110 protein-coding genes and 1 tRNA gene (1 of these 111 cut by a window edge) are annotated in these 114,635 nt (G+C 60.6%); 34 read left to right on the forward strand and 77 right to left on the reverse strand.

The features are described 5' to 3' along the window. Nucleotides 1–84: 84 nt before the first annotated feature. Nucleotides 85–465, forward strand: coding sequence for a hypothetical protein (locus UB48_RS07070; protein ID WP_045195746.1), 381 nt, complete (start codon nt 85–87; stop codon nt 463–465). 227 nt (nt 466–692) lie between these two features. After that, entirely contained in the window at nt 693–2,822 is a 2,130-nt protein-coding gene (locus UB48_RS07075; RefSeq protein ID WP_045195262.1) for a TonB-dependent siderophore receptor, read from the forward strand. Between the two features lie 174 nt (nt 2,823–2,996). Here UB48_RS07075 and UB48_RS07080 read toward each other — a convergent pair whose 3' ends face one another. Both UB48_RS07080 and UB48_RS07085 read right to left on the reverse strand, forming a co-directional pair. Then, nucleotides 2,997–3,512, reverse strand: a complete 516-nt coding sequence (locus UB48_RS07080) for a hypothetical protein (protein WP_143013269.1) — start codon at nt 3,510–3,512, stop codon at nt 2,997–2,999. A 71-nt stretch (nt 3,513–3,583) separates the two neighbouring features. Then, a tRNA-Ser gene (locus UB48_RS07085) sits at nt 3,584–3,673 on the reverse strand. A 290-nt stretch (nt 3,674–3,963) separates the two neighbouring features. On the opposite strand from UB48_RS07085, the gene UB48_RS07090 reads away from it, so the two are divergent. From UB48_RS07090 to UB48_RS07100, 3 genes are all read left to right on the forward strand, one after another. Next, nucleotides 3,964–4,653, forward strand: coding sequence for a crotonase/enoyl-CoA hydratase family protein (locus tag UB48_RS07090; RefSeq protein WP_045195264.1), 690 nt, complete (start codon nt 3,964–3,966; stop codon nt 4,651–4,653). 122 nt (nt 4,654–4,775) lie between these two features. Next, on the forward strand, nt 4,776–5,498 hold the full coding sequence (locus tag UB48_RS07095; protein WP_045195267.1) for a 1-acyl-sn-glycerol-3-phosphate acyltransferase: 723 nt from the start codon (nt 4,776–4,778) through the stop codon (nt 5,496–5,498). Nucleotides 5,499–5,563: 65 nt separating this feature from the next. Then, a complete protein-coding gene (locus UB48_RS07100; protein ID WP_045195270.1) occupies nt 5,564–6,535 on the forward strand; it encodes a magnesium and cobalt transport protein CorA in 972 nt (323 codons plus the stop codon). 9 nt (nt 6,536–6,544) lie between these two features. Here the strand turns inward: UB48_RS07100 and UB48_RS07105 are convergent, their stop codons facing one another. Beyond that, complete coding sequence (locus UB48_RS07105) at nt 6,545–7,273, reverse strand: amidotransferase (RefSeq protein WP_045195272.1); 729 nt, start codon at nt 7,271–7,273, stop codon at nt 6,545–6,547. Between the two features lie 548 nt (nt 7,274–7,821). Here UB48_RS07105 and UB48_RS07110 point away from each other — a divergent pair. Continuing rightward, nucleotides 7,822–8,622, forward strand: coding sequence for a cytochrome c (locus UB48_RS07110; protein ID WP_045195274.1), 801 nt, complete (start codon nt 7,822–7,824; stop codon nt 8,620–8,622). Between the two features lie 3 nt (nt 8,623–8,625). Here UB48_RS07110 and UB48_RS07115 read toward each other — a convergent pair whose 3' ends face one another. From UB48_RS07115 to UB48_RS07145, 7 genes are all read right to left on the reverse strand, one after another. Further along, complete coding sequence (locus tag UB48_RS07115; protein WP_045195277.1) at nt 8,626–9,423, reverse strand: transglutaminase family protein; 798 nt, start codon at nt 9,421–9,423, stop codon at nt 8,626–8,628. Further along, the gene (locus UB48_RS07120; protein ID WP_045195278.1) at nt 9,420–10,370 is read right to left on the reverse strand and encodes an alpha-E domain-containing protein; all 951 of its coding nucleotides are present in this window, start codon (nt 10,368–10,370) and stop codon (nt 9,420–9,422) included. Before UB48_RS07120 ends, UB48_RS07115 begins: the two co-directional genes overlap by 4 nt. Nucleotides 10,371–10,373: 3 nt before the next feature. After that, a complete protein-coding gene (locus UB48_RS07125; protein ID WP_045195280.1) occupies nt 10,374–11,783 on the reverse strand; it encodes a circularly permuted type 2 ATP-grasp protein in 1,410 nt (469 codons plus the stop codon). 177 nt (nt 11,784–11,960) lie between these two features. Beyond that, nucleotides 11,961–12,293, reverse strand: coding sequence for a ribonuclease E inhibitor RraB (locus UB48_RS07130; protein WP_010226349.1), 333 nt, complete (start codon nt 12,291–12,293; stop codon nt 11,961–11,963). A 190-nt stretch (nt 12,294–12,483) separates the two neighbouring features. Next, nucleotides 12,484–12,720 carry a hypothetical protein gene (locus tag UB48_RS07135; protein WP_045195283.1) on the reverse strand — a complete coding sequence of 79 codons (237 nt, stop codon included), beginning with the start codon at nt 12,718–12,720 and terminating at the stop codon, nt 12,484–12,486. Between the two features lie 74 nt (nt 12,721–12,794). After that, the gene (locus UB48_RS27070; RefSeq protein ID WP_052676494.1) at nt 12,795–14,129 is read right to left on the reverse strand and encodes a T6SS immunity protein Tli4 family protein; all 1,335 of its coding nucleotides are present in this window, start codon (nt 14,127–14,129) and stop codon (nt 12,795–12,797) included. 128 nt (nt 14,130–14,257) lie between these two features. Further along, nucleotides 14,258–16,342 carry an LTA synthase family protein gene (locus UB48_RS07145; protein ID WP_045195285.1) on the reverse strand — a complete coding sequence of 695 codons (2,085 nt, stop codon included), beginning with the start codon at nt 16,340–16,342 and terminating at the stop codon, nt 14,258–14,260. A 184-nt stretch (nt 16,343–16,526) separates the two neighbouring features. On the opposite strand from UB48_RS07145, the gene UB48_RS07150 reads away from it, so the two are divergent. Further along, nucleotides 16,527–17,000, forward strand: coding sequence for a methylated-DNA--[protein]-cysteine S-methyltransferase (locus UB48_RS07150; protein ID WP_045195287.1), 474 nt, complete (start codon nt 16,527–16,529; stop codon nt 16,998–17,000). A 13-nt stretch (nt 17,001–17,013) separates the two neighbouring features. Here UB48_RS07150 and UB48_RS07155 read toward each other — a convergent pair whose 3' ends face one another. Beyond that, on the reverse strand, nt 17,014–17,205 hold the full coding sequence (locus tag UB48_RS07155) for a PLDc N-terminal domain-containing protein (RefSeq protein WP_045195289.1): 192 nt from the start codon (nt 17,203–17,205) through the stop codon (nt 17,014–17,016). Nucleotides 17,206–17,333: 128 nt separating this feature from the next. On the opposite strand from UB48_RS07155, the gene UB48_RS07160 reads away from it, so the two are divergent. Next, nucleotides 17,334–18,275: a ZIP family metal transporter gene (locus UB48_RS07160; RefSeq protein ID WP_045195291.1), complete on the forward strand. Its 942-nt coding sequence runs from the start codon at nt 17,334–17,336 to the stop codon at nt 18,273–18,275. On the opposite strand, the gene UB48_RS07165 is transcribed toward UB48_RS07160, so the two are convergent. Together UB48_RS07165 and UB48_RS07170 are read right to left on the reverse strand one after the other, a co-directional pair. Further along, nucleotides 18,272–18,802: a hypothetical protein gene (locus UB48_RS07165; RefSeq protein ID WP_045195293.1), complete on the reverse strand. Its 531-nt coding sequence runs from the start codon at nt 18,800–18,802 to the stop codon at nt 18,272–18,274. The two genes, UB48_RS07160 and UB48_RS07165, sit on opposite strands and share 4 nt — an antisense overlap. A gap of 60 nt (nt 18,803–18,862) precedes the next feature. After that, on the reverse strand, nt 18,863–19,387 hold the full coding sequence (locus UB48_RS07170) for an ankyrin repeat domain-containing protein (protein WP_045195295.1): 525 nt from the start codon (nt 19,385–19,387) through the stop codon (nt 18,863–18,865). 274 nt (nt 19,388–19,661) lie between these two features. On the opposite strand from UB48_RS07170, the gene UB48_RS07175 reads away from it, so the two are divergent. Then, nucleotides 19,662–19,934 (forward strand): DUF3509 domain-containing protein, encoded by a 273-nt coding sequence (locus UB48_RS07175; protein ID WP_045195296.1) that lies wholly within the window; start codon nt 19,662–19,664, stop codon nt 19,932–19,934. 57 nt (nt 19,935–19,991) lie between these two features. Here UB48_RS07175 and UB48_RS07180 read toward each other — a convergent pair whose 3' ends face one another. Genes UB48_RS07180 through aroC form a run of 3 tightly spaced genes read right to left on the reverse strand, consistent with a single transcriptional unit; the run spans nt 19,992 to nt 22,793 of the window. Then, nucleotides 19,992–20,513 carry an acireductone dioxygenase gene (locus UB48_RS07180; protein WP_045195297.1) on the reverse strand — a complete coding sequence of 174 codons (522 nt, stop codon included), beginning with the start codon at nt 20,511–20,513 and terminating at the stop codon, nt 19,992–19,994. Further along, nucleotides 20,500–21,663, reverse strand: coding sequence for an MFS transporter (locus UB48_RS07185; protein WP_045195299.1), 1,164 nt, complete (start codon nt 21,661–21,663; stop codon nt 20,500–20,502). The genes UB48_RS07180 and UB48_RS07185 overlap by 14 nt, the downstream gene beginning before the upstream one ends. 38 nt (nt 21,664–21,701) lie before the next feature. Next, a complete protein-coding gene (aroC, locus tag UB48_RS07190) occupies nt 21,702–22,793 on the reverse strand; it encodes a chorismate synthase (RefSeq protein ID WP_045195301.1) in 1,092 nt (363 codons plus the stop codon). Nucleotides 22,794–22,926: 133 nt separating this feature from the next. Between aroC and UB48_RS07195 the strand changes: the two genes are divergently transcribed. Then, nucleotides 22,927–23,889 (forward strand): alpha/beta hydrolase, encoded by a 963-nt coding sequence (locus UB48_RS07195; protein WP_045195303.1) that lies wholly within the window; start codon nt 22,927–22,929, stop codon nt 23,887–23,889. A 106-nt stretch (nt 23,890–23,995) separates the two neighbouring features. After that, entirely contained in the window at nt 23,996–24,793 is a 798-nt protein-coding gene (locus tag UB48_RS07200; protein ID WP_045195305.1) for a hypothetical protein, read from the forward strand. Between the two features lie 45 nt (nt 24,794–24,838). On the opposite strand, the gene prmB is transcribed toward UB48_RS07200, so the two are convergent. Beyond that, nucleotides 24,839–25,747, reverse strand: coding sequence for a 50S ribosomal protein L3 N(5)-glutamine methyltransferase (gene prmB / locus UB48_RS07205; RefSeq protein WP_045195306.1), 909 nt, complete (start codon nt 25,745–25,747; stop codon nt 24,839–24,841). 189 nt (nt 25,748–25,936) lie between these two features. On the opposite strand from prmB, the gene UB48_RS07210 reads away from it, so the two are divergent. From UB48_RS07210 to UB48_RS07230, 5 genes are all read left to right on the forward strand, one after another. Then, on the forward strand, nt 25,937–26,527 hold the full coding sequence (locus tag UB48_RS07210; RefSeq protein WP_045195307.1) for a cysteine hydrolase family protein: 591 nt from the start codon (nt 25,937–25,939) through the stop codon (nt 26,525–26,527). Nucleotides 26,528–26,603: 76 nt separating this feature from the next. Then, a complete protein-coding gene (locus tag UB48_RS07215) occupies nt 26,604–26,924 on the forward strand; it encodes a hypothetical protein (RefSeq protein ID WP_045195308.1) in 321 nt (106 codons plus the stop codon). A 52-nt stretch (nt 26,925–26,976) separates the two neighbouring features. Beyond that, the gene (locus UB48_RS07220) at nt 26,977–27,534 is read left to right on the forward strand and encodes a Smr/MutS family protein (protein WP_038994072.1); all 558 of its coding nucleotides are present in this window, start codon (nt 26,977–26,979) and stop codon (nt 27,532–27,534) included. 69 nt (nt 27,535–27,603) lie between these two features. Further along, the gene (folE, locus tag UB48_RS07225) at nt 27,604–28,149 is read left to right on the forward strand and encodes a GTP cyclohydrolase I FolE (protein ID WP_045195310.1); all 546 of its coding nucleotides are present in this window, start codon (nt 27,604–27,606) and stop codon (nt 28,147–28,149) included. Between the two features lie 59 nt (nt 28,150–28,208). Beyond that, nucleotides 28,209–28,577 (forward strand): glutathione S-transferase N-terminal domain-containing protein, encoded by a 369-nt coding sequence (locus UB48_RS07230; protein WP_045195311.1) that lies wholly within the window; start codon nt 28,209–28,211, stop codon nt 28,575–28,577. A gap of 4 nt (nt 28,578–28,581) precedes the next feature. On the opposite strand, the gene UB48_RS07235 is transcribed toward UB48_RS07230, so the two are convergent. Then, complete coding sequence (locus tag UB48_RS07235) at nt 28,582–29,184, reverse strand: glutathione S-transferase family protein (protein ID WP_045195312.1); 603 nt, start codon at nt 29,182–29,184, stop codon at nt 28,582–28,584. Nucleotides 29,185–29,331: 147 nt separating this feature from the next. Here UB48_RS07235 and UB48_RS07240 point away from each other — a divergent pair, with 147 nt between their 5' ends. Further along, complete coding sequence (locus UB48_RS07240; RefSeq protein WP_045195313.1) at nt 29,332–30,519, forward strand: benzoate/H(+) symporter BenE family transporter; 1,188 nt, start codon at nt 29,332–29,334, stop codon at nt 30,517–30,519. Nucleotides 30,520–30,536: 17 nt separating this feature from the next. On the opposite strand, the gene UB48_RS07245 is transcribed toward UB48_RS07240, so the two are convergent. Both UB48_RS07245 and UB48_RS07250 read right to left on the reverse strand, forming a co-directional pair. Next, nucleotides 30,537–32,477 (reverse strand): methyl-accepting chemotaxis protein, encoded by a 1,941-nt coding sequence (locus UB48_RS07245; RefSeq protein ID WP_045195315.1) that lies wholly within the window; start codon nt 32,475–32,477, stop codon nt 30,537–30,539. 115 nt (nt 32,478–32,592) lie between these two features. Continuing rightward, entirely contained in the window at nt 32,593–33,990 is a 1,398-nt protein-coding gene (locus tag UB48_RS07250; RefSeq protein ID WP_045195751.1) for a PLP-dependent aminotransferase family protein, read from the reverse strand. A gap of 113 nt (nt 33,991–34,103) precedes the next feature. Between UB48_RS07250 and UB48_RS07255 the strand changes: the two genes are divergently transcribed. Beyond that, on the forward strand, nt 34,104–35,273 hold the full coding sequence (locus UB48_RS07255) for an MFS transporter (protein ID WP_045195317.1): 1,170 nt from the start codon (nt 34,104–34,106) through the stop codon (nt 35,271–35,273). On the opposite strand, the gene UB48_RS07260 is transcribed toward UB48_RS07255, so the two are convergent. Further along, nucleotides 35,266–36,027, reverse strand: coding sequence for an SDR family oxidoreductase (locus tag UB48_RS07260; RefSeq protein WP_045195319.1), 762 nt, complete (start codon nt 36,025–36,027; stop codon nt 35,266–35,268). The two genes, UB48_RS07255 and UB48_RS07260, sit on opposite strands and share 8 nt — an antisense overlap. 230 nt (nt 36,028–36,257) lie before the next feature. On the opposite strand from UB48_RS07260, the gene UB48_RS07265 reads away from it, so the two are divergent. Then, on the forward strand, nt 36,258–37,262 hold the full coding sequence (locus tag UB48_RS07265) for an NADP-dependent oxidoreductase (RefSeq protein ID WP_045195321.1): 1,005 nt from the start codon (nt 36,258–36,260) through the stop codon (nt 37,260–37,262). Here the strand turns inward: UB48_RS07265 and pyrF are convergent. Then, a complete protein-coding gene (pyrF, locus tag UB48_RS07270) occupies nt 37,252–37,953 on the reverse strand; it encodes an orotidine-5'-phosphate decarboxylase (RefSeq protein ID WP_038994059.1) in 702 nt (233 codons plus the stop codon). The genes UB48_RS07265 and pyrF overlap by 11 nt on opposite strands. Before the next feature lie 179 nt (nt 37,954–38,132). On the opposite strand from pyrF, the gene UB48_RS27285 reads away from it, so the two are divergent. Then, nucleotides 38,133–38,300, forward strand: a complete 168-nt coding sequence (locus UB48_RS27285) for a DUF2897 family protein (protein ID WP_010224101.1) — start codon at nt 38,133–38,135, stop codon at nt 38,298–38,300. A 30-nt stretch (nt 38,301–38,330) separates the two neighbouring features. Here the strand turns inward: UB48_RS27285 and UB48_RS07275 are convergent, their stop codons facing one another. Both UB48_RS07275 and UB48_RS07280 read right to left on the reverse strand, forming a co-directional pair. Then, nucleotides 38,331–39,125 carry an SDR family oxidoreductase gene (locus tag UB48_RS07275; protein WP_045195323.1) on the reverse strand — a complete coding sequence of 265 codons (795 nt, stop codon included), beginning with the start codon at nt 39,123–39,125 and terminating at the stop codon, nt 38,331–38,333. 151 nt (nt 39,126–39,276) lie between these two features. Continuing rightward, the gene (locus UB48_RS07280) at nt 39,277–39,591 is read right to left on the reverse strand and encodes a helix-hairpin-helix domain-containing protein (protein WP_045195325.1); all 315 of its coding nucleotides are present in this window, start codon (nt 39,589–39,591) and stop codon (nt 39,277–39,279) included. A gap of 220 nt (nt 39,592–39,811) precedes the next feature. On the opposite strand from UB48_RS07280, the gene UB48_RS07285 reads away from it, so the two are divergent. Next, the gene (locus tag UB48_RS07285; RefSeq protein WP_156160178.1) at nt 39,812–41,116 is read left to right on the forward strand and encodes a right-handed parallel beta-helix repeat-containing protein; all 1,305 of its coding nucleotides are present in this window, start codon (nt 39,812–39,814) and stop codon (nt 41,114–41,116) included. Between the two features lie 78 nt (nt 41,117–41,194). On the opposite strand, the gene UB48_RS07290 is transcribed toward UB48_RS07285, so the two are convergent. The 14 genes from UB48_RS07290 to UB48_RS07355 all read right to left on the reverse strand — a co-directional run bounded on the left by UB48_RS07290 (nt 41,195) and on the right by UB48_RS07355 (nt 57,110). Further along, complete coding sequence (locus UB48_RS07290) at nt 41,195–42,433, reverse strand: O-antigen ligase (RefSeq protein ID WP_045195329.1); 1,239 nt, start codon at nt 42,431–42,433, stop codon at nt 41,195–41,197. 26 nt (nt 42,434–42,459) lie between these two features. Further along, nucleotides 42,460–43,839: an undecaprenyl-phosphate glucose phosphotransferase gene (locus UB48_RS07295; protein WP_045195331.1), complete on the reverse strand. Its 1,380-nt coding sequence runs from the start codon at nt 43,837–43,839 to the stop codon at nt 42,460–42,462. A gap of 188 nt (nt 43,840–44,027) precedes the next feature. Next, entirely contained in the window at nt 44,028–45,155 is a 1,128-nt protein-coding gene (locus tag UB48_RS07300) for a glycosyltransferase family 4 protein (protein WP_045195753.1), read from the reverse strand. Between the two features lie 58 nt (nt 45,156–45,213). Then, entirely contained in the window at nt 45,214–46,509 is a 1,296-nt protein-coding gene (locus tag UB48_RS07305) for a hypothetical protein (protein WP_045195333.1), read from the reverse strand. Further along, nucleotides 46,506–47,741 (reverse strand): hypothetical protein, encoded by a 1,236-nt coding sequence (locus UB48_RS07310; RefSeq protein WP_045195336.1) that lies wholly within the window; start codon nt 47,739–47,741, stop codon nt 46,506–46,508. The genes UB48_RS07305 and UB48_RS07310 overlap by 4 nt, the downstream gene beginning before the upstream one ends. 2 nt (nt 47,742–47,743) lie before the next feature. After that, the gene (locus UB48_RS27075) at nt 47,744–48,493 is read right to left on the reverse strand and encodes a hypothetical protein (RefSeq protein WP_143013266.1); all 750 of its coding nucleotides are present in this window, start codon (nt 48,491–48,493) and stop codon (nt 47,744–47,746) included. Further along, entirely contained in the window at nt 48,490–49,824 is a 1,335-nt protein-coding gene (locus UB48_RS07320; RefSeq protein ID WP_156160179.1) for a hypothetical protein, read from the reverse strand. The genes UB48_RS27075 and UB48_RS07320 overlap by 4 nt, the downstream gene beginning before the upstream one ends. Before the next feature lie 131 nt (nt 49,825–49,955). Beyond that, entirely contained in the window at nt 49,956–51,014 is a 1,059-nt protein-coding gene (pseI, locus tag UB48_RS07325) for a pseudaminic acid synthase (RefSeq protein ID WP_052676496.1), read from the reverse strand. Further along, complete coding sequence (gene pseH, locus UB48_RS07330; RefSeq protein ID WP_275559188.1) at nt 51,011–51,565, reverse strand: UDP-4-amino-4,6-dideoxy-N-acetyl-beta-L-altrosamine N-acetyltransferase; 555 nt, start codon at nt 51,563–51,565, stop codon at nt 51,011–51,013. Before pseH ends, pseI begins: the two co-directional genes overlap by 4 nt. Nucleotides 51,566–51,569: 4 nt before the next feature. Then, entirely contained in the window at nt 51,570–52,682 is a 1,113-nt protein-coding gene (gene pseG / locus UB48_RS07335; protein ID WP_275559190.1) for a UDP-2,4-diacetamido-2,4,6-trideoxy-beta-L-altropyranose hydrolase, read from the reverse strand. A gap of 90 nt (nt 52,683–52,772) precedes the next feature. After that, on the reverse strand, nt 52,773–53,459 hold the full coding sequence (gene pseF, locus UB48_RS07340; RefSeq protein ID WP_045195343.1) for a pseudaminic acid cytidylyltransferase: 687 nt from the start codon (nt 53,457–53,459) through the stop codon (nt 52,773–52,775). Continuing rightward, nucleotides 53,456–54,616 (reverse strand): UDP-4-amino-4,6-dideoxy-N-acetyl-beta-L-altrosamine transaminase, encoded by a 1,161-nt coding sequence (gene pseC, locus UB48_RS07345; RefSeq protein WP_045195345.1) that lies wholly within the window; start codon nt 54,614–54,616, stop codon nt 53,456–53,458. The genes pseF and pseC overlap by 4 nt, the downstream gene beginning before the upstream one ends. Nucleotides 54,617–54,619: 3 nt before the next feature. After that, on the reverse strand, nt 54,620–55,618 hold the full coding sequence (gene pseB, locus UB48_RS07350; RefSeq protein WP_045195347.1) for a UDP-N-acetylglucosamine 4,6-dehydratase (inverting): 999 nt from the start codon (nt 55,616–55,618) through the stop codon (nt 54,620–54,622). Between the two features lie 181 nt (nt 55,619–55,799). Then, the gene (locus UB48_RS07355; protein ID WP_052676505.1) at nt 55,800–57,110 is read right to left on the reverse strand and encodes a Wzz/FepE/Etk N-terminal domain-containing protein; all 1,311 of its coding nucleotides are present in this window, start codon (nt 57,108–57,110) and stop codon (nt 55,800–55,802) included. On the opposite strand from UB48_RS07355, the gene UB48_RS27955 reads away from it, so the two are divergent. Further along, nucleotides 57,100–57,441 (forward strand): hypothetical protein, encoded by a 342-nt coding sequence (locus UB48_RS27955; RefSeq protein WP_177329135.1) that lies wholly within the window; start codon nt 57,100–57,102, stop codon nt 57,439–57,441. The two genes, UB48_RS07355 and UB48_RS27955, sit on opposite strands and share 11 nt — an antisense overlap. A gap of 1 nt (nt 57,442) precedes the next feature. On the opposite strand, the gene UB48_RS07360 is transcribed toward UB48_RS27955, so the two are convergent. The 24 genes from UB48_RS07360 to mtnA all read right to left on the reverse strand — a co-directional run bounded on the left by UB48_RS07360 (nt 57,443) and on the right by mtnA (nt 85,815). Next, the gene (locus tag UB48_RS07360; RefSeq protein WP_045195351.1) at nt 57,443–58,000 is read right to left on the reverse strand and encodes an O-acetyltransferase; all 558 of its coding nucleotides are present in this window, start codon (nt 57,998–58,000) and stop codon (nt 57,443–57,445) included. Nucleotides 58,001–58,098: 98 nt separating this feature from the next. Then, nucleotides 58,099–60,102: a nucleoside-diphosphate sugar epimerase/dehydratase gene (locus UB48_RS07365; protein ID WP_045195352.1), complete on the reverse strand. Its 2,004-nt coding sequence runs from the start codon at nt 60,100–60,102 to the stop codon at nt 58,099–58,101. Between the two features lie 132 nt (nt 60,103–60,234). Continuing rightward, a complete protein-coding gene (locus UB48_RS07370; protein ID WP_045195354.1) occupies nt 60,235–60,828 on the reverse strand; it encodes a sugar transferase in 594 nt (197 codons plus the stop codon). Continuing rightward, nucleotides 60,821–61,984 carry a DegT/DnrJ/EryC1/StrS aminotransferase family protein gene (locus UB48_RS07375; RefSeq protein WP_045195356.1) on the reverse strand — a complete coding sequence of 388 codons (1,164 nt, stop codon included), beginning with the start codon at nt 61,982–61,984 and terminating at the stop codon, nt 60,821–60,823. Before UB48_RS07375 ends, UB48_RS07370 begins: the two co-directional genes overlap by 8 nt. 4 nt (nt 61,985–61,988) lie before the next feature. Continuing rightward, nucleotides 61,989–62,615, reverse strand: a complete 627-nt coding sequence (locus UB48_RS07380) for an N-acetyltransferase (RefSeq protein ID WP_045195358.1) — start codon at nt 62,613–62,615, stop codon at nt 61,989–61,991. Continuing rightward, complete coding sequence (locus tag UB48_RS07385) at nt 62,605–63,798, reverse strand: glycosyltransferase family 4 protein (protein WP_177329143.1); 1,194 nt, start codon at nt 63,796–63,798, stop codon at nt 62,605–62,607. Before UB48_RS07385 ends, UB48_RS07380 begins: the two co-directional genes overlap by 11 nt. A gap of 59 nt (nt 63,799–63,857) precedes the next feature. Further along, nucleotides 63,858–65,261 (reverse strand): mannose-1-phosphate guanylyltransferase/mannose-6-phosphate isomerase, encoded by a 1,404-nt coding sequence (locus UB48_RS07390; RefSeq protein ID WP_045195362.1) that lies wholly within the window; start codon nt 65,259–65,261, stop codon nt 63,858–63,860. Further along, nucleotides 65,258–66,307 (reverse strand): EpsG family protein, encoded by a 1,050-nt coding sequence (locus UB48_RS07395; RefSeq protein ID WP_045195365.1) that lies wholly within the window; start codon nt 66,305–66,307, stop codon nt 65,258–65,260. Before UB48_RS07395 ends, UB48_RS07390 begins: the two co-directional genes overlap by 4 nt. Nucleotides 66,308–66,376: 69 nt before the next feature. Continuing rightward, nucleotides 66,377–66,844 carry a GDP-mannose mannosyl hydrolase gene (locus UB48_RS07400; RefSeq protein ID WP_045195367.1) on the reverse strand — a complete coding sequence of 156 codons (468 nt, stop codon included), beginning with the start codon at nt 66,842–66,844 and terminating at the stop codon, nt 66,377–66,379. Continuing rightward, nucleotides 66,844–67,809 (reverse strand): GDP-L-fucose synthase, encoded by a 966-nt coding sequence (locus UB48_RS07405; RefSeq protein WP_045195369.1) that lies wholly within the window; start codon nt 67,807–67,809, stop codon nt 66,844–66,846. The genes UB48_RS07400 and UB48_RS07405 overlap by 1 nt, the downstream gene beginning before the upstream one ends. 2 nt (nt 67,810–67,811) lie before the next feature. Continuing rightward, on the reverse strand, nt 67,812–68,933 hold the full coding sequence (gene gmd, locus UB48_RS07410; protein WP_045195372.1) for a GDP-mannose 4,6-dehydratase: 1,122 nt from the start codon (nt 68,931–68,933) through the stop codon (nt 67,812–67,814). 15 nt (nt 68,934–68,948) lie between these two features. After that, nucleotides 68,949–70,283, reverse strand: coding sequence for a glycosyltransferase (locus tag UB48_RS07415; RefSeq protein ID WP_045195374.1), 1,335 nt, complete (start codon nt 70,281–70,283; stop codon nt 68,949–68,951). Then, on the reverse strand, nt 70,280–71,533 hold the full coding sequence (locus tag UB48_RS07420; RefSeq protein ID WP_082075407.1) for an O-antigen translocase: 1,254 nt from the start codon (nt 71,531–71,533) through the stop codon (nt 70,280–70,282). Before UB48_RS07420 ends, UB48_RS07415 begins: the two co-directional genes overlap by 4 nt. Next, nucleotides 71,530–72,669 carry a dTDP-4-amino-4,6-dideoxygalactose transaminase gene (gene rffA, locus UB48_RS07425; RefSeq protein WP_045195376.1) on the reverse strand — a complete coding sequence of 380 codons (1,140 nt, stop codon included), beginning with the start codon at nt 72,667–72,669 and terminating at the stop codon, nt 71,530–71,532. The genes UB48_RS07420 and rffA overlap by 4 nt, the downstream gene beginning before the upstream one ends. Nucleotides 72,670–72,804: 135 nt before the next feature. Continuing rightward, nucleotides 72,805–73,857 carry an LPS O-antigen chain length determinant protein WzzB gene (locus tag UB48_RS07430; RefSeq protein WP_045195377.1) on the reverse strand — a complete coding sequence of 351 codons (1,053 nt, stop codon included), beginning with the start codon at nt 73,855–73,857 and terminating at the stop codon, nt 72,805–72,807. Nucleotides 73,858–73,965: 108 nt separating this feature from the next. Continuing rightward, entirely contained in the window at nt 73,966–74,208 is a 243-nt protein-coding gene (locus UB48_RS07435) for a lipopolysaccharide assembly protein LapA domain-containing protein (protein ID WP_045195379.1), read from the reverse strand. Nucleotides 74,209–74,228: 20 nt separating this feature from the next. Further along, nucleotides 74,229–74,525: an integration host factor subunit beta gene (gene ihfB, locus UB48_RS07440; protein WP_045195381.1), complete on the reverse strand. Its 297-nt coding sequence runs from the start codon at nt 74,523–74,525 to the stop codon at nt 74,229–74,231. A gap of 245 nt (nt 74,526–74,770) precedes the next feature. Next, complete coding sequence (gene rpsA, locus UB48_RS07445; protein ID WP_045195383.1) at nt 74,771–76,450, reverse strand: 30S ribosomal protein S1; 1,680 nt, start codon at nt 76,448–76,450, stop codon at nt 74,771–74,773. A gap of 125 nt (nt 76,451–76,575) precedes the next feature. Next, entirely contained in the window at nt 76,576–77,262 is a 687-nt protein-coding gene (cmk, locus tag UB48_RS07450) for a (d)CMP kinase (protein ID WP_045195385.1), read from the reverse strand. After that, nucleotides 77,259–79,499, reverse strand: coding sequence for a bifunctional prephenate dehydrogenase/3-phosphoshikimate 1-carboxyvinyltransferase (locus UB48_RS07455; RefSeq protein WP_045195387.1), 2,241 nt, complete (start codon nt 79,497–79,499; stop codon nt 77,259–77,261). Before UB48_RS07455 ends, cmk begins: the two co-directional genes overlap by 4 nt. A 43-nt stretch (nt 79,500–79,542) precedes the next feature. Beyond that, a complete protein-coding gene (gene pheA / locus UB48_RS07460) occupies nt 79,543–80,637 on the reverse strand; it encodes a prephenate dehydratase (RefSeq protein ID WP_045195389.1) in 1,095 nt (364 codons plus the stop codon). Then, on the reverse strand, nt 80,637–81,722 hold the full coding sequence (serC, locus tag UB48_RS07465; RefSeq protein WP_045195761.1) for a 3-phosphoserine/phosphohydroxythreonine transaminase: 1,086 nt from the start codon (nt 81,720–81,722) through the stop codon (nt 80,637–80,639). Before serC ends, pheA begins: the two co-directional genes overlap by 1 nt. Nucleotides 81,723–81,823: 101 nt before the next feature. After that, nucleotides 81,824–84,460, reverse strand: coding sequence for a DNA gyrase subunit A (gene gyrA, locus UB48_RS07470; RefSeq protein ID WP_045195391.1), 2,637 nt, complete (start codon nt 84,458–84,460; stop codon nt 81,824–81,826). Between the two features lie 278 nt (nt 84,461–84,738). After that, nucleotides 84,739–85,815, reverse strand: a complete 1,077-nt coding sequence (gene mtnA, locus UB48_RS07475) for an S-methyl-5-thioribose-1-phosphate isomerase (RefSeq protein WP_045195394.1) — start codon at nt 85,813–85,815, stop codon at nt 84,739–84,741. Between the two features lie 108 nt (nt 85,816–85,923). Between mtnA and UB48_RS07480 the strand changes: the two genes are divergently transcribed. The 4 genes from UB48_RS07480 to UB48_RS07495 all read left to right on the forward strand — a co-directional run bounded on the left by UB48_RS07480 (nt 85,924) and on the right by UB48_RS07495 (nt 89,508). Continuing rightward, nucleotides 85,924–87,255: a TRZ/ATZ family hydrolase gene (locus UB48_RS07480; protein WP_045195396.1), complete on the forward strand. Its 1,332-nt coding sequence runs from the start codon at nt 85,924–85,926 to the stop codon at nt 87,253–87,255. 61 nt (nt 87,256–87,316) lie between these two features. After that, nucleotides 87,317–88,015, forward strand: a complete 699-nt coding sequence (gene ubiG, locus UB48_RS07485; RefSeq protein ID WP_045195398.1) for a bifunctional 2-polyprenyl-6-hydroxyphenol methylase/3-demethylubiquinol 3-O-methyltransferase UbiG — start codon at nt 87,317–87,319, stop codon at nt 88,013–88,015. Nucleotides 88,016–88,017: 2 nt separating this feature from the next. Further along, nucleotides 88,018–88,689, forward strand: coding sequence for an N-acetylmuramic acid 6-phosphate phosphatase MupP (gene mupP, locus UB48_RS07490; protein WP_045195400.1), 672 nt, complete (start codon nt 88,018–88,020; stop codon nt 88,687–88,689). Between the two features lie 78 nt (nt 88,690–88,767). Beyond that, on the forward strand, nt 88,768–89,508 hold the full coding sequence (locus UB48_RS07495) for a YciK family oxidoreductase (RefSeq protein ID WP_045195402.1): 741 nt from the start codon (nt 88,768–88,770) through the stop codon (nt 89,506–89,508). A gap of 2 nt (nt 89,509–89,510) precedes the next feature. Here the strand turns inward: UB48_RS07495 and UB48_RS07500 are convergent, their stop codons facing one another. The 7 genes from UB48_RS07500 to UB48_RS07530 all read right to left on the reverse strand — a co-directional run bounded on the left by UB48_RS07500 (nt 89,511) and on the right by UB48_RS07530 (nt 97,246). Beyond that, nucleotides 89,511–90,305: a TenA family transcriptional regulator gene (locus UB48_RS07500; RefSeq protein ID WP_045195404.1), complete on the reverse strand. Its 795-nt coding sequence runs from the start codon at nt 90,303–90,305 to the stop codon at nt 89,511–89,513. A 36-nt stretch (nt 90,306–90,341) separates the two neighbouring features. Further along, a complete protein-coding gene (locus tag UB48_RS07505; protein ID WP_045195407.1) occupies nt 90,342–92,798 on the reverse strand; it encodes an EAL domain-containing protein in 2,457 nt (818 codons plus the stop codon). A 105-nt stretch (nt 92,799–92,903) separates the two neighbouring features. Next, complete coding sequence (locus UB48_RS07510) at nt 92,904–94,736, reverse strand: ABC transporter ATP-binding protein (protein ID WP_045195408.1); 1,833 nt, start codon at nt 94,734–94,736, stop codon at nt 92,904–92,906. Next, nucleotides 94,729–95,361: a DsbA family protein gene (locus UB48_RS07515; protein ID WP_045195409.1), complete on the reverse strand. Its 633-nt coding sequence runs from the start codon at nt 95,359–95,361 to the stop codon at nt 94,729–94,731. The genes UB48_RS07510 and UB48_RS07515 overlap by 8 nt, the downstream gene beginning before the upstream one ends. 3 nt (nt 95,362–95,364) lie before the next feature. Further along, nucleotides 95,365–96,303 (reverse strand): rhodanese-related sulfurtransferase, encoded by a 939-nt coding sequence (locus tag UB48_RS07520; protein ID WP_045195410.1) that lies wholly within the window; start codon nt 96,301–96,303, stop codon nt 95,365–95,367. Between the two features lie 109 nt (nt 96,304–96,412). Then, complete coding sequence (locus UB48_RS07525; RefSeq protein ID WP_045195412.1) at nt 96,413–96,712, reverse strand: BolA family transcriptional regulator; 300 nt, start codon at nt 96,710–96,712, stop codon at nt 96,413–96,415. 12 nt (nt 96,713–96,724) lie between these two features. Next, complete coding sequence (locus UB48_RS07530) at nt 96,725–97,246, reverse strand: DUF2059 domain-containing protein (RefSeq protein ID WP_045195414.1); 522 nt, start codon at nt 97,244–97,246, stop codon at nt 96,725–96,727. A gap of 156 nt (nt 97,247–97,402) precedes the next feature. Here UB48_RS07530 and UB48_RS07535 point away from each other — a divergent pair, with 156 nt between their 5' ends. Continuing rightward, the gene (locus tag UB48_RS07535) at nt 97,403–98,797 is read left to right on the forward strand and encodes a class II fumarate hydratase (RefSeq protein ID WP_045195415.1); all 1,395 of its coding nucleotides are present in this window, start codon (nt 97,403–97,405) and stop codon (nt 98,795–98,797) included. Between the two features lies 1 nt (nt 98,798). On the opposite strand, the gene UB48_RS07540 is transcribed toward UB48_RS07535, so the two are convergent. Both UB48_RS07540 and pap read right to left on the reverse strand, forming a co-directional pair. Further along, nucleotides 98,799–99,755 (reverse strand): DMT family transporter, encoded by a 957-nt coding sequence (locus tag UB48_RS07540; protein ID WP_045195418.1) that lies wholly within the window; start codon nt 99,753–99,755, stop codon nt 98,799–98,801. 140 nt (nt 99,756–99,895) lie between these two features. After that, a complete protein-coding gene (gene pap / locus UB48_RS07545) occupies nt 99,896–101,389 on the reverse strand; it encodes a polyphosphate:AMP phosphotransferase (protein ID WP_045195420.1) in 1,494 nt (497 codons plus the stop codon). A gap of 135 nt (nt 101,390–101,524) precedes the next feature. On the opposite strand from pap, the gene mnmC reads away from it, so the two are divergent. The 5 genes from mnmC to UB48_RS07570 all read left to right on the forward strand — a co-directional run bounded on the left by mnmC (nt 101,525) and on the right by UB48_RS07570 (nt 108,720). Continuing rightward, complete coding sequence (mnmC, locus tag UB48_RS07550) at nt 101,525–103,540, forward strand: bifunctional tRNA (5-methylaminomethyl-2-thiouridine)(34)-methyltransferase MnmD/FAD-dependent 5-carboxymethylaminomethyl-2-thiouridine(34) oxidoreductase MnmC (protein ID WP_045195422.1); 2,016 nt, start codon at nt 101,525–101,527, stop codon at nt 103,538–103,540. A gap of 150 nt (nt 103,541–103,690) precedes the next feature. After that, the gene (locus tag UB48_RS07555; protein WP_045195423.1) at nt 103,691–105,478 is read left to right on the forward strand and encodes an N-acetylglutaminylglutamine amidotransferase; all 1,788 of its coding nucleotides are present in this window, start codon (nt 103,691–103,693) and stop codon (nt 105,476–105,478) included. 3 nt (nt 105,479–105,481) lie between these two features. Further along, the gene (gene ngg / locus UB48_RS07560) at nt 105,482–107,227 is read left to right on the forward strand and encodes an N-acetylglutaminylglutamine synthetase (protein WP_045195425.1); all 1,746 of its coding nucleotides are present in this window, start codon (nt 105,482–105,484) and stop codon (nt 107,225–107,227) included. Between the two features lie 14 nt (nt 107,228–107,241). Continuing rightward, nucleotides 107,242–108,426 (forward strand): osmoprotectant NAGGN system M42 family peptidase, encoded by a 1,185-nt coding sequence (locus UB48_RS07565; protein WP_045195427.1) that lies wholly within the window; start codon nt 107,242–107,244, stop codon nt 108,424–108,426. Between the two features lie 66 nt (nt 108,427–108,492). After that, nucleotides 108,493–108,720, forward strand: a complete 228-nt coding sequence (locus tag UB48_RS07570; protein ID WP_045195429.1) for a YheU family protein — start codon at nt 108,493–108,495, stop codon at nt 108,718–108,720. Nucleotide 108,721: 1 nt separating this feature from the next. Here UB48_RS07570 and csrA read toward each other — a convergent pair whose 3' ends face one another. From csrA to UB48_RS07585, 3 genes are all read right to left on the reverse strand, one after another. Continuing rightward, a complete protein-coding gene (gene csrA, locus UB48_RS07575; RefSeq protein WP_045195430.1) occupies nt 108,722–108,904 on the reverse strand; it encodes a carbon storage regulator CsrA in 183 nt (60 codons plus the stop codon). A 135-nt stretch (nt 108,905–109,039) separates the two neighbouring features. Next, nucleotides 109,040–109,372 carry a YnfA family protein gene (locus tag UB48_RS07580; RefSeq protein WP_045195432.1) on the reverse strand — a complete coding sequence of 111 codons (333 nt, stop codon included), beginning with the start codon at nt 109,370–109,372 and terminating at the stop codon, nt 109,040–109,042. Nucleotides 109,373–109,425: 53 nt separating this feature from the next. Further along, on the reverse strand, nt 109,426–110,241 hold the full coding sequence (locus tag UB48_RS07585) for an SDR family oxidoreductase (protein WP_045195434.1): 816 nt from the start codon (nt 110,239–110,241) through the stop codon (nt 109,426–109,428). 241 nt (nt 110,242–110,482) lie between these two features. On the opposite strand from UB48_RS07585, the gene UB48_RS27290 reads away from it, so the two are divergent. After that, entirely contained in the window at nt 110,483–110,635 is a 153-nt protein-coding gene (locus tag UB48_RS27290; protein WP_010224169.1) for a DUF3309 family protein, read from the forward strand. A 122-nt stretch (nt 110,636–110,757) separates the two neighbouring features. Here the strand turns inward: UB48_RS27290 and UB48_RS07595 are convergent, their stop codons facing one another. From UB48_RS07595 to UB48_RS07605, 3 genes are all read right to left on the reverse strand, one after another. Beyond that, entirely contained in the window at nt 110,758–112,416 is a 1,659-nt protein-coding gene (locus UB48_RS07595) for a cation acetate symporter (protein WP_045195438.1), read from the reverse strand. Beyond that, nucleotides 112,413–112,724, reverse strand: coding sequence for a DUF485 domain-containing protein (locus UB48_RS07600; RefSeq protein WP_038994010.1), 312 nt, complete (start codon nt 112,722–112,724; stop codon nt 112,413–112,415). The genes UB48_RS07595 and UB48_RS07600 overlap by 4 nt, the downstream gene beginning before the upstream one ends. A gap of 191 nt (nt 112,725–112,915) precedes the next feature. Beyond that, nucleotides 112,916–113,764 carry a glycine betaine ABC transporter substrate-binding protein gene (locus tag UB48_RS07605; RefSeq protein ID WP_045195441.1) on the reverse strand — a complete coding sequence of 283 codons (849 nt, stop codon included), beginning with the start codon at nt 113,762–113,764 and terminating at the stop codon, nt 112,916–112,918. A 224-nt stretch (nt 113,765–113,988) separates the two neighbouring features. On the opposite strand from UB48_RS07605, the gene UB48_RS07610 reads away from it, so the two are divergent. Beyond that, nucleotides 113,989–114,635: the 5' end (the start) of a beta-1,6-glucan synthase gene (locus tag UB48_RS07610; RefSeq protein ID WP_045195443.1), read on the forward strand. It continues 910 nt past the right edge of the window; 647 of the gene's 1,557 nt are visible here — the first part of the coding sequence; the start codon lies at nt 113,989–113,991; its stop codon lies beyond the right edge, outside the window.

Here is a 114,635-nt window from a genome sequence, read left to right on the forward strand (position 1 = left end):
CCTCCGTCGGCTGGCCATTGACTTGTGACGGGCCCGGGCGCTGAGTAGGGATTGGTCAACAGCCCTTTCAACCTGGATGCCACTATGACAAGACTCACGGTTCAATCCGGCGATTTCTTGCAAGGTGAAGGCGAGTACCGCAATGGATCGCTCACACTCAAGACCGCCCGCAGCCCCTCACCTGGCGAGAAAATCGCCCTGACCCGCATTACCGACCTGATCGTCGCCAATCAGGAATCCAGCCGCAGCCTGAGCAGTGCGCTGGGCTGGGGCGTTGCCGGCGCCCTGGTGGCCGGCCCGGTCGGCCTGATCGCCGGCCTTTGGCTAGGCGGCAAGGAAGAAGAAGTGACCTTCCTGGCGACCTTCAAGGATGGTCGCAAGCTGATGGCCATCACCGACAAGAAGACCTGGTCGAAAATCGACGGCAATTGGCGACGCCACAGCCAGGCGGCAGCGAACGGCTGAATCCGCACAGCCCTCGTACGTTCATGGTCATGACAATCGATTGAAAACAGGGGCGCCGCCAACCGGTCGCCCCTGCTAAGATTGCGCCCCCGCCTGCCCGGCGCAATACCCGGCAGGCTTTCGCCACCCGGGCTCGCGCCCCTCATCGCCTATCGGGCAAATACGCCCTGCCGGACAGCAGCCGATCGATAACGGCGCGTTCGCGTTCGTTTTCAAGGAGCTCCTGCATGACCCTGCCTCGCCCTCGCCTGCCCTTGCGCCTGCTCGGCCTGAGCCTGGCCCTGCCGGCTACACACAGCCTGGCCGAGGACAGCATCACCCTGGCCCCGCTGCAGGTGTCGCAGGTCTATAGCGAGGGGTACCAGGCCCGCGAAGCCGCGGTCGGCGGTTTCCAGCCGGCGCCACTGCTCGATACGCCGGCCTCGATTGCAGTGTTCAACGAGCAACTGCTGGCCGACCGCCAGGTGCGCAAGCTCAGTGAAGTGCTGCAAAGCGATGCCTCGGTGGGTGAAAGCTATGCGCCGATCGGATACTACGAAAACTTCAACGTGCGCGGCTTCGAGCTCAACGCCGCCAGCAGCTACAAGATCAACGGCCAGACCATCGCCGGCGAGCAGAACGTGGCGCTGGAGAACAAGCAACAGGTCGAGTTGCTCAAGGGCCTGTCGGGCTTGCAAAGCGGCGTGTCGGAACCCGGTGGCCTGATCAACTACGTGACCAAGCGCCCGGAGGATGTGCGCTCGGTGACGGTTTCAAGCAACGAACAAGGCGAGCGCTACCTGGCCACCGACCTCGGCGGCTGGTTCGGCAGCGAGCGTCAGTTCGGCCTGCGCGCCAACCTGGCGCATGAGGACATCCGCAGCTACGTCGACCACGCCGACGGCAAGCGCGACTTCGCCTCGCTGGCCTTCGACTGGCAGATCAACCCCGACGCCGTGCTGCAGCTGGATGCCGAATACCAGCAGCGCGAGCAGCGTTCGGTGCCGGGCTACCAGTTGCTCGGCGGCAACAGCCTGCCCCACGGCATCGACCCGCATGACCGCCTGGCCTATCAGCACTGGGCCAACCCGGTGAGCATCGACTCGCTGAACCTTGGCGGGCGCTTCGAATATCGCTTCAGTGACAACTGGACCGGCAGCGTCAGCGCCTCGCGCAGCAAGGTGGTGATCGATGACTACAGTTCGTTTGCCTGGGGGTCGAGTGAAGGCGCCTACTTCAGCGAGGCAGGCGACTATGACATTTATGACTACCGCAGCCCCGACGACACCCGACGCACCGATGAGGCTCAAGTGGCGCTCAATGGCCGCTTCGACAGCCTGGGCGTTGGCCACGAGCTGACCATCGGTAGCAGCGCTCAGCGTCGAACCCTCGATCAGCGCCCCTATTTCAACGAGTGGATCGGCAGCGGCAACATCTATCAACAAACGCCGGCGCTGGAGCCGTCTGAAAAAAAACCTGGCCACAGCACCCGCAGACTCGACAGCCGCCAATACGGAATATTCGCCAGCGACCGCATCAGTTTCAATGAGCACTGGCAGACCGTGCTGGGCGCACGCCTGGTGCGCCTGGATGAAAAAACCTTCGGCGAAGATGGCAACTCAGGCCGCCACACCCGCGACTATCAACTGTTGCCCAATGCCGCGCTGATCTACAAGCCGCGCCCGGACATCGCCCTGTACACCAGCTATAGCAAGGGCCTGTCTTCCGGCGGTACTGCGCCGTGGTTCGCTAGTAACGGTGCCGAGATTCTTGCGCCGACCCTGTCCCATCAACTGGAAGTCGGCATCAAGCGCGACTGGCAACGCCTGAGCCTGAGCGCCGCGCTGTTCCAACTGCGCCAGGCCTATCAGTATTCACAACCTGACGGTGCCGGTGGTTTCACCTATGTGCAGCAAGGCCAGCAAAAAAACATCGGCCTGGAGCTGGGCGCCAGCGGCTGGCTGACCTCCAACCTGCAGATCAACGCCAATGCTGCGGCAATTCGCGCGCGGGTCAAAAACAGCGGCACAGCTGACTACGAAGACCATCAGGCGCTCAACGTACCGAACTTGCGCGCTGCGGTGCAGGCCGACTACAGCCTGCCGATCCCGGGCCTGGCCCTGCTCGGCGGTGCGCGCTACAGCGCCAGCAAGTACGCCAATCAGGCTGGAACGGTTGAGGTTGGCAGCTATGCGGTGTTTGACCTGGGCAGCCGTTACAGCACCAGGATTGGTGGTTACGACACGGTGCTGCGGCTGATGGTGGATAACGTCTTCGACAAACGCTACTGGCGCGATGCCGGGGAGTACCTGGGGGATGGTTATCTGTTTCAGGGGGCGCCGCGCACCGCACGGGTTTCGGCGTCTGTGAGCTTCTGAGGGGCTCATCGCGGGTCAAGCCAGCTCCCACTATGAATCTGCGTGCGCCGCCGGACCTGTGGGAGCTGGACTTGCCAGCGATCGAGCGCGAAGCGGTCGTAATCCAGGCAGCGCCTGATGTGCTGACTGCACTGGCCTCATCGCTGGCAAGCCAGCTCCCACCAAGCACCACTATCAGAACGGCTCGCTACCCTCGCGGATTTCTACTTCCAGCACTTTGCCCAACGCCACCAGCTGCGTCGCCACGTCCCTGGTGGTAATGAAACCGCTGTAGCAGTCACCGTCGGTAGACCAGTTCCACAGCACCAGGCCCTGCTTGTGCAGCTCGTCGTGGGCGGTGACCATCAGTTCGGGCACCGTGGTGCCTTCGAGGAAGTCTTCATCTTCCGCGTCCTCAACGCCGAACGTAACGTCGGCATCCCGTGCCTCGGCCAACTGCTGCACGCTCTGCACAAAAGACTCGGTGTCTTTCCAGTCGACAAAGAACACCGACTCCCAGTCTGCCACGTCCTTGACGATGTACATCAGTTGCTGCGGATCGTCCTCGAATTCCTCGATGTCGTCTTCATCCAGCTCGACCTCGCGCAGGGCCTGGACATGCTGGCTGGCCATTGCCGCCGACGGGCTGACCAAGGTCAGCAATTGTTCGGCGGCGAGGATCTGCGCCTTGGTAAAACATTCTTTGAGCATCTGAAACATCCTTTTTCATGGGCAAAACAAAAAGCCCCCGACCTTGTTCAGGTCGGGGGCTTTTCTAGATATGGCGGTGAAGAAGGGATTCGAACCCTTGATACAGTTTCCTGTATACACACTTTCCAGGCGTGCTCCTTCAGCCACTCGGACACTTCACCGTTTCTCTTCAAGCAGTTCAGCCTGTCGAGGCGCGCTAATGTAGTCGAAAGAGGTTCTGATGGCAAAGGTTTTTTTCAGAATATTCATGCGCTTAAGCCATTCAAGCAAAAAACCACGGTACACAGGGCAAAGCCGCCATTCTCTGGCGTGCTTTGACAGCGCCGATTCACCTACTCCCGTTAGCACGAGCGAACGGGCCGTCAAGCTGACCGGTCAGTCAGTCACAGCGCTTTACCTCGGGCACTTGCCTGAGTAACGTCTGCCCCACTCCCCTTTAAGGAACTCTGTCATGAGTGAGCTGATTACCTACCACCTCGAAGACGGCATTGCCACCCTGACCCTGAACAACGGCAAGGTCAACGCCATCTCGCCTGACGTCATCAAGGCCTTCAATGCCGCCCTCGACCAGGCCGTGCAGGACCGCGCGGTGGTAATCATCACCGGCCAGCCCGGCATTCTGTCCGGTGGCTATGACCTCAAAGTCATGACCGCAGGCCCTAAAGAAGCCGTCAGCCTGGTCACCGCAGGCTCGACCCTGGCCCGGCGCATGCTTTCGCACCCGTTCCCGATCATCGTCGCCTGCCCGGGCCACGCGGTGGCCAAGGGCGCTTTCCTGCTGCTCTCGGCCGACTACCGCATCGGTGTCGAAGGCCCGTTCAGCATTGGCCTTAATGAAGTGCAGATCGGCATGACCATGCACCACGCCGGTATTGAACTGGCCCGCGATCGCCTGCGCCGTGCAGCATTCCACCGCTCGGTGATCAATGCCGAGATGTTCGACCCGGTCAGCGCCGTGGACGCCGGTTTCCTCGACAAGGTCGTGCCGGTCGAGCAACTTCAGGAAGCTGCGCTGACTGCCGCCCGGCAGTTGAAGAAGATCAACATGAACGCCCACAAGCACACCAAGCTCAAGGTGCGCAAAGCTCTGCTGGAGCTGCTCGACGACGCGATCATCCGCGACCAGGAACACCTCGGCTGACCCCCTACCAAGGCCTGATTGCAACTAATTGTGTAATCAGGCCTGTCCCGCCCAATGAGCGTTTGCCGATAGAAGTGCACACCCGTACACTGCGCCGCGTTTGCCTGGTGTGAGTCGTACGAATGCTTTTTATAATCCGCATGTTCCTGTTGGGGCTGCATTTTCTCCTGGCCGGTGTTCTTGGTGTGCTGGTCGGCCTGTGCCGACCGTTCAACCCGGACAACAGCCGAATTTGTGCACGCCTTTACGGCCTGCCCGCCACCTGGCTGATGCGCCTTGAGATCAAGGCCGAGGTCGGCCCGCTGTTCGACCAGCCGCCGGGCTGCGTGATCATCGCCAACCACCAGTCCAACTACGACTTGTTCGTGCTCGGCCATGTGGTGCCGCCGCGCACCGTGTGCATCGGCAAGAAGAGCCTGAAATGGATCCCGCTGTTCGGCCAGTTGTTCTGGCTGGGCGGCAACGTCCTGGTCGATCGCGGCAATGCCTACCAGGCGCGCCGGGCCATGCAGACCACCACCCGCACCCTGAGCGAAGACGACACCTCGATCTGGGTGTTCCCCGAAGGCACGCGCAATGCCGGCGAGCATCTGATCACCTTCAAAAAGGGTGCCTTCCACATGGCCGTGGAAGCCGGTGTGCCGATCGTGCCGGTGTGCGTCAGCCGCTATGCCAGCCGCCTGAAGCTCAACGGCTGGCGGCGCAGCAAGGTCATCATCCGTTCGCTGGCGCCGATCGCCACCAGCGGCCTGACCCAGCAGGATGTGCCGGCCCTGGCCGAACAGTGCCGCCTGCAGATGCAACACTGCATCGATCGCATGGAAAGTGAACTGACCCAGGCGTGAACGGTTGCCGAATCGTGCCGGTCATACCAAGCTACTGGCACGGTTAACAGAAGAAGCGGACAACCATGGGTCGAGTCGTTGCGGCGGCGGTGTACAGCGCCGGCAGAAAAGTCACCAATATCAGCCTCGATGAAGGCAGCCAGTGGGCAAGCAAACCCGGACATTTTGTCTGGATCGGCCTGGAAGAGCCCAACGCCCAGGAACTGGCCAACCTGCAACGCCAGTTCAACCTGCATGAGCTGGCCATCGAGGACGCGCTGGAAAAGCACAGCCGGCCCAAGCTCGAGACCTTCGGCGATGCGCTGTTCATCGTCACTTATTCGCCAGTGCGCCATGAAGGCAAGCTGGAGTTCATCGAAACCCATATCTTTGCCGGCAACGGCTACATCATCACCGCCCGCAACGGCCACTCGAAATCCTACGCCCTGGTGCGCCAGCGCTGCGAGGCCCGGCCGCTGCTGCTCGAGCACGGCGAAGACTTCGTGCTCTACGCCCTGCTCGACTTCGTCACCGAGAACTACCAGCCGGTCAGCGAAGCCATTCATGGCGAGATCGAGGAGCTTGAGCGCAGCGTGCTCAGCGGCTCGCTCAAGGAAGAAGACATCCAGCGCATCCACAGCCTGCGCCGCGACATCCTGCGCCTGCGCCGCTATGTGGCGCCGATGGTCGAGGTCAGCGAAGAACTGCAGCGTCTGACCTTCCCGTTCATCGACAAGAACATGCGCCCGTACTTTCGTGACGTGCAGATCCACGTTACCCGGCAGATGGAGGACCTGGCAGGGATTCGCGACATCGCCAGCCAGACCATCGAGATCGGCATGCTGCTGGAGTCGTCACGCCAGAGCATCGTGCAGCGCAAGTTCGCCGCCTGGGCGGCGATCCTGGCCTTCCCCACCGCCGTGGCGGGGATCTACGGGATGAACTTTCAGAACATGCCGGAGCTGAGCTGGCACTACGGCTACTTTGCCGTGCTGGGCGGGATCGCCGTGGGCTGCACGGCGCTGTACGCCAGCTTCAAGCGCTCCGGCTGGCTGTAACGGCAGGCCTCAGGCCGAACTGCCCTGGGGCTTGTGCGCGACGAAGCGCATCATCCATTCGGCCACCGTGCTGCCCTGGTGCTCATGCGCCAGGCTATCGATGCCCTTGCGGTAGACTTCCTGGCCGAGGCTGTCCTGGCGCAGCTCGAGCAGCGCCCGCGAGTAGTCGTGGATGAATTCGGGGTGGCCCTGGAAGCACAGCACCTGGTCGCCGATGTGGTAGGCGGCGTTGGGGCAGAAATCGCTTGAGGCGATCACCGTGGCGTTTTCCGGCAGGCGGGTGACCTGGTCCTGATGGCTGATCAGCAAGGTCAGCTCTTCAACCTGCGGGCTCATCCACGGCGCCTTGGCGTTCATCACATAGCGGTGGGTACCCACCCCCCAGCCCTGGTGCGCGCGCTCGCTCTTGCCGCCCAGCAGCAGCGCCAGCAGTTGATGACCAAAACACACGCCAAGCAGTTTGTCGCCACGCTGATAGCGCTCCAGCAGGAACGCCTTGAGCTTGTGAATCCACGGATCATCACCGAACGAGTCGGCCTTGCTGCCTGTAACCAGGTAGGCATCGAACACTTGGTCATCATCGGGGTATTCGTCGTTCAACACGTTGTAGACGCGAAACTCGGCGGCGATTGGCTGGCGGGTAAACAGCTGCTCGAACATCCGTCCGTAGCCCTGATACTGCTCGACCAGCTCCGGTCGCAGGACGTCGGTTTCCAGGATGCAGATGCGTAGCGACATAGAGATAGTCCTGAACGACAAAGGCGGGATTGCCCCGTAAAGCCTGCCCCGAATAAGGCGCGCAGGCAAGTATGATGCTCGGACGAACGGTCATAAGGTTGGGATCCACTTGCCGATGTGACGCAGGCGTCTAGCAAGGGGAATGCTGGTGGATGGCCAAAGGCCTCATAGCGAAAAACATCTGAAGCGCAATAAGTGCAGATTAAAGCGTTCTAAAACACGGGTGACGTTGACCCTAAGGTTAGCTGTATACCCATTAGCAACGGTTCGCGACTTAATGTTTCACCACGTTAAATGATGTTCGCCAGATCGACGACAAGGAAGCCTCTGGGCACTCAGGAATAACAACAAAAAGGCGGTCAGCCATGTTCAAACAACACAAAGTACGTCAAGCCGGGCTCATTCTCTTCGCCACTACGCTGCTGTTGATCCTGCCGAACCTTTCACGCCTGTTCGGCTGAGCGGCATGCCCTCTTCCCGCGGTTTGTGCCTGGCACAAGCCGGTTGTGTGCAGGTAATCTGCCGACCCTGATGGTTGGAGACTGCCCATGCGCCACTGTTTCAGCTTGTTGCTCGCCCTGCTGTGCCTGCCCCTGCAGGCGGCGCAGTTGACCCTCGACCTGGGCAACGGCAGCCGCCACTGGCAGAGCGCCGAGTTGCTGGCGCATCCGCTGGCGCAGGATATCCAGATTGACAACGACGTTTCCTACAAGCGAACCATGCATTACCGCGCGGTACCACTGGCTGTGCTCCTACAGGGAGTGCAGGCCGATGATCACCTGCAAGCCATTGCCCTGGACGGTTTCGCCGCCGAGATGCCCGCCGCGCCTTTGCTCAAGGACGGCCCTGCGCGGGCCTGGCTGGCCATTGAAGACCCGGCCAGACCCTGGCCGGCACTGGCCAAGGGCAAGCCCGGTGCCGGGCCGTTTTACCTGGTCTGGACCGACCCGCAAGCCGGGCGCATCAGCCCTGAGCAATGGCCTTTCCAGGTCGCCAGCATTCGCCGCCTGGCGGCAGTGGCCGAACGCTTCCCGGCCATGCGCCCGGCGCCAGGCATTAGCGCCGACAACCCGGTCAACCAGGGCTTTGCCGTGTTCCAGAAGAACTGCCTGGCCTGCCATCGCCTCAACGGCGCCGGGGACGCCCAGTTCGGTCCGGACCTGAACCTGCCGCACAACCCGACCGAGTACTTCCAGGCCGATTTCCTCCGGCGTTACATCCGTGACCCGCAAAGCCTGCGCCAGTGGCCCCAGGCAAAAATGCCCGGGTTTGCCGCAGCGGTCATCAGCGATAGCGAGCTGGATGCGCTGCTGGCGTACCTGGCCCACATGGCCACGCGCAAACCCTGAGGCTCACTGCTGCTGGGCGTTGAGGGTCGGGGTCACCAGCACCTTGGCGTGCATCTGCTCGAAACCACCACCGCGGCGCATGCCGCGCACCGGGCAGGCATCCAGGTAGTCCAGGCCCACCGCCAGTTTCAGGTGGCGTTCAGGCCGGGCCAGTTGGTTGGTGACATCGAAGCTGTACCAGGCATCCTCCAGCCAGGCTTCGGCCCAGGCGTGGCTGGCCATCTGCTGGCTGTCGCTGTCGAACAGGTAACCGGACACATAGCGCGCCGGGATGCCCAGGCTGCGCGCGCAGGCCAGGAAGGCATGGGTGTGGTCCTGACACACCCCGGCGCCGCCGGCAAACGCCTGGGCGGCGCTGGTATCCACGGCGGTGCTGCCGGGCCTGTAGGCCATACGCTGGTTCAGGGCATTCATCAGTTCGATCAACGTCGAGCGGTCACGGCGCTTGCGGCATTGCTGGCTGGCGAAGGCACGCAAGGCTTCGTCAGCTTCGGTCAGGCGGGTGAAGCGCAGGAACGGCAGCGGCGATTGCAGCTCGTGCTCGGCCTCGCGGCTTTCATCAATGTCGACCAGGCCACGGGCGCCGATGACCAGGTCCGAATGTGGCTCTTCCAGGCTCAGCACATGCAGGATGTTGCCGAACGGGTCCAGTTGCGCGCGCACCGGCCGCGGCAGGTCCAGTTGCCAACTGAGCACCTGTTGACGCTCGCTGTCGTGCGGAGTCAGACGCAGGTACTGGATGCTGGCACGCACCTGGTCTTCGTAGTGGTAGGCAGTTTCGTGGCTAATGGTCAGTCTCATACGGCCTCCAGGTAGGCGCTGTGAATGGCGTTGCCCAGTTCACGCACCAGCGGGATGTAATGGGTCAGCCAGGGGTGCAGCCCTTCGGCAAGGATTTCATCGATCGAGGTGTAGCGCAGGCGCGCGTCCACCTCGGCGGCCAGGCGCTGGGCCGGGCGGCCGTTGCCGCCGGGCAGGCTGGCGAGGATCAGGTCGATTTCCTCGGTGCAGGCACGCAGCGAGCGCGGCACGTCGGCGCGCAACAGCAGCAACTCGGCAACATGGCGAGCGGCCGGTGCATCACGGTAGATTTCGGTGTAAGCCTCGAATGACGACAGCGCGCGCAGCAAGGCGCTCCATTGGTAGTAACCGCGCGCCGAGCTGTCGCTGACCGCCTCGGCCTCGTCGCCAAGCATCTCGTAGCGGGCATCGAGCAAGCGCAGGGTGTTGTCGGCGCGCTCGATGAAGGTGCCCAGGCGAATGAAGCGAAAGGCGTCGTTGCGCATGATGGTGCCGTAAGTGGCGCCACGGAACAGGTGCGAGCGTTCCTTGATCCACTCACAGAAACGGCTCATGCCATAGCGGCCCAGGCCTTGCTCGGCGATGCCACGAATTTCCAGCCAGGTGGCGTTGATGTTTTCCCACATGTCGGCGGTGATCCGCCCACGTACCGCATGGGCACTGGCCCGCGCGGCACCCAGGCAGCTGTAAATGCTCGCCGGGTTTTCCGGGTCGAGGGCGAAGAAGTGCAGCAGGCGTTCGGCATGCAGCTGGCCATGGCGCTCGAGGTAGTCGTCGAGGGTACCGGTGATCAGCAGCGGCATGGCCATTTCATCCAGGCCGTCGCCGCGCCCGTCTTGCGGCATCAGCGACAGCGAATAACTGACATCGAGCATCCGCGCGAGGTTTTCCGCCCGCTCCAGGTAACGCGACATCCAGTACAAATCAGAGGCAGTTCTACTCAGCATGACTTAATCCTCGACCACCCAGGTGTCCTTGGTGCCGCCCCCCTGGGACGAGTTGACCACCAGCGAGCCCTCGCGCAGCGCGACCCGGGTCAGGCCGCCTGGCACCACCCGGGTCTCGCGCCCGGACAACACGAACGGGCGCAGGTCGATATGCCGCGGGGCGATACCGTTTTCGACAAAGGTCGGGCAGGTCGACAGCGACAGCGTCGGCTGGGCGATATAGGCCGAGGGCCGGGCCTTGATCCGGGCGGCGAACGCCTCAATCTCGGCACGGCTGGCCGCCGGCCCGACCAGCATGCCGTAGCCGCCGGAACCCTGGGTTTCCTTGACCACCAGCTCCGGCAGGTGCGCCAGCACGTGGGACAGTTCTTCAGGCTTGCGGCACTGCCAGGTCGGCACGTTCTTGAGGATCGGCTCCTCGTCGAGGTAGAAGCGGATCATGTCGGTGACATAGGGGTAAATCGACTTGTCGTCGGCCACCCCGGTGCCAATGGCATTGGCCAGCACCACGTTGCCGCAGCGATAAGCCGCCAGCAGCCCGGGCACACCGAGCATCGAATCGGGGTTGAAGGCCAGCGGGTCGAGGAAGGCATCGTCCAGGCGCCGGTAGATCACATCCACCGCCTTGGGGCCGTCGGTGGTGCGCATGAATACCCGCTCGTCACGCACGAACAGGTCGGCGCCCTCGACCAGCTCGACGCCCATCTCGCGGGCGAGGAAGGCATGCTCGAAGAAGGCGCTGTTGAAACGCCCGGGCGTCAACACCACCACGCTGGGATTGTCCAGCGGGCTTGAGCTCTTGAGGGTATCGAGCAACAGGTTGGGGTAATGATCGATCGGCGCGATGCGTTGGGCAGCGAACAGCTCGGGGAACAGGCGCATCATCATCTTGCGGTCTTCAAGCATGTAGCTGACGCCGCTGGGGGTGCGCAGGTTGTCTTCGAGCACGTAGTAACTGCCATCACTGTCGCGCACCAGGTCGACCCCGGAAATGTGCGAATAGATGTCGCGGTGCAGGTCCAGGCCCTGCATCGCCAGTTGGTACTGCTCGTTGGCCAGCACCTGCTCGGCCGGAATGATCCCGGCGCGAATAATGCGCTGGTCGTGATACAGGTCGGCTAGAAACAGGTTCAGCGCCTTGACCCGCTGAATGCAGCCCCGTTCGACCACCCGCCATTCACTGGCCGGGATGCTGCGCGGGATGGTATCGAAGGGAATCAGGCGCTCGGTGCCCTGCTCGTCGCCATAGAGGGTGAAGGTGATGCCGGCGCGGTGGAACAGCAGGTCGGCTTCACGTCGACGCTGGGCCAGCAGCTCTGGCGGGGTTTCGGCCAGCCAGCGGGCGAATTCCCGGTAGTGCGGACGGACCTGGCCGTCAGCGGCGTACATTTCGTCATAAAAGGTGCGGATCATGCCGAACTCCTTGTCACCCGTGCAGCGGAGCCATCGCAAGCCCCGTGCCAGCGGCACAATTCCTTGTTATTCAGTATGTTGCGTTTTAAACGAAGAACGGTCGCACCAGATCTGTGCAACCGCTGCGCTCGCTTTGACGGCGGCGCCTCATTGCGAAGCGCCGCGCTTGCTTGCCGGTCAAGCCAGTTGACGTTCCTGCTTGACGCCCCAGCCTTCTATTTCTCCGCCCAGCGGGGCGATCACCGCTTCGAAATCCTGTTCGAATTCGCCGATACCGCCATAGGTTGCAAACATCACCTTGCTCAGCTCCAGGTGCCAGGCGCCATCATCGCGCTCGTGGACCTGGGCACTGAGTGATTCGCCGCGAAACTTACCTGCCGCTCGCCGCGCCCGTGCCTCGTCCGGAAAGACCGCATAAAACTCGATGGGATGAATCTGCGCGAAGTTGAACCCCCCTTCTTTCATCCGACGCAAGACCGTGCTGCTGATGTCCTCGTATTGGCTGCTCATGAATCGTCCTCCTCATTACCGATGGATAGACTTTCAGTGCAAAACGCACCTGCCCGCCACACAAGCCGTGCGGGGGCAATTCGAGCTGTTGCGTGACGTGGATCGGCAAGCCCGGACAATCAGAAAAAATCGCCCGACCTTGTCTGCAGCGTAGCGCCTGATTGCCCAGCGTGCCAGCCGGCATGCGGGTTCAAGGCCCTTCAGTGATGGCAGTGATCTCCACCCCGTTCTGCTCCTTCAGCCATTTGGCCGTTGGCGAGGTTTCGCGGTCCTGGAAATCATTGAGGTCCAGCTCGCCCAGGACCGGAAACAGATGGGAGCGAATCAGCCGCGCCGCCTCTTCGATACTCGGTTCCAGCTCTGCGCTGAGCGGCAGCGAGGTACGCTCGCCCTTCTGGTCAACGAAGGTAATGACCCATGCTTTCATTGGACTCTCCTCTGTACAGATGTTCAGGGTGAATCAGGCTTACCTTCCGTTGACCTCGATACAGCGGTGGTTGTTCAGTCTTCTTGCGGCTCGAAGCGATGAGCGCCTGGCAGCGCGCGTATGCTTTGCAGCGTGCGTAGAAAATCGTCCCTGGAAGGCTCGAACTGCAGCGGCGGCTCAGAGTGTTCATCGGTCACTCCCAGCACCACAGTGGGCTGGTAGCCGGAGCCCAAGGCGCCGGCGACCATCCTGAACGTTTCTGTGGCCGCCGGCTTCAAACTGTCAGGCTCATAGACGCGAAAGCGTGCACCGCCGAACCTGCCCTTGGCGGCGCCGATCCGCACGCTTGAGGGCCCGAACTTATCGACGCTGATCTGCAGCGGAAACGGGTTGGCAATCAGTCGATCCAGCAGCATCGGGACCATGTCGACGGCTTTTTCATCATCGTTGCTCATGCTCAGGCGGTGCAGCAGCTTGGGGTTGTCTGCCGGCGTGAAGCCCAGGGTGATGGCATGCCGCGGTGCGCCATCGTCGGCAATGAAGCCATATGGCACACAGAAGCCGTTTTCCTGGGGAGTTTCGTATTGCTTGCGGGTACGGAACGCAGCCAGCACGGTGCGTGCCCTGGGCTCCAGCCGGGCCAGCGCCGCGGTGTCTGTCGCGGTATTGGCGCCACTGTAGAACTTGAATCGGTAGATGCGTTGATCGCGCCACAGGTAGGCAGTCAGATTGCCTTCATACCAGTTTGCAGAGGCGTCTGGCACACCCAGCTCGATAAAGCGCTCATGCTCGTACTCTACATCGGTCGGCCATTGCGCCTGCTCCTCGAAGAAGGCATCGCGCTCGACCTGCAGCTTCGCCACCGACCGCCCCTCGCCAGTAAATTGCTTGATCATGTCGTCAAGCACCACCAGTTGCGAAGTCACATAGCCTATGCGCTGGAGCTTTTCACGCAAGTCGTAGTACTGATCACTCAGGGCCCTGTAGCGCGTTTCGTCGTCACGGCTCGCAGAGATGGCGGCATCCAGCGCCTCCATCTGCGCCTTCACCACCCGCTCCTGCGCCGGGCCACGGGTGAGGCCCTGCACATAGCGGATCTGTTCGTAGAGTGCACGGGTGGTCAACGGGCTGACCTCAATGTCGACCAGAAAGGGCAGCTCGCCGGTCAATCCTTCGCCGTAGGCAATCTGCTTGTCCCCAGGGGTGATTGTGGGAGTGGGGAGCTCGAAATTGTAGTACTGCCAGTAGCCACTGGAAGTGTGCCAGGCAATGTCCTTGGGCACATCGAACTGCACCCGGCCCATGCATTCGGTACGCCAGCCGGGGGGCGTCTGGTAATCCGCCGGTGCAACATCGGCCAGCGCCAACAGTGAATGGCACAGGCCGGCAAACAATACGAACACGCGCACGCAAAAATCCTTTTTTGATGGGCGCCGTTGCAGCCCCCGCTTCCTCAAGCGCGCGATTTGAGCATCCATGGCCCAGAAAGCCAAGACCCCGGCAAGCCGGGGTCCTGTTTACAGCACCCGCAACGTCGTTATTCCGGGGTGCCGTGCACTACACCCGCAGTGTTATCCAGCAGGCTCTTGGTCGCGGTCTGGATGAACGACTCAAGCTTGTGGGTCAGCTCGGTCTGGTCCGGGGCTTCGATCAGCTCGGCCTTGAAGTTGGCGCCCAGCTCGTAGCGGTACATGCGTGGCGACATGTCCTTGGACTCGATCAGGATCCGGTCGCCCTTGACCAGGCCGACGATCTGCTCGCTGCCCGATGGCTTGATCATGCCGAAGCCCTGGTCACCGGCTGGCAGGTTGAGCAGGTCACGGCCCCAGCACTGGTGACGGGTTTCGCCGCCCAGGCGGCCCATGATGGTCGGCACGATGTCGATCTGGGTACCCACGGTGTGGTTGACCGCACCGAACTTCTCCTGGATACCCGGGGCGATCAGCAGCAGCGGCACGTTGAAGCGCCCGAGGTCGAGCTCGGTGACCTGCTGGTGGTTGCCGAAGCCATGGTCGCCGACAATGACGAACAGGGTTTCCTTGAAGTAAGGCTCCTTGCGCGCTTTCTCGAAGAACTGGCCCAGGGCCCAGTCGGAGTAGCGCATGGCAGTCAGGTGCTCGTCCAGGCGGCCCTGGCCGGTAACCTTCTCGACCGGCAGATCCTTGGGCAGCGCATACGGCGTGTGGTTGGACAGGGTCTGCAGCAGCGCGTAGATCGGCTTCTTGCCATCGTGCTTGGCCAGCTCTTCGTTACCACGGTCGAACATGTCCTGGTCGGACACACCCCAGGTCGGGTCGGAAAACACCGGATTGACGAAGTCGTTACGGCCGATGAAGGTGGTCATGCCCTGGTTGCCGAAGAAACCGGACTGGTTGTCCCAGGCAAAGTCACCGTTGTAGACGTAGACGTCATCGTAGTCACGAGCACTGAGCAGCGCCGGCAGGCCGGACAGCTTGTGGCCACCTTCCGGGGTTTGCATCAGGTATTCGAAGCCCGGCAGGTTCGGGTAGCAGGCCATGGTGGCGAACATGCCCTGGTGGGTATGGGTGCCGTTGGAGAAGAAGCGGTCGAACAGCAGGCCCTCTTTCGCCAGTTTGTCGAAGTACGGGGTGATGTTGTTCGGGCTGCCCAGGGCGCCAACCGAATGACCGGCGAAGCTCTCCATGAGGATCACCACGACGTTCTTGATTGGCAGGGTGTTGTCCGCCGGCGGGGTGAAGTCACGGCGCACGGCGGCGCTGTCGGCATCGACCAGCTTGTCGTTGGCGGTCAGCAGCATGTCGCGCACGGTCTGGGTCGCCAGGCCTTGCTCGATGGTCGACTTCCAGATGTTGGCGCGGTCTTCGCCGAAACGGCTCTTGGCCGCGTCGATCAGGGTCAGGGTGCCGTTCAGGCCCAGCTGGTTGACGAAGTTCGAGTCGGTGGTGAAGGCATCGCCCCAACGCATCGGCGGGCCCTGGCGCAGGGTACCGCGAGCGGCGATGACCGCTACCAGCAAGACCATGAAGAACACCACGCCGCGCACGTACCAGGGCGCAACGCTGCGCGTGCCGGCTACCTGGCTTTCATACCCGCCAGCAGGCCGGGTCAGGCGGTCGATGCCCTTGAACAACAGGCTCAGCAGCCAGGTGCCAAAAGCCCAGGCCAGCAGGTAGCGCACCACCGGGAAACCGTACCAGAGCATGCTCAGCACGGTTTTCGGGTCTTCCTTGACGTACTGGAACACCAGGCCGTTGAGGCGCTGATGGAACTCGCGATAGAAGTCCATCTCCATCAGGCCGAGGAACATGACAATGCTCGAGGCGATGGTCAGCCAGGCCCGGAACAGGCCGCGGGCAGCCATGGCGCGGGCACTGAGGATCGCCAGCAGCAGCGGGATGCTCAGGTACACCACAACCCGCAAGTCGAACCGCAGGCCATTGAGGAAACCCTCGGCTACGGTCGAGGTCGGCGTGTCGCCGATCATGTCGCTGTTGTAGACCAGCAACGCGAGGCGGACCAGGCTGAGCATCAGCATGATCACCAGCCCGCACAGCAGGGTGTAGGCCAGATGCGATTTCAGCGTCGGTTGCAACGGGCGCGACGCAGCCCGCTGTTGACTCAAGGCGTCCGTGTTAGCCATGAATTGGAAGATCCTAGGGTTCAGGTTCGAGGAAGGCGGTAAAACGAATCGGCAAATGTGCCCTAAACGCGAGCGCGTTGCACGGTCATTCGGCGAACGGATAATTGCGCGCGCAAATTGTCGGCAATCGTTTGTGAAAATTTCGTAATAGAATCAGGGTTATCCGCAGGGAGATCATTACCCCATGTTTTTTCGCTACCTACCAAGCCCGCTAGGCCCGCTGCTGCTGGCAGGCGATGAACAGGGCCTGCGCCTGCTGCACATGGACGCCGCCCAGCCCTGGGAACTGGCCGCGGACTGGCTGCCGGCCAGCAACCAGCTGGACGACGTGGCGCGCCAACTGGACGAGTATTTCGCGCGCAAGCGCGAGACCTTCGAGGTGCGTGTGGCGCCCCGCGGCACACCGTTCCAGTGCGAGGTTTGGCAGGCCCTGCAGCGCATTCCCTACGGCACCACCTGCAGCTACGGCGAACTTGCCCAGGCCATCGGCAACCCCAGGTCGGTACGGGCAGTGGGCACCGCCAATGGCGCCAACCCGATTGCCATCATCATCCCCTGTCACCGGGTGATCGGCAGCAATGGCACCCTCACCGGCTTTGCCGGCGGGATCGAGCGCAAGCAGATCCTGTTGGAACTGGAGGGGACCTGGCTGATCTGAAGATTATCTCGGGCTACAGCCGCACATTGCCCCGCGGCCCGGCTATCGCCCAGATAATCAGGCCCAGCACCGGCAGCAGCAGAATCAGCAGGATCCAGAGAATCTTGGCGCCCCCGCTGGCACCGCTTTTGATCACATTGATGATCGCCCAGATGTCCAGGGCGAGGATGATCAGCCCAACCAGGCTATTGAAGGTAGAACCCATGGTATTGCTCCCTTGGTCGCGTCTGCCCTCAGGATAGCTGGCTATCAGGCCCATAGAGGCGAATCGTTCGCCGCGCCCAGGCAGCGCTGGTTACACTCGATTGATTGAATTGCCCCAGAGAGGTTCCTATGCCACCCGCCCACAGTCACAGCAGCCCCGCTCCCGTCCCCTTGTGGAACGCCTGGATGCAACAGGCACAAAGCAGCCCGTGGCTCAGCGCAGGTTTGGGCCTGAGCTTGCTGGCGGTGCTCGGCCTGCTGATCGCCAGCGCGTGGAATGCTGTGCATGGCGACCACCAGCAAAACCTGCACATGGCCATGCTCGGCGGCCTCGCCGGATTTGCCGCCACCGCCCTTGGCGCAGTCATGGCAGTGGTGCTGCGCGAGGTCAGCGCGCGCACCCAGGATGTGATGCTCGGCTTTGCCGCCGGGATGATGCTCGCCGCCAGCTCCTTCTCGCTGATTCTGCCGGGCCTCGACGCCGCGCGGGAGATCACCGGCAACGGCCCGTACGCGGCACTGACGGTGGTGGTCGGCATGGGCCTGGGGGTCTTGCTGATGCTCGGCCTTGACCGCTTCACCCCGCATGAGCACGAAAGTACCGGCCCCTGCGGCCCACAGGCGGAGCGGATCAACCGGGTGTGGCTGTTCGTCCTGGCCATCACCCTGCACAACCTGCCCGAGGGCATGGCCATCGGCGTCAGCTTTGCCAACGGTGACCTGAATGTCGGCCTGCCACTGACCAGCGCCATCGCCATCCAGGACATTCCCGAAGGTTTGGCCGTAGCGCTGGCACTGCGCGCCACCGGTCTCTCGACCTTCAAGGCGGCGCTGGTGGCCATCGGTTCTGGTTTGATGGAGCCCATTGGCGCAGTGATCGGCCTGGGTATTTCCACCGGCTTTGCCATTGCCTACCCGGTGAGCATGGGCCTGGCAGCCGGGGCGATGATTTTCGTGGTGTCCCACGAAGTGATTCCGGAAACCCACCGCAACGGCCACCAGACCTCGGCAACCCTGGGCCTGATGGGCGGTTTTGCGGTGATGATGTTCCTCGACACCGCCCTGGGTTAAACGTGCACGGCCACCCGCAGCGCTTCCAGGGCCGGCGCTGCGGCGATGCCGACTTCGGCACACAGCTCCAGCACCCGCGGCAGGTCGTCGTTGCCGACCAGCACCATCTGCAGCTCGTCATCGAGCAACTGGCTGAAGTTCATCAGCACATAGCCGCCGGCTTCCTTGTTCATCGCCCCCATCTGCACCTGGATGCGGTTAAGCGCGGTCAGCGCCTCGACTTTGGCCAGTTGCTTGGGCTTGAGGTTGAACGGCACGCTCTTGTCGAAAGAGTCGGTGATCTGCTGGAACAGGTCCTGATAGCTATCAGCCTGGAACAACACGGTGTCGGGCAGGCTGCCGACGACAATCCACTCACCCAGCGGGATCGGGAAACTGTCGTCGTAGTTGATGTCCGGGTTGGCGGCGAGAAACGCCTGCGGGTCGGCATAGGCCTGGGCGGCTTCGTCGGCGATACGCGCGACTTCGTCCTCGCCCATGCAGCCAGCGCTGATTTTGCCGATGAGTTCGGCCAGTTGGAGTTTCATGAAGGGGCCCTGCGACGCTGAAAAAAGTCGCCAAGGATAGCCGCAAAAGGCCCCGTGGGGTTAGCCGAGCAGCTTGAGCAACTGCTCGGTGGTCTCGGGCGCGCCCATGGTTTGCGCCGCGCCCAGGGCATCGGTGCCACGGGCGTCGCGATGGCGCGGGTTGGCGCCCTGGGCCAGCAGGTAGTCGACAATCACCGTGCGGTTGAACATCGCCGCCATCATCAGCGCGGTGCGTCCATCGGCGGACGCGCCATCGACCTCGGCGCCCTTGTCCACCAGCAACTGGACCATCTCCAGGTTACCCTTGAAGGCCGCGCCGGCAATCGGCAACTGGCCCTTGTCATTGGCGATCTGCGGGTCGGCGCCGTGCTCGAGCAGTACCGCCACGGCATCCAGGTGCCCGTGGTAGCTGGCAAGCATCAGCAAGGTGTCGCCATTGCCATTGCGCAGGTTCACTGGCAAGCCGTTTTCCAGCAAGCGCCCGAGTATCACCGCGTCGCCCTTGCGCGCCCGGTCGAAGACCTCTTCGGCAAACGCTGCCGCCTCGTCGTCGTTCATCGGCGTTGGCCTGCGTTGGTCAGACATGGGGAACCTCCTGGCTATCGGAAAGGCCCAAGTCTTGAGCAGGGAGCGCGGCGGGTCAACGGTGGATAAGTCATGGCCATGACAGAAGAAATCTATTGGCCAAGGCGATACTGCAAAATGCACTGTGCAAAATGCACGACCATGCAGAATGCACGGCACACCTTTCCCAACCAAATTCTAAGCCATTGATTTATAAGGATTTTATAAAATCAAAAAGCTGGCACAGTCGCTGCACCTGTCACTCCATGTCTGCCACTAACAGTCAGGAGCTGATATGGACCTCATCCAGGAAAAATTCGCCTCGGTATTCTCCGCCTACGATGTCACCACCCAGGCGCGCCCCGATGGCGGAATTCTGCTGACCCTGCGGGCAGCCGACGGTACCCAGACCAAGCGCTCGATTTCTTATGCCCAGCTGCATAGCGCCGAACAACTGTCGTGGGCGATCAGTGCGATTCGCCGCGACCTGGCTGAACAGGCCAGTGAGCTGCCGGTGATTTCGATGCTGCAAAGCCAGCAGCGGTTTGCCTTGCCGACTTATCGGTAACTTCGCGGGGGCAAGCCCGCTCCTACCTGTAGGAGCGGGCTTGCCCCGTGATGGCGTTTAGCAGTCGTCAAGCCGCGGGAACATCTTGGCAATCGAATCGCCAGTAAACCGTACAAGCCCACCTTCCGGCCGGTTGCACACCCGGATCGCCACGAACCGGGGCTCCTCGCCCATGTCGAACCAGTGCCGAACCCCTGCCGGCACGCCGATCAAATCGCCCTTCTCGCACAACACCGCATAGATGTAGTCCTCGATCCGCAGGCTGACCAGCCCGCGCCCGGCGGCAAAAAAGTGCAGTCGCTCTTCAGCACAGGTGTGCTCATCGCGCAGGCTGGTATCCGCTTCGCGGCTTACCTCGACACGGGCGTAACCGGTCTCGGCTTTTAGCGCATCGATACTGGCTTGATAAGCGCCGATCAGTTGCTGGTCGCTGGCGCCCGCCTGAATCGGCGCGCCAGCCTGCCAACGGGCAAAACGCACGCCCTGCTCTTGCAGGGTCGCGGCGATGTCCTCCAGGTGAGTCAGTACCTTGTTTGGGGTGTCCGGGGTGGACTGGTGATACACGCTAAGGCTGCTCATCGGGGCAACTATCCTCTTTCATTCGAAGCGCAATGATAACGGCTGCAGCCAGGGCTGCGATGCTGGCAATACTAAAGGTGGTAGCCGGCCCCAGCAGGTTCCAGCTGTAACCCGAATACAGGGCGCCCAAGGCGCCGCCAGTGCCGGCCAGTGCGGCATATAACGCCTGCCCCTGACCTTGCTGGCGGGCCGCGAAGCTGCGTTGCACGAAGGCGATGGCGGCCGCGTGAAAACTGCCAAAGGTGGCCGCATGCAAGAGCTGGGCGAGCAACAGTACGCCCAAATGCTCGGCAAAATTGCCGAGCAACGCCCAACGCACTGCCGCCAGGGCAAAGCTGGCCAGCAGCACCCGGCGCAGCGATACCCGCGCCAGAATCCAGCTCATGGCCAGGAACATCAGCACCTCGGCCACCACCCCCAGCGCCCAGAGCATGCCGATGGTGCCGCGGCTGTAGCCCAGGTGCTCAAGGTGCAGAGTCAGGAAGGTGTAGTACGGGCCGTGGCTCAGTTGCATCAGCGCCACGCACAGGTAGAACGCGGCAACCCCGGGGCTGGACAGTTGCTTGAGAAAGCCGCCGCCGCTGGCCCGCTCATTCTGCCCCGGCGGCTGGGCATTGGGCACCCAGAGGCTGGCCAGGACGATACCGGCCATGATAATCACCAGCGCCAGCGGGTAGATGTCCAGGCTCAGCCAGTCGAACAAGCGGCCAAGCCCGACTACGGTGAGGATGAAGCCGATCGACCCCCACAGGCGGATCTGGCTGTAACGCGCGGTCTGCCCCTGCAGATGGGCCAGGGTGATGACTTCAAACTGCGGCAATACCGCATGCCAGAAGAACGCATGCAGGGCCATTACCAGCGCCAGCCAGGCGTAGCTCTTGGCGAAGAAGATCAGCGAAAAGGTCGCCAGGGTCGACAACGCCCCCAGGCGCACGATCAGCAGGCGCTGGCCACTGCGGTCACCCAGCCAGCCCCACAGGTTGGGGGCCACGCAACGCATCAGCATGGGAATGGCGACCAGCTCGCCGATGCGCGCGCTGGAAAAACCCAGATGATCGAAATACAACGCCAGAAACGGCGCGGTCGAACCAAGCAAGGCGAAGTAGAACAGGTAGAAGCTGGACAGCCGCCAGTAGGGAATCGCCGCCACGGCTCAGCGAGCCGCAGCGCGATTGGCCGAGGCCGGCATTACAGCTGGCCCAGTACCGGGGTGTTCACGCGTACCTCGGCGTTCTGCCCGCGATGGCGCAGCAGGTGGTCCATCAGCACGATGGCCATCATCGCTTCGGCGATCGGCGTGGCGCGGATACCCACGCACGGGTCGTGACGGCCCTTGGTGATGACCTCGACCGGGTTGCCATCGACGTCGATGGAGCGGCCCGGGGTGGTGATGCTCGAGGTCGGCTTGAGGGCCAGGTGGGCAACGATCGGCTGGCCGGAGGAAATACCGCCAAGAATGCCGCCGGCGTTGTTGCTGAGAAAACCCTCCGGGGTCAGCTCGTCACGGTGTTCGGTGCCGCGCTGGGCGACGCTGGCAAAACCTGCGCCGATCTCCACGCCCTTGACTGCGTTGATGCTCATCAGCGCATGGGCAAGCTCGGCGTCCAGGCGATCGAAGATCGGCTCGCCAAGACCAGGCATGACCCCTTCGGCGACCACGGTGATCTTTGCCCCGACCGAATCCTGGTCGCGGCGCAGCTGGTCCATGTAGGCCTCAAGCTCCGGGACTTTGTCCGGGTCGGGGCTGAAGAAGGCGTTCTGCTCCACCGAATCCCAGGTCTTGAAAGGGATTTCGATCGGGCCGAGCTGACTCATGTAGCCGCGAATGCGAATACCCTGGCTGGCCAGGTACTTCTTGGCGATGGCGCCGGCGGCCACGCGCATGGCGGTTTCGCGCGCCGAGCTGCGGCCACCGCCGCGGTAGTCGCGCTCACCGTACTTGTGGTGGTAGGTGTAGTCGGCGTGGGCCGGGCGGAACAGGTCCTTGATCGCCGAGTAGTCCTTGGACTTCTGGTCGGTGTTGCGAATCAGCAAGCCGATCGAGCAACCGGTGGTGCGGCCTTCGAACACACCCGAGAGGATTTCGACTTCGTCGGCTTCCTGGCGCTGGGTGGTGTGGCGGCTGGTGCCGGGCTTGCGCCGATCGAGGTCGTGCTGCAGGTCGGCCAGGGAAATTTCCAGGCCCGGCGGGCAGCCATCGACAATGGCGACCAACGCCGGACCATGGCTTTCGCCAGCGGTGGTGACAGTGAACAGCTTGCCGTAGGTATTGCCGGACATGCAGGACGCTCCGCGAATCAGCCAGATTTGAACAAGGCCGCCAGTATACGCAGGCTAACCATTCAGTTCATCCCTGACGGCGAACCTTCTGCGCTGGCCCCGGTCCAAACCGCACTCTCTCGATAGTGGCCTGATGATGTTGCGTATTGTTGCAGTAATCGCCCTGCTGTTCAGTGGTCTGGTCCAGGCTGCTGCCCCCGTCGTGTTCCAGCGCCCGCTCAGCCTCGATACCGGCAGCGGCGTGCTGCACGGCAGCCTGCTGTTGCCGCGCACCGAGCAGCCGCCACCGGTGGTGCTGATCATTGCTGGCTCCGGGCCGACCGATCGCGACGGTAACAACCCCTACGGCGGCAATACCGACAACCTCAAGCAACTGGCCCTGACCCTGGCGAAAAACAATATCGCCAGCGTGCGCTACGACAAGCGAGGCGTCGCCGCCAGCCTGGCTGCTACGCCGGATGAGCGTGACCTGACGGTGGAACGCTATGTTGCCGACGCGGTGGCCTGGAGCCAGAAAATCAAGGCCGACCCACGCTTCGGCCGCCTGGTCCTGCTCGGCCACAGCGAAGGTGCGCTGATCGCCAGCCTTGCCGCCGAGCACAGCGGCGCCAGCGCGGTGATCAGCATTGCCGGCAGCGGCTGGCCGATCGACAAGGCGCTGCGCGCGCAGATGTTTGACCGCATCCCCGGGCGCTACATGGCCAGTGCCCACGACATCCTTGACCGCTTGAAAAACGGCAAGACTTCTTCCCGCGTGCCGCTGCCACTGCAGGACGTCCTGCGCCCGAGTGTGCAGCCCTACCTGATTTCGCTGTTCCGCCAGGACCCGGCCGAGGCCTTCGCCAAGGTCAAGGTACCGGCATTGATCATCCAGGGCACCCATGACTTCCAGGTCGGTGTCGATAACGCCGAGATCCTCAAGGCGGCCAAGCCGGATGCCGAACTGGCGTTGATCAAGGGCATGAACCACATGCTGCGCATCGCCCCCGAAGAAATGAGCCAGCAACGCGACAGCTACCTTGACCCGCAACTGCCGCAAGCAGCCGAACTTGGCCAGCGCGTTGTCGACTTCATTCAGCGGTTGCCCGCCAGCTGAGGCCAATTCGCAGAAATTACGCCTCCAGTCCAGGCCAATCCTGCCGATAAAGCGGTGCTGGCATCGTCAATGCGACCAGCCCGCTGCGCACATGAGGATTGCCGTGATGACCGAAGCCGCCCCCCAGGACACCGCCGAGACGACTGCCGAGCAGGCAGCAGCGGAAGTTGCCCCCCTGCCCTGGGCCGATGTTACCCCCGAACATTTCCAGATGCTGCGCCTGGCGCCGTTGCCGACCGACCGCAACAGCGGTGCGCGGCCGCTGCGCTTTGTCCAGTACGGTTATGCCGAACGCCACAGCAAGCAGACCAGCCTGCTGCGCATGGCCATCCAGCTGCCGGCGCAAAAAGTGCGCAAGGAACAGAACCACCTCGATGTGTGGGTCGACCATGAAGAAAAGCATGTGACCTTCACGCCCGACACCGGCTTGCAGATCGAGCCGCTGAACCGCGGCCTAGGGCGCTTTCTGCTCAACCAGGCGGTGCAGTGGGCGCAGCGCAAGTGGCCGCACTACCGGGTCGAAGGTGCGGCCCTGCCAAGCAAGGATGCGCTCAACGAAGACACTCGCCTGCGCCGCGACCATGTGCTGCGCAGCCATGGCCTGGAGGTCGAGTACGCTGATGCCCAGCACCTGAAGGGGCGCTTCGTCGATGTCCAGGTTGGCGAGCTAAAAGGCGGCTGGAACACTGACAAGGTGCAGCGGGTCGAGATCCTCGATGCCGCGCAGATGCTGCAACAGGCCGAGCAGACCTTGCAGGAAAAAGAGGCGCAACTGCGCGAGCGTGACGAGCGGGTCAGCAAGTACCGCCGTGAAGACAGCGGGCTGCGTTTTACCATCACTTGCCTGGTGGCCTTTGCGGTGTTTCAGGCGGGGTTGTTGATCTGGATTGCGACTCACCGCTGAATCTATCGCGGGGCAAGCCCGCTCCTACAGGAGCGGGCTTGGTGCTTACACCTTCGAGGCAAACAGCCCCTGGTGCTGGCGGCACTGCTCAGCCGTGAGCATGAACACCCCGTGGCCGCCGCGCTCGAATTCCAGCCAGGCGAAATCCACCTCCGGGTACAACGCCTCGACATGCACCTGGCTGTTGCCCACCTCGACAATCAGCAACCCTTTGTCGGTCAGGTGATCGGCCGCTTCGGCCAGCATCCGTCGCACCAGGTCCAGGCCGTCGTTACCGCAGGCCAGGCCCAGCTCCGGCTCGTGGTGATACTCCTCGGGCATGTCGGCAAAGTCTTCGGCATCGACGTACGGCGGGTTGGACAGGATCAGGTCGAAACGCTGACCCGGCAGGCCGGCAAAACCGTCGCCCTGCACGGTATACACACGCTCTTCCAGGCCATGGCGCTCGATGTTCTGGTTGGCGACTTCCAGTGCCTCGAACGACAGGTCGGCCAGCACCACTTCAGCCTCGGGGAACACTTCGGCGCTGACGATGCCGATGCAGCCGGAGCCGGTGCACAGGTCGAGGATGCGCGCAGGTTCGCTGGCCAGCCACGGCTCGAAGCGTTTTTCGATCAGTTCGCCGATCGGTGAGCGCGGAATCAGCACGCGCTCGTCGACGATGAACGACAAGCCGCAGAACCACGCCTCGCCCAGCAGGTAGGCGGTCGGCACGCGGTCTTCGATGCGGCGCTTGAGCATACGCTGCAGGTTGACCAGCTCGTCGTCTTCCAGCTGGCAGTCTAGGTAGGCATCGGCGACTTCCCAGGGCAGGTGCACCGAGCCCAGCACCAGCAGCCGCGCTTCATCCCAGGCGTTGTCGGCGCCATGACCGAAAAACAGGCCATGCTCGTGGAAACGGCTGACGGCCCAACGGATATGATCGCGCAGGGTGCGCAAGCGAGAAGTGATCACAACAGACTCCTTGAAAGACGACCTGCGATTCTAACAGCCCGGCAAAAGAAATGATCGGCAAAAACACCCTGTAAGGATATCGCCAGGGTGGCTGCAGGCCACTAACGACGCTGCTTGTACGCGAAGCGATTCACATAACTGCTCAGGCAGGGGACAATAGGGTAAAAGCCCTATCCAAAGGAGCCCTTGATGTCTGTTCCAACGACGATGTTCCACCTCAGCGGCCGCGGCTATCCGCCGGCCAAGCTGAACAACGCCAGCCTGGTGATTATCGATGCGCAAAAGGAGTACCTCAGCGGTCCCCTGGCGCTCTCGGGCATGGACGCGGCCGTGGCCAACATCGCTAAAATGCTCGAGGCGGCCCGCAAGGCCGGGCGCCCGATCATCCACGTGCGTCACCTGGGTACCGTCGGCGGCATGTTCGACCCGCAGGGCCCACGCGGCGAATTCATCCCGGGCCTGGAGCCTGTGGGCGATGAAGTGATCATTGAAAAGCGCATGCCCAATGCCTTCAAGAACACCACCCTGCACGAGACCCTGCAAAAGTACGGGCACCTGGACCTGATCGTCTGCGGCTTCATGAGCCACTCCAGCGTCAGTACCACCGTGCGCCGGGCCAAAGACTACGGCTACCGCTGCACCCTGATCGAGGATGCCTGCGCCACCCGCGACCTGCCGTTCAAGGACGGCGTGATTGCAGCCGCGCAGATCCAGCAGAGCGAGATGGCGATCATGGCCGACAACTTTGCCTGCGTGGCACCAACCACCAGCCTGATCTGAGCGACCGCCCGGCAGCCGGGCGGAACCACCTCAAGGCTTTTCGGTCCAACGCCGGATATCCATAGAGGAAATCGGAATGAAAATATCCGATGGTTTTGATGCCAAACGCTTGCGCCCACGCACGCCCCGTAACTGGGGCATGCGCCTGGCGGCGGCGTTTTCGGCGTTGCTGGCAACCGCCGGCGTGCTCCTGGCCATGGCCGGCGCCGCCAGCCTGCTGGGCCACCCCGCTGCTCTGGGCGAGCTCAACGCCAACCCGGCCGGCGCCAGCGTCCTGCTGGGCCTTGGCCTGTTGCTGCTGTACCTGGGCGTGTGGTTCTGGCGCCGCAGCCGCTTGCGCCTGCGCCGCAGCCGCGAGCTCAACCTGTCACCGCACCTGATGAAAAAACACGATTGACTGCACGCTTTGGGGGAGTCGCGTAAACTACGCCGCCCTGGCGGAGGCTTACATGCAAGACGACGATTTTTCCCTGTTCAAAAGCGAGATGCGCGGCGTCAAGCCGATCACCCATGATCGCGCCGAAGTCGGCAAACCCAAGGCCGACCGCAAGAAACTGGCAAGCCTGCGCCAGGCCGCGACGGTCCGAAGCGACCAGACCGTGGTCGATGGCCTGTCGGACCAGTTTGTGATTGATGTCGGCCCCGAAGACGATCTGCACTGGAGCCGTGACGGCGTCCAGGAAAGCCAGATGCGCAAGCTCAAACTCGGCCAGATCGGCTTCGAAGGCAGCCTCGACCTGCACGGCATGACCGTCGAAAAGGCCCGGGAAACCCTATGGGCCTTCCTTGCCGAAGCCACCCGCTTCGAAGTGCGCTGCGTGCGCGTCACCCACGGCAAGGCAGTGCGCCTGGATGGCAAGCGACCGATGATCAAGAGCCACGTCAACACCTGGCTGCGCCAGCACCCTCAAGTGCTCGGTTTTACCTCATGTCAGGCCCGCCATGGCGGTACTGGCGCGGTGTATGTCATGCTCAAGCGAACCATGCTCGAAGGCCGTGACGAGTAACGCCGTACTTGCAGCGCCGCCGTCGCCGCCGTACCCTTCGCGTTTGCGATAAATCCCACAGGTAGATCCATGTCCCTGGAACAGAACTACACCGCGATCCTTGGCCAGCTTGGCGAGGATGTCTCCCGCGAGGGCCTGCTCGACACGCCCAAGCGGGCTGCGAAGGCCATGCAGTACCTTTGCCGCGGTTATGAGCAAACCCTGGAAGAAGTGACTAACGGCGCCCTGTTCAGCTCCGATAACAGCGAAATGGTCCTGGTCAAGGACATCGAGCTGTACTCGCTGTGCGAACACCACATGCTGCCGTTCATCGGCAAGGCCCACGTGGCCTACATCCCTGACGGCAAGGTCCTGGGCCTGTCGAAGGTGGCGCGGATCGTCGACATGTACGCACGCCGCCTGCAGATTCAGGAAAACCTCAGCCGCCAGGTCGCCGAAGCGATCCAGCAGGTCACCGGCGCCCTGGGCGTTGCCGTGGTCATCGAGGCCAAACACATGTGCATGATGATGCGCGGTGTGGAAAAACAGAACTCGACCATGATCACTTCGGTGATGCTCGGCGAATTCCGCGAAAACGCCGCGACCCGCAGCGAGTTTCTCAGCCTGATCAAGTAATCGGGCCAGACTGCAAGCCGACCTTTCGTGGTCGGCTTTTTTTATCCTTTGGAGTTGCCATGATCGTCAAAGCACTGCGTGTGGGCCTCGGCCAGTTGATTGTGTTCGGTGACTGGATCAGCCGCCCGGCCAAGCTCAAGCGCGACCCGGCCGCCCAGGCCCTGGTCGAGCAACAGGCCAAGGGCCTGAGCCTGTACCAGTTTCATGCCTGCCCGTTCTGCGTGAAAACCCGCCGCACCCTGCACCGCCTGAACGTGCCGGTGGCACTGCGCGATGCCAAGAACAACCAACAGGATCGCCAGGCCCTGCTTGCCGAAGGCGGCAAGATCAAAGTGCCGTGCCTGCGTATCGAGGAAGACGGCAAGACCACCTGGATGTATGAATCCAAGGTGATCATCGACTACCTCAACAAGCGTTTTGCCGCCTGATCGCTCAACCGAGCATGGTCACATGACGGGGATGGCTGGCCACACGCTCCAGCCATGCCTGGATGCCAGGGTAGCCGTCGAGGTCAAAGCCGCCCTGGTGGGCGACATGGGTGTAGGCGTACAGCGCGACGTCGGCGATCGAATAGCGATCACCCACCAGGTAAGGCGTTAGCTGCAGTTGCTTCTCCATCACCCGCAGGGCCTTGTAGCCGCCTTTGTGCAGGGTCTTGTACTCCTCCAGCCGCTCTTGCGGCAGCCCCAGGTAAAACTGGATGAAGCGTGCCACGGCGATGTACGGCTCATGGCTGTACTGCTCGAAGAACTGCCATTGCAGCACCTGGGTGCGCAAGCGCGGTTCGGTGGGCAGGAACTCGCTACCATCGGCGAGGAAGTTGAGAATCGCGTTGGACTCCCACAGGTAGGTGCCATCCTCGAGTTCCAGCACCGGCACCTTGCCATTGGGGTTCATGGTCAGGAACTCAGGGGTTTCCGTCTCGCCCTTGAGGATATCCACCGAATGCCATTCATAAGGCAGGTCGAGCAGGTGCAACATGAGCTTGATCTTGTAGCAGTTGCCCGACTGGTAGTCGCCGTAAACCTTGTACATCGCTCCCCCTCTTCGTAATGCTGAATCGAACCCGCGCCCATAGTTGGCGACTGTACGGCTAATTGCAATGCCTGCTGTATGGCAAAGATCAACAGTACGCACGGTAGTCTGAAAAAACTGCTTACATCCAGAACAAGGAATGCCCCCATGCCCGACGCCACGTCCGCGCAATTGCGCCCTTTGGCCGACTCCTCGCCGTCTGCGGTGGTGGCCGGCTTCATCGCCATGCTCACCGGTTATACCAGCTCCCTGGTGCTGATGTTCCAGGCCGGCCAGGCTGCCGGCTTGACCACGGGGCAGATCTCATCGTGGATCTGGGCGCTGTCGATCGGCATGGCGGTGTGCAGTATCGGCCTGTCGCTGCGCTATCGCACCCCGATCACCGTCGCCTGGTCGACCCCCGGCGCGGCGCTGCTGATTACCAGCCTGGGCGGGGTCAGCTACGGCGAAGCGATCGGTGCCTATGTCACCTGCGCGGTGCTGGTGGTGATCTGCGGCATGACCGGCAGTTTCGAGCGCCTGGTCAAACGCATTCCGGCCTCGCTGGCCTCGGCATTGCTGGCCGGGATCCTGTTCAAGATCGGCAGCGAGATTTTCATTGCCGCCCAGCATCGGACCGCGCTGGTGCTGGGCATGTTCTTCAGCTACCTGTTGATCAAGCGCGTTTCGCCGCGCTACTCGGTATTGGCAGCGTTGGTGGTCGGCACGGTGCTGTCCGGGGCCATGGGCCTGCTGGATTTCAGCGGTTTCAGCCTGGAAGTGGCCACCCCGGTGTGGACCACGCCGAGTTTCTCTCTGGCGGCGACCATCAGCATCGGCATTCCGCTGTTCGTGGTGGCCATGACCTCGCAGAACATGCCCGGTGTCGCCGTGCTGCGCGCCGACGGCTACCAGGTGCCGGCCTCGCCGTTGATCACGGTGACCGGCCTGGCTTCATTGCTGCTGGCACCGTTCGGCTCCCACGGCGTCAACCTGGCCGCCATCAGTGCAGCGATCTGCACCGGCCCGCATGCCCATGAAGACCCCAGCAAACGCTACACCGCGGCCGTCTGGTGCGGGATTTTCTACGGCATCGCCGGGGTCTTCGGCGCCACCCTGGCGGCGCTGTTCGCCGCCCTGCCCAAGGAGCTGGTGCTGTCGATTGCCGCCCTGGCATTGTTCGGCTCGATCATGAATGGCCTGACCGTGGCGATGAACGAGGCCAGGGAGCGCGAGGCGGCGCTGATCACCTTCATGGTCACCGCCTCTGGCTTTACCCTGTTCTCGATCGGTTCGGCATTCTGGGGGATCGTCGCCGGGGTGCTGACCTTGATGATTCTCAACTGGCGTAAATAGTCGTAGGGACGCCGCTCCTACAGGCGAAAATGCCCGACCATCCCCTTCAAGTCATTGCCCAACTGCGCCAGCTCGATACTTGAGCTGGCGTTGCCCTGCATGGCCAGCGCCGACTGATCGGCGCTGCTGCGGATCTGGGTGACGCTGCGGTTGATCTCCTCGGCTACCGAGCTCTGCTGCTGCGCCGCTGCGGCAATCTGCTGGTTCATCTGCTGGATCAATGAGACTGCCGCGGCAATGCTGCCCAGGGCGCTTTCGGTGTGCAGGGCATCGCTGACGGCCAGCTTGACCAGCTCGGCACTGCCCTGGATCTGCGCCACCGAGGCCTGGGCACCGCTGCGCAAGCTGCTGACCAGGCGCTCGATCTCCTCGGTCGATTGCTGGGTACGCCGGGCCAGTGCCCGCACCTCGTCGGCGACCACGGCAAAACCGCGGCCCTGCTCGCCGGCCCGCGCGGCCTCGATGGCGGCGTTGAGCGCCAGCAGGTTGGTCTGCTCGGCGACGCTCTTGATCACTTCCAGCACCTGACCGATGTTCTGCACTTCGCTGCTGAGGTTGTCGATGCTCTGGCTGGCTGATTCAGCAGAGCTCGCCAGTTGCTCGATCCGCTGCATGCTCTGGCGCACCACCTGCTGACCGCTCTCGACCTTGTCGTCCGCCGTTTGCGCCGCCAGGGCAGCCTCTTCGGCGTTGCGCGCAACATCATGCACGGTAGCGGTCATCTGCTGCATGGCGGTAGCTACCTGCTCGGTCTCATCCTTTTGGCTGTTGACCTCGCGGTTGGTCTGCTCGGTGACTGCCGACAGCGACTGAGCGTTGCTGGCCAGTTGTTCGATACCGTTTTGCAGGCCACTGACGATGGCGCTCAAGCCCGAGCCCATCTGCTGCATGGCCAGCATCAGCTGACCGACCTCATCACGCCGATCGATACTGATTTCACCACGCAGGTCACCGGCGGCTATCTGCTGGGCGCGGCCCATCACCTGGCGCAACGGCCCGACCACGGCGCGAGTGATCAGCCAGGCCGCCAGCACCCCGACCAACAGCGCCAACAGCGCAGCGCCGAGGATCAGCACAGCATTGCGCTGCAGCTCGCCTTGCATGGCCTGATCCTCAGCGAGCCGGGCCTGGTCGACCTGGCGGGTGACCTGTTCGGCACGCGCTTGCAATTGCTGCTTGAGCTGTTGCTCACGGCCAAGCAAGTCGGTGTATTCAGCAAGTTTTTCAGTGAAACTGGCGATGTGCGTGCTGACCTCGCCGAGCACGGTCTGATAGCCAGCGTCGGTCACCGCGGTTTTCAATTGCTCGACCAGTGCTGCTGCCTGCTCGGTCTGTTCGATGCGGCCCTGGCGGGCATCGTCGGCGCCCTTGCGATTCTGCTCAAGACGCACGCGCGCTTCGTCCATGGCCTGCAGCATCAGCCGTGCGACCTGGGCCACCTGCCCGGCTTGCTCGACGAACTCGGCGCCCTGCTGGCCCTGGGTGTCCTTCAGGGTATAGGTGCCGTCGTCGGCGAGCCCGGACTGCAGCACATCCAGGTTGTTGGCCACGCTTGAGACCGACCAGCTGGCCATGTCCAGCGCCAACTCCTTGGCCTGGGTCAGTTCGACGAACTGGTCAAAGGCCTGGCGGTAGTCGTTCAGCGCCTGGTCGACGCCGCTCAGTTGCACCAGCGTCCGGGCTTGCTCTTGCAGGGCGTCGAGGCGCTGGTGCACCGCGTCTACCGACTTGGGATCGGAGCGCAGGGCGAATGCCTGTTCCTGCAAGCGGGTATCGAGCAGCGCGGTATTGAGCGCCGCCATCTGCTTCAAGCCATCGAAGCGCTGCCCGACGCCGTGCAGGGCGGCAACCCCCGCTGCCGCCACCACCGCCGTCAGCAGTAGCACCAGGGCAAAGCCCAGCCCGAGTTTGCGGGCCATGCCCAGGTTGGCGAAAAAACCACGCTTGGCCGAACTCATCGCACTACCCCCTGCTGCCCGCAAATGCATCAAGCCTCAAGAGTGGCAATGGCACGGCCAGCGGCACAAGATCCCGGCGTCGGAATAATGGCAAAAAGCTACAGTTGCGTCGTTTTCAGGACTGCCGAGGTCGTCCGGCGCGCTGAAAGAACGCCTGCGCGCGCTGGTCCTGGGCATAGGCGACATTAATCCGCAGCCAGTCACAGGCAGCGCCCTGGGGGTCAAAGGCACTGCCCGGCGCCAACAGCACCGAACAGGCCTGGGCCTCGCGGCTGAGCTCGGCAAAACTGCGTCCCGGGCAGCGCGCCCAGACAAACATGCCGCCATAGGGCTCGGTAAACACCTCCCAGCCATAGGCCTCCAGTTGGCCCAGCGCCTTGGCCATGTGCTGGGCCAGGCGCAGGCGCAGACGCGCCGTGCTTTTGCGGTAGCTGCCGTTGCCGAGCATTTGCGCCACCACCTGCTCGGTAAACCGCGAAGTCCCCAGGCCACTGACCATTTTCAATTCCGCCAGGCGCGCAACCAGTTCCGCCCTGGCCACCAGGTAGCCAACCCGCAGCGAACTGCTCAGGGTCTTGGAAAAGCTCGCCAGGTAAATCACCCGCTGTTCAGCGTCCAGGGTTGCCAGACGCGTCACCGCACCGTCCTGAAAGTCCGCGTAGATGTCGTCCTCGATGATCAGCAGGTCGTGTTCGCGTGCCAGCTCCAGCAAGCGATAGGCGACCTTGGGCGTCAGGCTGCTGCCGGTGGGGTTCTGGTACAGACTGTTGATGTACAGGCAACGTGGCCGGTGCTGCTTGAGCAGCGCCTCCAGCACCTGCAGATCAGGCCCCTGCGGGGTACGCGGCACTTCGAGCATGTCGACGTGATGCTGGCGCAACAGGCTGTAGAGGTTGTAGTAGCCCGGGCTTTCCACCAGCACCTTGTCGCCGGGCTTGAGCAACGTGCGCACCAGCAAATCGAGGGCATGGCTGGCGCCCTGGGTGGTGAGGATCTGCTCGGGCGCGGCGTCGATGCCGATCTGCCCCAGGCCCTTGTGCAACTGGGTACGCAGGCTGGCCAGGCCCAGCGGCGGGCAATAGTCGATCAAGTCCTCGACCGCGCCGCGGCTGACCTGGCGCAGCGCCTGGGCAATGGCTTCGGTAGCGCGCCAGCTGGAAGGTACCCAGCCACAGCAGAGCTTGAGCAACTCGCCGGGGTCATCGGTGAACTGCTGCCAGCGGCTGTCGAAGGCCTCGTCATGGATCGGCTGATCAACCAGCGACGCCTGCAGGCGCTGTTCGGCGACGAAGAATCCGGCGCCATGGCGCGCCTGCAGCCAGCCCGCCGCCACCAACCGGTCGTAGGCTTCGATCACGCAGGACTGGCTGACACCCTGCTCGCGGGCCAGTTGGCGAATCGACGGCAAGCGGCTACCCGGGCGCAGGCGCTGGTGTTCGATCCAGGCCTGCAATTGCTCACTCAGTTGCTGCACGAGCGGGCGGGAGGAGTGGCGATCGAGGCTCAGGTGCATGGCAAAGTGTTCGCTGATTTTATCCGAACAGTTAACCACAAAACCCTCGCCAGTGTGCCTTGTGACGCCCAGGCGATCACCGGATAGTCGGCCCATCGACAAGGAGCCGAACCATGCCCACCCCGCGCCACCCCGCCCTCCTGGCCTTCGCCCTGTGCCTGATCACCTTTGCGGTCAACCTGCAGGCACCGCTGTACACCGCTTACGCCGAGCTTTCCGGTGAGGGCGCCGGGGCCACGGCCATGGCCTTCTGCGGGTATGTGCTGGGGGTAATCCCGGTTCTGCTGTTGCTCGGTGGCCTGGCCGACCGGGTCGGGCGGCGGCCGCTGATCCTCATCGCCCTGGCCCTGTCGATGCTTGCCACCTTGCTCATGCTCTTGGCGCCAGGGCTAAAGACCCTGGGCCTGGCGCGCCTGCTGCTGGGCATCGGCACTGCGCTGGCGTCGGCCACCGGCACTGCCTACATGGGCGAACTGATGCACGGCGGCGACAACCGCCATGCCGCCACCTGGGTCACCGCCAGCACTTCGCTGGGCTTTGGCCTCGGCGCGGCGCTGACCAGCCTGTTCCTGCTCAATGGCCCAAGCCTGACCCCGGGCAGCTTCTATCTGCACCTGGCGCTGGCCTGCCTGGCGATGCTGGCGGTATGGCAATTGCCCGACCGGCGCCTGGCCCCACCTGCCGCGCTGTTGCGCCTGCCCTGCTACCCGGCCGGCAGCCTGCCCTACGGTTTGGCAATTCTGCTGGCCTGGGCCTGTGTCGGCCTGGTGATTGCCTTGCTGCCGTCGATCCTCAAACAGCATGGCCTGGCCAACTGGTCGGGGTTCTCGACCTTTTGCGTGATCAGTTGCGGATTGTTGTTCCAGCCTCTGGCCAAGCGCCTGGCGCCGGTGCGGGCCACGGCCATTGGCCTGGTGATCTTGCCCTGCAGCTACGCGCTGCTGGCCTGGGGCGCCGACAGCGGCGCGCTGGCGGCAGTGCTGCTGGGCACCATCGCCGCCAGCAGTGCCTGTTATGGCTTTATTTACCTGGGCGGGCTGTCAGCGGTGAACACCCTGGCGGGCGAGGAAAAAACCCGCGCCAGCGCAGGCTTCTTCCTGTTGGCCTACATGGGCTTCAGCCTGCCAGTCATCCTTACCGGGCTGCTGGTCGATCGCCTCGGCCCGGGTAATGCCCTGCTGGTGTTCGGCCTGGTGTTAGTGGTTGGCTGCCTGCTGGTGGGCCTGGCCCTGGCACGCAGCCACAAGGCGCTCGCTCTGCCTGCGCTGGCAGGCGTCAAATAGCCGTGGCGCCGCCATCGACTGCCAGGGCCTGGCCCGTTGTAAACGCCGCACCATCGCTGCACAGGTAAAGCACCGCACTGGCGATCTCCTCGACCTTGCCGATGCGCCCGACCGGGTGCATGGCGGCGGCGAACTCGGCCTTGCGCGGGTCGGCCTCATAGGCGCGGCGGAACATGTCGGTGTCGATCACCGCTGGGCACACGGCGTTGACGCGAATCTTCTTCTTGGCGTACTCGATGGCCGCCGATTTGCTCAGGCCGATCACCGCATGCTTGGAAGCGCTGTAGATGCTCATCTTCGGCGCGGCGCCAAGGCCGGCCACCGATGCCGTATTGACGATGGCGCCGCCGCCCTGGGCGAGCATCAACGGCAACTGGTACTTCATACACAACCACACACCCTTGACGTTGACGCCCATGATCGCGTCGAACTCGGCCTCGCTGCCTTCGGCCAGGCGGCCCTGCTCGATCTCGATACCGGCGTTGTTAAAGGCGTAGTCCAGGCGCCCGTAAGCCTCGACCGTGCGCCCCATCAACTGCCGCACATCGGCCTCGCGGGTGACGTTGCAACTGACGAACAGCGCCTCGCCGCCGCTGTTGCGGATCAGCTCGACCGTGCCTTCGCCACCTACGGCATCAAGGTCGGCCACCACCACTTTCAAGCCCTCGGCGGCAAACGCCAGCGCCGTCGCCCGGCCAATCCCCGCAGCACCACCGGTGACCAGGGCAACCTGGCCAGAAAAACGCATGCTCATCGCTAGCTCCTGCAACAAAGTGAGGTCAGTGATCAGGAGTCTAGGCAGCGATCAGCGCCATTGGGCAGCATCATCAGGGCGCCGGTTGGTGCACTATCGGCCTGGGTGATTGTCTTCCCCAGGATCAATCAGCGCAGTGGATTACCGTGCATTCGCCAGGCGGGTAAACCTTGCCGCCTGGCCAAACAAGGTCTATCAACAAGCATTGCCCTTCAATCGAGAGCCTTGCCATGACTGCCCAGACCAATCGCCGCTTCCTGCTCGCCAAACGCCCGACCGGCGCCGTGACCCGCGACGACTTCAGCTACGAACAGGTGCCGGTGGCCGAACCTGGCGAAGGCCAGATCCTGGTAAAAAACCTGTATCTATCCCTGGACCCGGCCATGCGCGGCTGGATGAACGAAGGCAAGTCGTATATCCCGCCAGTGGCCCTGGGCCAGGTGATGCGCGCCCTGGGCGTCGGCGAGGTGATTGCCTCGAAACACCCGGGCTACGCCGTCGGCGATCACGTCAACGGCGCCCTGGGTATCCAGGACTATTTTGTCGGCGAGCCCCAGGGCTTCTACAAGATCGATCCGAAACTGGCGCCGCTGCCGCGCTACCTGTCCGCGCTGGGCATGACCGGCATGACCGCCTACTTCGCCCTGCTCGACGTCGGCACCCCGAAAGAAGGCGAAACCGTGGTGATTTCCGGTGCTGCGGGCGCGGTCGGCAGCATTGCCGGGCAGATCGCCAGGCTCAAGGGCTGTCGTGTAGTGGGTATCGCCGGCGGCAGCGAAAAGTGCCAGTACCTTAAAGATGAACTGGGTTTTGACGGGGTCATCGACTACAAAGCAGAGGACGTCCTGGAAGGCCTCAAGCGCGAATGCCCGAAAGGCGTCGATGTGTTTTTCGACAACGTCGGCGGCGAGATTCTCGATGCCGTGCTCAGCCGTCTGAACTTCAAGGCGCGAGTGATCATCTGTGGCGCCATCAGCCAGTACAACAACAAGCAGGCGGTCAAGGGCCCGGCCAACTACCTGTCACTGTTGGTCAACCGTGCACGCATGGAAGGCTTCGTGGTCATGGACCATGCCGCCAACTACCCTAAGGCGGCACAGGAGATCGCCGGCTGGCTGGCAACCGGCAAGGTGAAGAGCAAGGAGGATGTGGTCGAAGGCCTGGAAACCTTCCCCGAGACACTGTTGAAGCTGTTCAGCGGGGAAAATTTCGGCAAGCTGGTGCTTAAGCCCTGATCTCGGCGACCACTGCTGCCAGCGCCTGGGCAGGGTCGGCGGCCTGGCTGATCGGGCGACCGATCACCAGGTAGTCGGAGCCGGCATCCAGGGCCTGACGCGGGGTCAGGATGCGGCGCTGGTCGTCCTGGGCGCTGCCGGCCGGACGAATGCCCGGGGTCACCAGTTGCAGTGACGGGTGCGCAGCCTTCAGCGCCGGCGCTTCCAGCGCCGAGCACACCAGGCCGTCCATGCCGGCCTTCTCGGCCAGGGCCGCCAGGCGTAGCACCTGCTCCTGCGGCTCGATGTCCAGGCCAATACCGGCCAGGTCTTCGCGCTCCATGCTGGTCAGCACCGTCACGCCGATCAGCAGCGGCTGCGGGCCGCTGCGCTGGGCCAGCACCTCACGGCAGGCCGACATCATGCGCAGACCACCGGAGCAGTGCACGTTGACCATCCACACGCCCATCTCCGCGGCGGCCTTGACGGCCATGGCGGTGGTGTTGGGGATATCATGGAACTTCAGGTCGAGGAACACTTCGAAGCCCTTCTCGACCAGGGTTTCGACAATGCCCGATGCGCTGCTGGTGAACAGCTCCTTGCCGACCTTGACCCGGCACAGGGCGGGATCGAGCTGATCGGCCAGCTTCAGGGCGGCGTCACGGGTAGGGAAATCCAGGGCGACGATGATGGGCGTCTGGCAGGCGGACATGGGCGGGTCTCTTGGCAAGTCTTGAACGGCGCGCATTGTAAACGAAGCGGCGGCCCGTGGGGGGCCGATGATCGCGAAATGGCCGCGGCCCACCCCTGCCCCTATAATTGAACCAATGAATGATGCTTTGGCTCCAATTTAGTGAAGCAGTGTGATTTGCTGTTTAAAAGGAGAATTACATGCCCTGGTATGCCTGGTTGATTCTGGTGCTCGCAATCGGCTCCATCGTCGGTGGCCTGATGTTGCTGCGCGATACCGCGAAAAAGCTGCCCTTGACCGAGGAGCAGCTCAAACGTGTGCATGAGCGCAATGCCGAGATGGATGCCAAGGATGCGCAGGATCGCTGAGCCTTCTGCACGGCCCGGCAACGCACGGCGTTACTTGTAGCGCGCCGCCGCCGAACTGCGCGAAAGATTCGGCCCCAGCGCATCCCGCGCCTTGATGTACGCCTGCCAATCCGCCGCTTGCGGCAATGAAGGAATGGTTACCAGCTCGTTCTGGTCCAGCCCGCTCAGTGCCGCGTCAACCATCTCCCCTACTTCCATCACCATCTGCGGGTCGATCTGGTTCACGTCAAGGCCTGAACGCTCGAAGATTTCCGTACGGGTCACCCCGGGCAGTACAGCCTGAACCTGTATCCCCTTGTCTTTCAACTCACCGCTCAGCGTCTGGGTCAGGCTCAGGACATAGGCCTTGCTCGCGCTATAGACGGCGTTGAACATTTCCGGCGCCAGGGCCACGACTGAAGCGATGTTGATGAGGGTCCCCCGGCCGGCGTTGGCGAACTGTGTCGCAGCAGCAGAAGCCAGGCGGGTGACAGCGACGATGTTGAGTGCGACCACTGCATCGATCTGTTGCGCGGTAACCTCCGCCAGGGTGCCATGCAGGGCGATGCCAGCATTGTTGACCACTACCGCAATGCTGTGGTCGTCACGCAGACGCTTCTCGACCCGGGCAAGGTCGGCGGCTTCGACAAGGTCCGCAGTCAGCACTTCGACACTTACGCCATGACGAGCCTGCAACTCATTCGCCAGCGCCTGCAGGCGTTGGCCGTCCCGTGCGACCAGAAGCAGGTCGTGCCCGCGTGCAGCCAGGCGCTCGGCGTAGACAGCACCGATTCCTGACGATGCACCGGTGACCAGTGCCGTAGTGGTTAATGAAGAATTCGACATGACAGTGATCTCCAAAGGCTCGACGAAAGAGAGGAACAAGTGCGCCAGATAAAAATATTATGATCATAATATTTTATCAACCCGAGCCGACCAAAGGCATCGCACAGCCAAGAAAAAGCCGGTCAATGACCGGCTCCTTCCCTGTGGGTGATCAATTGACCGTGAGCTTGTCCCGATTGCGATCCAGCAGTGCCTTGCCAATACCCTTGATTTCGAGCAGTTCATCCACCGAGGTGAAGGCGCCGTGCTCATCACGGTAGGCGACGATGGCTTCGGCTTTGGTTTTGCCAATGCCGGTCAGGGTGGTTTGCAGGGTTGTGGCATCGGCCTGGTTCAAATCGAGCTTGGCAACCGGCAAAGTGACCATGGCGGCCGTCGGCTCGACTTGTGGTTGCGCCGCCATTGCCGAAAGCGAGACGGCAGTAAACAGTGGCAGAAAGAGGTACGACAGGACGGTGTTGCGCATGGGGAAACTCCTTGGCTATGAATTTGCAGAGCAGCATTTCCTTGGCTGCTACCGAAACCTAGACCGGCAAGAGAGTCGGCGCAAATGTGTCCACAGCGGATTGTTTTACCAAACAAGTCTCAACAGAATTCGAGCGTAGCCGTAGCACAAACGCTTGTGCAAACGCGCCCCACTACAACAGATGTAGTAAACTCCCGCGCACTTTGTGAGGGGGAGTCAAATGCGTAGAAGGGAATTTATTGTTGGCCTGGGCGTGGTTGCCCTGGCAGGGATCGCCACGAAAGTTATTGTTTCGGGTTCGTCGAATGCACTTAAAACACCAACCGGCATGGACTGGCTACCGTTTGACTTGCTGGCCCTGAATGCCGATGGAACCGTTACAGTAAGTAAAGACGCGGCCAAGATCATGGACAAGATTTCCATGCTGCCGTCGGCCGATGCCGAGTCGCTGGCAGCCGGCGCGCATGATCCTTTCCAGATCCGCATCGACAACGGCTCGGGTGCCAGTGCTCGCAGTTTCATTGGCGCCAGCAATCCAAACCAAGGCCCGTTTGACCTGAGCAAGCTGACCGTCATCCGCGCGCCGGGGCCTGAGCCCAAAGCGCTCGACTGGGCCCAGGGCGGCAAGTTTTACCGCGCGTTGATTCCGGCCGGCTCCGATCCACGGGCCGTTACTGTATCGAATGCGCTGGACGAATACTCCCGGCCAAAGCCGCTGCGCGAGTTCGCCGACCTGGAACAGGCTGGCGAGGAAGGCTGGTTCTTTGATCAGAAAGAACGCACGCTCTATGTCAGCAAAAAACTTGCAACTAACGTCGACGCACTGAAAGATATCCTCGGCATTGTGTATCGCCAGCCCGGCACTACCACAATGCGCGTACAAGGCGGTGAAGCCTATTTCGAAAACATACTGTTCCTCGGTGTCCTGCCATGGGTACTGAATGCCTCTGGCCTGGTGTCCAAGGCAGTCTTCAAGAACTGCGCATTCTGGTATTCCCCGGGTTCAGGTATCGCCAACGAAGGCGGCTATGTTGTTCTCGATGGCTGCGAAATCTATCGTAGCCGCGACCATGGTTTGGTCTCACGTAAAAGCGGTGATACCCAACCCAAGCACATCGTTATCAATACCAAGGTTAGGTACGCCGGCGATGTAGATACATACGGCTCCACGCGTAACAGCCAAAGCGGTTTATCGATGAATGATAGCGGGCTGGCCGTCATCATGGGCTGTGACATTCGCAAATCGTTTGGCCCTAATATCGTCGACAGCGGTGCCGGTGCCGGTAGCCAAGGCATCTCCTGGTGGTATGGCGTGCACTGCGAGGAAAGTCTGGGGACGCATCCGATGAACTTCGGAGCTCAAGGTGTACGCACCGTCTGGATGGAACATTGCAGTGAAGGCAACACCAAGGGGACGTCAGTGCGGGTTGCTGGTGAAGGCACGGTACTCCATCACGCCAATAATACAGTCGGCAAGTTTGTAAGCGATAAAGGCGGTCAAGTACTGCATTTCAGCGAAGTTTAAGTAGTTCGGTACCTGCGTATAAAAAAGTCGCCTGCGGGCGACTTTTTTATACCAACAATATCGACAGTCACGTTGACTTCAGTCGTTCTTGGCGCAACGTTCAAGCCCTCTGCCCCGCTGGGTAACGGCAAGCAGTACCGCCAATGGCAGCCAGACAATAGTCCAGTAATCCCCTGGCCGCGTGTAGATCCTTTCTACGTCTGTAAGCATGACAATTAGCGCATAGCACAACGCTGGCAACGCCAGACATACCAATGGATCATGGCGCATTTTCCAGGCTTTTTTCATAACGCAGCCGAGTCCCGCCAATAAAAGCCCCACTGCAACCAACCCGCTGTCATACACCTGCTGTAGATAAAGGCTGTGGGCATGGGGTGAGACTGTCTTGCCGTCCGGCCAATGGTAAGCAAAGGGCGTACCGAGCCCATGGCCTGCGATCCATGAGCCTGACATGCTCGAAAAAAAATACTCCCAGATGGGGCTACGACCAGAAAGCCGGCGCGTCAGAAGCTCGTTTAGCAAGTGATCTTTCCAGATAAGAGCAGCCACCAGCCCGACAGCCAGGCCCACGCTAAACAGCCACCACCCTAGCCTTGAGCGCTGGAGGAGGATTGCCAACAAGCAACTTGCCGCCAGCGCAATCCACGCACCTCGTGCGTAGGTTAATAGCACATAGGCCGCAAGCACCATAAACACCAGCATCCAGACAACGGCCTTGCGTAGCGATGCCGTTCTATCAACAGCGAGGGCAAACGCCCAACTGGCGATGGCACCATGGAACATCCCGGCGGCCACAGGATAACGGTAATTGGCAAACTCACCGATCCCCAGTCGATCCAGCCGAAAAGCACGGTAGTGAAAGGAGCGATCAAGCCAGTAAAACTGAAAGTACAGGGTCGCCAAGGCACCGAGTGCAACCACGATCACTGCACCAGATAACACCCTGCGAAACACCTGAGGCGAACTATCGACAAGCATATGTACCGCGACCATGAACAACGCTATAAATAGGCCGCGCTTGGCTAACGCGAGGGCATCCACTTCACTGCCCGATGACCACAGTCCGGAAAGCGCCACCCAAACCAGGTAACTCGCCCACACCCAATAACACACACCTGGCAGCCGGGCCCTTCTGGTCGCGACAACGGCCACCAGGTAGATCAGGGCCGGCAACAGCAAGAGGAAATACACCTGACTGTTACGCGCGCTCCCTGAGGTCAACCATACCTTGCCACTGATCAGCACGAACAAGCCCAGTGCCAACACCCAGCCTGTCAGGTACCGCCAACGACTGTCATCATTCCAGTAGCTACCCATGGTCAACACTCACATCAAACCGCCTTCTAGAACGCATTTTTGTTGATGAACCCCTTGAACACGGTGCTGGCAATGATCTTCAGGTCCAGCCACAGCGACCAGTTATCGATGTACCAGAGATCATGTTCCACCCGCTTCTGCATCTTCTCGAGGGTGTCGGTTTCACCACGAAAACCGCTGACCTGAGCCCAACCGGTGATACCCGGCTTGACTTTGTGCCGCTGCATATAAGACTCGACCAGGTCCTTGTAATACTCGTTATGTACCAGTGCATGAGGACGTGGCCCGACCAGGGACATGCGCCCCTGAAGGACATTGAAGAACTGTGGCAGTTCGTCAAGGCTGGTGCGCCGCAAGAACGCGCCCACTTTGGTCACACGCATATCGTTGCGCGTCGCCTGGGTTACGTCCTTGTCATCGTGGACGACCATCGAACGGAACTTGTACACCTTGAAGCGCACCCCATTGATCCCGGTGCGGTACTGCTTGAACAACATCGGGCCAGGCGAGCTGAGCTTGACCACAATGCCGATGACGGCACATACCGGCAGGATCATCAGACTGATCAGGCCGCCGACCACCAGATCTTCCAGGCGCTTGACGATCTGCGCCGGCCCGTCGATCGGACTGCAGCTCAAGTCCAGCGAATACAGCCCGGCAATGTAGCTGACACGATGATTGAGCAAGCGGATATCGCCCCACTCCGGAATGAAGCGTACTGCCACCGTGTGATGCCTCAAGGCGTACATTACCGCCTGAATACCGCCGCCCTCGCTAAGCGGCAAGCACAGCCAGACTTCATGAGCCCCATGCCTTTCAACTTGTTCGACCAGCTCGGCCAACCAGCTTTCGTCTGCCCGATAGTTGAAGGACGTCGCCACCTTGAAGCCAAACTCGTTCAACTTGCGTGTACGGTTCAGGCGCCGTGCCGTTTCGCCACCGGTGTCTACCAGCAAAACAGACTTCAGGTTCATCCCCGAAGATCGCAGCTGGCGCAGGACCAGATAAACGATCACGCGAAACGACAGGCTGAATACTGCGCCCAGAATCAAGGTCGAAGAAAACCATATCCGCGAGTAATTACCCGACACTTTCAAGAAGAATGACAGCGACAACAAGATTCCCGCAGCAAGACACCAGCACGCCAGAAGAATGCCCAGTTGCCGCCAGATGGATACGCCACGTTGCGATCCATAGCCGCCGCCAAAGGTGATACACAGGACAACAACCGCCGCGATCAGCAGTGTCGTGGTGTTGTAGCGGCCTGCCATGTCAAACGTTGCAAATCGATAATCGTGGGCAAGCAAGGAGGCCACAATAACAATCAACATATCCAGCAACGCTACAACGAACGGTACCGGATAGCGCTCTGAAAACGTGGGCTGATAACGATTGATCAGTTCCATACCCTACACATCCTCCCCCATTCCGGAGCCTGACGGCCTCTTGGCCGCGCCCCGGAAGTCCTATAAAAATGTTGCTTGTTATTGCCCTATGGCGCCTGGGTTCTTTGCCCATGATCGCCATCGATGCAGCCAACCCGAAGTTGACTGGCTGCTGGTCTGCTCCCGACAGCACCAGCTTTCATCACACGTTATTGATGGTGTCGCCAGCCAGCGAAAAACGTCTGGCACTTGTCATCGACAAAACGCTTGAACCTCTCTCGAAAAATCTCGGGAGCAAATTGTTCGGCATGCGCACGAATGCTTGCCGGATCAAAATCCCCAGCGCTTTCAAACTGGCTGATGGCGGCACAAATCGCAGCCTCGGTCTGCTCATAGAAAAACATCCCGGTTTTTCCCTCGACGACGGTTTCGAGGGCACCGCCCTTACCGAAGGCAATGACCGGCGTGCCGCAAGCCTGGGCTTCGACCGGGGTGATGCCAAAGTCCTCCTCGGCAGCGAACACAAATGCCCGACACCGCTGCATATGGTCACGCAGGACCTCGAAAGGCTGATACCCCAGCACCTGCACATTCGGTCCGGCAGCCTGCGTGACTTTATCGAACTGCGGCCCGTCGCCGATCACCACCAGTTTCTTGTCGGGCATGGCACTGAAGGCCCTGACAATCAGGTCCATTTTTTTATAGGGGACCATGCGCGAAGCGGTCAGGTAGAAGTCTTCCTTGTCAGGCGTGAAAGCAAAGTCCTGAACATCCACCCCCGGGTAGATGGTGGTCGCCTCACGTTTGTAGACCTTGCCGATACGGCGGCCGATGTAATTGCTGTTGGAGACGAAATGCTCGACGTTGTTGGCCGTGCGCGCGTCCCAGTTGCGAATTTTGAACAGCAGGTAACGGGCCAGCCAGCCCTTGAGCCCTTCACTCTTGTTGGACTCGATCAGGTACTGGTTCTGCAGGTCCCAGGCGTAGCGGATCGGTGAGTGGCAATAACAGATGTGCAACTGGTCAGGGCCGGTCATCACCCCTTTGGCCACCGCGTGGCTGCTGCTGATGATCAGGTCATAACCCGACAGGTCCAGTTGTTCAATCGCCAGTGGCATCAACGGCAAGTACAGTTGATAGCGCTTGCGGGCCTGTGGAAGACGCTGGATGAAGGTCGTCGTGGCAACTTTGCCACCGATCTTTTTACGCTCGGCGTCAGAAAAGAAATCCACCACAGAGAACAGATCTGCCTGAGGCCAGAGACTGATAATTTCAGCCAACACCTTCTCTGCACCTGCGAATGTCACCAGCCAATCATGAACAACCGCTACCCTGATATTCACTACATCACCATCGCAAATTTTCAAAAAATCAATGTATTGCCGCGACTGCCTGTTACACCGCGTCAGACGCTTTGAACAACGTTGAATAGAACACGCGGAGTATCAATCCCAGGAGCACTGCGGCAATCATTGCGTACTGTCCGATACCACTGACAAACAGATTGACGACCAGAAAGAACGGCAAGAACGAACAAAAAATCAGGTACATCGGCAACCAGGCCAGACGCCGATACCGCAGGGCCCTGGCGACCAGGCCGAGCACGGACGCAAAAACCACACAGGCCAACGCACCGCCCCAGATGCCAAAATCATATACCACAGGCCCGAAGAGCGTCGTGTAAACACCGGGGCGGATAACTCCAGCGCTTAACACATCCTCGATATCACCTTTGCCGAGAGCGGCCATGACAATCTTGGCGGGAATATAAAAACTGTGCAGCCCATAAGTACTTGCGCCATCAACCAATGAGGTGAGATAGAAAAACTCATATAACCCATGGGTGATGTACTGGGAAAAATGGGTCAGCGCATAGACCAGACCAGCGAGCCCCGAACTATCGTTTTGTCCGAGGTAGTCCACCACTTGCGCGCTGGCCGGAGCGAATCGCGCATACCCGGAAAGCTCCATTGATGCCACCGGATCCATGCCCATTTGCTGGGTCCGGATCCAGAAAACCATGCCACCCAACCAAATAAAGGCGATCGCCACCACTACCCCGAGAACCAGATTCCTGAGAGACAAGCGGACATATCCCGTCATCAATGCTGACATTAGCGAAGTCGCCATAAATACCACCAAAATGCTTCGCGAGCCCTGAATCACCATGTCGAACACGGCGAATAATAGGCAGCAAAACAACATCGGAAAATGATACCAACGGCGAGCACCAGCCACGCGCATCATGCAGATAAAGATGGGCAAGAACAGAAAGAATGACGATAACACCCCACCTAACAAGGCAAGACTGCCTGAACCTCCAGAGGCAATCAGCTCACGGTTCTCCATGAAATCTGAACTTAGGTTTCCACCGGCCCGCATAAAGATCCGCTCAATAACACGCAACAGCAAGCCGATACTTCCGAGGCCATAGATAAACCAGACCAGGCGGCTAATCGAACCTGCCTCGCATTCAAAAGTCAGTACCCGCGCCCGCATCTGCCCGCACGCAAAAAACAACGTCAGGAGGAACAGATACACATATGAGAGCAGGATAAAAAGCGACGATGGTCCTGCCTCGTACGAGTAATCAATAGGGGCACACAACCAGATCAACACACAGCACAAACCGCCCCACAGGAAAATCCGATAAGGCGGAAACACCGCGAGCCTTATGAACAATGGTGTCATCGCGACCCCACTTTTAATGCATTTCCTCGGGTGAAGGCGAACAGCCCCAACTTCATTACCCAGCGTAACTGCATTAACACGATCGATAAAAATCCGATAATCCAAGCGAGCGAAACCAGCCACTTGAAGTCAGTGACTCCGAGACAGACACCAATACCTGTGAATGCCAAAAAGGTAGTGCCTCCCATGGCCACACTAAGCGTTTGCAGGCCTGGGCGGGCTGCGCTTCCGAGGACACCCTCCAGACTTGCGCTAGCGGCCCAGAACACCATCACCAATGCCATAGTTGCGATCAGCCAGCGGTCCTCGAATAATGGCCAAGGCAATCCCAATTGCTCCCCGGGGATAAACACAAGCGCCATTGCAATTATCAACGCAGCGAGCCCAACCAGTGTCACACTGGCCATGATCGCCGCGCTTCTGTACTTCACCGCACCGCCGTAAACGCGCTTGAAAAATACAGTATTGATGAACTGGTGAACGACAATCGCGATGGATAGCCAACGGAACACGATCGAGAACGTAGCCACAGCGGTTTCGTCGTCGAGCAGTCCAAGCAAAATTCTTGGCCCCCCCATAAACGCGGCCATTAGGACGCCACCAATCAGAAACTTGTAACTCTGCAGGAGTGCACCTTTCATCGCCCGCACATTCAACGCATCGCGCTGAGGCCGTGGTGAAATCCAGAGCAGAACTCCCCCCATCACCCCACCGCACAGGGTCATGATCTTGACGTAAACATCCAGGAAGTCCATCCCCAGCCAGTGGGCTGCCAGGCCCACTAACAGGGTAAGGTACACTGTGCTTTCGAACAACGACGCCACAGCACCTTTGCCCAATGCTTTCATTCGGGCCGAAATAGCCAACTGCAACACTACAATGGCACTTTGCAGACCAATAACGGTGGCAAAAATTAGCCATTGCTGCGAAGCCAGATAAAACACTGAACAACTCACTACAATGACCACCGTGCTAGCCACAAGGACATAAGCGGTAGCGCTACTGAGGTGTTGCGTCAAGGATCCGCCCAAGGTCCCATACGCGATCACCCCGTGCATACCCAGCGCGAGCACAGGCCCGACTACCATCGAGACCGAAAGCCACCATTCGACAGCGCCGTACTCGCCTGTACTCAAGCTCCAGGCGGCAAAAAACGGCGCGAGCAAGACCGCTGATTTCGACAGCGCAAAAATGCTTGCCTGGGCAAACAGGTGCTTGGCATGTCTGAGCAAGACTAAATCCCCGGTTTCTTGTGATAGACCCGCTCTACCAGCCCTTTGACCTGCACTTTGGAATGGCGAGTCTGAGCTTGCTCATAGTCCAGGGCAATCCAGCGCAAAGGCTGTGCCACATACAGACCGGGTTTTGGCAAGGACTTGGAAACACAAGATGCAGCACCTACAGTCACTCCGTTGCTGATGCTGACCGCAGCATTAATCACCGACATCGAACCGATATACACGTTGTTACCGACCCGTACACTGCCATCCACGCGGAATCGATCAAGCCCTTCAGGCGCATGCATGTAGCCATGAGTCCAGATCTGACTGGCAGACCCCGCCAAAATCGAGTAATCGCCAAAGCGAACACTTCGCGTGCAGTCGACCGTATGCCGCGAGGTGATTTTCGAGTAGATCCCCAGCCTGAAAACAGCTCGCCCCCAGGTCACACCACGGCGTCCCCGGTACACTTTGTTGAAGTTTCCAAGAGCGGCATTGGCCAGCAGAAACACCCAGATGTCGCCTTTGACCTGATTAAAGTATTGGATGTATGAAGCCGGGCGCATCACCAGGCTTTTACAAACGATGTAATTACCATGGCCAATAGAAACGCGTTCACCAAGCACAATCGAATCAGCGCGAATCCAGGAAAATCCGATCCGACAGCCTGATCCAATTTGCCAACCCAATGCGCGCAATATCAGGTTTTTCAGCCCACTGGCAGGCAAACACAGGCCCAATAGCGATGCACATACCTGTTTCATTCGCATCGCTCCGCCACTTGCAGCAAGTTACGCGCAATGGTCTGGACGTTGCTCGGATCAAGAACGCTTGGCAATGATGCAGGGTCAGAAACCAAACCGGTGAACGTCGAGGTGAACAATTTTTTGACCAAGTGCGTTCGGGCGGCGTCATCTGCAAGAGGGAATGCTCCAGACTCAACGTCTCTGATCACCTGCGAAATGCATTCAACGTTTTGCAGTTGAACATATCCAGGCTCACCAGAGAGAATGCCGGGACCGAATTGAACCAGTGGCTTGCGCGAAAGAACCGCTTCCACGGCAATGGTGCCGGTAACGGTGCAGATCATCGTTACGTGCTCAAGCAATTCCCCCATCGCCACTTCGTAAGGTACTGGAACAATGTTGTCCCTGCGCATGACTTGCTCAAGCAACGCGTCATCCAGTTCGTACTTGGTCTTGGGGTTCAACTTGACCAGCAGCTTCCAGTTATCCGGTATCGCCTGGGCCAAGGCGCCGATTAAATCAGCCTGATTGCGGAACGCCTGCCCCCACAAGTCCAGATTGGACTCCGGTTGCATCTGCATGGGGTAAAGCAGGTAGTGTTGTTCAGCTTGCAGATGGAATCGCCCGCTACTTATCTGGGCCCAACGAGCCAGGCGGGTTTTGACCGCCTTGTCCAATCGCCACTTTTTCAGCGGCGACGGCGTATTGAAGCGCTCCCCACTCAGGTAACTTTTTATCAGTGTCAGCCGATTGGGCCAGGATCCATGGATCGGAAACACTCGCCCTGGGTCCGAAGGCAACGAGGGACGCATGTAATCCGGGACTTTCTCCCGCTTGCGTATGGCTTCGGCAAGTGCAAAACAGTCTTCATCGGTCGGGCAATCCGTCGACACACCGATCGCCTCTTTGCTATCCCCTGCATAGATGCTGTAACGCCCGCCCGGATAGCCTGGCATGGACGGGTGGAAAAATGGTACCTGATGCTGCTTGCACCATTCTACCGCCAACAACTCATGAAAAAGCGTAGCCTCCCCAATGACCAAGTCGGGCTTGGCCTGATCCAGCGCCTGCCAGATGGCGGACTTGTAATAGTTGTAATGGGTTGGTTGGCCGCCAAAATAGTTGAGCAAACGATCCGACTTGCATGTACGGGTACAGACTTCATCGTTTGCTAATGGGGTGAGGTTGCTGCCCCGCGGGAACGCGATCACCGTGGCTTGGCCATGGATCGGGGTGAATAGCGGATTCTGCACAACCCAGCGGACAGTGTGTCCATCAGCAATAAACTGCTGCGCCAGCGCATCCCAGAAATAGGTTTTGTACCTATTCTCTACCATTAGAATGTTCATAGGTCAGCAGAAGCCTTTAAGCGCGATAGACTGCGCAGTGGGAAAACCCGTCCCACGATTTTTTTCAACTTGTTCCCAACCATTTCTATCTCCTTGGTCCACGGGTTTGAACCCAGCGTTGACTGCGTCAATCACAGGCCTTCTATATTTGCGAAGTCCACGGGGGTATTGGCCTCTACTGCCGCCTTCACGTATTTACCAACAACGTCATCGAAGTATTTCGGCGCAACACCACGCCCTGGACGGACGCTGCGGATCGCATCGGCGGTAACCACATCACCTGCGGCCAGTGACTTGACGAAGTAGAGCGAGCGACGGAACTGCACATTGCCCTGCTCGCTGGATTTGCGCGCGTAGTTGACGTCACCCAGTGCCGCCCACGCGGTTTTGCTGTCCTGACACAGCGCCTTGAGCTCCAGTGGCTCCAGCGAGAAACTGTCGTCCGGTCCTCCACCCTTGCGATCCAGGGTGAAATGCTTCTCGACGATCGAAGCGCCCAAGGTAACGGCGGCAATCGCAGTGGTGTTGTCCAGGGTGTGATCGGAAAGCCCGGTGACCAAACCAAAACGGCGAACCATGTCGGGAATGGTGCGCAAGTTGTATTCCGCAGCCGGCGCCGGATAGCCGCTGACACAATGAAGAATTGCCAGCTCCTTGCAGCCGCCCTCACGCGCGGCCTCGATCGCTTCGCTGATCTCTTCGGCATCGGCCATGCCGGTAGAAATGATCATGGGTTTGCCAGTGCCAGCCACATATTTGATCAATGGCAGGTCGATTGCCTCGAAGGAGGCAATCTTGTAAGCCGGGGCATTCAGGCTTTCCAGCAAGTCGACGGCAGTAAAGTCAAAGGGCGAACTGAAAATGGTGATACCCAGTTTGCGGGCATGCTCGAACAACGGCTGGTGCCACTCCCAGGGCATCTGCGCCTCCAGATAGAGGTCGTACAGGGTACGGCCATCCCACAGCCCCCCGTGAATGCGGAACTCTTCAGCATCGCTGTTCAGCGTGATGGTATCTGCGGTGTAGGTTTGCAGCTTGACCGCATCGGCGCCGGCTTTCTTCGCTTCCTCGATGATCCTCATTGCTGTTTCGAGCTTGCCATTATGGTTGGCAGACAGCTCGGCAATGATGTAAGGCGCATGCGCGGCACCGATTGCCCGCCCTGCAATGGATATCATCGGATTCATCATTGGCCTCGAATTAATTTATTCAGTTTTTCTTGCATGACATCACGGTGCATATCCCACTCACGGGACAGCAGCGCCAGCCTGTATATATCGACGTACGCGTCGTCCACACGGTGCTGCTCGCGAAAAATACCTTCCACCTGGAAGGCGAACTTCTGGTGAAGCTTGATGACGGCACTGTTGAATGCCAGCACCTCGCAATTGAGCTTGTTCAGCTGCAGCACGTTGAACGCATGCTCCAGCGCGAGAAACTCCATACGGCTGCCAGTGCCCTTGGCGGCATCCGGGGCGGCATAGAACGCCCAGCTGGCATTGGCGCTGTGGGTGTCGATGTCGGTGAAGCCGACAATCCCCGCACCCCCCCCCTGCCACTCGTACATGAAGTACTGCTGGTCCTGGCGCTGCTGCAGGCGTTGCCACCATGCCAGGTGTTCCTGCTCGCTGATTACATGCCGGGTGTACATGTTGGCCCGCACGGCGGGTGCGTTTCGCCACTCAAGCATCAGGCCGACTTCGTCAGCCTCGATATTTCGCAGTTTTCCAAATGCCTGCACGTGTTCAATCCTTTTCCGATTCAGCCATAACCTGCGCGACGACCCGGCAGCCGGAGCCGTCGACAATCTTTCGTGCCTGCTGGCTCATTTGTTCCAACATGGACGGATCCCCACTCGCCTGTTCCAGATACCGGGCAAGGTCGCGGCCCAAAGTCTCATCCAGCGCCAGCGTCAGCACGGCGCCAGTAGCTGCCAGTTGTCGGGCGGCAAATATCTGGTTTTCCGCCAGCACAACCATCAGCGTCGGCAAACCCAGGCAGCAACGCTCCCATGAGGTTGCACCGGCCGCACCGATAGCAAGGTCAGAGGCAGCCATCAGCTCTGCCATGTTGCTGACATTGGTCTTGACCTCGGTGCTGAATGGCAGGGTTTGGGCTTGGGCACGAACCTGTTCGAGCCAGGGCGCGGTAGCCCCCATCACTACGGTTACCCGGGAGATAGTGGCCAGGGAAAGCGTTTCCAGGACCGATAAAATGCGTCCCGTGACGTTGTCCTTATCGACGCCACCCATGGTGATCAACACGTTCCTGAGGGCAAATGCCGCCCGGCGCTGCAGGCTATCGCCCCGCAACGCGGAAAAATCCGGTCGCAGCAATGCATACTGTACACCGCACAGTAACCTGCAGTGCGCAGGCACCCATCGGCAATAATCCTGAGGCGAACGTCCCAACGACTGATCAAGCAACAGGTCGCACTGATGGGCTCGATCGGCTAGGTCGTCTATGACCATCAACTTGCGGGACAACCCCGCAATACTGCCCTCCCATTGCTGGTCCAGAGCGTAATGATCAACAACCAGCCAGTCCGGCCTGATGCTTTCAAGCAGCGCAGCACACGCAGCCGAATCCTCTGCCTGGCTGGCCCCCAGCCAATAACCGTAGATTCCGCGGTCCGCCCCCGGATTGCCGGCAATGCCGGTCACCACTTGCAGCGGATGGACCTGATAGCCGCGGGACCTGATCTGCTCGATCAGATTCCCGGTATGCGCCCGGCAAATGAAGTGACAGTGCGCGCCCTGTGCGGTCAGCTCATCGGCCAGGGTCAGGCAGCGCATGACATGCCCGATGCCAATCTCGACGGAGGCGTCTGCACGGAACACAACTTTCAATCGATCCACCCGCCTACCTCAATGATCTTACGCAGCATCACAACAACCCTGGCAACTTACCCTGAAAGCCCTTTCGCGACTCCTGAGCCGGATCAAGGTTTACCGGTTCATTTCCCGGAACATCCATTCAGCCCGAACCCAATCTTCAAGGGTGTCGATATCCTGGACCCTGTGGCCTGGCAGCACTACCGGTACCGAGCCGGGCCCAAACACGGGCTTGCCCAACCGCCAGGCCTGCGTACGCCCCCAATAGAACTGGCCAGCGTCATGAAAGGTTTCCTGTAGATCTTGCGAGCGGGTATTGAATTGCTCCGGATAGATCATTTCAATCCGGCCCTGGGTGTTGATCCGTACTGCCCGCTGGACAGGAAATGCATAGCGGGTAACGGCAAAGGCAAAATCGCATTGTTCACGGATCAAGGCGTCGAGCCCTGCCTGCAAATCCTCGGGCCTTACAAAGGGTGCCGTTGCGTAAAGGCAGCACAGGTAATCGATCTGCTGCCCGTCCTGTTCGAACCACTCAATGGCATGCTGAATCACCGGCACTGTGCCGCTGTGATCGTCAGCCAGTTGCGCGGGACGGATAAATGGCACCTGTGCCCCGGACTGGCGGGCCACCTCGGCGATCTCCAGATCGTCGGTCGAGACGATCACCCGGTCAAAAACACCGCTATTGAGGGCGGCCTCGATCGACCAGGCGATCATCGGCTTGCCGCAGAACATCTTGATGTTCTTGCGCGCAATACGCTTGCTGCCGCCACGGGCGGGAATGACCGCCAGTTTCATGCCTGCAAGGCCTTGGTCAGTGCAGCGACGACCACGTCCTGCTGAGACTCGCTCATGGTCTGGAACATCGGGATGCTGATGGCGTCCCGGTAATAGGCTTCAGCTTCAGGGAAATCGCCGCGGGCAAACCCCATGGCGGTGTAGTAAGGCTGGGTATGTACCGGAATGTAGTGAAGATTGACTCCGATACCCTGCTCACGCAACGACTCGAAAACCTGGCGATGGGTCTTGTCGATCTTGTCCAGTTGCAGGCGAATCACATACAGGTGCAATCCGGAATAACTGTCTGGATGCTGCCACGGCAGGGTCAGCGGTAATGCTGCCAGCAGTTCATTGTAGCGCGCCGCCAGTTCATGCCGGCGAGCGATGAACTGATCGAGGCGCTGCATCTGGCTCACACCCAAGGCCGCCTGCAGTTCGGTCATGCGGTAGTTGAAACCCAGATCGATCTGCTGGTAGTACCAGGGCCCATCAGCTTCATGGGTCATCTGTTGCGGGTCGCGGGTGATGCCATGGCTGCGCAGCAAGGCCATCTTTTGTGCCAATGCGTCGTCGTTGGTGACCGCCATACCGCCTTCGGCGGTGGTGATGATCTTCACCGGATGGAAGCTGAACACAGTAATGTCACTGTACTTGCCGTTACCGATGAACTCGCCCTGGTATTGGCCACCAATGGCATGCGAGGCATCTTCGATGACTTTGAATCCGTATCGCACGGCCAACGCATGGATCGCCTGCATGTCGCAGGGCTGACCACAAAGATGCACCGGGACCACAACCTTGGGCAGCGTCCCCGCTTGCTCCGCCAGCTCCAACTTGCGCGCCAGGGCTTGTGGGCAGAGGTTATAGGTGCGTGGGTCGATGTCCACGAAATCGACCTGCGCCCCACAGTACAAGGCGCAGTTTGCCGATGCGACAAAAGTAACCGGGGTAGTCCACAAACGATCACCAGGCCCCAGCCCCAGGGCCAGGCAGGCAACATGCAATGCCGACGTTGCACTATTGAGCGCAAGTGCGTGACGCGCGCCTACATGCTGTGCAACCCGCTGCTCGAACTCCGGCACCATTGGGCCCTGAGTGAGAAAGTCGGACTGCAGGACGCTGACGACAGCGTCGATATCAGCCTGGCTGATGTCCTGGCGACCATAAGGGATCATGGCTCAGATGCTCCCGATTTTTTCTTTGTTGATGGTGATCCACTCTTGCAGATCGGCATCACTCATCCACTCCGTGTTGTTGTCACTGGCGTAGACGAAACCTTCCGGCACTTTCTTGCCGTCCTTGATGCGCTTCTCGCAGTTGGCCCAGTCATTGATGACCGGCAGGATCTTGAAGTGCTCGGCATACTCGTAGGTGTAATAAGCGTCTTCAGCACTGATCATTTGTTCATGCAGTTTCTCGCCCGGGCGGATACCGACGACTTTCTGCCGAGCCTCGGGAGCGACAACCCGTGCCAGGTCGGTCACCTTCATGGACGGGATCTTCTTCACATAGATTTCGCCGCCTTCCATATCTTCGAAAGCATGCCAGACCAGTTCCACGCCCTCTTCCAGGGAGATCATGAAGCGCGTCATACGCTCATCGGTGATCGGCAACTCACCCTTGTCCTTGATCGACATGAAGAACGGGATGACCGAACCACGCGAGCCCATCACGTTGCCGTAACGGACCACCGACATGCGCGTGTCATGGCCGCCAGCGTAGGAGTTACCGGCAACAAACAGCTTGTCGGAAGCCAGTTTAGTGGCGCCGTACAGGTTAACCGGGCTGCTGGCCTTGTCGGTGGACAACGCCACGACCCGCTTCACGCCCTTGTCGATGCAGGCGTCGATCAGGTTCATTGCACCATTGATGTTGGTCTTGATGCATTCGAACGGGTTGTACTCCGCAGTCGGAACAATCTTCGTTGCCGCCGCGTGCACCACGTAATCGACGCCATCCAGCGCCCGGTACAGACGATCCTTGTCACGCACGTCACCAATGAAGAAGCGCACGCGGGAATCACCTTCGAATTTCTTCGCCATGTCCCACTGCTTCATTTCATCACGCGAGAAGATGATGATCTTCTTGGGGTTGTACTTGGCCAGTGTCATCGGCACGAACGTGTTGCCGAAGGAGCCGGTACCACCGGTGATGAGAATGGTCTTGTTAGTGAACATGTAACGCGTCCCTATGTAAAATCTGACCAGTTGGTCTTGATGAACTGAATAATGCTGGCCGCGGCCCTTCAAGAAAGCCGTCTGCCGTGCACATTAACTTGAGAAGTAACCATGCCCCTTTCACGGAGCCAGGCAGCGGACCTGCCCGCAGCCCGTACAAGGGCTGCGAACCGGTGTTGACTTACTGGGGATTGCCCAATGGCTCGCCGCCCTTTGCCACCTTCGTCATCCGCAAGACGACAAAGTAACGAATGATCGCCAGCAACACCCCCAACATACCCCCCACGGCCAGGCCCGCTAGAATCATCAGCGACTTTTTCGGCCAGACGGGTTTGAGTGGCTCCAGCGCGTACTGGTCAATGGTGACCAGATTCAAGCGCATCACATCGATATCGAGCTTTTTCAAGCGGGCCATTTCAGAACGCAACGGTTCGATGTTCTGCAAGAACACATCTTCGTTCTCTCGCTGTTTCAATGATTCGATCCGGCGATTGTTCTTCAGCAGCATGAGTTCTTTGCCGATCTGCGCCACCCGCGGGTCGGTGAAGTCATCGGAAGTTCGCTGACGGAGGGCCTTGCGCTCGGCCTCCAGGGCATCGGTACCCATGAAGTACAGCGGGATCTGCTGGTTATTGACCTCAGTACGGATCACATTGCCACCAGACTCGCCTTCGCTGGCCATGGCCGAAGGGGTAGACGGCTTCTTCAAGCCCAGCGAACGGGCGATGCTGATGGCTTCATCCAGCTGGGCGATTCGGTCGGCACGGCGCGCCTTGAGCTGAACGCGCAGTGCCCGAAGTTCATCTTGCAGTTGCGCGCGCGTGAGATTGTCCTTCTCCAGCAGCGTGGCAATTTGTGACTCCTTGCCTGCTTCATATCCAGCACGGGCTGCGTCGAGCTTGCCATCCAGTTCATTCAAGCGGTTCTTGATAATGACCGACAAGTCCGAGGCCACTTGCTGGCGCTCGCTTTCAATGGCGTATTTAACGAAGCCGTTGAGGATCTCGTCACCGTCGACATTCTTTGGATAGCGCAACTCCATGCCAATGTAGGCGCTGAGCAGGTCAACCTTCTTTTTGGGGTCCGGCTGCACCAGCTTGATGGAATTGCGGTTGAACTCTTCGAAAGCTTGTTCGTCGGTCTGGCCAGGCATGCGCAAAGGAGCGAAAAGCTGAGGATTGGCGCGGAAGTAACCCAGGCGCACATCGTAGGAATCAAGCGCGGCGCCGACGCGGGTGAGCGCCTGCTCACGCGGCAGCGAGTAAACACCAGAGCGGTTCAGGGCATCCAGATCGTTGAGCGCAGCAGGGCGCAGCGTGGTGCTGACCTGATACTCGGGAGTGGTGAGGAAGGCATAGGCTCCCGCCGCCGCCCCAACTGCCAGAGTGACAGCAACGATCAGAAATTTCTGCTTCCAGAGGCTTTGAACCACGGCAAAAAAATCGATATCGCTACTTTGGCTTACGGGGGGTATACGGGAAATGCTGGTCACGCACATGCCTGCCTGGTCGAGTAACAATGGCTCCAACGACAAGCGAGGTGTCACCAAAATCCTGGTAAGCAGCGCTCCCTGCCCCATTGACTCGATCCCGGAGAAACTTCCCTGTCATCAGACGAGAAAGGCGCGCATTGTGACAGTTTATGCAAAGGCAAACCACTCTCTGGCCAATCTTTGTAGGAAAAGTTCCCGACCAAAAGGTCGCAAAGCCCAGCAAAATAGGCACTTTTTCGGGTTTGCCCGTCAGAAACAGACAAACGGCAGGCAAGGTATTCCAGCACAATTGATCGACAATATCCTGGCGCGCCAGGGCGGCGCGTTTTGACTCAGGGTGTCGACAGGTACTGCATTTCCAACTCGAGCAGGCCCTTGTTGCGATTCTTGATTCGCTTGGCCGGGATTCCGAAATAGATACCCCAGGCTTCAGTGGATTTGGTCACCAGGGTCATCGCCCCGACAGAACAGCCATCCTCGACGTTGACTCCGGGCACTACGATCGAGGAGGTGCCGATGATCACGTGACGACCAAGTCGGACCGCGGCCTTGGTTTCGCCCTTGAACTGCGCGGGGACCGTGGGATTGGTCATGGTCTTGCCGGAATAGTCATCGGACTGGGCAAATACATGACAGCCATAGGCCAGGCCGGAAAAATCTTCCAGGGTGATACCTGGCTCGCCCCCGGCAACATTGCAGAAAACGGCGATATGCACATTGCGACCGATCGACACCTTACCGGAGACGACACAGAAATCGTCAATTCGGGAGTTATCGCCGATCTCGATCTGGTCGCAGTTGTAAATAGAGGCCTTGTCACTGATCAGTACGTTGGAACCCAGTTTCTTGAACCCTTTTGACGCCAGTTCAGCAGGTGTAAGGAATGCCATTAACGCCTCACCGTTTTATACGCTTCACGAAGAACCACCCTATCAACACTCCCAGATGAAGACAAGGCAGCGCGCGGCTCACAATTTAATGGTACAGATCACGGATCCAGGCGGCGCTGCTGATAGATCCAGTCGACAATTTCACCGTCCGGCGTATAGCCACTAACGGTTTCACGCAGCAACTGGCGAACCCGCCCGTAGTCATCACCGGCAACCGCCGCCAGTAACCGGTGCAGACGCTCCTTGAGCGTCTCCCAAGGCAGATGATCTTCGGCAGCGCTCATGATCATCGGGTGTCGGGTAGCAACGACGTTGTCACCGATCAGCAATTCTTCATAGAGTTTCTCGCCTGGACGCAGCCCGGTGAACTCAATAGCAATATCGCCGTGCGGATTCTTTTCAGAACGCACGCTTAGCCCGGAAAGGTGGATCATTTTTTCCGCGAGTTCGGCAATGCGGACCGGCTCGCCCATGTCCAGCACGAACACATCCCCACCCTGCCCCATGGAGCCGGCCTGGATAACCAACTGGGCCGCCTCGGGGATGGTCATGAAGTAGCGAGTGATCTTCGGGTGGGTGACCGTCAGTGGCCCGCCCGCCTTGATCTGCTTGTGGAACAACGGAATCACCGAGCCTGACGAGCCCAGCACGTTGCCGAACCGCACCATGGTAAAACGCGTCTTGTTGACCTGAGAGACTTTGTCCGAGTCACCAAACAGAACCGGCGCGAGCTCCTGGCTGAGCGCCTGCAGGGTCATTTCCGCCAGACGCTTGGTACTGCCCATGATATTGGTGGGACGAACCGCCTTGTCCGTGGAGATAAGGACAAAGTTGGCAACTCCGGCCTGCAATGCGCTTTGCGCCGTATTGAGCGTGCCGATGACGTTGTTCAACACGCCTTCGGCGATATTGTGCTCAACCATGGGAACATGCTTGTAGGCTGCAGCGTGATACACCGTATCGACACTCCAGGTCTTCATGACATCCAGCAACTGCGCCTGATTACGGATGGAGCCAAGAATAGGCAAAACCCTTACCGGCAACGAAGACCTGCTGATGGTCTGCTCCAGCTCGCTGAGAATGGTGTAGAGGTTGAACTCACTGTGCTCGAACAACAGCAAGGTAGTAGGTTGCGACTTGAGGATCTGCCGGCACAGCTCCGAACCGATCGAACCACCGGCCCCGGTCACCATTACCGACTGCCCCTTGATGCAACGTTCGATCAGGTCATCCTGTGCCGGAACCGCGTCGCGGCCCAGCAGGTCGGCGATATCCACTTCCTGGATATCATCGACCTTGACCCGGCCACTGGCCAGATCCATGAAGCCGGGCACACTACGCACATGCAGCGGGAAGCCTTCCAGGTAACTGAGTATCTCCCGCCGGCGCGCGCGCGTGGCAGACGGAATGGCCAGGAGAATCTCCTGGGCGCCGGTCATATCGACCATGCGCTGGATATGCTTGGACTTGAAAACCTGCAGACCGGAAATCGTCCGGTCAGTGATGCTGGCGTCATCATCGATGAATGCAACCGGACGCATCACCTTGCCCATGCGCAACGCGGCCACAAGCTGGTTGCCCGCAGCCCCGGCACCGTAGATGGCTACCTTGGGCAAACCATCGTCACGGTTGGTAAAAGGTACATTCTGAATGCCCGCGAACCAGTCACCGAGAAAATACTGACGCATGGCCAGGCGCAAGCCTCCGACCATGATCAGACTCAGCCACCAATAGTTGAACACGATCGAACGGGGGATCACGACTTGATGGTTGCTGTACCAGTAAACCGCTACGCCCAGTATCAGCGAGGACAGGCTCACCGCCTTGATAATGGTCACCAGCGCATCGTTGCCGAAGTAGCGCATCACCGCACGGTACATGCCGAAACGGATAAACAGCGGAATGGCAATCAACGGCGCGGTAACAAATATCCACAGGTGCGTGGTGAAAGGGTTGATGGCTTCTTCAATACCCAGGCGAACGACAAACGCCATCCACAGCGCAATCCAGACCAGTACCACGTCTGCCGCGACTTGAATCAACCGTTTGTAACGGCGCGGCAATGAAACCAGCCAGAGCCGTAGCCTATCGTATTTCACCATCTTCAAACTCCACTACGCCTGAGCCGACACTGCCATTGCTGCAGCATTCCATGTTCATACACCCCGTTCCCGGCGCTCCAGCGGTGGCAACAATTCATCACCACCCTGTGATTTACCAGGGTAACGGCTACCTCATCGAGAAACGATCTTTGCAAGTGTGGCAAAAATGATCTTGATATCGGTCACCACACCATGTTGCTCGACATACTCCAGATAGTACTTCTGCTTGATTGGCAGAATTACATCAATATAGGCCTGCCGAGGATCCGGGTACTGGCCCAGGATCAAACTTTCATCAACCATCTCGATGGATGCCCGATCAGTGATCCCTGGGCGCACCGAGAGCACTTTGCGGCGCACCGATTCTTCATAGCAGTTCATGAATTCTGGTACTTCCGGGCGCGGTCCGACCAGGCTCATGTCCCCCAGCAACACGTCGATGAGCTGCGGCAGCTCATCGATCTTGGTGCGACGTAAAAAACGACCGGAGCGGGTAATACGCGAATCTTCGCCAATGGTCAGGCGCCCGGCACTTTCCGCGTGCAGCTTCATGGTCCGGAACTTATGAATCCTGAACAGATTACCGAAACGTCCGACACGCTCCTGTCGAAAGAATACCGGCCCGGGCGAATCCAGCTTGACCCACAGAAAAATCGCCAACAGCAACGGCGACAGCACCAGGAGACCCAGCGCAGCACAGACAATGTCAAAGAGCCGCTTAAGCATTGGCCAACACCGATCGCACCGCCGCAATCACACGTTCCTGATCGGCTTCGGTCATCTTGGTGTAGAGCGGGATCGAAACCTCCTGCTCGAACAGGCTCTGGGCTACCGGGAACTGCTCGGGACTCAGGGCACAGCTTTCACGCCAGTAGGGTTGCAGGTGCAGCGGAATGAAATGCACCGAGCAACCAATGCCCAGTTCGGCCATCTTGATGATGAAGTCGTCGCGCTTGATATTTGCCTCTGCGCGCAGACGCAGCGGGAACAGATGCCATGCATGCATGTCGCCAGCAGCGGCCACTGGCGGCAACACCAATGGCAAATCGCTCAGCGCCTCAAGATAACGCTCGGCCATGGCCTGACGCTTGAGTTGGAAGCCTTCAAGACGACGCAACTGGTGAATGCCCATGGCGGCGGCGACGTCGCTCATGTTGTATTTGAAACCGGGAGCGACAATTTCGTAGAACCAGGCCGGCGTCTTCGACACATAACGATCGAAGGCATCGCGACTGATACCGTGCAGGCGCATGATCCGGCAGCGCTTGGCCAGTTCCGCATTGCGGGTCACCAGCATGCCGCCTTCACCGGTGGTCATGGTTTTGTTGGCGTAGAAACTGAACACTGTGATATCGGACTCGAGGGTACCGATCTTGCTGCCTTTCCAGGTGGTTGGCAGTGCATGCGCAGCATCTTCCACCACCTTCAGGCCATGGCGACGGGCAATCTGCAAAATCGCATCCATGTCACAGCTCAGTCCGGCGAAGTGCACAGGCATGATCGCACGGGTCTTGTCGGTAATCGCCGCCTCGATCGCCGCCGGATCGATATTGAAGGTCTCCTCCAGCACATCCACGATAACCGGCGTGCCGCCCAGATACCGGACAACCTCGGCAGTTGCCGTGAAGGTATAGGACGGCAGAATGACTTCATCGCCTGGGCCGATACCAATGGCTTCCAGCGCCAGGTGCAGCCCGGCGGTTGCCGAGTTCACGGCAATGCTTTCAACATCACCACCAAGAAAACTGGAAAAGTCCGCCTCGAATTGCTTGGCTTTTGGCCCGGTGGTCACCCAGCCGGAACGCAGGGTGTCGACAACTTCATTGATTTCCTCTTCACCCAGTTCAGGAAGAGCGAAGGGCAGGAACGGAGTATTCTGCATAGGTTCACCGCAAGCGTTTGATGTAACGGTTCATGATGCGATTGCCACTTTTCTTCAGCGTGGACTCCAGCACATAACCATTGCGTTGATAAAAACCGTTGACCTCGACATTGGCATCGCGATCAGTTGTCAGGTACACAAAAGCGGCGCCGGATTCGGCAGCCCACGCCTCTACTTCTTGCAGCAGTTGCCTGCCCACACCCTGCCCCTGCGCCTGCGGCGACACCGAAATGGTGCTCAGCAGCACCGCATTCTCGGTATCGAGACTCTCGACCTGATCGCCTCGATAAAACACCGCCGCCCATAATTTTTTGGCGACGAACAACGGGTTCTTCAGCAAGCTCGGCAAGGCGCGCAAGGCAAATGCCAGCCAATGCTTGGCAAACAGGTCCTTGTAGAACAGCGATGGCTGGCGAATGGCAACCGCCAACCCCTTGGGCGCCCGGCCTGCCGAATCATCAGAGGCAAGGATGCAGGCGCACTGTTCGGACTGCAGGTAATGGGTGTAGAGCAAGGCCAGAAACTTCGGCCCCAACTGACTGAGAAAAAAGCCTGGAAACGCCTGAACATGCAAGTCGGCAAATGCCTGGACCTGAGCACTGTCAACCAAGCTAACCCGTTCAAGCTTCATAGACATCCTCAACAATTGCCTTCAGTTTGGGCACTGCTCGCTCAGCCGAGTAAAACTCCTGGGCGTATTCACGACCGTTGCTTCCCATTGCGGCCAGACGCTCAGATGAGGCATTGAGCAAATAGTTCATCCCCTCCAGCACTGCCGCATTGGTACGCACGCCAATGGTATGGCCCGCATCCGATTTGCCCAGCTCGATTGCCGACTCGCTGCGCTCATCGGCCAGCAACAGAATGGGCCGGCCAGCCAGCATATAGGTGATCAGCTTGGAAGGCACTGAGGCGAACTCCTGACCTGCGGCGGTTGGCAGCAACAAAGCATCTGCGGCACCGAACACTGCCGGAGTCAGTTCGAACGGCCAAGGCGAAAGGAAGTGGCAACGGGACTCCAGACCGCGGGCCTTTAGCAACCGCTTGAGCTCCGGCACCAGCGATCCGTCACCTGCAAACAGGAACACTGCCCGTGGATCGACGCCATCCAGATAACCCATGAACTCATCCAGGCCGGAAGCGACGCCCATATTGCCGCCATACACGAAAAGAAACTGCTCAGGCGCCAGGCGCAAACCCATCACCTTCTCAAGCTCCCCTCGCGCCTGCTCCTTGGGTAAGGCCTGAATCTGACTGCCTTGAACCCAGTTTCGGACAAGCGTCACCTTCGATGGATCGATTTTTCGCGTCTCGGTATAAGCACGATGGAATCCATCGGAAATCACCACCAAGTGATCGCAGTTACGCGCGATGAGCGTATCAAGCTTGAGCAGGCCGCGATAAATGCCACCGGTTTCCTCGATACGCTTTTGCACGGCCAAGGACTCCGGATACAGGTCCTGCACACTGGCGACCACCTTGATGCCCTTGAGCCTGGCCGCCATCAGCAGCAGGCCGAGGGAAAACAACGGCCACACGTTGGCGTAGATCACATCAACCTTGCGCTGACGCAAGATGAAGAAAAATACTGACAACCCGAAAGAGATGTTCTCCAGAAATCGTGAGACGAAGCTGGATTTTTTCGAAGAAAAGGCAAACAGGCGTGACACCGGAAACGGCATGTTCAAACCGGCGATCTTCTCATCCAGCCCTTCGGCGGCGACGTTGCGGGTTGGTGTCGGACATGCCACCAGCACCTCATGTCCTTGGGCATGCAGGTACTGGGCGACATCAGCACTGGTTCTGGCACTCACCACCGGCTCGGGCGGAAAAACACAACTCGCAACTAAGACTTTCAACCGCAACCCCTCGCTTACGCCCGCCCGTAGATATCTTCGAAACGAACAATGTCGTCTTCACCCAGATAAGAACCCGATTGCACCTCGATCAGCTCGAGGGGCACTTTTCCTGGGTTCTCCAGGGCATGCACCTGACCGATAGGAATATAGGTCGACTGGTTTTCGGTCACCAGATAGGTTTCCTTGCCATTGGTGACCTTCGCCGTACCGCTGACCACGATCCAGTGCTCGGCACGGTGATGATGCATCTGCACCGACAGCTTGGCGCCCGGCTTTACAGTGATACGCTTGACCTGATAGCGATGCCCCTGGTCTATGGCCTCGTAGCTACCCCACGGGCGATACACTTCGCTGTTGCAATGAAACTCCTGGCGCTGCTGGGCCTTGAGGTTCTCAACGATTTTCTTGACCCCCTGGACCTTGTCCTTGTGCGCTACCAGCAGAGCATCCTTGGTCTCAACGATGATCAGGTCGCGGACCCCTACGGCAGCCACCAGGCGGCTGGTCGACTTGATGTAGCTGTGCTCCACTTCATCAGCCATGACATCGCCGCTGACGACGTTGCCACTTTCATCCTTCTGGCCAACATCCCACAAGGCGGACCAGGAACCGATATCGTTCCAGCCGGCATTCATTGGCACTACTACCGCATCGGCAGTCTTTTCCATGACGGCGTAGTCGATGGAGTCGCTCGGGCAGCGTGCAAAGGCCTCGGCACCGACGCGGGTGAAATGCAGATCACGGGAACTTTGCTCCAGGGCTTCGGCGCAACAAGCATGGATCTGCGGAGCAAACGCCTTGACCTCGTCAAGCAGACGGCTTGCCTTGAACAGAAACATACCGCTGTTCCACAGGAACTTCTTGCTGGCCAGATAGCGTTGGGCGGTGGCCAGGTCAGGCTTTTCGACAAACCGTGCAATCGCATACCCAGAACCCACGGCCGGCCCCTGTTCGATATAGCCGTAGCCGGTTTCCGGAGACAGCGGCTGGATGCCGAAGGTGACTAGCTTGCCTGCCTGAGCCAGCGGCAATGCGCTGCGAACGCACTGCTGGAAAACTTCGGCATCACTGATCAAATGATCTGCCGCCAGTACCAACAGGAGCGGATCCTGACCGTCCTGTACGGCCTTCAGGGCAGCAAGCGTAATAGCAGCGGCGGTGTTGCGCGCCACAGGCTCGAGAAGTAGCTCGCAATCATCGAAACCCAACTGGCGCATCTGTTCCGCGGCAACGAAACGATGGGCTTCGTTGCAGATGATTTGCGGCTTCAGATCGGTAAGACCGGACAGGCGCTCGACCGTCACCTGGAGCATGGTGTGCTCATCTGCCAGTGACAGGAATTGCTTCGGGTTGAGCTCACGGGACATTGGCCACAAACGCGACCCGGAGCCGCCAGCCATCACAATAGGTAAAATCATAAGCCACCCAGGACCGAAGTATACGGTTGCACAAAGCCTAGGACTTGCAACACATAGATGATTTGGAATGTTGATACTGCGAGCATCCCTGCAGCGCCGACAACGCGACCAAACAGAATGGCGTACGCAAGCAGCGAGAATACCATGAAATGATTGAAAATATCCGATATCCGGTAGGCCACAACCTGGGCATCGTGCAACGCCAGCAAGATCAGCAAGCCACTTAGGTGGAGGATCACCGAGTAAGCAATAAAGGGCTGTTGGCGCTGTATACGAGCAAACATAAAGACCAACGGCGATAACAGCGCAAAATGAAATATCGCCCGAAAAAAGTTGATCGAACCACCCTGACCACTAAGAATATTATTAATATAAAAATCGAGCCTGGGGTTCTCCAGCAGCGACAAGAGCTGTAAAAACCCTTTAAGCACACTGATGTCCAGCAAGTAGAGTGCAAACAGCGCGCAGCAACACAAATAGATATAAAATACCGTACGCACCCCGGCTGCGCGGAGCAACATAAAGGGCAGAAACAGAATGGCCGAATAATGAAATAACACGGCCCCACACAAGACCGCCAGACTTTTCGACCACTGCCCGTTAAACACCAGGTAAGCCGAACACATTACCAAGCCGGTGGCCACACCGATACGAATCTGCGTGAAGTCCTGCAGCAAGAAGAAGTAAGACAGGTAAATTGCAACACTCAACCAACGATACGGTGTTGCCCGCTCCATCACATAAAATTTGCTACCGACACCCAAAACCGCGTAAAAAACAAACAGCAGTATCGCTGAACCCGTCAGTAGCGAAGACAGCTTCGCCAGAACGAAAAAAGTTGGCTCGACAAAAAACGGCCCAAATTCACCAGAAACAATACCTGCATAATAATCAAGGTAGTTCCCGTGATCGTCCGATACCCCGGGCGCCTGGAAGGCACACATGGCAATCAGCAAGGCGGCCAAGCCCCAGTAGCAAAGCTTGCGCTTGCCACCCAGCAACGAGAGTAGCGCCGAAACCATGAAAGGCAGATAGTAGAAAAGCATACGACGCAACCCTAGACAGAACCCCGAGCGACCATGTGAAACAGAGCAACTGCCCGCTTCGCTTAACCCTCAGCCCTGATCGAAATAGTCCAAGACATGCTGATGCACGCGCAACGAAGTTGTGCGCACGTCGACCCAGCGATATTCAGCATGCTGTTCACGTGGCAGGCTTTCAAGTGCCGAATCTGCCAGTAACAGGGTATAGGCGAGTACCACATAGTGAGTGCCCGAATCGTGCTCATCTGCCGAAAAGTAACTATCGCGGTAGAAGTGTTCGTACACACCGCGAAACGTCGCGCTCGCCATTAACAGTTGCACCCCGAGCTCGGAGTGACTGATGCGGCGAAACGCCTGTTCCAGTGACTCGTTCTTGCGCACCCGCCCCCCGGGGGTAAACCAGTATCCCTGGGCGGGACGATTCAAACGCTCGCCCAGAAGCACTTGCCCGTGCTCATTCAACACGAGCAGGTCAATCGCTATCAGAGGCGTATGCATGACGACTGTGCGGAATGCATCCGCCTGCAGATAGCCGGCCATTAGCGTCTGGCCGAACTTTCGTGATCGACAAACCACTGATAGGCATCGACCAGGCCATCTTCGAGACTGATAGAGGCCTGCCAGCCGAGGTTCTTCAAACGAGAGACGTCCAGCAGCTTTCTTGGCGTGCCATCAGGCTTGCTGGCATCAAAGCCAAGACGCCCCTGATAACCGGTCACTCGACAAATGGTTTCAGCCAGCTCACGAATAGTGCAGTCGACGCCTGTCCCCACGTTAATGTGTGACAAGGTCGGCTGGGTATGTTGCTGATACACCTGCGACTCCATGTTCATGACATGCAGGCAGGCCGCCGCCATATCATCTACGTGCAGAAACTCGCGCATCGGTGTGCCGCTGCCCCAGATGACCACCTCCTGGTCACCCCGCACCTTGGCTTCATGAAAACGACGAATCAGCGCCGGAATCACATGGCTGTTTTGCGGATGATAGTTGTCATGAGGACCGTACAGGTTGGTCGGCATGACACTGCGGTAATCCACCCCATACTGGCGGTTGTAACTTTCACACAGCTTGATACCGGCAATCTTGGCGATGGCGTAAGGCTCGTTGGTAGGCTCCAGTACGCCAGTCAACAACGCTCGCTCTTCAATTGGTTGCTCAGCGAACTTTGGATAGATACACGAAGACCCGAGAAACAGCAGCTTTTTTACGCCGCTGGCGTACGCGCCCTGAATGATGTTGGCCTCAATCATCAGGTTTTCATAAATGAACTGAGCTGGGTATTCATTGTTGGCATGAATACCCCCTACCTTGGCCGCTGCCAGGTAAACCTGATCGATCTGCTGCTCGGCAAAGAACGCACTGACCTGGCGCTGATCCAGCAGGTCGAGCTCTTCCCGGGTTCGCGTAACGATGTTGGTGTAGCCGTGCTGCTTCAATGCACGCATCAATGCCGAGCCGACCATACCGCGGTCACCGGCAACGAAAACCGTTTCTTTGCTCACGATTAACGCTCCACCGCTACATGCACGTCATGACCATGGGACTTGAGCAGCGCGTGGCGCTGGGCCACCTTGAGATCTTCGCTGACCATTTCCGCACACATTTCCTGAACGGTAATTTCCGGCACCCAGCCCAGCTTCTCTTTTGCCTTGGCTGGATCGCCCAGCAAAGTTTCTACTTCCGCAGGACGGAAGTAGCGCGGGTCGACACGCACAATGACATCGCCAACCTTCAGCGCTGGCGCCTTGTCACCTTCGATGGCGGAAACGATCGCAACCTCATCAACACCCGTGCCTTCGAAGCGCAACGAGACACCCAACTCCGCTGCTGACCACTCGACGAACTGGCGAACCGAGTACTGCACACCCGTAGCAATGACGAAGTCATCAGCAACTTCCTGCTGCAGCATCATCCACTGCATGCGAACGTAGTCCTTGGCATGCCCCCAGTCACGCAGCGCGTCCATGTTGCCCAGGTACAGGCAATCTTCCAGCCCCTGACTGATATTGGCCAACGCACGGGTAATCTTGCGGGTCACGAAAGTCTCGCCGCGACGCGGCGACTCGTGGTTGAAGAGAATACCGTTACAGGCATACATACCGTAGGCTTCACGGTAGTTGACCGTGATCCAGTAGGCATACATCTTCGCCACCGCATAGGGCGAGCGCGGATAGAACGGCGTGGTTTCACGCTGCGGCGTCTCTTGGACGAGGCCATACAGCTCAGAGGTCGACGCCTGATAGAAGCGGGTTTTCTTTTCCAGGCCGAGCAAGCGAATGGCTTCGAGAATCCGCAGGGTACCCAAGGCATCGACATCCGCGGTGTACTCAGGCGACTCAAAACTTACCGCAACATGAGACTGGGCGCCCAGGTTGTAGACTTCATCAGGCTGAACTTCCTTGATGATGCGGGTCAAGTTGGAAGCGTCGGAAAGATCACCGTAGTGCAAAACGAAATTCTGATTGGCAACATGTGGATCCTGATAGATATGGTCCACACGCTGGGTATTGAATGAAGAAGCCCGGCGCTTGATTCCGTGAACTTCGTAACCTTTTTCCAGCAGCAATTCGGCGAGATAAGAACCGTCTTGCCCGGTAACGCCAGTAATTAAAGCTTTCTTTTTCATTTCAATTATCCAGTTCTATATTTCAGCCGAAATCAAATCAGAAACCCTGTCAGCCCAGTGCAGATGGCTGAACACACGCGCTGCGCGCTCGTGAATGACGCCGGGTTGCTCGAGATCAGGCGCTTGCGCCCGGTAAACACTGAGGATACGTGCTGCCATTTGCCGGACATCAAGCCGGTCGACGATAAAACCATTGCGACCTTCTTCCACGAGCTCCGTGGCGATGCCGACATCAAATGCCACTACGGGTACGCCACACATTAGCGCTTCCCCTACCATCATAGGGCCAGCATCTTCGATTGACGTACTGACAAACAGATCAGCCTTACGATAAAGCGCCGCCAACGCGGCATCGCCTTGACAGTAGTCGAATTGGATCACTTTAACACGCTCAAGACCCAGATGAGAGAAGCGATCCGGCGCCAGGCACAGGAGACCAATCTCCTCCCCCGCGAGCAGCTGCTGCTCCAGACAGACGAGCACTAGGGAGAGGTATTCAAAACCCTTGCGCGGGTCGTCAGCATCATTGGCATTGGTAAGCATCCGGAACTGCACCGAACGCTCCGGAGCACGCTGCGCCAGTTCTGGCTTGAACAGGTCGGCGTCCAGCGGCAGCGACAACAGCTGATGGTCAGCATATTGAATGGCAGAGCGCTTTCCGGCCTCATGAATGCGCTGGCTACCCGACAATAATGTCGCCTTCATCTGCAGAATATTCACCGACTTGGCGCGCAACTGATAAGCCGCATAATTTTTCTGGCGCTGATCGAGCGCCGGACAATCAGAGCAATCGACCTGGAAACCCGTGCACTGCCAGTAGTAGTGGCAGCCACCGGTCAGGTGCGCCATGTCCATTGAGGTGTAATACACCTTGCAACCAGTTTTTCTCTGGATCTGCAGGACATCGAAGCTGTTGGCAAAGCCCGCAACCCAGTGCACAAAGAGCACATCTGCCGAGGTAATACGCTGAACCAGCTCGGGATTGATGCCTTGAACCGCGGACTCGCCGACAGAAAAGAACAGGTACTTTCTTTTTGCCGAAAATCGCTCGCGAGCGGCAAAGTGGGCCCGCACCCTGGAGAACACTTTTGATGGCAAGTGCTTCCTGGCAAACGCCTTGATACGGACCTTGAACAGTTCGCTCACCACCCGCGTTACCGCCGGCACGGTATGGGACGATCGGGATTCAGCCACAAACAATTGCGAGTCGTGCCCGGCTGCCAGCAAGGACGCGTGAAAGCGCAAAGCCGCACTGCCGGCACCACCAAAATCATTGGTAGACAAGTGAATGACCCTGGCTCTGAGCGCTTGCTGCGCCCGCTCGGACGCACCGGTTTCCTTGAGACTCAACGCTGCTTCCTCATATAAACCCGCAAACCGATCAAGCAAATAACGAAGTACAGGATATAAGTAACAACGTATGCTTGCATAACACTTTCAACGCCCACCTGAGCGCGACTCATCAGCCAGGCACCCAACAAAAACAAACCGCCCTGGAGCACCTCGGCAATAATATATAACTTCGTTGCCGCCTTCGCCACGGCGATAAAACCGATGACATAGGCCGATATTTTGAAAAAGTCCCCCAGCAACTGATAAATAATCAGGTCGGCCAGCGGGCTAAACTCTTCGGAAAAAATAAGCTTTATGAAGAACGTTCGCCCCAGGTACAGCGTCCCCGCACCAAGGACAAAAATAGCCTGAACCAGATACAGGTGCCGGAGTGTCATCTTCACCACGACAGTACTGTTCTGTTCAGGGGAAATCCGTGGCACAAAATAGAAGGCCAGGAACATGGTAAAGAAACCCAGGTACGCCGCAGAAAAGCGAATCGCCGCCTGCCAGATCCCCGCATCGTGATAGCCCACCTGGGAAATCAACATGCTGCGCACAGTGATTTCTACCAGCGGGAATGCCAGCGTGCTGACCACCAGCATTGTGGTATAGGCAAACAATTGCCGGAACGACAGCCCATCAATCTTGAATAGGCGAATCCGCCCCCAAAAAGGTGAGCGACGGTAAAAGTACAGTGCTGGTAGCGCGCACAAGGATGAAGCCAGAACGATGGAAACCCCGGCCCCATACTCCAGATAACGGGAGATACAGAACCATAACAAAGGGACCGCCAGGACGTTGCCAAGAATCTGGCTGTAGGCGAAAACGTGGGTTACACGCAAGCCATTGGTGACACCGAAAACAACATTTGCAAACGCCAGTGCCAACTGGGCAATGGCCAGCAGAATGATGATCGACTGATAGTCATCGACACCAAATACAAACAGTGAAAGCGGCCGTGAAAGCACTATCCCCGCAATACAAACCAACAGGGAGAATAACAGGGCATAGGTGACCGCAGCCGAAATGAAACGCAGCAGTTTCCTGGGCGTCTGGTGGTACTCAGAACAGTACTTGACCAACGCATTGATGATGCCGCCTCCGGAAAGAATCGTCAGCACACTGACAACACTCATCAGGTGCCCGAGCTTACCCACGCCCTCCGGACCAAGATAAACAGCCATGACCTTAAGAAGGATGAAGCCCATGAGCACTTTCGATGCATGGGCGCCACCCGTGAACAGAGCTGAACGGACAGCACTCATTGAATTGAACTCAGCCCCTCGAGCGCTGCATCGATGACGGTAGCCACCATGGCATCAGTCATGTTGAACCAGACCGGAAGGCGAACCAGTCGTTCACTGTCACGAGTCGTTACTACGTCGTCACCGACAAACCTGCCGAACTGCTGGCCTGCAGGGCTGGCATGCAGAGGGATATAGTGGAATGGCGTCAAGATTTCGCGCTGACGCATATGGCTGATGAACTTCGCACGCTGTTCGAGCGACTGGAGTTTCAGGTAGTACATATGGCCATTGTGCTCGCAGCCCTCCGGAACCTGGGGACGCTGAACCAGCCCATGCAATTCCGAAGCCGCAAAGGCCTGGTGATACATATCCCAGATTTGCAGTCGACGGGCATTGATCTCTTTCGATTTTTCCAACTGTGCATAGAGGTAAGCAGCCTGCAACTCACCCGGCAAGAAACTTGAGCCAATGTCACGCCACGTGTACTTGTCGACCTGCCCACGAAAGAACTGCGAGCGGTTCGTACCTTTCTCACGAATGACTTCTGCACGCAAAACAAAGCGCTCGTCATTAATCAGCAGCAAGCCCCCCTCACCACCGCTGGTATAGTTCTTGGTCTCGTGAAAGCTGTAAGCCGCCAAATGCCCAATGGTGCCCAGCGGCCGTCCTTTGTAGGTCGACATCATGCCTTGAGCCGCATCTTCGACAACGAACAGGCCGTACTTCTCGGCAATGGCCATCAACGTGTCCATTTCGCAGGCAACACCGGCATAGTGCACAGGAACGATCGCTTTTGTTCGTTCGGTAATCGCCTGTTCGACCAAGGTTTCGTCGATATTCATGGTGTCAGCCCGAACATCAACAAAGACAATTTTGGCACCGCGCAAAACAAAGGCGTTGGCGGTACTGACAAAGGTATAGCTTGGCATGATGACTTCATCGCCAGGGCCAATATCCAGAAGCAGTGCTGCCATTTCGAGCGCCTGGGTACAGGACGGCGTTAACAACGTGCGCAAGCAAGCAAAGCTTGTCTCAAACCACTGTTGGCAGCGTTGACTAAACTCGCCATCTCCGGACATTTTATCGCTGCGCATCGCCGCAATAACGTACTGATCTTCCGCACCGGTGTAAGGTGGTTTGTTGAACGGAATCATGCTACACCCTCGAAAATTCGCTTTCAGGCCGCCTTGCTGCACGATAGCAAAGCGGGCCTCACGATAAAACAGAGCCTGCCCCGGAAACACCAAAAGCGGCGCCGCCGCTTTTGGAGTCATGACCGAGCACTTTAATTATTGCGGTCGAACCGGCCGCCGGCGCATCGCTGCTGCCAACAGGACATAGCCTACACCCAGGAGCAATCCAGCCAGCGCAGCCATGGCCAGCACCACAGATTTTCTTGGCTTGATCGGGGCGTCAGGCTGTTCTATAGGACCGTCGATGCGAAAAACCGCTACACTCTCAGGGTTGACTTCAACACTCATATAGAATGCATACCGGGCCTGCAGGTCACGCAAACGGGTAATGAACGGATCGTCAGACCTGCGCTGCTCGAGGTTCTGAATCTCCGCCTCCAGCGCCTTGGTACCACGCATGTAGCTCAAGTGCCCATCCATACCCGCAGACACTTCGGTAGACAAATTCCCACTGATAATCGGCGGCTCTTTCAAACCAATTGCACGCGCAACATTCAGCGCCTCGCGCAACTGAACAATAAGGTCCTCGCGCACCTTCTGCCCACCTTCGCGCAAACGATCAATCTGTTGAGCCAGATTCCTCGCGCGAACTTCTGCTTCGCGGGTGACGTTCTTTATCATCTCTTCACGAGCCGAATCACCGGCGCGCATAACGTAAGTCTTGGCCCAGGCGACCACACGCTGTGGATCCTCGCCTTGCACTGTCAAGGAATAGCGATCAGGGGAATCTTTTCCATTGGGTGCAATCACCAACTCACGAGAAAATTTTTCGTAAAGTCGAGTTTGCGAACCCGCACGCTCCGACTCACTGAGAGAAGGCAGATAAAACTCTTCGAAAAAACTGCGACGTAACGATTCCGCTTGAAGGTCACGTAAAAAAACTTCGTACACATCCTTGACCGTGTACGGTTTCAGCTCAGCCTCGGCAGTACGACCGTAGTTGAAATCGGCGATACCATTCTGGGTCGGCGGAATGACAAAAACCCGGGCTTCATAAACAGGCTTGGCGATGAACAGATAAATCACAGCGGCCAGGACGGCGAGGAACATGACTGACAAGATAATCAGTTTTTTCGCCCAAAGGCTTCCAAGTAACTCAAGCACGTCCAACTCTGGATCTAACCGGTTACTCTCGGGGGTGTTGCGCATTTATAATTCAGTCCTTATCAGGTTTCGCTGCGCTCTTATCGTTGAGCGTTTTTACATCTATAACAGCCACGCCCTTGCCATTGGCAATCGCTAAGCAGGCTACGAAAATCAAACTTTAGCTCGCCCCCGCCCTTCTTTGCCAAGCAATCGGCCGGCCAGCACCAACAAGGGGCCCACAGCCAGACCAACCAGCAATGCGATGAGTACAAATACAGCCAACGGCAGGGAAGGCAGTGTCCAGGCCATGAAATGCAATGACGCCGGCTGCTGATTATCCAGCACAAAAATCAGCACCATCGCTGCTAGCAGCAAAAGAAATACGACCAAAATCAACCGCTTGAAGTTCCGCACGGAGGCTTCCTTTTATCCGATTAGTGTTCTTGGGACTCTTCCTCATTCACCCGATCCCGCAGCTCCTTGCCTGGCTTGAAGTGTGGCACAAACTTGCCATCCAGGCTGACGGACTGACCGGTTTTTGGGTTGCGACCTACGCGGGGGGCACGATAGTGCAGGGAGAAGCTGCCAAAGCCGCGGATTTCGATGCGATCGCCAGTGGCCAGGCACTGGGACATTTGCTCAAGCATGGTCTTGATGGCCAGCTCGACATCCTTGGATGAGAGCAGCCCTTGATGGGTGACAATACGTTCGATCAGCTCCGACTTCGTCATATTTTTCCCTTCTTTATCAAGCAGCTAGATCATTGCTCCGTTGTTTTTAGCATGACCTGAGGGATTTGAACAGGGCGGTTCTTGACTTAATCGGATTTTGAAGAAGTACGCCTTGGCGTAATGGATGATAGCTGTTTGCCACTGATTACGCCGAAGCTCACTGGCGTAAGGGTTTCAGCCGCAAGCAAGAATCGCAGGCATAAAAAAGGGCGACCGAAGTCGCCCTTTTTTAACACCAGCAGAACTTAGTTCTGTTTGGCCATTGCCTGACGCAGCAGCGCAGCCATGGTGGTGTCAGCAGCAGCTTCCGGAGCGGATTCTTTCAGGCTCTGGATAGCTTCTTTCTCTTCAGCGTCGTCTTTCGACTTGATCGACAGCTGGATGACGCGCGATTTGCGGTCAACGCTGATGATCTTCGCTTCGATCTCTTCGCCTTCCTTCAGGACGTTACGCGCGTCTTCAACACGGTCACGGCTGATTTCGGAAGCTTTCAGAGTGGCTTCGATGTCGTCGGCCAGGGTGATGATGGCGCCTTTGGCGTCAACTTCTTTTACAACACCCTTGACGATTGCACCCTTGTCGTTGCTAGCAACGTACTCGGAGAACGGATCGCTTTCCAGTTGCTTGATACCCAGGGAGATGCGCTCGCGCTCTGGGTCAACCGACAGGATGACGGTGTCCAGCTCGTCGCCCTTCTTGAAGCGACGTACGGCTTCTTCGCCGACTTCGTTCCAGGAGATGTCCGACAGGTGAACCAGGCCGTCGATGCCGCCGTCCAGACCAATGAAGATACCGAAATCGGTGATCGACTTGATGGTGCCGGAGATCTTGTCGCCCTTGTTGAACTGGCCAGAGAAGTCTTCCCATGGGTTGGACTTGCACTGTTTGATGCCCAGGGAGATACGACGACGCTCTTCGTCGATGTCCAGAACCATGACTTCCACTTCGTCGCCGACTTGTACGACTTTCGAAGGATGGATGTTCTTGTTGGTCCAGTCCATTTCGGAAACGTGTACCAGGCCTTCCACGCCTTCTTCCAGCTCTGCGAAGCAGCCGTAGTCGGTCAGGTTGGTAACACGCGCCATGACGCGGGTGCTTTCTGGGTAACGAGCCTTGATAGCAACCCATGGGTCTTCACCCAGTTGCTTCAGACCCAGGGATACACGATTGCGCTCGCGATCGTACTTCAGAACCTTGACATCGATCTCGTCGCCAACGTTGACGATTTCCGATGGGTGCTTGATACGCTTCCAAGCCATGTCGGTGATGTGCAGCAGGCCATCAACGCCGCCCAGGTCAACGAATGCGCCGTAGTCGGTGAGGTTCTTGACGATACCTTTGACTTGCTGGCCTTCCTGCAGGGATTCCAGCAGAGCTTCGCGCTCGGCGCTGTTCTCGGCTTCCAGGACGCTGCGACGGGAAACGACAACGTTGTTGCGCTTCTGGTCCAGTTTGATGACCTTGAATTCCAGCTCTTTGCCTTCCAGGTGGGTGGTGTCGCGCACTGGGCGGACATCAACCAGGGAACCAGGCAGGAACGCACGGATACCGTTAACGTCGACAGTGAAGCCGCCTTTAACCTTACCGTTGATAACGCCCTTGACCACTTCTTCGGCGGCGAAAGCTGCTTCCAGAACAATCCAGCACTCGGCGCGCTTGGCTTTTTCACGGGACAGTTTGGTTTCGCCAAAGCCGTCTTCGACCGCGTCCAGCGCAACGTGAACTTCGTCACCGACCTTGATGGTCAGCTCGCCAGCTTCGTTGTAGAACTGCTCGAGCGGGATGACGCCCTCGGACTTCAGGCCAGCATGTACGGTAACCCAGTCGCCGTCGATGTCGACAACGATACCGGTGATGATCGCACCCGGCTGAAGATTGAGGGTTTTCAGGCTTTCTTCAAAGAGTTCTGCAAAGCTTTCGCTCATTTTAATTCCTGTAGATTAGGGCGGGACATACGCCCATCAGCCACATTCCAGACAATGTGGGTTTCGTTCATATAAAGGAAAGCCGACAGGACGTTGACTGGTGCCCCTGCCTGCTCTCCTGGTCATCAGGCGATATCGCGCAGGGCGATCTCGCTCTTGATGCGTTGCAACACCTGCTCGATGGACAACTCCGTGGAATCCAGCTGGATCGCATCGGCCGCCGGCTTGAGCGGGGCCACTGCGCGCTGGGTGTCGCGCTCATCGCGCGCACGAATCTCATCTAGCAGACTCGACAGACTAACATCTTCGCCCTTGCCCTTCAACTGCAAGTAACGACGGCGGGCACGTTCCTCGGCGCTGGCGGTCAGAAAAACCTTGAGCGGCGCATCCGGGAACACCACGGTGCCCATGTCGCGGCCGTCGGCAATCAGCCCCGGCGCTTCCTGGAACGCCCGCTGGCGCTGCAGCAAGGCTTCACGCACCGCCGGCAGCGAGGCAACCATGGAAGCACCGGCACCCACGGTTTCGGTACGGATGACATTGCTGACATCCTCACCTTCGAGAATGATCTGCTGCAGCTTGCCCGGCTCGGCGGCGATGAACTGCACATCCAGATGTGCGGCCAGGGCCTTGAGCAATTCTTCGTTGGTCAGGTCGACACCGTGGTTGTTGGCGTTGAAGGCCAGCAAGCGGTACAGCGCGCCGGAATCCAGCAGCTTCCAGCCCAGCTCGCGGGCCAGCAGGCCGGCGACGGTGCCCTTGCCCGAGCCGCTTGGCCCGTCAATGGTGATGACCGGTGCGTTGGAATTCACGACTTGCCCTCTTCTGCCACACGGATACCGACTTCGGCGCACAGGGCGAGGAAGTTCGGGAACGAGGTCGCGACGTTGGCACAATCATGGATGCGGATCGGCGCGGTGGCGCGCAACGAGGCCACACTGAAGGCCATGGAGATGCGATGGTCGCCATGACCGTGCACTTCGCCGCCGCCGATCACGCCGCCGTCGATGATAATGCCGTCCGGGGTTGGCTCGCACTTCACGCCCAGGGCCAGCAGGCCGTCGGCCATGACCTGGATGCGATCGGATTCCTTGACCCGCAGCTCTTCGGCACCGCGCAGCACGGTACGGCCTTGGGCGCAGGCCGCGGCGACGAACAGCACCGGGAACTCGTCGATGGCCAGCGGCACCAGGTGCTCGGGGATCTCGATACCTTTGAGTTTAGCCCCGCGCACGCGCAGGTCAGCCACTGGCTCACCGCCGACTTCACGCTGGTTTTCCAGGGTGATGTCGCCGCCCATCAGGCGCAGGATATCGATGACGCCGGTACGGGTCGGGTTGATGCCGACGTGCTCGAGCAGCAGTTCGGAGCCTTCGGCAATCGATGCAGCCACCAGGAAGAACGCCGCCGAGGAAATATCCGCCGGGACCTCGATATGAGTTGCCGTCAGCTTGCCGCCAGATTCCAGCGAAGCCGTAGGACCCTCAACGTCAACGCTGTAGCCAAAGCCACGGAGCATGCGCTCGGTGTGGTCGCGGGTTGGCGCAGGCTCGGTAACCGTGGTCTTGCCTTGGGCGTACAGGCCGGCCAGCAGCAGGCAGGATTTGACCTGGGCACTGGCCATCGGCAGCGTGTAGGTCAGGGCCTTGAGGGTGTGGCCACCACGGATGGTCATCGGCGGACGACCTTCGGCGGCAGTTTCGATCACCGCGCCCATTTCCCGCAGCGGGTTGGCCACGCGATTCATCGGCCGCTTGGACAGCGAGGCATCGCCGGTCAGCACGGTGTCGAACGGCTGCGCCGCCAGCAGGCCGGAGAGCAGACGCATGGAGGTACCGGAGTTACCCAGGTAGATCGGGCCCGGTGGCGGCTTCAGGCCATTGAGGCCGACACCATGGATAGTCACACGGCCATGGTGCGGGCCTTCAATGACCACACCCATGTCGCGGAAGGCCTGCAAGGTTGCCAGGGCGTCTTCGCCCTCGAGGAAACCTTCCACTTCGGTGGTGCCTTCGGCCAGGGAGCCGAGCATGATCGAGCGATGGGAAATCGATTTGTCACCTGGTACACGAATACGGCCAGACACGCGGCCACCAGGATTTGCCAGGAAAATCAGGTCGTTGGAGTTCATAGCGTCCACATAGGCCCGGCGGGCCAGGATTTTACTGAAATGCTCGCGGGCAACACGGGCGCGCGTGAAGACGCCCAGCAGTTGATGCCCATCCCCTGCATCGACCGCGTCGCGCAAGGCGTCGAGGTCGCTGCGAAATGTATCCAGCGTGCGCAGGACAGCCTCGCGATTGGCGAGAAAGATGTCGTGCCACATGACCGGGTCGCTTCCGGCGATTCTCGTGAAATCGCGGAAACCTCCGGCAGCGTAACGGAAGATATCGAGGTTTTCATTGCGCTTGGCCAGGGAATCGACCAGGCCGAAGGCCAGCAGGTGCGGCAAGTGGCTGGTCGCGGCCAGGACTTCGTCGTGACGCTCGACCTGCATGTGCTCGACATCGGCCTCAAGCGCACGCCAGAGCTGATCGACCAGCGCCAGCGCGGCCGGCTCGGTTTCAGCCAGCGGCGTGAGAATGACTTTGTGGCGGCGGAACAGCGAAGCATTGGAAGCCTCCACCCCGCTCTGCTCGGAGCCGGCAATCGGATGCCCGGGCACAAAACGCGGCAATCGCGCACCGAGGGCCTCGCGGGCGGCGCGCACGACATTACCCTTGGCACTGCCGACGTCGGTCAGCACCGCCTGGCCGAGATCCAGTTGAGCCAGGCGCGCGAGGAGCTTTTCCATGGCCAGGATCGGCACGGCCAGCTGAATGACATCAGCGCCGACGCAGGCGGCAGCGAGGTCTTCTTCGCAGCGGTCGACCACGCCCAGCTCCACCGCCAGCTTGCGCGACTGCGGATCAAGGTCGACACCGACCACTTCGCGGCACAGACCGCTTTCACGCAAGCCCTTGGCGAAAGACCCGCCAATCAGGCCCAACCCGACCACCACCAGCCGGCCGATGATCGGCCCAGGCTTGTTTACCACGACTTCAACCACGGAGCTGGACCCTGTTCAAAACTGCATGCACGCCATTCATACCTCAGAGTACCGCTTTAGGGTAGGAACCCAGCACCTTCAGGGCCACGGCTTCCTGACTGATCTGCTCGAGCACGGCCTTGATCAGCGGATCGCGGTGGTGGCCGACGAAATCGATGAAGAACACGTAGGTCCATTTGCCGCTGCGCGACGGACGGGTCTCGATACGAGTGAGGTCAATACCATTCTCGTGGAACGGCACCAACAGCTCGTGCAAGGCACCCGGCTTGTTGCTCATGGAGACAATGATCGAGGTCTTGTCGTCGCCGGTCGGCGGCACTTCCTGGTTACCGATCATCAGAAAGCGCGTGGAGTTGTCCGGACGGTCTTCGATCTTCTCGGCCAGGCGCGTAAGGCCATACAGGCCAGCCGCCATGTCACCGGCAATGGCCGCCGAGTTCCACTCGCCCTTGACCCGCTTGGCCGCTTCGGCGTTGCTCGACACCGCCACGCGCTCGACATTCGGGTAATGGGCATCCAGCCACTTGCGGCACTGGGCCAGCGACTGGGCGTGGGAGTAGACGCGGCTGATGCTGTCGGTCTTGGTGTTCTCACCCACCAGCAGGTGGTGGTGAATACGCAGCTCGACTTCGCCGCAGATCACCATGTCGTGCTCGAGGAAGCTGTCTAGGGTGTGATTGACCGCACCCTCGGTGGAGTTTTCCACCGGCACCACGCCGAAGTTGACGGCGCCGGCCGCCACTTCGCGGAACACTTCGTCGATGGCGGCCATCGGCTTGCTGATCACCGCATGGCCGAAATGCTTCATCGCCGCGGCCTGGGTGAAGGTCCCCTCAGGGCCGAGGTAGGCGACCTTCAGCGGTTGCTCCAGGGCCAGGCACGAAGACATGATTTCGCGGAACAACCGCGCCATCTCTTCGTTGCCCAGTGGCCCCTGGTTGCGCTGCATGACGCGCTTGAGCACCTGCGCCTCGCGCTCGGGACGATAGAACACCGGCGTCTCGCCTTCGGCCAGGGTCGCGGTTTTGACCCGCGCCACTTCCTGCGCGCAGCGAGCACGGTCACTGATCAGCTCGAGGATCTTCTCGTCGAGGCTGTCAATGCGCACCCGCAGCGCCTTGAGTTCCTGCTCCGACATCAGCCGTGCTCCTTCTCGAATTCAGCCATGTAGCCAACCAGCGCTTCGACCGCGTCCAGGCCCAGGGCGTTGTAGATCGAGGCACGCATGCCGCCGACCGAACGGTGACCCTTGAGGTTGAGCAGGCCACGGGCGTCGGCACCGGCGAGGAAAGCCTTGTCCAGGCGCTCGTCGGCCAGGCGGAACGGCACGTTCATCCACGAACGGGCGTTGACGCTGATCGGGTTGGTGTAGAAGTCGCTGTTGTCGATGAAGCCGTACAGGCGGTCTTTCTTGGCCCGGTTGCGCTGCTCCATGGCCTCGACGCCGCCCTGCTCTTTCAGCCACTCGAAGACCAGCCCCGACAGGTACCAGGAATAGGTTGCCGGGGTGTTGTACATCGAGCCGTTGTCGGCCGCGACCTTATAGTCGAGCATGGTCGGGCAACTGCTGCGGGCGCGGCCGAGCAGGTCCTCACGGACAATCACCACCACCAGGCCGCTCGGGCCGATGTTCTTCTGGGCGCCAGCGTAGATCAGGCCGAAGTTGGAGACGTCGATCGGACGCGAGAGAATGTCCGAGGACATGTCGACCACCAGCGGCACGTCACCGGTCTGCGGCACCCAGTCGAACTCCAGACCACCGATGGTCTCGTTCGAGGCGTAGTGCACGTAGGCGGCGTTGTTGCTCAGGTTCCATTCGTTCTGACCAGGGATGGCCAGGTAGTCGTAGGCCTTGGCACTGGCAGCAACGTTGATGTTGCCGTAGCGGCGGGCTTCTTCGATGGCTTTTTTCGACCAGATACCGGTTTCGATATAGTCGGCGGTGCCGTCTTCAGGCAGCAGGTTGAGCGGAATCTCGGCGAACTGCTGGCTCGCACCGCCCTGCAGGAACAGCACCTTGTAATTGGAAGGAATGGACATCAGGTCGCGCAGATCCTGCTCGGCCTTCTCGGCAATGGCCACGTAGTCGTCGCTACGGTGACTCATCTCCATCACCGACAGGCCTTTGCCACGCCAGTTCAGCATTTCAGCCTGGGCGCGCTGCAGTACAGCGTCAGGGAGCGCAGCAGGGCCTGCGCAGAAGTTAAAGGCTCGTTTGCTCACATCCACTCTCGCTCTGCTCTTGATGTCCGCAGGAGCCGGTCGGGCAGCGAGCCGTGCCCGACTGCCGCGACCTCCCCCACCAGGATTGCGCTACTAATAGGTTATTCCGGCTGTGCCTCTTCGTCGGCCGCGGCCTGTGGAGCCGCATCGGCGTCCACTTCGGTGCCATCCACGTCGGCGTCGAAGTCCTCGTCACCTTCCTCTTCGGATGGCTCCTGGACCCGTTCCAGACCCACCAGGGTCTCGTCGCTGGCCAGTTTGATGAGGGTCACACCCTGGGTATTACGGCCCAGGCTGGAGACTTCACCGACACGGGTACGGACCAGGGTGCCCTGATCGGAAATCAGCATGATTTCTTCGCCGTCGAGCACCTGCACAGCCCCGACCAGACGGCCGTTACGCTCGTTGCTGACCATGGCGATTACGCCCTGACCGCCACGCTTGTACTCCGGGAACTCACTAATGGCAGTACGTTTGCCGTAGCCGCGCTCGGAGGCGGTAAGGATCTGGCTGCCTTCTTCCGGGATGATCATCGAGATCAGCTTCTGCCCTTCTGCCAGACGCATGCCGCGTACACCGCGGGCAGTACGACCCATGGCGCGAACGTCGGATTCCTTGAAGCGGGTCACCTTGCCGGCGTCGGAGAACAGCATGACCTCACGCTCGCCATCGGTGATGGCCGCGGAAATCAGTACGTCGCCTTCGTCCAGTTCCAGGGCGATCAGGCCGACACTGCGCTGGCGGCTGAAGGATTCCAGCGGGGTCTTCTTCACGGTGCCGTTGGCGGTGGCCATGAAGATGAAGTGACCTTCGGTGTATTCCTCGACCGGCAGCATGGTCGAAATGTACTCGCCCTCATCCAGCGGCAGCAGGTTGACCAGCGGTCGACCGCGCGCAGCACGGGAGGCTTCGGGGATTTCATAGGTCTTGAGCCAGTACACCTTGCCCTTGCTGGAGAACAGCAGCAGGGTGGTGTGGCTGTTGGCGACCAGCAGGTGCGAGATGTAGTCCTCGTCCTTGACGCCGGTAGCCGACTTGCCTTTACCACCGCGACGCTGGGCCTGGTAGGCGGCCAGTGGCTGGGTCTTGGCGTAGCCGCCATGGGAGATGGTCACGACCCGGTCTTCTTCCGGGATCATGTCACCCAGGGTCAGGTCCAGACGCGCATCGAGGATCTCGGTACGGCGCACGTCGCCGTACTCGGCGCGGATCAGCTCCAGCTCTTCACGGATCACTTCCATCAGGCGCTCGGCGCTGTTGAGGATGCGGATCAGCTCGCCGATCTGGTTGAGGATCTCCTGGTACTCGGCCAGCAGCTTCTCGTGCTCAAGGCCGGTCAGGCGGTGCAGGCGCAGGTCGAGAATGGCCTGGGCCTGTTCCGGCGACAGGAAGTACTTGCCATCGCGCAGACCGAACTGCGGATCAAGGTTCTCCGGACGGCAGGAGTCGGCGCCGGCGCGCTCGACCATGACCTGCACGGCACTGGATTCCCACGGCGTGCTGATCAGCGCTTCCTTGGCCTCGGAAGGCGTTGGCGAAGCCTTGATCAGGGCGATCACCGGATCGATGTTGGACAGGGCAACCGCCTGGCCTTCAAGGATGTGCCCGCGCTCACGCGCCTTGCGCAGTTCGAACACGGTACGGCGGGTAACCACTTCGCGGCGGTGGCGAACGAAGGCCTCGAGCAGCTCCTTGAGGTTCAGCACCCGTGGACGGCCGTCGATCAGCGCTACCACGTTGATGCCGAAGACGCTCTGCAGCTGGGTCTGGGCGTAGAGATTGTTGAGGATCACCTCAGGCACTTCGCCACGACGCAGCTCGATGACGATACGCATACCGTCCTTGTCGGACTCGTCGCGCAGCTCGGTAATACCTTCGAGCTTCTTCTCCTTGACCAGCTCGGCGATCTTCTCGATCAGACGCGCCTTGTTCAGCTGGTACGGCAGCTCGGTGACGACGATCTGCTGGCGGCCACCGACCTTGTCGATGTCTTCGACCATCGAGCGGGCGCGCATGTAGATACGGCCGCGACCGGTGCGATAGGCCTCGATGATGCCCTGGCGACCGTTGATGATCGCCGCGGTCGGGAAGTCCGGGCCGGGGATGAACTGCATCAGTTCGTCGACAGTGATGTCGGCGTTGTCGATCAGCGCCAGGCAACCGTCGATGACTTCACCGAGGTTGTGTGGCGGAATGTTGGTCGCCATGCCCACGGCGATACCGCTGGAACCGTTGACCAGCAGGTTGGGGATCTTGGTCGGCATGACCGCCGGGATCTGCTCGGTACCGTCGTAGTTGGGCACCCAGTCGACCGTCTCTTTATGCAGGTCGGCCAGCAGCTCGTGGGCCAGCTTGGTCATACGCACTTCGGTGTATCGCATGGCGGCGGCATTGTCGCCGTCGACCGAACCGAAGTTACCCTGGCCGTCGACCAGCAGGTAACGCAGCGAGAACGGCTGGGCCATACGTACGATGGTGTCGTAAACGGCGGTATCACCATGCGGGTGGTACTTACCGATCACGTCACCGACCACACGGGCGGATTTCTTGTACGGTTTGTTCCAGTCGTTACCCAGTTCGCTCATCGCATACAGAACGCGGCGATGCACGGGCTTCAAGCCATCACGCGCATCGGGCAGTGCACGCCCGACAATGACGCTCATCGCGTAGTCGAGGTAGGACTGTCTCAGCTCGTCTTCGATATTGACCGGGAGGATTTCTTTGGCCAGTTCGCCCATGAGAAGCCTGATTCCTTTTTCTGGTGAAACCTCGTCACATCCATATGGGACGAACGAAGCTCGCCGCTGCAAAGTGACTCCTTGCAACGACTTACGACAAATCAACGAGTTATGCCATGGATCTGCGCAGTAAAGACAGCCCCGCAGGGCGGCCTTGGAAACCGTCGGATGTTACCACAATCGCCCAGAGGGTGGGAGTAGCCTGCGGCACTACTACCCTACTGCTCGTCGATAACGCCCGTTAGCCGCTACAACAGGCCGCAGACGACGGCAAAGACTCAATGCAAACGCTTGCGACACATCAGTTGCGCCATCTTCACCGTGTCCGGGCGCTCGACGATGCCTTTCTCGGTGATGATCACGTCGATCAGGTCGGCCGGAGTTACATCAAAGACCGGGTTGAACGCCTCGAAGTCGGCGCCTAGCGACTCGCCGCCGAGCTCCAGCAACTCGCTGGGGCTGCGCTCTTCAAGGAGGATGTCGTCGCCACTTTCAAGGTTCATGTCGATGCTCGAGCTCGGCGCCACGACCATGAAGCGCACGCCGTGGTGCATGGCATTGACCGCCAGCTGGTAGGTGCCGATCTTGCTCGCCACATCGCCATTGGCAGTAATGCGCTCGGCGCCGACGATCACCCAGGTGATGCCCTTGGTTTTCATCAGGTGGGCAGCCGCCGAGTCGGCAGTGATGGTAGCCGGGATACCCTCGCCAGCCAGCTCCCAGGCGCTCAGGCGCGAGCCCTGCAGCCACGGGCGGGTTTCATCGACATAGACGCGCTCGATCATGCCTTCCAGGTAGGCGCCGCGCACCACCCCGAGGGCGGTACCGAAGCCGCCGGTGGCCAGGGCCCCGGTGTTGCCATGGGTGAGAATGGCCTGTTCGTTGCCCTGGTGCTTGCGGATCAGGTCGACGCCCAGCTGGGCCATGGTCAGGTTGGCTTCACGGTCGCTTTCGTGAATGGCCACGGCCTCAGCCGCCATGATGGCCTGCACGTCATCACCCTCCTTGAGCCGCAGCAGGCGCTCACGCATGCGGTTCAGGGCCCAGAACAGGTTGGCGGCGGTCGGCCGCGCGTGCACCAGCAGCTCGAAATCCTCTTCCAGGGCCATTTCCCAGTCACCGCCGGCGGCCAGGCGCTGGGCAATCGCCATCGCCAGGCCGTAGGCGGCGCTGATGCCAATGGCCGGGGCGCCGCGCACCACCATTGTGCGGATAGCCTCGGCCACTGCGGCGGCGTCCTTGCAGGCCAGCCAGACCTGCGCCGACGGCAACGCGCGCTGGTCGAGCAGATAGAGGGTGCCATCCCGCCAATCGATGGCTTTCACCTTCTCTGCTGCCATTAGTCGATCGCGCATGCCTCACCCCATCATTCGGACATCAAAAGCGGACGATTATAGCGAGCCCCAGGCGCGGACGCTCGGGTATACTTCGCCCTCACCTTCTATCGCCCAGGGAAACCTGACATGCCCAAACCCGCTTTGCCGCTCGACCTGCTGCTCCTGCCTGCCTGGCTGGTGCCGGTCGAGCCTGCCGGGGTGGTTTTGCAGGACCATGCCCTGGGCGTGCGCGACGGGCAGATCGTGTTCATCGGCCCGCGCAGCCAGGCCCAGGCGTTCATCGCGGCGCAAACCCGCGAGCTGCCGGGCTGCCTGCTCAGCCCGGGGCTGGTCAACGCCCACGGCCATGCGGCGATGACCCTGTTTCGCGGCCTGGCCGACGACCTGCCGTTGATGACCTGGCTGCAGGAGCAGATCTGGCCGGCCGAAGAGCGCTGGGTCGACGAAGATTTCGTCCGCGACGGCACCGACCTTGCCATCGCCGAGCAGGTAAAAGGCGGCATCACCTGCTTCAGCGACATGTACTTCTACCCCAAGGTAGCCAGCGAGCGCGTGCACCACAGCGGCATCCGCGCGCAAATCGCCGTGCCCCTGATGGATTTTCCGATCCCCGGCGCGCGCAGCACCGAAGAAGCCCTGCAGCTGGGCATCGAGCTGTTCGGCGACCTGCGCCACCACCCGCGCATCACCGTGGCCCTGGGCCCGCACGCGCCGTACACGGTCAGCGACGCCAACCTGGAAAAGATCCGCGTCATCGCCGAAGAGCTCGACGCGCCGATCCACATGCATATCCATGAAACCGCCCTGGAGGTCGAGCAATCGCTGCACACCCGCGGCGAGCGCCCGCTGGCCCGGCTGGCTCGCCTGGGCCTGCTCGGGCCGCGCCTGCAGGCGGTTCACATGACCCAGGTCAGCGACGAGGATCTGGCCCTGCTGGTAGAAAGCAACACCAGTGTGGTGCACTGCCCGGAGTCCAACCTCAAGCTGGCCAGCGGTTTCTGCCCGGTCGAGCGCTTGTGGCAGGCCGGCGTCAACGTCGCCGTCGGTACCGACGGGGCGGCCAGCAACAATGACCTCGACCTGCTCGGCGAAACCCGTACCGCGGCGCTGCTGGCCAAGGCCGTGGCCGGCTCGGCCAGCGCCCTGGATGCCCACCGGGCGTTGCGCATGGCCACCCTCAACGGCGCCCGGGCACTGGGCCTGGAGGCGATCACCGGTTCGCTGGAAGTGGGCAAGGCCGCCGACCTGGTCGCGTTCGACCTTTCCGGCCTGGCCCAGCAACCGCTGTATGACCCGGTGTCGCAATTGATCTACACCAGCGGCCGGGACTGCGTGAAGCATGTCTGGGTCGCCGGCAAGCCACTGCTTGACGACCGGCGCCTGACCCGCCTGGACGAACAGGCCCTGTACGCCACCGCCTGTGCCTGGGGCCAGCGGATCGGCGCGCGCAACGAATAAACGTCCGGCAGCCAGTGCTGGCGGGCAAAAGCAAATTATCCAAGTTTCAGAGGACTGTTCCATGAGCAACGTCGACCACGCCGAAATCGCCAAGTTCGAAGCCCTGGCCCACCGCTGGTGGGACCGCGAAAGCGAGTTCAAGCCACTGCACGACATCAACCCGCTGCGGGTCAACTGGATCGACGAGCGGGTCAAGCTGGCCGGCAAGAAGGTCCTCGACATCGGCTGTGGCGGCGGCATCCTCAGCGAAGCGATGGCCCTGCGCGGCGCCACTGTGACCGGTATCGACATGGGTGAGGCGCCGCTGGCCGTGGCCCAGCTGCATCAGCTCGAGTCCGGGGTCAACGTCGAGTACCGGCAGATCACTGCCGAGGCCCTGGCCGAAGAGATGCCCGAGCAGTTCGACGTGGTCACCTGCCTTGAAATGCTCGAGCACGTGCCAGACCCTTCCTCAGTGATTCGCGCGTGCTTCCGTATGGTCAAGCCCGGTGGCCAGGTGTTCCTCTCGACCATCAACCGCAACCCCAAGGCCTACCTGTTCGCCATCATCGGCGCCGAATACATCATGAAGCTGCTGCCGCGCGGCACCCATGACTTCAAGAAATTCATCCGCCCGTCCGAGCTCGGCGCCTGGAGCCGCGACGCCGGCCTGACCGTCAAGGACATCACCGGCCTGACCTACAACCCGCTGACCAAGCATTACAAGCTGGCCAACGACGTTGACGTCAACTACATGATCCAGACCCTGCGCGAGGAATAAGCATGCGTTTGCGAGCGGTACTTTTCGACATGGACGGCACCCTGCTCGACACGGCGCCGGACTTCATCGCCATCTGCCAGGCCATGCTCGCCGAGCGCGGCCTGCCGGCAATCGAAGACCAGAAAATTCGCGACGTGGTCTCGGGCGGTGCCAAGGCCATGGTCTCGGTGACCTTCAACCTCGACCCTGAGGACGAAGGCTTCGAGGCCTTGCGCCTGGAATTCCTCGAGCGTTACCAGCAAGGTTGCGCGGTGCACAGCAAGCTCTACGACGGCATGGCCGAACTGCTGGCCGACATCGAGAAAGGCAAGCTGATCTGGGGCGTGGTCACCAATAAGCCGGTGCGCTTCGCCGAGCCAATCATGCAGCGACTGGGTCTGAGCGAGCGTTCGGCGCTGTTGATCTGCCCGGACCACGTGAAGAACAGCAAGCCAGACCCCGAGCCGCTGATCCTCGCCTGCAAGACCCTCAACCTGGACCCGGCCAGCGTGCTGTTCGTCGGCGACGACCTGCGCGACATCGAGTCGGGCCGCGATGCCGGCACCCGTACTGCTGCGGTGCGCTACGGCTATATTCATCCAGATGACAACCCCAACAACTGGGGTGCGGATGTGGTGGTCGACCATCCGCTGGAGCTGCGCAAGGTGCTCGACAACGCGCTTTGCGGCTGCTGATTTCAGACACGCATCGCGGGGCAAGCCCGCTCCCACAGCCCCGCGATGAAGTCACACCCATTTCCAGGAGGTAACCCCATGTTCGATTACTCTGCCCGCCCCGACCTGCTCAAGGGCCGGACCATCCTGGTCACCGGTGCCGGTCGCGGCATCGGTGCGGCCGCGGCCAAGAGCTATGCCGCCCATGGCGCCACCGTCTTGCTGCTGGGCAAGACCGAAGCCAACCTGAGCCAGGTCTACGACGAGATCGAAGCGGCCGGCCACCCCAAGCCTGCGGTCATCCCGTTCAACCTGGAAACCGCCCTGCCGCACCAGTACGACGAACTGGCGGCGATGATCGAAGCCGAGTTCGGGCATATCGACGGCCTGTTGCACAACGCCTCGATCATCGGCCCGCGCACGCCGCTGGAGCAGCTCTCGGGCGACAACTTCATGCGCGTGATGCAGATCAACGTCAATGCCATGTTCATGCTCACCAGCACCCTGCTGCCGCTGCTCAAGCTGTCGGCCGATGCCTCGGTGATCTTCACCTCCAGCAGCGTCGGGCGCAAAGGCCGGGCCTACTGGGGTGCCTATGGAGTGTCGAAGTTCGCCACCGAGGGTCTGATGCAGACCCTCGCCGACGAGCTTGAAGGGGTGGCGCCGGTGCGGGCCAACAGTGTCAACCCGGGCGCCACCCGCACCAGCATGCGCGCCCAGGCCTACCCTGCGGAAACACCGGAAAACAATCCGCTGCCAGAGCAGATCATGCCGGTCTACCTGTACCTGATGGGCCCGGATAGCACCGGCATCAACGGCCAGGCGTTCAACGCCCAGTAAGCTCAGCCCTCGGCCAGCTCCGCCCGGGCCCGGGCGGGCTGCTGGCGCTGTTCCTGGTCTTGTTGCATGCAGCGTTCAAGGAACAGGAACATATAGTCGTAGCTCTTGCAGACGGCCCGGCGCAGTTCGGTTTGCAGCGCCGCCGACGGGTTGTTGCCGGCCAGGGTGCAGACGATCTCCAAGGCCTCCCACGGGTGCGCGTCATCGTACTGGGCGTGCATCTTCAGCCACTTCATGGCGCGCTTGCGACCCTCTTCCGGGAAGCCCTGGGCATAGACACCGGTTGAGCACACCACCGCCGACCACTCGCCGGTTGCGCCTTCGATGGCGTAGTTGGTAGCGGCAATGGCCACTACCAGCGCATCGGTCGCACAGGTGTGCCAGCACCAGTCGCTGAGGGCATTGAGTTCGCTGGGAACTTCCTGCGCCTGCAGCTCTTCGAGGCTGACGCCATGGGCCTGGGCCCAGAACCGCCAGTAATCGGCGTGGTTGAGTTCGACACGGATGTTGCGCATCAGCCAGCGCCGCGCCATGTCTTCACCAGGGTGGCGGGCGTACTGGGTCTTGGTGAGGTTCTTGGCCATGTAAAGGGAGAACTGCTCGACCACCGGCCAGCCACCAATCAGGTACTGGCGCATGGTCCGGCCACTGAGGCGGCCATCGCGCATGCGTTGATAAAGCTCGTGCTCCACCACCCGACGCTTGCTCTCGCTGCAGTCCTTGATCAACTGCTGGGCCCAAAGCGGGTAACTGCTGGGGTCCATCAATGGACCAGTACGTATGAACGCGTCAATCACTGTCAGCTCCTTGTTCCTTGTGATTATCGGTGGATCTCAGCGAAAGGTCCCCGGCGCCTTGAACAACAGGGGCCTTGCAGCAATCCGTTTGCGCTGCAAGCTGTCACAGGTGAACACCTGTGGCCGCTCGATCAGGTATCCCTGGGCGTAGTCGACGCCAATTTCCTGCAGGGCCTGCTCGATCAACGGGGTTTCGACAAACTCGGCAATGGTGCGTTTGCCCATCACGTGACCGATGTGATTGATCACCTCGACCATGGCCCGGTTGATCGGGTCATCGAGCATGTCCTTGACAAAACTTCCGTCGATTTTCAGAAAGTCTACAGGCAAATGCTTCAAATAAGCGAACGACGACATACCGGCGCAAAAGTCGTCCAGCGAGAACCGGCAACCTAGGCCCTTGAGCTCGTTGATAAAGCGAATGGCGCTGCCAAGGTTGGCGATGGCGCTGGTTTCGGTTATTTCGAAACAAATCATGTGCGGCGGAATGGCGAACTCGCTGAACAGCCGTTGCAGGTATTCAAGGAATTTGTCGTCACCAATACTGCTGCCCGACAGGTTGATCGCGCACATGGCCAACGGGCCTTCGCGCTGCTCGTCCAGGCACTGGCGGATGACCTTGAACACACTGCGCACCACCCAGCGGTCCAGCGCAGTCATCAGGCCATAGCGCTCGGCGGCGGGGATGAAGCTGTCGGGCAGAATAATGCGCCCGCTCTCGTCATGCAGGCGCAGCAGAATCTCGATATGCCCGGCGCCCTCATGGGGGCCGAGGGCGGCAATTTCCTGGGCATACAGGCAGAAGCGGTTTTCTTCCAGGGCCACGTGCAGGCGCTGGATCCAGGCCATCTCGCCAAAGCGCATGGACAGCTCGCTGTCGTCGGCGTGGTACACCTGTACGCGGTTGCGGCCCTTCTCCTTGGCCATGTAGCAGGCCATGTCGGCGGCCCGCAGCGAAGCTTCAAGGGTGGTCGGGCCCTGGGCGATATGCACCAGGCCCAGGCTCACGGTGGTCATGAACGGTCGCCCTTTCCAGACGAAATGCAGGCTCTGCACGGCCTGTCGCAGGCTCTCGGCAATGCGCTCGGCCTGCTCCTGCGGGCAGTTTTCGAGGAGGATGCCGAACTCGTCGCCGCCCAGCCGCGCCAGGGTGTCGCCTTCGCGCAGGCCGGCCTGGAGCACCGCACAGATATGGCGCAGCAGTTCATCGCCCGCGGCATGGCCGCAGGTATCGTTGACCAGCTTGAACTGGTCCAGGTCGAGGAACATCAGCGAATGCCGTGCCGGCTTGCGCGCCATGGCGTTGAGCGCCAGCTCCAGGCGATATTCGAACTCGCGACGGTTGGCCAGGCCAGTCAGGGCGTCGTGAGTCGCCTGCCAGGACAGGTTGGCGATGTACTGGCGTTCCTGGGTCATGTCGTGCAGAACCAGGACAATACCGCTGACCTTGCCTTCGGCCATGATCGGCGCGCCCACCAGCGTCACTGACACGGTGCTGCCGTCCAGGCGCTGGATCAGCTTGGTGTGTTCGCTGCCACCCTTGAGGCCACCTTCAAGCACGCGCTCGACCAGGGTCAGGCTGTCTTTTTCGGCGTTCTCGTCGAGCAGGCTGAACAGCGCCGCCAGCGGCAGGCCCTGGGCCTGGGCGGCATGCCAGTGGGTCAACTGCTCGGCGGCCGGGTTCATGTAGGCGATGCAGCCTTCGACATCGGTGGTGATCACGCCATCGCCGATCGATTCGAGAGTGATCTGCGCCCGCTCCTTCTCCACCTCAAGGGCATTGGCAAAAGCCTGGCGCTGGGCCAGCAGCTTGCTCGAGCGCATCCAGGCCAGGGCAATCAGAAACAATGCAGTAGCGAGGTTAGTGACCAGCAGCACCCGCAGCAACATCCGCGAGCCTTCGCCCAGGGCATCGCTGAACGCCCGCGCAGCCGGGGTCACGGCATCGTTGATCGCGGCAATCTGTGCCTTCCAGCCGGCAACGCTGCGGGCGTCGGCCTGGCCTGTGCGAAAACCGCTATGCATCTGCTCGGCCACTTCGTCCAGCTGGCGCAAGAATCCGTCACCGACCGCCCACAGCTCGATGGCCTTTTGCATATAGCTGACCTGATGAAAGTTCAGGTACAGCCAGATCACGCTGGAAACGTCGTCGGGATGGTTGCCGCCCTGGAGGATGCCACGGCGCGCGGCGTCGATATCCGGGCTCGGCAAGTCGAGCGCTACGCGCAGGTCATGGCCGCCCTGGGGCACGGCGATGGCCTTGCGATACTTCCTGAAGACCGCCTCGTCGCGGCTGTCAGCGTATTGATTGAGGTAATAGATGGCGTCTTTCTGGCCCTTGGACCACAGGCTCTCGCCCGCCACATAACCACGCACTGCCGACAGCGCGTACAGGCTGATGCTCCCGAGCAAGGCCTGAAACAGCACCACAGCAACAAATGGCCAGATAATGCCCAACAACTTTGGCGCTTCGAGAGTCCGTTTTCGCTTCATGAGGTCCCTTGCAACAGAGCCGGATGAATCCCACCTACCAAAGCACAGCCTAGGCTATTTGCCATTAATCCTGCAGAGCTTTTCTCACTTGCTAACCAATTTGCCCTAACTCTGTTGCAAATGGCCGTACAGCTTGGCGTACAAGCCACCTTCGGCGATCAATTGCTGGTGATCGCCGTCCTCGGCGACATGGCCGCCGTCAAACACCAGCACCCGGTCGGCCTGCTTCACCGCCGACAGGCGGTGGGCAATGATCAGCGTGGTGCGGGCGCTGAGAAAACGGGTCAGGGCCTGGTGCAGGTTGTATTCGGTGGCCGCATCCAGGGCCGAGGTGGCCTCGTCGAGAATCACCACCTTGGGCTCGGCCAGCACCATCCGCGCAATGGCCAGGCGCTGACGCTGGCCACCGGACAAACGCACCCCGGAGCGACCAACCACGCTGTCCAGGCCTTGCGGCAAGGCGGCGATGGTAGCGTCGAGCTGGGCGATGTTCAGCGCCTGCCAGCAGGCATCATCGCTGCAGTCGCGGCCCATGGTCAGGTTGGCGCGCACCGTGTCGTTGAACAGCGACGGGTGCTGGAGTACCACCGCAACATGCTCGCGCAGGGTTTCCAGGCCGATTTCCTGCAGGGTCGAGCCACCAAAGCGGATGGTCCCGGCCTGGGCGCTGTACAGGCCCAGCAGCAGTTGCACCAGGGTGCTCTTGCCACCGCCACTGGCGCCGACGATGGCGACCTTTTCGCCGGGGGCAATCGACAGGTTGAGCTGGTCGAGCACCGGCTCGTCGTTGTAGGCAAAGCGCAGGCCCTGCACCTCGATGCCGACAGTGTCGCGGCCCTTGAACGGGTCGACGCCACCGGGGTATTGCGGCTCGTCGGCCCGCGCCAGCAGCTCGTTGAGCCGGCTCAGGGCGCCGCCAGCGGCGTAGTAGGCGTATTGCAGGTTGAGCAGTTGCTCGACCGGGCCGATCATGAACCACAGGTAGCTGAACACCGCCAGCATCTGCCCGATCGAGAGGTCGGAGAACAGCACCGTGAGCATCGCCGCAGCGCGGAAAATATCGATGCCGAACTGGAACAGCAAGCCGCTGGCACGCCCGCTCGCGTCGCTTTTCCACTGCGAGGCGACGGCGTAGTTGCGTACCTCCTGGGCGCGCAGGCCAAGGCGGCCGAGGAAATAGCCCTGGCGGTTGCTGGCACGGATTTCCTGGATCGCGTCGAGGGTCTCGGTCAGCGCCTGGGTGAAGCGCGAGGTGCTGTCGTTCTCAAGCTTCTTCAGGTGCTTGACCCGCTTGCCCAACTGCACCGTGGCGAAGATCACCAAGGGGTTGAACAGCAGGATCAGCAGCGCCAGCTTCCAGTGCATCCACATAAGGATGGCGGCGGTGCCGGTCAGGGTCAGCATGGCCACCAGGAAGCGGCTGAGGGTTTCGCCGACGAACTTGTCGAGGGTGTCCAGGTCGGTGACCAGGTGGGTGGTCACGGTACCGCTGCCCAGGCTTTCGTATTCACTCAGGGAAATGCGCTTGAGGCGCTCGATCAGGCGAATGCGCAAGCGGTAGACGATGTCTTTGGCAAGGCCGGCGAACAGCTTGGCCTGCACCACGTTGAAGGCCAGGGCGGCGCAGCGCAGGGTCAGGGTGAATACCAGCATCAGGCCGATGTAGCCGCCAGCAACCTGCCAGTTGCCGGGCAGGAACTGGTTCATCCATTTGAGCGCGGCATCGCCATGGCCGAGCAGCACTTCGTCGACCAGCAACGGCAGCAGCAAGGGGATCGGCACACTGCACAACGCCGCCAGCACGGCCACGCCGTTGGCGATCCACAGGGCTTTTTTATGGCGCAGGGCCAGGCGGCGGATTTCTGCCCAGCTCAAGCGATCAGCATGCACAGGGCCTGGCCCTGGTACCGGGTCGGGTGAACCCGGCAGGTCAAGCACAGGCGGCCTGCTGCAGCCAGCGGCCGAGCAGCGGCTCAAGCGATTCGAGGGCTTGATAGCCATTGGTCAGCAAGGCCAGCTGGCCATTGCGTTCGGCCAGCAGGGTCGGGAAACCGGCAATGCCCAGGTCCTGGACCCAGGTGAAGTCCGCCGCCGTGGCCGCGCGCTGTTCGGCGCTGGTAAAGGCTTCGGCAAAGGCGGCGCGCTGGTAACCGGCCTGCTCGGCCAGTTCTACCAGCAAGGGCGCACGAGTGACGTCTTCGCCGCGCTGGTAGAAGGCTTGCTGGATCAGCTTGAGCAAGGCACCCACGTATTGCGGGTCAAGGCTACGGGCGGTGACCAGGGCCCGACAGGCAGGCTCGGTGTCGTAGACAAAACCGTCAGGCAGTGCGCCTTCGAATTGAAAATCCTGCCCGGTGGCGTCGTGTACCGCCTGCCAGTGATCAAGGATGTAGCCGCGGGTCGAGGCATCCAGCGCACGGCTGCCGGAACGCAGGCCGCCGAGCACCACCCGGGTCGGCACGCCCGCCGCCTGTGCCTGGGCGATCAGGGCCTCGGCGACCGGGGCAAAGCCCCAGCACCATGAGCACATCGGGTCCATCACATACAGCAGGCGTGCGGACATCAATCAGGCCTCGGCAGCTTTGCGGTAGTTGTGACCGATCGGGTGAGGCTGATTGCGCGCCTTGGCCAGTTCGATCTGCTTCTGCCGGTCAATGGCGCTGCGCCGGGTCTTTTCGCTCAGGCTGTCCCAGCAATGCGGGCAGCTGATGCCTGGCGAGTAGTGCTCGGACGCACGGTCTTCCACGCTGATCGGGGTGCGGCAGGCATGGCACTGGTCGTAATCGCCCTCGGTCAGGTCGTGACGCACGGTGACCCGGTTGTCGAACACGAAGCAGTCGCCCTGCCAGCGGCTTTGATCCTGTGGCACCTCTTCGAGGTATTTGAGGATCCCGCCCTTAAGATGATAGACCTCTTCGAAACCCTCGCCGAGCATATAGCTGGAGGCTTTTTCGCAACGAATGCCGCCGGTGCAGAACATCGCCACTTTCTTGTGCTTGGCCGGGTCGAAGTTGGCCTTGATGTACTCGGGGAACTCGCGGAAGGTGGTGGTCTTGGGGTCGATCGCGCCTTCGAAGGTGCCGATCGCCACTTCGTAGTCGTTGCGGGTGTCGATCAGCAGCACTTCAGGGTCGCTGATCAGCGCGTTCCAGTCCTGGGGCTCGACGTAGGTACCGACCTTGTAGTTCGGGTCAACGCCCGCCACGCCAAGGGTGACGATCTCTTTCTTGAGCTTGACCTTGGTGCGGTAGAACGGCTGTTCGTCGCAGTAGGACTCTTTGTGGTCGATATCCACCAGGCGCGCATCACTGCGCAGCCAGGCCAGCAGGCCGTCGATGCCTTCACGGGTACCGGAGACGGTGCCGTTGATACCTTCCTCGGCCAGCAACAAGGTGCCCTTGATGCCATTGGCCATCATGCTCTCGAGCAGCGGCTCGCGCAGCTCGAGGTAATCTTTCAGGGTGACGAATTTGTACAGCGCCGCAACGACGATAGCTTGGGACATGCAGTAACTTCTCCAGGTGGTCACCCTCGCAAAGGGCGGACCGGATGCCAAATAAAAACGCGCCGACAAGCGGCGCGTTGATCATTCTAGCAAAAACCTGACGAGGAAATCAGTGCTTGCTGCCACCGGCGCAGGTCGGCGACGCCGGGGCGACACCGATTTTCTGCCATTCCTGCGGCGTGTAGGTGTGCAGCGCCAGGGCGTGAAACTCGCTCATCAGCTCACCGAGGGTGGCATACACTTTCTGGTGGCGCTTGACGCTGTTCAGCCCCTCGAACTGCTCGCTCACCAGCACCGCCTTGTAATGGGTCTGCTGCCCACGGCTGTGCATGTGGCTTTCATCGAGCACTTGCAAGTGCGTGGGTGCCAGCGCTTGCAGGCGGTGCTCGATCTTTTGCTGCATGGTCATGTCAGGCTCCGCTTACGGCTTCTTGGCCGGTGCGGCCTTCGCTTTCGGGTCCAGCTCGTTGGTCATGTCAGCCAGCAGCTTGTTGACCACCGGTACCGCGCTTTCCAGTTTCTGCTGGGTCAGCTGCGCCGATTGCTGGGTCACCTGCGGCATCTTCTCGAGGACTTTCTTGCCCAGAGGCGACTGGTAGAAGGCGACCAGGTCTTTCAGTTCGCTTTCAGTGAAGGTGGTGGTGTAGAGCTTGACCATGTCCGGCTTGAGCTTGTTCCAGCCGATGGCCTGGTCCAGGGCGGCGTTGGCCTTGGCCTGGTAGCTGTCGAGCACGGATTTCTTCGAGGCTGGGGCCTTGGTCTGTTCGAAACGCTGGGCAAACATCTGCTGCACCTGCATGTAGACCGGAGTACCGAGCTTGTCGGCATGCGCCATCATGAGGAATTTTTCAGCACTGGCGTTGTGGCTGGCGGTATCTGCAAGCACCTGGCCGCTGGCGCAGACCAGCGCTACAGCAGTGCAGAGGGCGCGAAGACGGGTCATCGGAATTCCTTCAATAGACAGAGGAGGTAGTACCCCAGAATAGAGCATTCTGCGCCGACAGTGGCACAGTGCTCAAGTGGGTCGACGCGCGATGGAACCGCTACGCCAAATAAGGACCTAAACTGCGAATTCAGACCACAAGGGAGTGAGCGCAGCATGAGCCGTATCGAAACTGACAGCCTGGGGCAGGTCGAAGTTCCTGACCAGGCCTACTGGGGTGCCCAGACGCAACGCTCGCTGATCAACTTTGCCATCGGCAAGGAACGCATGCCGCTGGCGGTGTTGCATGCCCTGGCACTGATCAAGAAAGCCGCGGCACGGGTCAACAACCGCAACGGAGACCTCGCGGCGGACATCGCCCGGCTGATCGAACAAGCCGCCGACGAAGTGCTGGACGGGCAACTGGACGACCAGTTTCCGCTCGTCGTCTGGCAGACCGGCAGTGGCACCCAGAGCAACATGAACGTCAACGAAGTGATCGCCGGTCGTGCCAACGAACTGGCCGGCAATGGCCGTGGCGGTAAAACGCCAGTGCACCCCAACGATCACGTCAACCGCTCGCAAAGTTCCAACGACTGCTTCCCCACCGCCATGCACATCGCCGCCGCCCAGGCCGTGCAGCACAAGCTGCTGCCGGCGATCACCGAACTGTCGTCGGGCCTGGCGGAACTCTCGGCGCGCCACCAGCACCTGGTGAAAACCGGTCGCACCCATATGATGGACGCCACACCGATCACCTTCGGCCAGGAACTCTCGGCCTATGTCGCCCAACTCGACTACGCCCAGCGGGCGATCCGTTCGGCCTTGCCGGCGGTGTGCGAGCTGGCCCAGGGCGGCACCGCCGTCGGCACCGGGCTGAACGCCCCGCACGGCTTTGCCGAAGCCATCGCCGCCGAGCTCGCCGCGCTTTCCGGCCTGCCGTTTGTTACCGCACCGAACAAGTTCGCCGCCCTGGCCGGGCATGAACCGCTGACCACCCTCGCCGGCGGCCTGAAAACCCTCGCCGTGGCCCTGATGAAACTGGCCAACGACCTGCGCCTGCTCGGCTCCGGGCCGCGCGGCGGGATTGCCGAAGTACGCCTGCCGGCCAACGAACCGGGCAGCTCGATCATGCCCGGCAAGGTCAACCCGACCCAGTGCGAGGCCCTGTCGATGCTGGCCTGCCAGGTGCTGGGCAACGACACCGCGATCGGCTTTGCGGCAAGCCAGGGGCACTTGCAGTTGAACGTGTTCAAGCCGGTGATCATCCACAACCTGCTGCAGTCCATCGAACTGCTGGCCGACGGTTGCAGCAACTTCCAGCAGCACTGCATTGCCGGGATCGAACCGGATCCCGAACAGATGGCCGCGCACCTGGAGCGCGGGCTGATGCTGGTGACCGCGCTCAACCCGCACATTGGCTACGACAAGGCGGCAGAAATCGCCAAGAAGGCCTACAGCGAAGGCACCACCCTGCGCGAGGCGGCGCTGAGCCTGGGTTACCTGAGCAACGAGCAGTTCGACCAGTGGGTGCGCCCGGAAAAAATGCTCGAACCGGGCGCCAAGGGCTGAATCACCGGGCCAGGCGAACGCGCCTGGCCCGCCAGCCGGCCATGATCGACGGGCCCAGGGCGGTCAGCGCCGAGCCCAGCACCACCACCAGCGCACCAATATAGCCCAGGGTGTTGATCTGCTCGGCGTGGACGAAGTCGGGCCAGAACCAGGCCGCCAGGGCCACCGCCACGAAGGTGATCAGCGGCGTCACCGCCAGGGTCGCACTGACCTTGGAGGCTTCCCAGTGCGCCAGGGCTTCGGCAAACGCGCCGTAGGCCACCAGGGTGTTCAAACAGCAGGCAAGCAGCAGCCAGCCTTGCAGCGGGCTCAATTGCAGCGCCTCCAACGGATGCACCCAAGGGCTCAGCAAGGCTGCGCAAAACAGGTAGATCACCATCATCACCTGCATCGAGTTCCATACCGTCAGCAGCTGCTTCTGGCTCAGGGCATAGAACACCCAGATGGAGGTCGCCAGGAGGATGGTCAGCACGCCGGTGGTGTAGACGCTCAGGGAGGTGAGCAGCTCATCCAGGCGTTGATTGAAGAACAGGCCAAAGCCCAGCAGCAGGATCACCAGGCCCATGCCCTGCCCCAGGCTAAAGCGTTCCTTGAACAGGAACACGCTGGCCACCAGCAACAGCACCGGGCCCATCTGCACCACCAGCTGGGCGGTGCCGGGGCTGAGCAGCTTGAGCCCGACCAGGTACAGCACATAGTTGCCCACCAGGCCGCAGGTAGCCAGCAACACCAGGCCCCAGCCCTTGCGCCCGAGGCCATTGAACGAGGGCAGGCGCTTGCTTGCCGCCAGCCAGGCCAGCAACAGGCCGCCGGACACCAGCAGGCGAAACCAGGTCACGGTGATCGGGTCCATCACCTGCAGCACCTGTTTGAGCTTGATCGGCAGGATGCCCCAGAGCACGGCGGTCAGCAGCGACAAGGACAGACCGTAGACCCAGCGTCCGGAAGAAATATGCATAACCAGCCTCGATAGCCCTTTGGTGGGGGGAAACTGGATTCTACGGGCTGGGTTGGTGGCGAGACAGGCAAGAATGCGGAAAAGAATTCAGTACTTCATTCCCTGAGTTCCTGCTGGGGCTGCTTTCGCAGCCCCCGCTATCATTTCTTGTGCTTCTTGAACGCCGCCTCCAGCGCCTGGTTGATGGTGCGCAACACCTTGACCCGCGCCCAGCGCTTGTCATTGGCCTCGACCAGGGTCCAGGGCGCAATCTCGGTGCTGGTACGGTCGACCATGTCGCCCACAGCCTCCGCGTACTGCCCCCACTTCTCGCGGTTGCGCCAGTCTTCCTCGGTGATCTTGAAGCGCTTGAACGGGATCTGCTCGCGCTCCTGAAAGCGCTCGAGCTGGGTCTGTTCGTCAATCGACAGCCAGAACTTCACCACCACCACGCCAGCATTGCTCAGTTGTTCTTCGAAGTCGTTGATCTCGCCATAGGCGCGCATCCAGTCGGCCTGGCTGCAAAAGCCTTCGATCCGCTCGACCAGTACCCGGCCATACCAGGAACGGTCGAACACGGTGAACTTGCCACGCGCCGGAATGTGCCGCCAAAAGCGCCACAGGTACGGCTGCGCGCGCTCTTCTTCGGTGGGCGCGGCGATCGGCACGATGCGGTACTGGCGCGGGTCGAGGGCTGCCGCCACCCGGCGAATGGCACCGCCCTTGCCCGCCGCATCGTTGCCTTCGAACACGGCAATCAGGGCGTGGCGGCGCATGCGCTTGTCACGCAGCAGGCCGGCCAGGCGCGCCTGTTCGGTAATCAGTTGTTCCTGGTAGTCGTCCTTGTCCAGGCGCAGGCTCAGGTCGAGGCTGCCGAGCAGGCTGCGCTGGTCGATGCTTTCACCCAGCGGCGCGATGTTGGCCTGGTGGATCGGCCCGTGATCGGACTTGAGCGCGGCCTGCAGCCCTTCGAGCAGAATCTTGCCCACAGCCAGGCTGCGGTAATGCGGATCGACGCCCTCGATCACATGCCAGGGCGCGTAGTCGCGGCTGGTCTGGCGCAGCACCCGCTCACCAAAGCGCACGAAACGGTCGTAGGTTTCGGACTGCTGCCAGTCCAGCGGGCTGATCCGCCAGCTGTGCAGCGGATCGTCCTTGAGCGCCTTGAGGCGGGCTTTCATCTGCTTCTTGGACAGGTGAAACCAGAACTTGAAGATCAGCGCGCCTTCATCGCAGAGCATTTCTTCGAGGCGCTCGGCGCCGCGGATGGCCTGGTCGAGCACGGCATCCTTGAACTGGCCATGCACGCGGCCCTGGAGCATCTGGCTGTACCAGTTGCCAAAAAATACGCCCATCCGCCCCTTGGCCGGCAGTGCCCGCCAGTAGCGCCAGGCCGGTGGACGGGCGAGTTCTTCGTCGGTTTGCTGGTCGAAGGTGCGCACCTCGATCAGGCGCGGGTCCATCCATTCGTTGAGCAGCTTGACCGTCTCGCCCTTGCCGGCACCTTCGATGCCGTTGATCAGTACGATCACCGGGAAACGCGCCTGCTGCTTGAGCTCGAACTGCGCCTCCAGCAACGCTTCACGCAGCGCCGGGACCTCGGCGTCATAGGTGTCTTTGTCGATGGCGTGACCAATTTCAGCGGATTCGAACATACCAGGCTCCCTACTTGGATAAGCAAGACTAGCGGATTGTCGAAACCTTTGTCGGCACAAAACAAAGCCTGCCACAGGTCAAACAGCCTGGCGCCGATCAGCTAAAATGGCCCTCTTGCCAATGCTGAGCCGAACATGACCGAAGTAACCCAATACGCCCAGATCGACTGGGACGACCAGGGCCGACCGCACTCGCGCCAATACGACGACATCTATTTCTCCAAGGAGCAGAGCCTGGAGGAAACCCGTCACGTGTTCATCGACCAGAACGACTTGCGCCAGCGTTTCAGCGCAATGCAGCCGGGCCAGTGCCTGGTGATCGGCGAAACCGGCTTCGGCACCGGCCTGAACTTCTTCTGCGCCTGGCAGCTGTTTGCCGAGTGCGCCCCGGCTGATGCGCGGCTGCACTTCATCAGCGTCGAAAAATACCCCCTGACCCGCGCCGACCTCAGTCGCGCCCTGGCCCTGTGGCCGCAGCTGGCGCCGTTCAGCAGCCAGTTGCTGAGCCAGTACGTGGCAGTGCACGAAGGCTTCCAGCCGTTCGCGTTCGAGCAGGGCCGGGTGCGCCTGACCCTGATGATCGGCGACGTGCTGGAGCAACTGCCGCAGCTCGATGCACAGGTGGATGCCTGGTTCCTCGACGGCTTTGCCCCGGCCAAAAACCCGGAAATGTGGACCCCGGAGCTGTTCGCCGAGATCGGCCGGCTGTCAGCGCCCGGCACCACCCTCGGTACCTTCACCAGCACCGGCTGGGTGCGCCGCGGCCTGATCGCCGTGGGCTTTAGCATGAAGCGCATTCCCGGCATCGGCAAGAAATGGGAAGTGCTGCGCGGCGCCTTCAATGGCTGGCCGGCCGAGCAGCCGCAACCGGCCGCCAGCGCGCCGTGGTTTGCCCGGCCGCCTGCCCTGCCCGGCCCACGCCAGGCGCTGGTGATCGGCGCAGGCCTTGCCGGGTGCGCCAGCGCCGCCAGCCTGGCCGCCCGCGGCTGGCAGGTAAAGGTGCTGGAGCGCCATGCGACGCCAGCAGCAGAAGCTTCGGGCAACCCGCAAGGGGTGCTGTACCTGAAGCTGTCTGCACACGGCACGGCGTTGTCGCGCCTGATCCTCAGCGGTTTCGGCTACACCCGGCGGCTGCTCGAACGCCTGCAGCGCGGCCAGGACTGGGATGGCTGCGGGGTGCTGCAGCTGGCCTTCGACGCCAAGGAAGACCAGCGCCAGCAGCAACTGGCCGCAGCCTTCAACCCGCAATTGCTGCAACGCCTGGACCGTGAGCAGGCTGAACAACTGGCCGGGGTTGCCCTGGACAGCGGCGGGCTGTTCTACCCTGAAGGCGGCTGGGTGCATCCGCCGGCGCTGTGCCAGGCGCAACTGCAGCACCCGAACATCACCCTGCTGACCCATCATCAGGTACTGCAACTGCGTAAGGTCGACGGCCTCTGGCAAGCCTGGGAAAGCGACAAACTGCTGGCCAGCGCGCCGCTGGTGGTGTTGGCGACCGCCGCCGAAATCCACAACTTCGAGCCTTGCGCCGGGCTGCCGCTCAAGCGCATTCGCGGGCAGGTCACCCGCCTGCCCGTGACAGCGCAAAGCCAGGCATTGACCACGGTGGTGTGCGCCGACGGCTATGTCGCGCCGCCGCGCAATGGCGAGCACACCCTCGGCGCCAGCTTCGACTTTCACAGCACCGACCTCACGCCCACCCCCGGCGAGCACGTCGGCAACCTTGGCCTGCTTGAGGCGATCTCCAGCGACCTGGCCCAGCGCCTGGGCGCCCACAGTCTCGACCCGCATACGCTGCAGGGCCGCGCCGCGTTTCGCTGCACCAGCCCCGACTACCTGCCGATTGTCGGCCCGCTGGCCGAACAGGCGCAGTTCAACCACGACTACGCCGTGCTGGCCCGCGATGCCCGGCAAATTCCCGCCACCCCCTGCCCCTGGCTCGAAGGCCTGTTCATCAACAGCGGCCATGGCTCGCGGGGGCTGATCACCGCGCCACTGGCGGGCGAAATGATCGCCGCCTGGGCCGACAACGCACCGCTGCCGGTGCCCCGCGCCGTGGCCGAAGCCTGCCACCCCAATCGCTTCATGTTGCGTGAATTGATCAGGAGTAAAAAAGCAGCGACAAGCGCCAAGCCACACACTAAAAGCTGATTGACCCGGCGTGCTCTTGCAGCTTGAAGCTTGTCGCTTGCAGCTACCGCTTATAACCGATTGATCTAAAACTCTCGCTATCCGCACCGGTCAGTTTCCATGTGCCCGGGTTTCGGGCACCTTCCCCAACGGCAAAACCGGTAAGGACTTATGTGCGGATTAGCTGGAGAGTTTCGTTTCACCCCTGTTGCCCACCCACCACGCCCGGCGGACCTCGCCGCGGTCGAGCGGATCACCCATCACCTGGCACCTCGCGGCCCTGACGCCTGGGGTTTCCATAGCCAGGGGCCGATTGCCCTGGGCCATCGCCGGCTGAAAATCATGGACCTGTCCGACGGCTCGGCGCAGCCCATGGTCGATAACCAGTTGGGCCTGTCGCTGGCCTTCAACGGCGCCATCTACAACTTCCCCGAGCTGCGCAGCGAGCTGGAAAGCCTCGGCTATGCCTTCTACTCGGATGGCGACACCGAGGTGCTGCTCAAGGGCTATCACGCCTGGGGCGCCGACTTGCTGCCGCGCCTGAACGGCATGTTCGCCCTGGCGATCTGGGAACGTGACAGCCAGCAGCTGTTCCTCGCCCGCGACCGCCTCGGGGTCAAGCCGCTGTACCTGTCGCGCACCGGCGAACGCCTGCGCTTCGCTTCGAGCCTGCCGGCGCTGCTCAAGGGCGGCGACATCAACCCGGTGCTCGACCCAGTGGCGCTCAACCACTACCTGAACTTCCACGCCGTGGTGCCAGCGCCACGCACCCTGCTGGCCAATATCGAGAAACTGCCACCGGCCAGCTGGATGCGCATCGATGCCCAGGGCCGCTGCGAGCAGCAAGTCTGGTGGCACCTACACTATGGCCCGCGCACCGACGAACAGGACCTGAGCCTGGAAGACTGGCGCGACCGCGTCCTCGACAGCACCCGCGAGGCGGTGGCGATTCGTCAACGCGCTGCGGTGGATGTCGGTGTGTTGCTGTCCGGCGGTGTCGACTCGAGCCTGCTCGTCGGCCTGCTGCGCGAGGTCGGTGTCGATGACCTGTCGACCTTCTCCATCGGCTTCGAGGATGCCGGCGGCGAGCGCGGCGACGAGTTCCAGTACTCCGACCTGATCGCCCGCCACTACGGTACCCGCCATCATCAATTGCGCATCGATGAGCGGGAGATCATCGAGCAGTTGCCCGCGGCCTTTCGCGCCATGAGCGAGCCGATGGTCAGCCATGACTGCATTGCCTTCTACCTGCTGTCGCGGGAAGTGGCCAGGCACTGCAAGGTGGTGCAAAGCGGCCAGGGCGCCGACGAGCTGTTCGCCGGTTACCACTGGTACCCGCAGGTGGACGGCGCGCGCGATCCGTTCGCAGCCTACCGCGAGGCGTTCTTCGACCGCAGCTACGACGACTATGCCGCCACCGTGCAAGCGCCTTGGCTGCTCGATCACGACGCCGCCGGCGACTTTGTCCGCCAGCACTTCGCCCAGCCCGGCGCCAGCGATGCGGTGGATAAAGCCCTGCGCCTGGACAGCACGGTGATGCTGGTCGACGACCCGGTCAAACGGGTCGACAACATGACCATGGCCTGGGGCCTGGAAGCGCGCACGCCGTTCCTCGACTATCGCCTGGTCGAGCTCTCGGCGCGCATCCCGGCGCGCTTCAAGCTGCCCGACGGTGGCAAGCAGGTGCTCAAGGAAGCCGCGCGGCTGGTCATCCCCAGTGAAGTCATCGACCGCAAGAAGGGCTACTTCCCGGTACCGGGGCTCAAGCACCTGCAGGGCGCAACCCTGGACTGGGTGCGTGAGTTGCTGCTTGACCCCAGCCAGGACCGCGGCCTGTTCAACCCCGCCGCCCTCGACCGCCTGCTCAGCGATCCCCACGGCCAGCTGACGCCGCTGCGCGGCTCCAAGCTCTGGCAACTGGCTGCCTTGAACCTGTGGCTCAGCGAACAAGGAATCTGATCGATGAAAGCCCATGCCTCACCTTACGGCCAGCGCCTGCTGCGCGGCCAGGTGCCGTCCTATGAGCGACTGCAGGCGCAACTGGCCGGCGATGGCAGCCAGCCCCACGACCAGCCGCGTTCGCTGCACTGCGGCTGGGGGCGGCTGCTGATCGGCCACACCTACCCCGACCCGGCCAGCCTGGCCAGCGCCCTGCTCGACGAACGCCCCGGCGAGCGCGACATTGCCCTGTACGTAGCGGCGCCGCAGCAGGTGCTGGCCCAGGCCCCGCAGCAATTGTTCCTCGACCCGTCCGACACCCTGCGCCTGTGGTTCAGCGACTACCGCCCGGCGCAACGGGTGTTTCGCGGTTTTCGTATCCGCCGGGCGCAGAGCGACAGCGACTGGCAGGCGATCAACGCCCTGTACCAGGCCCGCGGCATGCTGCCGATCGACCCCGAGTTGCTGACCCCGCGCCATCAGGGCGGGCCGGTGTACTGGCTGGCCGAAGACGAAGACAGCGGCGCGATCATCGGCAGCGTCATGGGCCTGAATCATCACAAGGCCTTTGCCGACCCGGAACACGGCAGCAGCCTCTGGTGCCTGGCGGTGGACCCACAGTGCACCCGCCCGGGTGTCGGCGAAGTGCTGGTGCGGCATTTGATCGAGCACTTCATGAGCCGCGGCCTGACCTGCCTCGACCTCTCGGTGCTGCACGACAACCGCCAGGCCAAACGCCTGTACGCCAAGCTGGGGTTTCGCAACCTGCCGACCTTCGCGGTCAAGCGCAAGAACGGCATCAACCAGCCGCTGTTCCTCGGCCCAGGCCCTGAAACCGGGCTCAACCCCTATGCGCGGATCATCGTCGAGGAGGCGTACCGGCGCGGTATCGAGGTGCAGGTCGACGATGCCGATGGCGGCCTGTTCACCCTTATCCATGGTGGTCGGCGGGTACGTTGCCGCGAGTCTCTGAGCGACCTGACCACGGCGGTGAGCATGACCCTGTGCCAGGACAAAAGCCTGACCCACAAGGTACTGAGCGCCGCAGGCTTGCAGGTGCCGGCGCAGCAACTGGCCGGCAATGCCGATGACAACCTGGCCTTCCTCGAAGACCACGGCGCGGTGGTGGTCAAGCCGCTGGACGGTGAGCAAGGCAACGGCGTGGCGGTAAACCTCAGCACCCTCGATGAAATCAGTGCAGCGGTAGAAAGCGCCCGACGCTTCGACAGCCGCGTGCTGCTGGAAAGCTTTCATGCCGGCCTCGACCTGCGCATCGTGGTCATCGGTTTCGACGTGGTCGCCGCCGCCATCCGCCACCCGGCGCAGATTGTCGGCGACGGCCAGCACGCCGTCGGCGCCCTGATCGAAGCCCAGAGCCGTCGGCGTCAGGCGGCAACGGGCGGTGAAAGCCGCATCCCCCTGGACCACGAAACCCAGCGCACCCTGCACGCTGCCGGGGTCGATTACGACAGCGTACTGCCTGCCGGCCAGCGCCTGGCTGTGCGCGGCACCGCCAACCTGCACACCGGCGGCTGCCTGGAGGACGTCACCGAGCGCCTGCACCCGGTGCTGGTCGACGCTGCCATCCGCGCCGCCCGCGCCCTGGACATCCCGGTGGTGGGCCTGGACCTGATGGTCAAGGCCGCCGACCAGCCCGACTACGTGTTCATCGAAGCCAATGAACGCGTCGGCCTGGCCAACCATGAACCGCAACCGACTGCCGAGCGCTTCGTCGACCTGTTGTTCCCCCACAGTCGACCCGCGCCATGAGCACAGGAGTTCGCATGCCCCAACAGCTTCCCGAACCGGACCTCACGTACTTGCAGAAAGTCCTGCTGGAAATGCTCGCCATTCCCAGCCCCACCGGCTTTACCGACACCATCGTGCGCTATGTCGCCGAGCGCCTCGAGGAGCTCGGCATCCCCTTCGAACTGACCCGTCGCGGCACCATCCGCGCCACCCTCAAGGGCCGCAAAAGCTCGCCCGACCGGGCGGTGTCCGCCCATCTGGACACCATCGGCGCCAGCGTGCGGGCGATCCAGGACAACGGCCGGCTGTCGCTGGCGGCGGTGGGCTGCTGGTCCAGCCGCTTTGCCGAAGGCAGCCGCGTCAGCGTGTTCACCGACAGCGGCGTGCTGCGCGGCAGCGTGTTGCCGCTAATGGCCAGCGGCCACGCGTTCAACACCGCCATCGATCAGATGCCGGTCAGTTGGGAGCACATTGAGTTGCGCCTGGATGCCTATTGCACCACCCGCGCCGATTGCGAGTCGCTGGGCATCGGCATCGGTGACTTCGTCGCCTTCGACCCACTGCCCGAGTTCACCGAAAGCGGCCATATCAGCGCCCGCCACCTGGATGACAAAGCCGGTGTCGCGGCGCTGCTGGCGTCGCTCAAGGCCATTGTTGAAAGCGGCGCACAGCCGTTGATCGACTGCCACCCGCTGTTCACCATCACCGAAGAGACCGGCTCCGGCGCCGCTGCCGCCCTGCCCTGGGACGTCAGCGAGTTCGTCGGCATCGATATTGCCCCGGTCGCGCCCGGGCAACACTCAAGCGAACACGCGGTCAGCGTCGCCATGCAGGATTCGGCCGGCCCCTATGACTATCACCTGACGCGCCACTTGCTCAAACTTGCCCGCGAACACGAACTGCCGGCTCGCCGCGATGTGTTTCGCTACTACTTCAGCGACGCGCATTCGGCGATCACCGCCGGTCACGATATTCGCACCGCCCTGCTGGCCTTCGGTTGCGACGCCACCCATGGCTACGAACGCACGCACATCGACAGCCTGGCGGCGCTGAGCCGCCTGCTGACCGCCTACCTGCTCAGCCCGCCGGTGTTTGCCAGCGACTCGCAAGCCACCGGCAGTTCGCTGGAAAGTTTCAGCCACCAGCTTGAGCACGATGCACAGATGGAAAGCGATACCCGGGTGCCGGCCGTCGACAGCCTGGTCGGCAACAAAAACTAGCGCCTACACAGCCAGGACAGGTTTGGCGTAGCATGGCGCTACCTTTTCGCCAGACCTGTCCTGTTCATGCTGATTCCCTACGACCAACTGGAAGCCGAAACCCTCACCCGCTTGATCGAGGATTTCGTCACCCGCGACGGCACCGACAACGGTGACGACACCCCGCTGGAAACCCGCGTGCTGCGGGTGCGCCAGGCGCTGGCAAAAAAACAGGCGTTCATTCTGTTCGACCTTGAAAGCCAGCAATGCCAGCTGCTGGCCAAGCACGACGTGCCCAAGGAACTGCTCGACTGATTCAACCGGCCTGCTTGGCCAGTTGCTCGACGATACGCTTGTAGATCTCCGCCCGGTGCACCTCGATGTGCCGCGGCGCGCTGATGCCGAAGCGCACGGTGTTGCCGTCCACCGACAACACCTTGATCTTGATGTCATCGTCGATGGCGATGATTTCGCCTATTTCGCGGCCTATTACCAACATGCTCCGATCCTCCACAAATCAGGGAATTCGGAGACTGCACGGGGTGCCGGACGCCTTCAATGCTCCCACGGCGAATTAGACCCATCCCACTTAGCTGGGCGATTTTGCCTACAGATTTCTTGAGTTTTCGACCCTTCAGGCACTCTGCAAACGTGGCCCGAGGACGATGATGCTGGCCCCCAGCACGCACAACAACGCGCCGATCCAGTCAGTGCCCAGCGGCCGCGCCCGCTCGACCAGCGCCAGCCACAACAGCGAAGTGACGATGTAGATACCGCCATAGGCGGCATAGGCGCGCCCGGCATACGCCGCTTCGACCCGGGTGAGGATCAGCGCGAACAGGGTCAGGCTGAGCAAGGCCGGGGCAATCCACCAGGCGCTCTTGCCCAGGCGCAGCCACATGTAGAAGGCATAGCAACCGCCGATCTCGAAGATCGCCGCGAGGAAAAACCACAGGTAATTGATCACACCAGGTACTCAAGGCTGTTCAAAGGATGGCCAAGAATACCTGATGGCGACGCTCAAGCCTGGGACGGCCGCGCCTTGGCGCGCATTTTCTCGGCCATGCTGGCCATCTCGTCGTAGAGAATCTGCGGGTTGCGCTGCTTGAGCTTCCAGGCTTCGCGGCCCTGCTCATGAGGCAGGATCAGGAACTCGCCGGCGGCCACTTGCTGGTGGATGTAGTCGGCGATATCGGCGGCGCTGATCGGCGAGCTTTCCAGCAGCTTGCCGACCTGGGCTTTCATCGCCGGGGTCGGGCCACGGAACGAGTCGAGCAGGTTGGTCTGGAAGAACGACGGGCACACCACGTGCACCGCGACCTCCTGCTGGCGCAGCTCGATCAGCAAGCTTTCCGACAGGGCCAGCACCCCGGCCTTGGCGACGTTGTAGTTGCTCATCGCCGGGCCTTGCATCAGGGCGGCCATCGAGGCGATGTTGATGATCCTGCCCTTGCTGCGCTCGAGCAGTGGCAGGAAAGCCTTGCAGCCCTTGACCACGCCCATCAGGTTGATTGCGATCTGCCAGTCCCAGTCCTCCAGCGACAGCTCGGCGAAAAACCCGCCCGAGGCCACCCCGGCGTTGTTGACGATCACATCGATGCCGCCGAACTTTTCTTCGCAGGCCTGGGCCAGGGCGGTGAGCTGACTGTAGTCACGCACATCGCAGCGCTGCACGAAACCGTCGGCGCCGGCCTCGCGTACCAGCGCCAGGGTTTGCTTGAGGCCGGCCTCGTTGACATCGGCCAGGGCCAGTTGCCAGCCCTCGCGCGCCCAGCGCAAGGCAATTTCGCGCCCAAGCCCCGAGCCGGCACCGGTAATCATCATGCGCTTTTGCATAGCAGCTGCCTTGTACTGTTCTGGAAAGTTCAGGCCAGTGTAGCGAAGCCAAGGCCGCCACCCACGCAGTATCAGGATGCTGAATAGCCGGGGCAAACAGCGGTGAACGTGACTAATAAAGATGGGATAAAACTTTTAGCCACTGGCAGCAGTCGGAATTAACAGGCGGGCATGAAACACATGACCGAAGAGATGGATTGCAGCGTAACGCCTACTTCTCAAGCCAAACAAGGAAACTGCCATGGGCACCATACTTATCATCATCCTGATTCTGCTGTTGATCGGTGGCTTACCCGTCTTTCCGCACTCCAGAAGTTGGGGCTATGGGCCATCCGGCATCATCGGTACGGTGCTGATCATCCTGCTGATCCTGTTGTTGCTCGGCAAGATATAGAAAAGCTGCAAGCCATAAGCAGCAAGCCGCAAGTCAAAGCAGTACGCGTACGGCTTCAACTTGCGGCTTGTGGCTTGGAGCTTGCAGCTAAAAAGGCAGCCAAAGGCTGCCTTTTTGCTTACTTAGTGAGACACCGCACCGCTGGCACCCAGGCCAGTCTGCGAGCGCACGAACTGCGGGAAGAACAGCGCACGTTCATCATCGGCGGCCTTGGACTTGTCGGTGATCGAGAAGAACCAGATACCGGTAAAGGCAATGATCATCGAGAACAGCGCCGGGTACTCGTACGGGTAGATCGCCTTCTCGTGGCCGAGGATCTGCACCCAGATGGTCGGGCCGAGGATCATCAGCGCCACGGCACTGATCAGGCCCATCCAGCCACCGATCATGGCGCCACGGGTGGTCAGTTTCTTCCAGTACATCGACAGCAGCAGTACCGGGAAGTTACAGCTGGCAGCGATGGAGAACGCCAGGCCGACCATGAAGGCGATGTTCTGGCTTTCAAACAGGATGCCCAGGCCGATCGCCAACACGCCAAGGGCGACGGTGGTGATCTTCGACACGCGGATTTCATCCTTCTCGTTGGCTTTGCCCTTCTTGATCACGCTGGCATACAGGTCGTGGGACACCGCCGAGGCACCGGCCAGGGTCAGGCCGGCAACCACCGCCAGGATGGTGGCGAAGGCCACTGCCGAGATGAAGCCGAGGAACACGCTGCCACCCACGGCATCGGCCAGGTGCACCGCCGCCATGTTGTTGCCGCCGATCAGGGCGCCGGCAGCGTCCTTGAACTCAGGGTTGGTGCTGACCAGCAGGATCGCGCCAAAGCCGATGATGAAGGTCAGGATGTAGAAGTAGCCGATGAAACCGGTGGCGTACAGCACGCTCTTGCGCGCTTCCTTGGCGTCGCTGACAGTGAAGAAGCGCATCAGGATGTGCGGCAGGCCAGCGGTACCGAACATCAGCGCCAGGCCCAGCGAGAACGCCGAGATCGGATCTTTGACCAGCCCGCCCGGGCTCATGATCGCTTCACCTTTGGGGTGAACCTTGATCGCTTCGGAGAACAGCGCGTTGAAGTCGAAGTTGACGTGCTTCATCACCATCAGCGCCATGAAGCTGGCACCGGAGAGCAACAGCACGGCCTTGATGATCTGTACCCAGGTGGTCGCGAGCATGCCGCCGAACAGCACATACATGCACATCAGGATGCCCACCAGGATCACCGCGACGTGGTAGTCCAGGCCGAACAGCAGCTGAATCAGCTTGCCGGCACCGACCATCTGCGCGATCAGGTAGAACGCCACCACCACCAGCGAGCCCGAGGCCGACAGGGTGCGGATTTCCTTCTGCCCGAGGCGATACGAGGCGACGTCGGCAAAGGTGTATTTACCCAGGTTGCGCAGGCGCTCGGCGATCAGGAAGAGGATGATCGGCCAGCCGACCAGGAAGCCGATCGAGTAGATCAGGCCATCGTAACCGGAGGTGAACACCAGGGCGGAAATACCCAGGAAGGATGCGGCCGACATATAGTCGCCGGCAATCGCCAGGCCGTTCTGGAAACCGGTGATGCGCCCGCCGGCGGCATAGTAGTCGGAAGCGGACTTGTTGCGCTTGGACGCCCAGTAGGTGATGCACAGGGTGGCACCGACGAAGGCGACGAACATGACGATCGCCGAGACGTTCAAGGGTTGTTTCTGCACCGCGCCGGTGAGGGCGTCAGCGGCCCAGACGGCGGGTGCAAAAACGCCGAAGGCCAGGGTTGCCAGTAGACGCCGGATCATTGCTGAGCCTCCTTGAGGATCGCCTTGTTCATCTCGTCGAACTCGCCATTGGCGCGACGCACGTAGATGGCCGTGAGGATGAAAGCCGAGATGATCAGACCGACACCAAGGGGAATACCCCAGGTGATCGACGAGTCAGGGCTGAGCTTGGCACCGAGAATATGCGGGCCATAGGCAATCAACAGGATGAAGGCGGCGTAAAGACCGAGCATGATCGCCGAGAGAATCCAGGCGAAACGTTCGCGTTTTGAAACCAGCTCCTTGAACCGCGGGCTGTTTTGTATCGAGAGGTAAATGCTGTCGTTCATTGTTTTTGTCCTCGCAGCACAGATTAGGTAGTACCCACTCCACTTTATGCTGCCTTCGAACGCACTCCAGACGACCTTAGTCTTAGATGCAAAACTCTTTTACCGATTCGGTAACAGCCTGAAACGACAAGGGCCGCACCGGCGTTTCGCGGGTGCGGCCCTGGAAGGTGCCAGATAGAGGCTTTAAGCCATTATTTGCCGGTCCACTCGGCTACGCGCTCCGGGTGTTTGGCCACCCAGTCCTTGGCTGCGGCTTCAGGTTTTGCGCCCTCTTGAATGGCCAACATGACCTCGCCGATTTCATCCTTGGACTGCCACTGGAACTTCTTCAGGAACGCCGCCACTTCCGGCGCCTTGCTGTCCAGTTCCTTGCTGCCGATGCTGTTGACGGTTTCGGCGGCGCCATACACGCCTTTGGGGTCTTCGAGGAACTTGAGCTTCCACTTGGCGAACATCCAGTGCGGCACCCAGCCGGTCACCGCGATCGATTGCTGCTTGGCATAGGCGCGGCCAAGCTCTGCGGTCATCGCCGCGCCAGAGCTTGCCTGCAGTTTGTAGCCGGTGAGGTCGTAGTCCTTGATGGCCTGGTCGGTCTTGAGCATGACCCCGGAGCCTGCGTCGATGCCGACGATTTTCTGTTTGAAGCTGTCATCGGTCTTGAGGTCGGCCACCGAGCTGGCCTTGACGTATTCGGGGACGATCAGGCCGATCTTGGCATCCTTGAAGTTGGGGCCGTAGTCGACCACGTTGTCCTTGTTCTTGGTCCAGTATTCGCCATGGGTTACCGGCAACCAGGCCGAGAGCATGGCGTCGAGCTTGCCGGTGGCCACCCCCTGCCACATGATGCCGGTGGCCACGGCCTGCAGTTTGACGTCATAGCCGAGCTTCTGCCTGATGACTTCGGCGGCGACGTTGGTGGTCGCCACACTGTCGGACCAGCCATCGACATAGCCGATGCTCACTTCCTTGGCCAGCGCTTGCCCCGCGCCAATGGCCAGTACCAGGGCGGTGCCCACCCCCAGGAGTCGTCGCATTTTCATCCAAGCATCCCCTCGTCACGTCACGGAAGCTGCATCATCAACCGCGCATGGTCGCTGACCTGCTCTGGTAGCGACCTCGGGACAACGAGAAACGACATCACATCGCCAGCCATTGAAATCGTTACATCAAGCAACACCCACCCTGACGATCTTTGTAGCCCAAGGCTTTGGCCGGCGCCATTTGCGGGTACTATTGACGGCTTTGTTTCCAGACGGTCTGTTCCATGTCCTCGACTGCGCGCTTCCCGCTATTACCCTACCTGTTCGCCTGCCTGCTGGGCCTGTTCGCCCTCGGAGGGCTGTGGTACGGCCTGGGCAAGCCGGTGGTGCTGCCGGATGCGGCCAGCGCGTCGCACAAGCTGCAGTGCGCCTCCTACACCCCGTTCGACAAGGACCAGTCGCCGTTCGACCAACCGTTCCAGCTGCGCCCGGCGCGCATGGACGCCGACCTGGCCTTGCTGGCCGAGCGTTTCGAGTGCATCCGCACCTACTCGATGACCGGCCTTGAGGCCATCCCCGACCTTGCCCGCAAGCATGGCCTGAAGGTGATGCTCGGCGCCTGGATCAACGCCAACCCGGTGGATTCGCAAAAAGAGGTCAAGGCCCTGATCGCCTCGGCCAATGCCAACCCGGATGTGGTCAAGGCGGTGATCGTCGGCAACGAAACCCTGCTGCGCAAGGAAGTCACCGGCCCACAACTGGCGGCGCTGATCAACCAGGTGAAAAGCCAGGTCAGCGTGCCGGTGACCTACGCCGATGTCTGGGAGTTCTGGCTGCAACACCCCGAGATCGCTCCGGCGGTGGACTTCCTGACCATCCACCTGCTGCCCTACTGGGAAGATGACCCGAAGAGCATCGACGATGCCCTGGT

It is taken from the genome of Pseudomonas sp. 2(2015) (assembly GCF_000955865.1).
In the GTDB taxonomy this organism is placed as follows: domain Bacteria; phylum Pseudomonadota; class Gammaproteobacteria; order Pseudomonadales; family Pseudomonadaceae; genus Aquipseudomonas.

Bases quoted from the DNA above. Each gene is read 5' to 3' on its own strand.
- UB48_RS07070 (WP_045195746.1), top strand. From the start codon at position 85: ATGACAAGACTCACGGTTCAATCCGGCGATTTCTTGCAAGGTGAAGGC.
- UB48_RS07075 (WP_045195262.1), top strand. From the start codon at position 693: ATGACCCTGCCTCGCCCTCGCCTGCCCTTGCGCCTGCTCGGCCTGAGC.
- UB48_RS07080 (WP_143013269.1), bottom strand. From the start codon at position 3,512: ATGCTCAAAGAATGTTTTACCAAGGCGCAGATCCTCGCCGCCGAACAA.
- UB48_RS07090 (WP_045195264.1), top strand. From the start codon at position 3,964: ATGAGTGAGCTGATTACCTACCACCTCGAAGACGGCATTGCCACCCTG.
- UB48_RS07095 (WP_045195267.1), top strand. From the start codon at position 4,776: ATGCTTTTTATAATCCGCATGTTCCTGTTGGGGCTGCATTTTCTCCTG.
- UB48_RS07100 (WP_045195270.1), top strand. From the start codon at position 5,564: ATGGGTCGAGTCGTTGCGGCGGCGGTGTACAGCGCCGGCAGAAAAGTC.
- UB48_RS07105 (WP_045195272.1), bottom strand. From the start codon at position 7,273: ATGTCGCTACGCATCTGCATCCTGGAAACCGACGTCCTGCGACCGGAG.
- UB48_RS07110 (WP_045195274.1), top strand. From the start codon at position 7,822: ATGCGCCACTGTTTCAGCTTGTTGCTCGCCCTGCTGTGCCTGCCCCTG.
- UB48_RS07115 (WP_045195277.1), bottom strand. From the start codon at position 9,423: ATGAGACTGACCATTAGCCACGAAACTGCCTACCACTACGAAGACCAG.
- UB48_RS07120 (WP_045195278.1), bottom strand. From the start codon at position 10,370: ATGCTGAGTAGAACTGCCTCTGATTTGTACTGGATGTCGCGTTACCTG.
- UB48_RS07125 (WP_045195280.1), bottom strand. From the start codon at position 11,783: ATGATCCGCACCTTTTATGACGAAATGTACGCCGCTGACGGCCAGGTC.
- UB48_RS07130 (WP_010226349.1), bottom strand. From the start codon at position 12,293: ATGAGCAGCCAATACGAGGACATCAGCAGCACGGTCTTGCGTCGGATG.
- UB48_RS07135 (WP_045195283.1), bottom strand. From the start codon at position 12,720: ATGAAAGCATGGGTCATTACCTTCGTTGACCAGAAGGGCGAGCGTACC.
- UB48_RS07145 (WP_045195285.1), bottom strand. From the start codon at position 16,342: ATGGCTAACACGGACGCCTTGAGTCAACAGCGGGCTGCGTCGCGCCCG.
- UB48_RS07150 (WP_045195287.1), top strand. From the start codon at position 16,527: ATGTTTTTTCGCTACCTACCAAGCCCGCTAGGCCCGCTGCTGCTGGCA.
- UB48_RS07155 (WP_045195289.1), bottom strand. From the start codon at position 17,205: ATGGGTTCTACCTTCAATAGCCTGGTTGGGCTGATCATCCTCGCCCTG.
- UB48_RS07160 (WP_045195291.1), top strand. From the start codon at position 17,334: ATGCCACCCGCCCACAGTCACAGCAGCCCCGCTCCCGTCCCCTTGTGG.
- UB48_RS07165 (WP_045195293.1), bottom strand. From the start codon at position 18,802: ATGAAACTCCAACTGGCCGAACTCATCGGCAAAATCAGCGCTGGCTGC.
- UB48_RS07170 (WP_045195295.1), bottom strand. From the start codon at position 19,387: ATGTCTGACCAACGCAGGCCAACGCCGATGAACGACGACGAGGCGGCA.
- UB48_RS07175 (WP_045195296.1), top strand. From the start codon at position 19,662: ATGGACCTCATCCAGGAAAAATTCGCCTCGGTATTCTCCGCCTACGAT.
- UB48_RS07180 (WP_045195297.1), bottom strand. From the start codon at position 20,513: ATGAGCAGCCTTAGCGTGTATCACCAGTCCACCCCGGACACCCCAAAC.
- aroC (WP_045195301.1), bottom strand. From the start codon at position 22,793: ATGTCCGGCAATACCTACGGCAAGCTGTTCACTGTCACCACCGCTGGC.
- UB48_RS07195 (WP_045195303.1), top strand. From the start codon at position 22,927: ATGATGTTGCGTATTGTTGCAGTAATCGCCCTGCTGTTCAGTGGTCTG.
- UB48_RS07200 (WP_045195305.1), top strand. From the start codon at position 23,996: ATGACCGAAGCCGCCCCCCAGGACACCGCCGAGACGACTGCCGAGCAG.
- UB48_RS07210 (WP_045195307.1), top strand. From the start codon at position 25,937: ATGTCTGTTCCAACGACGATGTTCCACCTCAGCGGCCGCGGCTATCCG.
- UB48_RS07215 (WP_045195308.1), top strand. From the start codon at position 26,604: ATGAAAATATCCGATGGTTTTGATGCCAAACGCTTGCGCCCACGCACG.
- UB48_RS07220 (WP_038994072.1), top strand. From the start codon at position 26,977: ATGCAAGACGACGATTTTTCCCTGTTCAAAAGCGAGATGCGCGGCGTC.
- folE (WP_045195310.1), top strand. From the start codon at position 27,604: ATGTCCCTGGAACAGAACTACACCGCGATCCTTGGCCAGCTTGGCGAG.
- UB48_RS07230 (WP_045195311.1), top strand. From the start codon at position 28,209: ATGATCGTCAAAGCACTGCGTGTGGGCCTCGGCCAGTTGATTGTGTTC.
- UB48_RS07235 (WP_045195312.1), bottom strand. From the start codon at position 29,184: ATGTACAAGGTTTACGGCGACTACCAGTCGGGCAACTGCTACAAGATC.
- UB48_RS07240 (WP_045195313.1), top strand. From the start codon at position 29,332: ATGCCCGACGCCACGTCCGCGCAATTGCGCCCTTTGGCCGACTCCTCG.
- UB48_RS07245 (WP_045195315.1), bottom strand. From the start codon at position 32,477: ATGAGTTCGGCCAAGCGTGGTTTTTTCGCCAACCTGGGCATGGCCCGC.
- UB48_RS07250 (WP_045195751.1), bottom strand. From the start codon at position 33,990: ATGCACCTGAGCCTCGATCGCCACTCCTCCCGCCCGCTCGTGCAGCAA.
- UB48_RS07255 (WP_045195317.1), top strand. From the start codon at position 34,104: ATGCCCACCCCGCGCCACCCCGCCCTCCTGGCCTTCGCCCTGTGCCTG.
- UB48_RS07260 (WP_045195319.1), bottom strand. From the start codon at position 36,027: ATGAGCATGCGTTTTTCTGGCCAGGTTGCCCTGGTCACCGGTGGTGCT.
- UB48_RS07265 (WP_045195321.1), top strand. From the start codon at position 36,258: ATGACTGCCCAGACCAATCGCCGCTTCCTGCTCGCCAAACGCCCGACC.
- pyrF (WP_038994059.1), bottom strand. From the start codon at position 37,953: ATGTCCGCCTGCCAGACGCCCATCATCGTCGCCCTGGATTTCCCTACC.
- UB48_RS27285 (WP_010224101.1), top strand. From the start codon at position 38,133: ATGCCCTGGTATGCCTGGTTGATTCTGGTGCTCGCAATCGGCTCCATC.
- UB48_RS07275 (WP_045195323.1), bottom strand. From the start codon at position 39,125: ATGTCGAATTCTTCATTAACCACTACGGCACTGGTCACCGGTGCATCG.
- UB48_RS07280 (WP_045195325.1), bottom strand. From the start codon at position 39,591: ATGCGCAACACCGTCCTGTCGTACCTCTTTCTGCCACTGTTTACTGCC.
- UB48_RS07285 (WP_156160178.1), top strand. From the start codon at position 39,812: ATGCGTAGAAGGGAATTTATTGTTGGCCTGGGCGTGGTTGCCCTGGCA.
- UB48_RS07290 (WP_045195329.1), bottom strand. From the start codon at position 42,433: ATGGGTAGCTACTGGAATGATGACAGTCGTTGGCGGTACCTGACAGGC.
- UB48_RS07295 (WP_045195331.1), bottom strand. From the start codon at position 43,839: ATGGAACTGATCAATCGTTATCAGCCCACGTTTTCAGAGCGCTATCCG.
- UB48_RS07305 (WP_045195333.1), bottom strand. From the start codon at position 46,509: ATGACACCATTGTTCATAAGGCTCGCGGTGTTTCCGCCTTATCGGATT.
- UB48_RS27075 (WP_143013266.1), bottom strand. From the start codon at position 48,493: ATGAAACAGGTATGTGCATCGCTATTGGGCCTGTGTTTGCCTGCCAGT.
- UB48_RS07320 (WP_156160179.1), bottom strand. From the start codon at position 49,824: ATGAACATTCTAATGGTAGAGAATAGGTACAAAACCTATTTCTGGGAT.
- pseI (WP_052676496.1), bottom strand. From the start codon at position 51,014: ATGATGAATCCGATGATATCCATTGCAGGGCGGGCAATCGGTGCCGCG.
- pseF (WP_045195343.1), bottom strand. From the start codon at position 53,459: ATGAAACTGGCGGTCATTCCCGCCCGTGGCGGCAGCAAGCGTATTGCG.
- pseC (WP_045195345.1), bottom strand. From the start codon at position 54,616: ATGATCCCTTATGGTCGCCAGGACATCAGCCAGGCTGATATCGACGCT.
- pseB (WP_045195347.1), bottom strand. From the start codon at position 55,618: ATGTTCACTAACAAGACCATTCTCATCACCGGTGGTACCGGCTCCTTC.
- UB48_RS27955 (WP_177329135.1), top strand. From the start codon at position 57,100: ATGCTGGTCACGCACATGCCTGCCTGGTCGAGTAACAATGGCTCCAAC.
- UB48_RS07360 (WP_045195351.1), bottom strand. From the start codon at position 58,000: ATGGCATTCCTTACACCTGCTGAACTGGCGTCAAAAGGGTTCAAGAAA.
- UB48_RS07365 (WP_045195352.1), bottom strand. From the start codon at position 60,102: ATGGTGAAATACGATAGGCTACGGCTCTGGCTGGTTTCATTGCCGCGC.
- UB48_RS07370 (WP_045195354.1), bottom strand. From the start codon at position 60,828: ATGCTTAAGCGGCTCTTTGACATTGTCTGTGCTGCGCTGGGTCTCCTG.
- UB48_RS07375 (WP_045195356.1), bottom strand. From the start codon at position 61,984: ATGCAGAATACTCCGTTCCTGCCCTTCGCTCTTCCTGAACTGGGTGAA.
- UB48_RS07380 (WP_045195358.1), bottom strand. From the start codon at position 62,615: ATGAAGCTTGAACGGGTTAGCTTGGTTGACAGTGCTCAGGTCCAGGCA.
- UB48_RS07390 (WP_045195362.1), bottom strand. From the start codon at position 65,261: ATGATTTTACCTATTGTGATGGCTGGCGGCTCCGGGTCGCGTTTGTGG.
- UB48_RS07395 (WP_045195365.1), bottom strand. From the start codon at position 66,307: ATGCTTTTCTACTATCTGCCTTTCATGGTTTCGGCGCTACTCTCGTTG.
- UB48_RS07400 (WP_045195367.1), bottom strand. From the start codon at position 66,844: ATGGCCGGCTATCTGCAGGCGGATGCATTCCGCACAGTCGTCATGCAT.
- gmd (WP_045195372.1), bottom strand. From the start codon at position 68,933: ATGAAAAAGAAAGCTTTAATTACTGGCGTTACCGGGCAAGACGGTTCT.
- UB48_RS07420 (WP_082075407.1), bottom strand. From the start codon at position 71,533: ATGAGTGCTGTCCGTTCAGCTCTGTTCACGGGTGGCGCCCATGCATCG.
- rffA (WP_045195376.1), bottom strand. From the start codon at position 72,669: ATGATTCCGTTCAACAAACCACCTTACACCGGTGCGGAAGATCAGTAC.
- UB48_RS07430 (WP_045195377.1), bottom strand. From the start codon at position 73,857: ATGCGCAACACCCCCGAGAGTAACCGGTTAGATCCAGAGTTGGACGTG.
- ihfB (WP_045195381.1), bottom strand. From the start codon at position 74,525: ATGACGAAGTCGGAGCTGATCGAACGTATTGTCACCCATCAAGGGCTG.
- rpsA (WP_045195383.1), bottom strand. From the start codon at position 76,450: ATGAGCGAAAGCTTTGCAGAACTCTTTGAAGAAAGCCTGAAAACCCTC.
- pheA (WP_045195389.1), bottom strand. From the start codon at position 80,637: ATGTCGGAGCAGGAACTCAAGGCGCTGCGGGTGCGCATTGACAGCCTC.
- gyrA (WP_045195391.1), bottom strand. From the start codon at position 84,460: ATGGGCGAACTGGCCAAAGAAATCCTCCCGGTCAATATCGAAGACGAG.
- mtnA (WP_045195394.1), bottom strand. From the start codon at position 85,815: ATGCGCGATCGACTAATGGCAGCAGAGAAGGTGAAAGCCATCGATTGG.
- UB48_RS07480 (WP_045195396.1), top strand. From the start codon at position 85,924: ATGCCCAAACCCGCTTTGCCGCTCGACCTGCTGCTCCTGCCTGCCTGG.
- ubiG (WP_045195398.1), top strand. From the start codon at position 87,317: ATGAGCAACGTCGACCACGCCGAAATCGCCAAGTTCGAAGCCCTGGCC.
- mupP (WP_045195400.1), top strand. From the start codon at position 88,018: ATGCGTTTGCGAGCGGTACTTTTCGACATGGACGGCACCCTGCTCGAC.
- UB48_RS07495 (WP_045195402.1), top strand. From the start codon at position 88,768: ATGTTCGATTACTCTGCCCGCCCCGACCTGCTCAAGGGCCGGACCATC.
- UB48_RS07505 (WP_045195407.1), bottom strand. From the start codon at position 92,798: ATGAAGCGAAAACGGACTCTCGAAGCGCCAAAGTTGTTGGGCATTATC.
- UB48_RS07515 (WP_045195409.1), bottom strand. From the start codon at position 95,361: ATGTCCGCACGCCTGCTGTATGTGATGGACCCGATGTGCTCATGGTGC.
- UB48_RS07520 (WP_045195410.1), bottom strand. From the start codon at position 96,303: ATGTCCCAAGCTATCGTCGTTGCGGCGCTGTACAAATTCGTCACCCTG.
- UB48_RS07525 (WP_045195412.1), bottom strand. From the start codon at position 96,712: ATGACCATGCAGCAAAAGATCGAGCACCGCCTGCAAGCGCTGGCACCC.
- UB48_RS07530 (WP_045195414.1), bottom strand. From the start codon at position 97,246: ATGACCCGTCTTCGCGCCCTCTGCACTGCTGTAGCGCTGGTCTGCGCC.
- UB48_RS07535 (WP_045195415.1), top strand. From the start codon at position 97,403: ATGAGCCGTATCGAAACTGACAGCCTGGGGCAGGTCGAAGTTCCTGAC.
- UB48_RS07540 (WP_045195418.1), bottom strand. From the start codon at position 99,755: ATGCATATTTCTTCCGGACGCTGGGTCTACGGTCTGTCCTTGTCGCTG.
- pap (WP_045195420.1), bottom strand. From the start codon at position 101,389: ATGTTCGAATCCGCTGAAATTGGTCACGCCATCGACAAAGACACCTAT.
- mnmC (WP_045195422.1), top strand. From the start codon at position 101,525: ATGACCGAAGTAACCCAATACGCCCAGATCGACTGGGACGACCAGGGC.
- UB48_RS07555 (WP_045195423.1), top strand. From the start codon at position 103,691: ATGTGCGGATTAGCTGGAGAGTTTCGTTTCACCCCTGTTGCCCACCCA.
- ngg (WP_045195425.1), top strand. From the start codon at position 105,482: ATGAAAGCCCATGCCTCACCTTACGGCCAGCGCCTGCTGCGCGGCCAG.
- UB48_RS07565 (WP_045195427.1), top strand. From the start codon at position 107,242: ATGCCCCAACAGCTTCCCGAACCGGACCTCACGTACTTGCAGAAAGTC.
- UB48_RS07570 (WP_045195429.1), top strand. From the start codon at position 108,493: ATGCTGATTCCCTACGACCAACTGGAAGCCGAAACCCTCACCCGCTTG.
- csrA (WP_045195430.1), bottom strand. From the start codon at position 108,904: ATGTTGGTAATAGGCCGCGAAATAGGCGAAATCATCGCCATCGACGAT.
- UB48_RS07585 (WP_045195434.1), bottom strand. From the start codon at position 110,241: ATGCAAAAGCGCATGATGATTACCGGTGCCGGCTCGGGGCTTGGGCGC.
- UB48_RS27290 (WP_010224169.1), top strand. From the start codon at position 110,483: ATGGGCACCATACTTATCATCATCCTGATTCTGCTGTTGATCGGTGGC.
- UB48_RS07595 (WP_045195438.1), bottom strand. From the start codon at position 112,416: ATGATCCGGCGTCTACTGGCAACCCTGGCCTTCGGCGTTTTTGCACCC.
- UB48_RS07600 (WP_038994010.1), bottom strand. From the start codon at position 112,724: ATGAACGACAGCATTTACCTCTCGATACAAAACAGCCCGCGGTTCAAG.
- UB48_RS07605 (WP_045195441.1), bottom strand. From the start codon at position 113,764: ATGAAAATGCGACGACTCCTGGGGGTGGGCACCGCCCTGGTACTGGCC.